Here is a 110,104-nt window from a genome sequence, read left to right as displayed (position 1 = left end):
ATCGCCTTCGCCCGTCGCGGCCTGATCGACTGGAAGACCGCCCTGCCGGTCGCCGGCGCGGCCGCGATCGCCGGCCTGTGCGGCGCGCTTTGCGCCAGCCTGCTGTCGCCGCAGCTGCTGCGGGCCATCGTGCCGCTGCTGCTGATCACCATCGCCCTCTATTTCGGCTTCTCCCGAGCCCTCAAGGCCGAGGACGTCGCCCCGCGCATGGCGCTGATCCCGTTCGCCTGTTTCGTCGCGCCGCTGGTCGGTTTCTACGACGGCATCTTCGGGCCCGGCGCGGGGGCCTTCTACATGGTCGCGATCGTCACCCTGCTGGGCTATGGCGTGCTCAAGGCCACGGCCCACACTAAGCTGGCCAACGCCGCCAGCAACCTGGGCAGCCTCGTCCTGTTCATCCTCAAGGGCGCGGTCGTCTGGCCGATCGGCCTGGCCATGGCCGCCGGCGCCTTTCTCGGCGCCCAGGTCGGCTCGAGGCTCGCGATGCGCTTCGGGCCCAAGCTGATCCGGCCGCTGCTGGTGGTGATCTCGTGCGCCATGGCCGTGAAGCTGCTGGCCGACCCGGCCAATCCCCTGCGCCACGCGGTCGTAGGACTGTTCGCCAGCTAGAGTCCGGCCGAGGCCTGCCGCTGGACCTGGCTCATCGCCACGACGCTGGCGAAGGCGCAGGCCAACGCCGCCAGCAGGCCCGACAGCGGCAGGACCAGGGCGCAGGCGGTCAGCGCCAGGCCCAGCAGCACCAAGCCGCGTCCCGTCCCGCGCGTGGCGCGCCCCCAGTCACCGCCCAGGTCCGCCCCCGGCGCCGCGCGCTTGGCGAAGACATTGCCTCGCACCAGCATGGCCAGGCCGAAGAAGGCCACGGCCAGGCGGACGACGAATTCGCGATCGAGACCTTCGGCCTCCAGATAGACCGCCGCCATCCACGCCTGCACGGCCAGGACGAGGCTGAAATGCGCGACCAGGGTCAGGGCGACGAAGCCGGCCTCGTAGCGGCTGGCCTTCGGATTGGCCGCGTGGTCGGCGAAGGCCAGCAGGGCGGCCAGGATCGGCGGGATCGCCAGCAGGATCAGCGGCCGGAACGGCCTGGGGCCCGTGAAGATCGCGGCGATGTCGCCGGCTTCGCGCCAGCGCCACAGCAGAGGGCCGACCGCCAGGGCCAGCGAGGCGACGGCCATCAGGGTCAGCGCGGACTTCAGGTGGCGGTTCATGCCTTGCCCTTGGCCTCCCCGGAGGCGCCGCCCAGCGCGCCGATGCCGACCGTCTCGGCGAAAGCCAGCAGGGCGTCTTCCAGCACCGACAGGCTGAGGCTGTAGGTGATGGTCGTGCCACGCTTGTCGGCAAGGATCAGCCCCGCGCCGCGCAGCACGGCGAAGTGGGCCGACATGGTGGCCTTGGAGCTCTCGAACTGGTCGGCCAGCTCGCCCGCGGTCATCGGCCGCTGGCGTAGCAACTGCAGCACACGGCGGCGGGTCGGATCGGCCAAGGCTTTGAACACTTCGCTCATGTTCATTATTTAGCTAAACAGCGAATTATGAGTCAAGCCGCCTTCGGGTCGTGACGATCAGCTGCTAAGCCGCGACCAGCTTCTCGGCGGTGGAGAGGTCGACGCTGACCAGCTGGCTGACGCCGCGCTCGGCCATGGTGACGCCGAACAGGCGGTCCATCCGGCTCATGGTCACCGGGTTGTGGGTGATGGCGATGAAGCGGGTCTGGGTCCGCCGGCGCATCTCGTCCAGCATGTTGCAGTAGCGGTCGACGTTGGCGTCATCCAGCGGCGCGTCGACTTCGTCCAGCACGCAGATCGGGGCCGGATTGGCCAGGAAGACGCCGAAGATCAGGGCGCTGGCGGTCAGGGCCTGCTCGCCGCCGCTCATCAGGCTCATGCTGGCCATGCGCTTGCCGGGCGGGCAGGCGAAGATCTCCAGACCGGCTTCCAGCGGGTCGTCGCTCTCGATCAGCTTCAGCTCGGCCTGGCCGCCGCCGAACAGCGCCTGGAAGAGGGTCTGGAAGTTGGCGTTGATGACGTCGAAGGCGGCCAGCAGGCGCTCGCGGCCCTCGGCGTTCAGCTCCTCGATGCCGGCCCGCAGCTTGCCGACCGCGCCCGACAGGTCGGCGCGCTCGATCCGCATGGTCTCCAGGCGGCCGGCATATTCCTGGGCTTCTTCCTCGGCGCGCAGGTTCACCGGGCCGATGGCGTCGCGCTCGCGTTCCAGGGCGAACAGGTGGGCCTCGACCCCCGCGGCGTCCTTCGGCACGGCCACGGCCTCGCCGGCGACGTGGCGGCCCAGCTCCTCGGGCTCCATGCGGGCCTGCTCGCGGATGGCCGAGGCGACCTCGCCGAAGCGCTGGCGGGCCCCGTCCAGGTGGGCGACCAGGGCGGCGCGCTTCTCGCGGGCCTCGCCAGCGGCCTGCTCGGCGGCCCGGGCGGCGCGGTCGTTGTTGAGGCGCAGGGTCTCGGCGGCTTCCAGAGCGTCGCTGGCCTTGGCGCGACGGGCCTCGGCGGCGCCGAACTCGTCGAGCAGGACGAGCAGCTTCTCTTGCAGCGCCGCCGGGGCCTCGCGGGCGCCCTCGAGGGCGGCGGCGGCTTTCACGCGGTCGCCTTCGAGGGATTCGGTGCGCTTGCCGGCGCTCTCGGCGCGCTTGGCCCAGTCGGCGCGGTCGCGTTCCAGGCTCTCCAGGCGGCGCTGGCGGCCGGCGCGTTCGCGGGTCTCGACGTCCAGGGCCGTGCGGGCGGCGCTGGCGGCCTCGCGGGCCTGGGCAGAGGCCTGGCGGGCGGCGGCCAGCTCCGGCTGCAGATCGCCTGAGGTCTGAGCGGCGGCGTGGGCTTCGCGAGCGAGAGCCAGGGCTTCGTCGACCTCGGTCTTCTCGGCCTCGAAGCGGGCGATGGTGTCGTCCAGCGACTGGGCGCGGGCGGCGCGCATGGCCTGCTCGCGCTCGAACTTGGCGACTTGTTCGCGGGCGCCGTTCAGCAGGCGCTCGGCGTCGGGCGGCCCCCGGCGTTTGTCGCGCAGCAGGTCCTCGACGGCGCGCATGCGATCGGCGGCGGTCTTCAGGGCGGCGGCGGTGGCCTCGGCGCGCGGGGCCATGATGTCGATCTCGGTCTCGACCTCGGCCAGGCGCGTGCGCTGCTCCAGCCGCACGGCGGCGGGCTTGGGCGCGTCGGCGCGAGCCACGAAGCCGTCCCAGCGCCACAGGTCGCCTTCCTTGGACACCAGCCGCATGCCGGGCTTCAGCGCCGCTTGCAGCCGGTCGCCATCGGCGCGGGCCACGACGGCCACGTGCGAGAGGCGGGCGGCCAGGGCGGGCGGAGCCTTGACCAGCAGAGCCAGCGGCTGCGCGCCCTCCGGCCAGGTCGGGGCAGGAGCCTCGGCGCCGCCCCAGTAGGACGGGGCCTTGGAGTCTAGCGCGGCGTCCAGGTCGTCGCCCAGCGCCGCCGCCAGGGCCGCGCCATAGCCCTTGTCGGGCGCGACGCTGTCCAGAGCCGGGGCGTGGCCGCTCTTGGAGCGCGGGGCGGTCAGTTGGGCCAGGCCCCGGGCCTCGGTGCGCAGGCGACCCAGCTGGTCCTCGACATTGCGGGCCAGCTGGCGGGCCTGGGCCTCCTGCTCGGCGGCCTTGACGCGTTCGTTCTCGGCCTCCTCCAGCGCCGCGCGCGCGGCGGCCAGGGCCGCTTCGGCATTGGCGAAGCGTTGGCGGGCGTCGGCGGCGGCCGGGTCGACCTCGGGACCGACGGCGGCGCGTTCGGCCTTGGCCTGGTCGAGGGCGCGGTTGGTGCGGCTGGCACGGGCCTCGGCTTCCGAGAAGCGGGCGGCGGCGGCGCGGAACTGGGCCTCTTCGGCGGCGACGCGGGCGGCGAGTTGCTCGACCTCGGTCTCGGCGGCGGCGCGAGCCTCCTCGGCGGCCTTGGCGGCAGCGGCCAGTTCGGGGCCTCGCTCCGGCGCGGCGGCGACCAGGTCGCGGACCTCGGTCAGCTCGGCGTCGATGCGGGCGAGGGCCGTGGCGGCGTCACCCTTGGCCTGGCTCTCACGCGCAAGGTCGTCGTCGATACGCGCCAGGTCGTTCTTCAGGCGCTCGAACTCGGCGGCGGCGGCCTCGGCCTCGCGCTCGGCGCGGTCCTTCTGGATGGCCAGCTGGCCCAGGATCGCCTGGGCGATGGTCGCCTCCTCGCGCAGGGGCGGCATGGCGGCCTCGGCCTCGGTGATGGCGACCTGGGCGGCGGCGCTGGCGCGGGCGGTGTCCTCAACTAGGCGGGCGGCGTTGGTGGCCTCGCTGGTGGTCCGCTCCAGCGTGTCGCGGGCCTCGGTCCAGCGGGTGTAGAGCACCGCACCCTGCACCGCGCGGATCTCGGACGACAGGCGCTTGTACTTCTCGGCCTGGCGGGCTTCGCGGCGCAGGCGGTTCAGGGCCGTCTCCAGCTCGCGGGCGACGTCCTCCAGCCGGGCGAGGTTGCTCTCGGCGGCGCGCAGGCGCAGCTCGGCCTCGTGGCGGCGGGTGTGGAGCCCCGAGACCCCGGCCGCCTCTTCCAGGATGCGGCGGCGGTTCTGGGGCTTGGCGCCGATCAGCTCGCTGATCTGGCCCTGGCGGACCAGGGCCGGCGAGTTGGCGCCCGTCGAGGCGTCGGCGAACAACAGCTGGACGTCGCGAGCCCGCACCTCGCGGCCATTGATCTTGTAGGTCGAGCCCTCGCCGCGATCGATGCGGCGGACGACCTCCAGCACCGGGTCGTCGTTGAACTGGGCCGGGGCCGTGCGGTCGGAATTGTCGATGGTCAGGGCGACGTCGGCGTGGTTGCGGGCCGGGCGCGCGCCGCTGCCGGCGAAGATCACGTCGTCCATGCCGCCGGCCCGCATGGCCTTGGCCGAGTTGGCGCCCATCACCCAACGCAGGGCTTCCAGCAGGTTCGACTTGCCGCAGCCGTTCGGGCCGACGATGCCCGTCAGTCCGGGCTCGATCCGGAACTCGGTCGGCTCGACGAAGGACTTGAAGCCCGAAAGGCGAAGGCGCTGGAACTGCACGCGGCGGTCCCGTTGAGACTTAGCCCTTCGCCGCGGTGGCGAAGGCCTTGGACAGGGCGGCGAAGTCGTTGCCGTCGACGCTGGCGCCGTTGACGAAGAAGGTCGGCGTGCCCTCGACGCCGTCATTGACCGCCTTGGCCATGCGGTCGTTGACCGCCTTCAGCGCGGCGGCGTCGTTCAGGGCGTCGCTGAACTGCTTGTCGGTCAGACCGTACTGCTTGCCGATCGCCTGCAGGCCCTCGAACAGCTTCTCGCTGCGATAGATCTCTTCCTGCTTCTGGAAGAGGGTGGTCAGCACGTCGAAATACTTGCCCGGGATCCGGCGGCACAGGATGAAGCCGGCCGCCGCGAACTCGGGCGGCGGGGTCAGGAACTCGCGGAAGACCAGTCGCACCTTGCCGGTGTCGATGAAGGTCTTGCGGACCTGCGGCTGGATCGTCGTCCACCAGTGGGCGCAGTGCGGGCAGCTGGCCGAGGCGTAGACCACCAGCTGTACCGGCGCCTTGGGCGAACCCAGCACCATGTCGCCGGGCGCGGGCGGCAGCGGCGCGGCGCGCGCGGACGAGGCCACAGCCGTGACGGCCAGGCCGGAGACGATCAGCGCGCGCCGGTCGAGGGTCATTACTTCGAGGCTTCCGCGATGGCGGCGTCCAGCTGGGCCAGGGTGACCTCGCCGCCGGACTCGCCGCCGACCTTCTTGCCGTTGACGATGAAGGTCGGGGTGCCTTCGATCTTGTCGGCCTTCATCTGCTTGTCGATGCGCTCGGCCGAATTGGCGGCGTTCTCGTCGGTCAGGCAGCTGTTGAACTGCTCTTCGCTCATGCCGGCGGCCTGGGCGATGGTCAGCAGCTCGCCGCGGATGTCGCCGGTTTGGAAGATGCGCATCTGGGCGTGATAGATCGCGTCCGTCACCTGGAAGTACTTATCCTTGCCGGCGCAGCGGGCCAGCATGGCGCCGGCGTTGGCCAGGCGCGGCTCGCCGGTCAGGGCTTCGCGGGCCACGTAGTTGACCTTGCCGGTGTCGATGTACTTGGCCTTGAAGGACGGGAAGACCTCCTCGTTCCACTTGGCGCAGTGCGGACAGGCGACCGAGGCGTACTCGACCACGGTGACCTTGGCGGCGGCGTTGCCCAGGGTCATGTCGTCGGCCGTGACCTTGGTACCCTTGGGACCGCAGGCAGTGAGAGCGCCCAGCGAGGCGGTGAGGGCGACGGCGGTCAGGAGCCGGCGGGTCAGCGGACGCATGTTCGATCTTCCTTGGCAGTAGGCGGGGGCAGCGGAACGGTGAAGTTAAGCGCGATTCTTAGGCCCAAAGAAAAGGGCAAGGGTAAGGCTTGCAACAGCGTGATCACGGCCCGGTTGTCAATTGGATCGTCGCTCTAGGGATGCTCGCGCAGTACGCCCCGGCCCAGTTTCAGCAAGGCGTCCTTGAGGCCGCCTTCGGGCTGCTCGGCCAGGCTGTCGCTGAGCTGCTTCTCCAGCGCCGCGTCCAGCGGCGGCTTGCGGCGAGGCCGAGTGGCGACGGGCGCGGCTGTGGCCTTCACGGGACCCTGGACGATGCGCAGGCGGGTGACCACGCCCTTGCCCAGCAGCATGTCGAGGCGGGCGGTGATCTGCGGGGCCTGATGCTGGATCAGCGAGGCCACGGGCCCGTCGACGCGCAGCTCCAGCGCGCCGCCCTCGCCGTTGCGGCCCTTGATGATGCGGACGGGCTCGGTGCGGCGCGCCAGCGTGTCGCCGACGATCTCGCGCCAGCGGGACTGGAGGACGGCGGGACCCTTGCCGAACCGCTCTTCCAGCTGCTTGAGCAGCGGCGCCAGGTTCTTGCTGGCGGGCGGGGGCGGACGGCGCTGCGGGCGCGTGCGCTTGCTGCGCAGGATCGCGAGGGCTTCTTCCGCGGTGGGCAGGGGACGGCGCATGCGAGGAAACTAGCATGCCGGGCTCGGTTCGCGGTAGGCGAGGGACGATGAAACACCGCGACGCCATCCGCTCGGCCTTGCTGGCCTGGTACGACGCCCAGGCCCGGACCCTAGCCTGGCGCGTCAGCCCCGCCGACCGCCGCGCCGGCGTGCGCGGCGATCCCTACCGCGTCTGGCTGTCGGAGGTGATGCTGCAGCAGACCACCGTGCCGCACGCCACGCCGTACTTCCTGGGCTTCACGGAACGCTGGCCGACCGTTTCGGACCTCGCGGCCGTCGAGGACGGCGACCTGATGGCCGCCTGGGCGGGGCTCGGCTACTACGCCCGGGCCCGCAACCTGCTGGCCTGCGCCCGCGCCGTGGCCGGCCAGCACGGGGGCGTCTTCCCGGACACCGAGGAGGCCCTGCGCGCCCTGCCGGGCGTCGGGGCCTATACCGCCGCCGCCGTGGCCGCGATCGCCTTCGACCGCGCCGCCAATGTCGTCGACGGCAATGTCGAGCGGGTGATGTCGCGCCTGTTCGCCGTCGAGGCGCCGATGCCCGACGCCAAGCCCGAGCTGAAGGCCCTGGCCGGCGAGCTGGTCACCGACGACCGCCCCGGCGACTGGGCGCAGGCGCTGATGGATCTGGGGGCCACGGTCTGCAAGCCGAAGGCCCCGCTGTGCGACCGCTGCCCGATCTCGACCTGGTGCGCGGCGTTCAAGGGCGGCGCGCCGGAGACCTATCCGCGCAAGACCAAGAAGGCCGACCGCCCGCGCCGCCATGGCGTCGCCTACGTCCTGACGCGCGGCGACGAGGTCGCCCTGGTTCGCCGGCCGCCGAAGGGCCTGCTGGGCGGGATGCTGGGCCTGCCGACCAGCGATTGGCGCGCCGCGCCGTTCTCCGACGCCGAAGCGGTCGCCGCCGCCCCGGCCGCCGTCCGCTGGCGCGACCTCGGCGCGGTCGAGCACGTCTTCACCCACTTCTCGCTAACCCTGCGGGTGTTCGCGGCCGAGGGGGACGGCGACTTCGTCTGGACGCCGCGCGAGGGGCTGGGGGCGCTGCCCAGCGTGTTCCTGAAGGCGGCCTTGGCCGCTGAGTGATTGCTCTGATTTCGGGAATCTAAATCCGAGACAACCTTTGGCTTCAATGGCAAGGTCCGGCGCTCAGAGCCGGGAGACGCCGTCATGGCCACGACCAACGCCATCATCGACCTGTCGCACCACAACAGCGCGCCGGACTTCGCCCAGATCGTCGCCGGCGGGGTGATCGGCGTGCTGCATAAGGCCACCCAGGGGCTGACCTATGTCGATCCCGAATACGCCGCCCGGCGCGATCCCGCCCAGGCTGCCGGGCTGCTGTGGGGCGCCTATCACTTCGGCGACGGTGAGGATCCGACCGCTCAGGCCGACCACTTCCTGGCGACCGTGGGCGCGGACAACGCCGACATGCTGCTGGTCCTGGATTTCGAGCAGAACACCGGCGGGACCAGCATGAGCCTGGATCAGGCCCGGACCTTCGTCACCCGCATCCAGGCCCAGACCGGACGCTGGCCCGGCTTCTATTCGGGTAGCTGCATCAAGCAGTTGCTGGGCGACCAGAAGGACCCGGTGCTCAGCCAATGCTGGTTCTGGTTGGCGGAATACGGCGACACCGCGATCGTGCCGCCGAACTGGCCCAGCTGGACCCTGTGGCAATACACCGACGGCGTGAACGGCCCGGAGCCGCACACCGCCGACGGTGTCGGCCCCTGCGACCGCGATCAGTACAACGGCGACGCGGACTCGCTGCGGGCCTTCTGGTCGAAGGGCGGAGCCTAGTTCATCCCCGCGCGGACCTGGGCGCGCAACACATCGATGGGGGCCAGGCCCGCGTCGGTCTTGAAGTGCCAGTAGGTCCAGCCGTTGCAGGCCGGTGCGGACTGCACCAGGGCGCCGATCTTGTGGATCGAGCCCGACAGGTCGCCGACCGTGATCGAGCCGTCCGGACGCACCTTGGCGGCGTGGTTGCCCTTGCTGCAGTACAGCGTGTCGCCCGGCGACAGCAGGCCGCTCTCGACGATGGTGCCGAACGGCACGCGCGGCTCGGCGCGCTTGGAGCCCATCACGTCCAGGTCTTCCGGCGCGATCGGCACGACCTTGGCGATGCGGGCCTTGGCGTGTTCCAGATATTCGGCCTCGCGCTCGATGCCGATGAACTTGCGGCCCAGGCGCTTGGCGGCCGCGCCGGTGGTGCCGACGCCGAAGAACGGGTCGAGGATCACGTCGCCCGGCTTCGTGGTCGACAGGATGACGCGATACAGCAGGGCTTCCGGCTTCTGGGTCGGATGGGCCTTGTTGCCGTCGGCGCCCTTGATGCGCTCCTCGCCGGTGCACAGCGGGATGGTCCAGTCCGAGCGCATCTGCACCTCGTCATTGGCCATCTTCAGGGCGTCGTAGTTGAAGGTGTAGCGCTTGGCGTTCTGGCTCTTGGAGGCCCAGATCAGGGTCTCGTGGGCGTTGGCGAAGCGGGTGCCCTTGAAGTTGGGCATCGGGTTGGACTTGCGCCAGACGATGTCGTTGAGGATCCAGAAGCCCAGGTCCTGCACGGCCACGCCGACGCGGAAGATGTTGTGATAGCTGCCGATCACCCAGATCGCGCCGTCGTCCTTCAGGACGCGGCGGGCGGCCTTCAGCCACTCGCGGGTGAACTTGTCGTAGGCGGCGAAGCTCTCGAACTGGTCCCAGTGGTCGTCGACCGCGTCGACCTTGGAATTGTCGGGACGCAGCAGGTCGCCGCCCAGCTGAAGATTGTAGGGCGGATCGGCGAAGATCAGGTCGACCGACTTCTCCGGCAGGGCGTTCATCTGCTCGATGCAGTCGCCCAGGATGATGGTTTCCGGCCCGAACTTCATGGTCCCGCGTCCCAATAAAAGAGAACGGAATCATGAGTCTTGCTGGTAAATGCCGCGTGAGCAGACGTGGTTAGCGGGGCGTTAACTACGGTGTTTGAGTCTAATCAGACTCAAAATCTGTGGGCAATCAGGCCTCTAGCTCACCGGCAAGCGCGGCCTTCACCGGGGCCCAGCCCATGCGGTGGATCGGCGAGGGGCCCAGCTTGCGCAGGCCCTCGACGTGGATCGGGGCGTGATAGCCCTTGTGGCCGGCGAAGCCGTAGCCGGGATAGACCGCGTCCATCTCGACCATGATCCGATCGCGGGCTTCCTTGGCCAGGATCGAGGCTGCGGCAATTGAGCACGACAGGCTGTCGCCCTTGACCACGGTCTTTACCGTGCAGGGCAGCTTGAAGGCGTAGTTGCCGTCCACCAGCGCGAAGGCCGGCGTCACGTGCAGCCCCGCGACCGCCCGGTGCATGGCCAGGCCCGCGGCGTGCAGGATGTTGAGCTGCGCGATCTCCTCGATCGTGGCCATGCCGACGCACCAGGCGATGGCGATGGCCTTGATCTCTTCCTCCAGGCCCGCGCGGGCCTTGGCGGTCAGTTTCTTGGAGTCGTTGAGGCCCTTGGGGATGCGGTCGGGGTCCAGGATCACCGCGCCGGCGCTGACCGGCCCGGCCCAGGGACCGCGCCCGGCCTCGTCCACCCCGCAGACCGGTCCCGGTCCGCAGGCCAGTTCCAGCATCATGTCGGGTCCGGTGCGCATGGGGCGGTGTTTAGGCCGGTTCGCGGTCTCGGAAAAGGAGTTTACGAGCGTAATAATTTTCCTTGACGGCGCGGCGTGGCGCTGACCTCCTGATTACGTGTGTAATCTCGGGGGCGAGCATGGACCAGAACTATCGGCGCGACATCGACGGCCTGCGGGCCGTGGCCGTGGCGGCCATCGTCATCCACCACGCCTTTCCGGGCCTGCTGCCCGGCGGCTTCGTCGGGGTGGACGTGTTCTTCGTCATCTCCGGTTTCCTGATCACGCGGCTGATCGCGCAGGCGCGGGACGAGGGGACCTTCTCGTGGGGCGGCTTCTACCTGCGACGGGCTCGGCGGATCATCCCGGCCTATCTGCTGGTGGTCTTGGTCACGGCGGCCCTGGCGGTGGTGATCGAGATGCCGCGCCTGCTGGCCATGACCGGGGCGGCGACGGCGGCCTCGGGCCTGTTCCTGACCAACATCCTGTTCACCCAGACCGCCGGCTATTTCGCACCGGGCGCCCAGCAGAACCCGCTGCTGCACCTGTGGTCGCTGGGCGTGGAGGAGCAGTTCTACCTGGTCTGGCCGGCGCTGATCGCGCTGTTGTCGTGGAAGCGTCTACGCGGTCGGCGGGCGACCTTGGGGTTGGTCCTGCTGATCGCCTCGCTGGTCCTGGCCCAGGCGACGGTGGCCAGCAACTGGGCCTTCTTCGGCCTGCCGATGCGGGCCTGGGAGTTCCTGGCCGGCGGGGTGCTGGCCCTGGGTCTGGTCAAGCCGCCGGGCGACCGGACCACGGCCAATCTGGTCGGCGTCATCGGCGCGCTGATGATCGCCGGCAGCCTGGCGCTGCTGAACGAGGCCAGCATCTTTCCGGGGTTCTCGGCGGTTCCGGTCTGCCTGGGGACGGCGCTGCTGATCTGGAGCGGCATGGGCGCGGGGCAGGGTCTGGCCGTGCTGCGCCTCGCGCCGGTCGTTGGCCTGGGGCGGATTTCCTACTCGCTGTATCTCTGGCACTGGCCGCTCTTGGTCCTGGCGGCCGACGTCGCCGAGCAGCCGCTGACGACGCTTCAGCGCCTGGGCCTGGTCGGCGCGGCGCTGGTCCTGGCCGTGCTCAGCTGGCGGTTTGTCGAGCAGCCTTTCCGGCGCGGGCCGATGGAGCGGCCTTGGCGGCGCCTGGGCCTGAGGCTGCTGCCCTTGCTGGTCCCGATCGCCGTGGGGGCGCTGCTGTTCTTCACCCACGGCCTGCCCCAGCGCCTGTCGCCCACCGCCAAGGCTCTGGCCGACCTGGAGGAGACCGACGTCAATCCGGCCCGCAAGGCCTGCATGGAAAAGCGTGGCGACGCCTGCGGCCTGCAAGGCGACGACGTCCTGGTCTGGGGCGACTCCCACGCCGACGCCCTGACCCCCGGCGTGGTCGTCTGGGCCAAGGCCCGCGGCTGGAGCGTCCGCGAGGTCGCGCACGGGGGCTGCCCGCCGTTGGTCGGGGTCACGGTCAGGACCATGTACCGCTTCAAGCTGGAGTGCGAGGCCGGCGCCGACCAGGCCATGGCCCTGATCGCCTCGAATCCAAAGCTGAAGCTGGTCGTGCTGATGGGCCGTTGGCCGCTCTATCGCGACGCCCCGCCGTACTACGACGTCAACTCGCCCCGCGTGACCATGGAAGTCGCCGGCAAGCCCGGGAAGCGGCAGCGGGTCTCGACCGCCCTGAAGGCCACGCTGGACGCCATCCGGCGGCGCAACCCGAACGTCCGGGTGCTGGTGGTCGGGCCGTTCCCGGAGCTGACCCTGGGCGCGCCGGAGTGCCTGGGCCAGTCCGCCCAACTGGGTCTCGACCCCGGACGCTGCGCCAGCGTCGCCGCCGACCTGCCCCTGGCCCGGGCCCAGCCGGCCGAGGATGCGATCCGCGCCGCCGTCCAGGACCGCAAGGACGCGGCGGCGGTGTTCCCGTCCCAGACCCTGTGCCGCAACGGACGGTGCCTGGCGATGATGGACGGCCAGCCGATCTATTTCGACGACGACCATCTCAGCGCCTCGGGGGCGCGCCGTCTGGCCCCGGCCTGGCTGGAGACGGCATGGCAGCGCTTGGAGAATCCGGCGACGGCCCGTTTAGATGGGTCATGACCTTCAAGCCGATCCTCGCCGCCCTCGCTCTCTTGTCCGCCGCCGCGCCAGTCCGCGCCCAGGAAGTCCGCGCCCAGGAACCGTGGAGACTGGTCTGGTCCGACGAGTTCGACGGCGACCGGCTGGATCAGAACAAATGGACCTACGCCGCCGACTGCGGCGGGGGCGGCAATGACGAGCGGCAGTGCTACGCGGTCAGCCCCGACACGGTGTCGGTCGGCGGCGGCGTGCTGAAGCTGACCACGATCAAGCGCAAGACCGAGGGCCTGGCCAATCCGTGGGCCGGGCCGACGGGGCCGATGAAGACCGGCGACTACGCCTCGGGCAAGATCCTGACCAAGGGCAAGGCCTCGTGGCGCTACGGCCGCGTCGAGGCCCGCGCCCGCGTCCCCGGCGGCCAGGGCGTCTGGCCGGCGATCTGGATGATGCCCGAGCGCGAGATCTATGGCGGCTGGCCCCGCTCGGGCGAGATCGACATCCTGGAGACCGTCAATCTCGGCGCGCCGTGCGGCAGCTGCGAGGGCGGCCGCGAGAACCGCGTCTTCGGCACCATCCACTTCGCGGGCGACGCCAACGGCGGGCACAAGCAGGTCGGCAAGAGCGCCCCGATGCCGGCCTCGTCGGACGGCTTCCACATCTATGCGATCGAGTGGTCGCCGGAAGCTATTCTCTGGTTCGTCGACGGCCAGCGCTACGCCGAGGCCAAGGCCGCCGACTGGAAGCGCGAAGACCGCGAGGCCACGGCCACGCCGTTCGACCAGCCGTTCCACCTGATCCTAAACCTGGCCTTCGGCGGCCGCTGGCCCGAGGGCGCCAACGCCAAGGGCGTTGACGAGACCGCCTTGCCGGCGACGATGGAAGTCGACTGGGTCCGGGTCAGCCAGAAGCCCTAGGGCTGGAACAGGTCGAAGGCCTGGACGGGGATGCGGCTGGTGTGGAGGCCGTTGGTGATCCAGGCCGCTTCCAGTCCGGCTTCTCGGGCCAGGGTACGGGCCAGCTGGGCGTCGGCCTCGCTCGGCGCCAGCACGCCGTCGAGCGCCGCCTGTCCTGGGTGGAAGTTGTGATTGTGCAGGCCGATCAACACCGTCCAGCCGGCCTTGTGATCCTCCAGCACCCGCTCGGTGATCGGGGCGACGCGGCCGATCCAGTCCTCGTTCAGGGTCAGAGAGTAGACCCGCAGCCGCGTGTGGTCGGGCGAGCGCAGGATGAAGGCCGCGAACTCGGTCGGGCGGGCGAAGGTGTCCACGCGGTCGTGCTGGACCGCCATCAGCAGGCGCTCCAGGCAACCGGCGGGCCGGATCCAGTCCGCGGCGTGTGACGCCACCAACTGGTTGTAGCGGAGCAGCAACGGCGCGCCGAAGGCCGGCGAGCGCTGGAGCAGCGTCACGGGATCGCGGACCGTCACCGACCGCTCGACCCCCGCCATGAAGTCGCGATAGGCGTCGCTGTCGGGCGCTGTATCCGACCAGTAGACCGCCGCGTCCGGAACCTCCCAGACCTGGAGCAGCTGGGACCCCTTCGCGTCCTTGGGGCCCGTGCTTGCCAGCACCCGGGGCGACGCCGTGAACGCACAGACGCTCGGCGAGGCCAGCACGGCGCTCGGGAGCGCCAGGAGCGCGACGGCGAGCAGAGGGGCGAGAAGGGATCGGGCCATGCGGAGAGAGTTAGTCACGGCGCCGCTCCAAACCAGGGCCGGATTTGCCACGCGGCGCAACTATCGGTTCTATGGGGCAGCCTGAGGTAGCGAGGCTCGATGAGCATGATCATGGTTCTGGCGGCCGTCCTGGCCGTGGCGGCGCCGGCGGACGATCCCGTCCAGGCGACGGTGGGGCGGGTGAAGGCCGTCGGCGACCGAGCCGAGGTCATCGAGGCGATCACCGGCATGGGCTTCGTCGACTCCGCGATGCGGATAGCCATGCTGGAGTCGTCGAAAAACCTGCCGCCGGACCAGCGGTCCGCCGCCCAGAAGGCCGCCGCTCCACTGATCGCGGCCCAGGACAAGGTCCACGTGGCGAGGCTGAAGGCGATCATCGCCAAGCACGGCTGGCCGAAGATTTCGGAGACCTCGGAGCGGACCTCGGCCTCGGCCATGACCCTGGTCAACCACGCCGGCTTCGACCTGGCCTTCCAGCGCGAGGTGCTGGCCCTGATCGAACCCTTGACCAAGACCCGCGAGGCCCGGCCCGAGGACTATGCGCGGCTCTATGATCGCCTCGCCACCGACGACAAGCGACCCCAGCGCTACGGCACCCAGGGGACGACCTGCAAGGACGGCAAGTACGCGATCCCAGCCGATCTCGAGGCGCCCGAGACAGTCGACCAGCGCCGGGCCGCCGTCGGTCTGCAGCCGATCGCCGACGACCTGGCCATCCTCGACAAGACATACGGCGCCTGCGAGCCGCCGCCGGGCTAGGGCGCCAGCGGCCGGTCGCGCCAGGTCGACGCCCACTTCGACGGCTTGGGACCCATGACAAACGCCAACTCGCCGCCGGCCAGGATCTGGTCGTGGGTGATCACCGGCGCGTCCAGGCGCTTGCCGTTCAGGGTGGCCGACTGGATGTAGACGTTGGTGTCGCTGTTGTTCTTGGCCGTCACCGCGAAGCGCTTGCCGTTCGGCAGGTTCAGGGCGGCGGCGGCGAACAGGGGGCTGCCGATCATGTAGGCCTTCGACACCGGATTGATCGGGTAGAAGCCTAGGGCCGCGAACACGTACCAGGCCGACATCTGGCCGCAGTCCTCGTTGCCCAGGATGCCGACGGGCGTGTCGGCATAGGCGGCCTTGGCGATCTCGCGCACCTTGGCCTGGGATTTCCACGGCTGGCCGCCGAAGTCGTAGAGATAGCTGTAGTGGTGGCTGGGCTCGTTGTCGTGGCGGTTGTGGCCGCCGGCGAAGTGCTCGTCGAGCTTGGCGTTGAACGCCGTCTCGCCGCCCAGCAGCTTCATCGTGCCGGGAATGTCGTGCAGGGCCGCGAACAGGTAGACCCACTGGTCGCCCTCGGTCCAACCCTCGGTCGGCGAGGCCCAGCTGCCGTCCAGGTTCCGGGCCTGCATGAAGCCGCGCGCCGGGTTGAACAGGGTCTTGTAGTTCAGCGAGCGGGCCAGGAACTTCTTGTAGCCGGCCGTGTCGCCGGCCGCCTTGGCGACCAGGGCGACGGCGTAGTCGTCATAGGCCTCCTCCAGCGTGCTCGACGCGGATTCCGAGATCTTGTCTGCCGGGATGTAGCCGAGCTTGCTGGACCAGGTCAGACCGGCGCGGGCCTCATACGGGACCCCCGCCTCACGGTCGTACCAGCGGCGGGTCGTGTCGCCCTCGGGCGGGACGATGGCGTCCTTCAGCACCGCCTCATAGGCCAGCTTCAAGTCGAAACCCTTGAAGCCCTTGGTCACGGCCTCGGCCACCAGGCTGTCGGCGTGGGTGCCGATCATGATGTTGGTGTAGGAGGGGTTCGGCCATTTCGGCATGAACCCGCCCTCCTGGTAGTTCTGCAGCAGGGCCTGGACCATGCCGTCGACCCGCTCGGGGGCCAGCAAGGTCAGCAGGCTGTTCTGGGCGCGGTAGGTGTCCCATATCGAAAAGGCCGTGTAGCTGGTCCCGGTGTGCACCTTGTCGTCGAAGGCGCTGTAGTAGCGGCCCTGTTCCGAGAAGAGCTTGGGATAGAGCAGGGCGTGCCATAGGCCGGTGTAGAGGATGCGGCGCCGGTCGTCGGGCGCGCCCTCGACAGTGACCTGGCCGAGCTTGGCGTTCCAGGTCGCCTTCAGCGCCGCGACCGTGCCTTCGAAATCCCACTTGGGCAACTCGGCGTCGAGATTGGCGCGGGCCTGCTCCAGGCTGATGAACGAGGTCCCGACCTGGGCCTCGACCACCCGGTCGTCGCCGTCGTCGAAGCGCGCGAAAGCCCCGACATTGTCGCCTTCGATCTCGCTGCCCGGCGCCGACAGCGGGCCCTGATAGACGCCGCCGGCCGACATCGGACGGCGGAAGCGGACGACGAACCAGCCTTTGAAGTTCGGCAGCTTGATGGTGCTCAGGTGAGCGTCCATCCGGTCGGGATTGTAGCCGACGATCTCGCCCTTGGCGGCGTCGACCTTGATCCAGCCGCGCGTGCCGGCCCGGGTCGCCTCGACCATCACCGAGCGCTTGGTCCCGGCCGGGAAGGTGAAGCGCAGATAGCCGGCGTGGTCGGTGGCTGTCATCTCGGCGTGGATGCGCTTGCCGTCGGGACCCATGCGGACCGAATAGTAGTAGGGCGTCACCGTCTCGTCGGCGTGGCTGAAGCGCAGGCGGCGGTATTCGGGGCTGGGCTGCAGCCCGCCCATCTGCGGCATCAGGGTGACGTAGCCGTAGTCGCCCATCCACACGGCCGGCTGGTGGGTGCCGATGAAGCCGGTGATCCAGGAGTCTTCATAGGCGTAGGAGCTGACGCTGATCCGGTTCTGGCGGGTCTGGGGCGTCCAGTTGGTCATGCCGAACGGCGTGCCGACCAGCGGCATGGTGCCGCCATACTCGGCCCCGGCCTCGGTGCCGCCGGTGCCGATGTAGGGATTGACCCAGTCGACCGGGTCACGGGTCTGGGCCGTTGCGGCCCCAGCCAGGAGCAGCAGGCCCGCCGCCATCCAGCCCATCGCCCATCGGCCGGCCTTGCTCGCCCCGTTCGTCATGTTCCCACCCTCTGTACGCCGTCGATCGCGCGCTTATGGGTGATTAATATGATAAAATGAGTTGGGGCGTAAAGCGGGCCTAGACCCGCTTGGCCATCGCCTTGCATTCCTCGTGGCGGAAGCAGGTGGTCAAGTGGTCGTTGACCAAGCCGGTAGCCTGCATGAAGGCGTAGACGATCACCGGGCCGACGAACTTGAAGCCCTTGGCCTTCAGGACCTTGGACATCTCGACCGCCAGCGGCGTCTGGGCCGGGACCTGGCCGGCCTGCCACTGGTTCTGGATCGGCGCGCCGCCGACCATGCCCCACAGCAACTGGCCCAGGTCCTCGCCGCGCTCGCGCATGTCCAGATAGATCCGCGCGCCCGAGATGGCCGCGTCGATCTTGCCGTTCGAGCGGATGATGCCGGCGTCGGCCATCAGCCGGGCGCGGTCGGTCTCGTCGAAGCGGGCGACCTTCTCCGGATCGAACTCGGCGAAGGCCGCGCGGAAGGCCTCGCGCTTCTTCAGGATGGTGATCCACGACAGGCCGGCCTGGAAGCCGTCCAGGACCAGCTTCTCCCACAGGGCGCGGCTGTCCCACTCGGGCACGCCCCATTCGTGGTCGTGATAGGCCTCGTAGAACGGGTTTCCGTTCATGCCATACCAGGTGCAGCGGCTCGGTTCGGTCATGCGGCGAAGCTGGCAGAAAGATGCGTGGCTGGCCAGAACTTTTCAGGAACATACGCCTGGGCGCGACCGGATTAGCCCTCTCGTGCGTTGGAAGAGGCAGAGGGAACAAACCAAGGAGCAGACGCAAATGAAGCGCCTGAAGACTCTCGCCATCTTGGCCCTGGCGACGGCGACCGTCGCCGCAACGCCCGTTCTGGCCCAGCGCCACCACGACCGCGACGACAATCCGCCCGGCCCGCGTGGCGGCCCCGGCACCAATTGGGAGAATCCGCCCGGCTGGCGCGGCGGTCCCGGCGCCTCGCCTGACCGGCGCTACTATCGCTGGAAGGGCCAGCGGGTCGAGTTCCGCTATCGCGACGGCTACTACTACAACCGCGCCTACGGCTATTATCACCCGCGTTTCGGCTGGTGGAATCCGCGCGCCAAGTGCTGGTTCGACAACGACAACAACCCGCCCGGTCCGCGCGGCGGTCCCGGCACCAACTGGGAAAACCCGCCCGGCTGGCGCGGCGGTCCCGGCGCCTCGCCGGACCGCTACGGCAGCTGCCGCTAGCTAGCCAAGCCAGGCCGGCCGGTCCACGCGGACCGGCCGGCCGTCGGCCGTCAGGTCCGCGCCCTCGATACGGTCGAGGCGTAGCAGCGCCATGGCACGGCCGTCGCGCCCGCTCAGCACCTCGCCGGCGCGAAGCTCGCCGGCCAGCACCTCGGTCCCGAAGGCCGGGGCGGGGCCGTCGAAGACGATCGGCAGCATCCGGTTCTTGATCACGCCGCGCCGCTTCATGCGGCTGGTGGTCTCCTGGCCGACGAAGCACCCTTTCTTGAAGTCGATGCCGGCCATCAGGTCGAAGTCCGCCTCGATCGGATAGGTCGCCTCGCTGCCCCAGTCTTCGGGGCCGGGAACGCCGAGCGCCAGGCGATGGGCTTCGTAGGCATCCTCATCGGCGGTCGCGGCGCGGTCGTCATAGGCGCGGGCGCCCAGGCCCGGCAGGCGCGGATCGGCGTACTCGCTCGACACGCCCTCCCCGAACACCGCCAGCACCGGCCGGTCGCTGGCCTCCAGCGTCACCTTGGCCCGCAGGCGGTACATCGTCAGGCGTTGCAGGATCGCGTCGCGGTGGGCGGCGGCGACGTCCAGCAGGGCGCCGTCCTCCGTACCGGCCACGAACAGGTCGTAGAGCAGCTTGCCCTGCGGGGTCAGAAGGCCGGCGAAGCGCAACTCACCCGGCGCGAGGGTCTCGACGTCCTGGGTCAGCAGACCCTGCAGGAAACCGCGCCAGTCCGGACCGGACACGGCGATGACGGCGCGGGAGGACAGGCGGGCGACGGTAAGCATGCTCATGCCGCAGATGTGGCGCCGAGTCCCCACCAGCGCCAGTCCCTGAAAACGGGGAAAGCTCAACTGTTAACGTGGGATGCGCCGACTCGCCGACTGATCTATGGATAGACCGATGACACAGCGGGCCTTCCCGATTCTCTTCATCACGGCCACCCGCATCGGTGATGCGGTGCTTTCGTCCGGCCTCATCAAAATGCTGGCCGACCAGATCCCCAACGCCCGCTTCACCATCGTCGCCGGTCCCCTGGCCGCGCCCCTGTTCGCGCACGTGCCGGGCCTGGATCGCGTGATCGTCATGGAGAAGGGCAAGGGCAAGGGTCACTGGTTCAAGCTCTGGAACCAGGTGCGCCACAGGAAGTGGAGCCTGATCGTCGACCTGCGCGGCTCGGCCACGGCCCTGTTCCTGCGCCGTGACAAGCGGGCGATCTGGAAGAAGCTGCCCGGCGAGGTGGTGCACAAGGTGGTCGACGCCGCCCGCACCCTGAAGCTGGAAGGCGATCCGCCCGCGCCGCACCTCTACATCACCCCCGACGTCCAGGCCCTGGCCGACGAGCTGCTGGCCCCAATTCCAGGACAGGGCGATGGGCCGATCCTGGCGGTGGGGCCGGCGTCGAACTGGGTCGGCAAGGTCTGGCCGATCGAGCGCTTCACCCAGACGGCGGCCCAGCTGCTGGACAAGGACGGCCCGATGGCCGGCGGCCGCCTGCTGATCCTGGGCGGCCCGGAAGACACCCGCATGGTCGAGGAACTGCGCATGGCCTCGGCCCGCGGCCGGACCATCGACCTGACCGGCAAGGTCGATCTGCTGACCGCCTATGCCTGCCTGAAGCGGGCGCGGCTGTTCATCGGCAACGACTCCGGCCTGATGCACATCGCCGCCGCCGCCGGCACGCCGACCATCGGCCTGTTCGGGCCCTCGGACGAGCGGCGTTACGCGCCTTGGGGCGACAAGGCCGTGGCGGTGCGCGGTCCACGCAGCTTCGACCAGTTCCTGGCCGTCGATCCCGACCTGTCGCAAGCCATCCGCCACATGAGCGACCTGCCGGTGGCCACCGTGGTCAAGGCGGCCAAGGCGCTGCTGATCCGCACCGAACCCGGCGCCGAGGTCTCGCCGCAGGAAGCGGTGGTCGAGGCGACGATCGTCGAGGAAGCCGATGGCGCGCAGATCGCACCGCCGGCCGAGGAGGCCGCGCCGGAACCCGTCGAGGCGGTGGTCGAGGAAACCTCGCCCGAGGCCGAAGCGGTCGAAGAGGCCATTGCCGAAGAACGCGTGAGCGAACGGGACGCCAGCTAGTTTCAGTTGCCTCGCGAGCGAGCCGGTCCTAGACCGCCTCAACCCCATCGCAGGAGCCGTCCCATGACCCAGACCTTCGACCTGATCGTGCGTGGGGGCGAGGTCGTGAACCACGCGGGTCGCGGCTTCACCGACATCGGCGTTCGCAACGGCAAGATCGTCGCCATCGGTGACCTCAGCCAGGCTTCGGCGGGCGAGATCTTCGACGCCACCGGCCTGACCGTTCTGCCGGGCGTGATCGACAGCCAGGTCCACTTCCGCGAGCCGGGCCTGGAGTGGAAGGAAGACCTGGAGAGCGGTTCGCGCGGCGCGGCCCTGGGCGGCGTGGTCGCCGTCTTCGAGATGCCCAACACCGAGCCGACGACGACCGACCCGGACGCCCTGGCCGACAAGCTCGCGCGCGCCAAGAACCGCATGCACACCGACCACGCCTTCTATGTCGGCGGCACCCACGAGAACGCGACGTTCCTGGGCGAACTCGAACGTCTTCCGGGCTGCTGCGGCATCAAGGTGTTCATGGGCGCCTCGACCGGCAGCCTGCTGGTGCAGGACGACGAGGGCGTCGAGAACGTGCTGCGCCATGTCAACCGCCGCGCGGCCTTCCACTCGGAAGACGAATACCGCCTGGCCGACCGCCGCTCGCTCGCCCGTCCCGGTGACTGGACCAGCCACCCCGAGGTGCGCGACGCCCAGGCCGCTCTGCAATCGACCCACCGCCTGGTCCGCATCGCCAAGAACCTCGGCAAGCGCATCCACGTGCTGCACGTGACGACCAAGGAAGAGATCGACTTCCTGGCCCAGAACAAGGACGTCGCCTCGGTCGAGGTCACGCCCCAGCACCTGACCCTGGTCGCGCCGGAAGCCTATGAGCGCCTGAAGGGCTTTGCCCAGATGAACCCGCCGATCCGCACCGCCGACCACGTGGCCGGCGTCTGGCGCGGCATCGAGGCCGGCATCGCCGACGTGCTGGGTTCGGATCACGCTCCGCACACCCGGGAGGAAAAGGCTCGTCCCTATCCGGCCTCGCCGTCGGGCATGCCGGGCGTCCAGACCCTGGTGCCGGTGATGCTGACCCACGTGGTCGACGGCAAGCTCAGCCTGGAACGCTTCGTCGACCTGACCAGCCACGGCGTCAACCGCGTGTTCGGCCTGGCGGACAAGGGCCGCATCGCCGAGGGCTTCGACGCCGACTTCACCATCGTCGACATGAAGGCTCGCAAGACCATCACCCACGAGCAGATGGCCAACCGCGCCGGCTGGACCCCGTTCGACGGCTTCGAAGCCAAGGCCTGGCCGAAGGCGACCATCGTTCGCGGCATCGTGGTCATGCGCGACGACGAGATCGTCGCCGAGGGCCGTGGCGAGCCGGTGCGGTTCCTGGAAACCCTGGCGGGTTAGAGTTCGCTCCGTCTACGGATCAACCATAGTCGCTCCGCCGGTCCGGGCGCCATTTCGAGCGCCCGGTCATAGGCTTCCAGGGCCTCGTCGCGCCGTCCTAGCCGCGCCAGGAGGTCGGCCCGCACCGCGTGGAAGGGCTGGAAGTCGTCCAGCCGCGCGGCGTCCAGGGCCTTGATCTCGATCAGCGCCGCCGCCGGCCCGGCGACTTCCGCCAGCACCACGGCGCGGTTGATCCGCACGAACGGGTCCTCGCGCCAGGCCAGCAGCAGGTCGTACAGCGCCAGGGCCGCCGACCACGGCGGCGGCTCGGCCAGCGAGCGGCGCACGCACCAAACGCCGTGCAGCGCCGCCCTAAGCTGGCGAGGGCCTGGACGGTTCAATCGCGCGGCCTGACGCAACAGTGCCTCGCCCTCGCGGATCAGCGCGCGGTTCCAGAGCGCCGGATCCTGCTCCGACAGCGGGACCATCGCGCCCTCGGCGTCCAGTCGCGCAGGCCGGCGGGCCTCGGCGAAACGGACCAGGGCGGCGAAGGCCAGGCACTCGGGCTCGTTCGGCAGCAGTTCGGCCAGCACCGCCGTCAGGCCCAGCATCTCGCGGGCGTAGCCGGCGTGCTGCCCGGTCCCGGCGGCGTCCTCGTGGGCGCGGGCATAGGCGACCTCCAGGGTCGACAGCACGGCCGCCAGCCGTTCGGGCCACGCCTCGGGGCCGGGGACCTCGAACGACACGCCGGCCTGGGCGATCTTCTTCTTGGCGCGGGTCAGGCGCTGGAACATGGCGGCTTCCGCGACCAGGAAGGCGCGGGCGATCTCCTGCACGGTGAGGCCGCAGACCAGCCGCAGAGTCAGGGCCGCGCGGGCCTCGGGCGCGACGGCCGGGTGGCAGCAGACGAAGATCAGCCGCAGCCGTTCGTCGGGGATCAGCCGGGTGTCGGAGGCTAGGATTTCCTCGGCCGAAGCCTCCGGTTCGGGCGCGTCGAGGGGCGTGTTCTGCCTAACGTTCCGCCTACGGATCATATCCAGCGCGCACCGCCGCGCCGTGGCGTAGAGCCAGGCGGGCGGGTCCAGCGGCGGGGCGTCCGGCCAGACGGCCGCAGCCCGCGCGCAGGCCTCGGCATAGGCCTCTTCGGCCAGATCGAGGTCGCGGAAGGCCGCGGCCAGGGCGGCGAGGATCCGCCCCCCGGCCTCCCGCGCGGTCTGGTCTAGAGCGATCAACAGTCCGTCGTCGGGCGCACTTCCACCGAGCCGTCGCCGGCCAGGGGGATGCGCTTGGCGACGGCCATGGCCGCGTCCAGGTCCGGCACCTCGACGATGTAGAAGCCGCCCAGCTGCTCACGGGCCTCGGCCAGCGGGCCGTCGTGCAGGCTGTACTGGCCGCCGGTCTTGCGCAGGGTGGTGGCCGTGTCGGTGCTGTTGAGGCCTGAACCACCGCGCAGGATGCCTTCCTCCTCCATGGCCTTGGCCAGAGCCACGTGGGCGGTGATGATCTCCTCCAGCGCCCGGCCGTTATCGCGGCGATAGAGCTCTTCGTTCTCGTAGATCAGCAGGGCGTATTGCATCGTCCGTCTCCCATGAGCGCGCGGCCATCGCGACGCTTCGACCTGAGAGACGCGCCGGCTCACGCGGATTCGACAGGTCTTGGAAAAAATGTCGAGGGGGGCGCATAACGGAGGCCATGGACGGATCGACCCTCAACACCGCCCCCTTCCGCGACGCCCGCTACGCGCCCCGTGCCCTGGAGGTCGAGCGTCATGGCGAGACGCTGATCCTGCGCAATCCGATGCCCTATTCGGACGCGGTGCGGACGACGACGCAGCCCCTGGCCCGCTGGGCCGCCGAGGCGCCGGACCGGGTCTGGCTGGCGGAGCGCGACGGCGAGGGCTGGCGGACAATCACCTACGCTGAAGCCAAGACGAAGGTCGCGGCCCTGACCGGTGGCCTTGCGGAGCTAGGCCTCTCACGCGGCCAGCCGCTGCTGATCCTGGCCCGCAACGGTATCGACCATGCCCTGATCGCTTATGCCACCATGAGCCTGGGCGCGCCGGCCGCGCCGGTCTCGCCGCAGTACGGGCTGAAGGGCGCGGACCTGACCCGTCTGCAGTATGCCGTCGAGCGCCTGAAGCCCGCTGCCGTCTATGCCGACGACGCCGAGGCGTTCGGCGACGCCCTGGCCGCGCCGTTCCTGGCCGGCCTGCCGGTGGTGGTCAGTCGCAATGCCCGAGCCGGCGACTTGGCCTTTGAGGACTTGCTGAACAGCACGCCGCTCGAGCCGGTCGCCCAGCCGGACGACATCGCCAAGCTGTTGCTGACCTCGGGCTCGACCGGGCGGCCTAAGGCGGTGGTCTGCACCCACGCCAACATCGCGCTGAACGCGGCGCAGATCCAAGGCTGCTACGCCGATCCCGAGCCGCCGGTGCTGGTCAATTCCGCGCCCTGGAGCCACAGCCTGGGGGCCAACGCCATCCTGCACATGGTGCTGCACCGTGGCGGGACGCTGTACATCGACGCCGGCCAGCCGGTGCCGGGGAAGTTCGGCGAGACCGTCCGCAACCTGCGCGAGGTGGCGACGACCTATCACAACATGGTCCCCGCCGGCTGGGGCATGTTCGTCGGCGAGCTGGAGCGCGACGCGGTCCTGGCCGCCAGGTTCTTCGAGACGGTGCGGGTCATTCAGTATGGCGGGGCCTCGATGGCCCAGTCGATCCTCGATCGCGTCCAGGCCGTGGCCGTGCGAACGGTCGGCGAGCGCATCACCTTCGCGGCTGGCTATGGCGCGACCGAGACCGGGCCGACGGCCTGCAACATCCACTGGCTGAACGCCCGCTCAGGCATGGTCGGCCTGCCGACCCCGGGCACTTCGGTGAAGCTGGTCCCGGCCGGCGACGGCGGCAAGTTCGAGATCCGGGTGAAGGGGCCGCAGGTTTCGCCGGGCTATCTGGATCAACCGGAAGCCACCGCCCAGGCCTTCGACGAGGACGGCTTCTACCGCCTGGGCGACGCTGCCCGGCTGGCCGATCCGGACGATCCGGCGGCGGGGCTCGTGTTCGACGGCCGGCTCGTGGAGAACTTCAAGCTGGCCAGCGGCACCTTCGTGGCGGCCGGCGCCCTGCGGGTGGCGGCGGTGTCGGCGATTGGCGGCGTGGTCTCCGACGCGGTGGTCTGCGGCGAGGGCCAGGACGGCGTCGGCTTGATGCTGTTCCTCGACGCCAAGGCCTGCGAGCGGCTGGGCGACGAAGCGGCGGTGAGGACCGCGATCGTCGAGGGCTTGTCGCGGATGAACGCGGCGGCCAAGGGCGGCGGCGGCAAGGTGCTGCGCGCCCTCATCCTGGACGGCGCGCCCGACGCGGCCAGCGGCGAGCTGACCGACAAGGGCTATATCAACCAGGCGATGGCCCGAGACCGGCGACCGCAGGAGCTGGAGCGGTTGTTCGCGACTACGCCGGACGAGGCTGTCCTAGTTCTCTAGCGACCCCGACGCAGATCAGCAGCTGGCCGAAATAGTAGAGGCCCCAGACCGCCAGGCCGGTGACCAGGGTGTCCGGCAACGGACCCGTGCGAGCGAAGATCAGCAGGTCCGAGACCACGAACATCAGCGCGCCCAGGCCGACCGTCTTGAACGGGAAGCGGCTCATCAATGCGGTGGCGGCCATGACCGCCAGGAACGCGCTGTAGGCCACGACGCCGTTGTCGCCGCTGGACAGCAGGCGGGAGGCCCAGACCACGACGGGGGCCAGGACCAGCGGCGCTACCGAACCATGTCGGTAGTGGCGCAGGTAGAGGAACGTCGCCACGAGATGTCCCAGCAGGAACGACACCGCCCCGACCGTCAGGCCGTGGGTCTCCAGCAGCACGTCGCCGCCGGCGCCGAACGCCATGACCGCCGTCAGCAGCCAACCGTCCAGGCTCTTGGCCCGCAGCGCCGCGTGGACCGCCAGCAGCGCCACGCCCGCGCCCTTCCAGACGGTCTCGATCCCCGGCGGCAGGTGTATGGCCCTGGCCGCCAGATAGCTGGCGCCGGCGATCACGGACGCGATCAGCGTCCAGCGCGCGGCCGCGCTCATCCCTTGCATGGAACGTTTCCCCCGATTTTGAGCGCTAGACTGCGACAGCTTCCCGTGCCCACGCAACCTGGGTTGGCGTCCTTGCCGAAATGTCGGAGACAGGAGGCATAAAAGCGGAGGACAGCATGAACGGCGCGGACGCCCTGATCACCACCCTGGCCGACAACGGGGTCGTCGCCTGCTTCGCCAATCCCGGCACCAGCGAGATGCAGTTCGTCTCGGCCCTGGATCGCGAGCCGCGCATGCGCTCGGTGCTCTGCCTGTTCGAAGGCGTGGCGACCGGGGCCGCCGATGGCTACGGCCGCATGGCCGGCAAGCCCGCCTGCACCCTGCTGCACCTGGGTCCCGGCTACGCCAACGGCGCGGCCAACCTGCACAACGCCCGTCGCGCCTATACGCCGGTGGTCAATGTCATCGGCGACCACGCCACTTATCACCGGGGCTTCGACGCGCCGCTGAACAGCGACATCGCCGCCCTGGCCGCGCCCAACTCGCTGTGGGTCAAGTCGGCCGAGAGCGCCGACAGCGTCGGGCCGCTGACCGCCGAGGCCATCGTCGCCAGCTACGGGACGCCCGGCGGCAACGCCTGCCTCGTCCTGCCCGCCGACGCCGCCTGGAACGAGGCTACCGTGAAGGGGCCGGTCGTCACCCCGCCCGCCTTCGCCAAGCCCGACAAGACCGCCGTCGACACCGTCGCCAAGGCTCTGAGCTTCGCCAAGAAACCGGTGCTGCTGCTGGGCTCGGGCGCTTGTGGCGAGGTCGCCCTGGCCGCCGCTGGACGGCTCGCGGCCCACGGCGTGCGCGTGCTGACCGATACCTTCACCGCCCGCCAGGCGCGCGGCGAGGGGCGCTTCCGGCCCGACAAGTTGCCCTATTTCGGCGAGCAGGCCCTGAAGGACCTCGACGGTGTCGACCTGATGATCCTGGTCTCGACCCAGCGTCCGGTGGCCTTCTTCGCCTATCCCGACCGCCCTAGCGTGCTGGTGCCAGAAGGCTGCTCGGTCGAGACCCTGAGCGGTCGCGAGGTCGATGCGGCGGCGGCGTTGAACGCCCTGGCCGACGCGATTGGCGCGCCGGCGGTCGGCGCGGTCGAGGCCTATGCCGCGCCCGAGGCGCCGGCCGGTCGTTTCGACGCCTGGGCCATTGGAGCTTCGATCGCCAAGCACATGCCGGCCGACACGGTGATCTCCGACGACGCGGTGACCGCCGGCCTGCCGATCTTCACCCAGACCAAGGCCGCCCGCGCTCACGAGTGGTTGTCGCTGACCGGCGGCGCGATCGGCCAGGGCATCCCGCTGGCGATCGGCGCGGCCGTGGCCTGTCCGGACCGCAAGGTGCTGGCCCTGACCGGCGACGGCGCGGGCATGTACACGGTGCAGGGCCTCTGGACGATCGTCCGCGAGCAGCTGGACGTCACCGTGGTGGTCTTCGCCAACCACGCCTACCGCATCCTCGGCATCGAGCTGGGCCGCACCGGGGCGGGCAATCCGGGGCCGGCGGCTTCGAAGCTGCTGGACTTGGGCAACCCCCGCATAGACTGGGTGCAGCTGGCCCAGGGCATGGGCATGGCCGCCGAGCGCGCCGAAACGGCCGAAGCCTTCGACGACGCCTTCGCGCGGGCCATGGCCACGCCCGGCCCGCGCCTGATCGAGGCCGCGCTCTAGCGGGGCAGGGCGGCGTCCAGGGCCTGGGCGATGGCGGTCATGGCCGCCAGGTTCGGGTGATAGGGCGCGGCGCCCGGCGCCGGATAGCCGTTCATCCACGGCTCGGCCGCGCAGGCGTCGTGGCCCCGGCTGAATTCCGAGGTGGTGATCACCGTCGCGCCGCCGGCAGTCGCGGCTTCCCGCGTGATCGCCAGCAGCCGGGCGGCCTTGGTCCGGGCGGCGTCGGCGTCCGCCTCTGCCAGCGGCGCGGCGACGCAGGCGCCTCGGGGCGGCAAGATCGTCGGATACTCGATCAGCACGACCCTAGCCCTGGGCGCGCGCTCGCGGATCGCCGCGACCATGCCGGTCATCGCCGTCTTCAGGGCCGCGTAGTCGGCCTCGGTCGGCGAGGATTGCGGTGCGCAATTGGCCTCGCTCCGCTGACGGCACGAGCCGCCATAGAGGCCGCCGACCAGCCCGATGTCGTTGCCGCCGATGGTGACGGTGACCAGCGCCGTGTCGGCCGTCACCGCGTCGATCTGGGCCGGCAGCTCGCCCCACGGCTGGAGGATCGCCGAGGTCTTCGCCCCGCTGCAGCCGACATCGACGAGCGTGAGACCTCGCTTGGTCGCGAGCTGGCTGGCGTAGTTCCGCATCGACCGTGCGCAGCGGACCGGCGCGCCGTCCTGGTACGGCGCGATGCCGAGGCCAGCGGCGTAGGAGCTGCCCATCGAGACGTAGCGCGGACCGGCGTGAGCGGCGGTGGCGAGCAGGGCGAAGGCGAAGGCGAAGGCAAGCGTGCGGATCATGGTCCAAACCTAGCCAGGCCGACGCCCAAAAAGAAAGCCCGCCCGGATCGCTCCGGGCGGGCTGACTTGTTCAAGCTTCAGGCTGGGATCAGCTCTTGACCTTGTTGGTCGGCAGCTTGCAGCCGCCGCCGATGCCCTTGGCTTGGGCGCAGGACAGGAACTCCTTGGCCGCCGGCTTGGCGACGCCCGTCGGATAGCCCAGCACCCAGCCCGGCAGACCGTCCGAGCAGGCGACTTCGACGAAGCCTTCGTTCTCGGTCGAACCGATGATGCGGGCGTCCGACACCTTGCACGAGGCCTTGTTGAAGCCGACCAGGTCCTGGCTCAGGCGAGCGTACTGCGTGTCCTTCTTGGAGAAGGAGCAGCGGTAGCCGTTGAACTCGGCCGTGAGGCAGTCGAACACCGTGCCGCCGGTGGCGGTGAACACGGCGATGGCGCCGTTTTCGCTGCCCTTGCAGCGCAGCTCGACGACTTCCTTCTTCGGGTCGGTGCTCGGCAGCATGCCGTACTTCTCGACGTCGCAGGGGAAGCCGGCCTTGGCCGCCAGCTTGCTGTAGAAGCCGGCCTGCTCGGTCTGAGCGGCGACGGCGTCGGTCATGGTGCAGCCGCCGCCGACGAAGCCGGCTTGGGCGCAGGGGATCGACTTGACGAAGGCGCTGGTGGCCGACGTCTGCTGGTACATGTAGCCCTTGCCGTCCTGACAGGCGACTTCGTAGTAGCTGTCGGTCTTGGTGCTCAGGACGTAGCGCTTGTCCTTGATCACGCAGTTGTTGGCGGCGGCGGTGTTCAGCGCATCGACCAGCTGCAGCTGGGTCTGGCGGTTGGTCAGCTTGCAGCTGACATTGCTGCTTTCTTCATACAGCAGGCAGCTGTTAGCGACGACTTCGCCGTTCAGGTTCATCGGGTTGGTCGTCTGGACGATGTAGCCCGCGCCGCCCTTACAGGCGACTTCGAAGAACGAGTTCTTGGCGCCCGAGCCGATGGCGCGGGTGTTCTCGATATCGCAGTTCACGCCGCTCTTCTTGACGAACGTGGCCAGGCCCGCGCCCGGATTGGCGTTGCCCGGCAGGATGCAGGCCAGGCCGCCCTTCTTGCCGTCCGCACCCGGTTGGCTCGATTCCAGGCAGGTGTAGACCTGCGGGACCGAACCAGCCACGTCCTTCTTGGCGATCATCGCGAAGCCCATGCCTTCGTTACAGGCGACTTCGTAGTAGCGAACCTTCTCCTTGAGCTTCCCCTTGAGCTTGGCCATGCCCTCCTTGTCGCCGTTCAGCTGGTCCTTCGCGGCCTTGGAAATGGCGGCGGAGGCGGCGGCGTCGGAAATGTCCACTTCGCCTTCGCCGATGAAGCGGGCGTCCGAAACGGTGCAGCTCGCGCCGCTGGCCTGGATCAGGGCCGGGGCTTCCTTCATGCCCGTCTCACGCGCCTTGGCGTCGACAGCGGCGGGCTTGCCCTTCTCTTCCTTCGGCGCCGAAATGACAGCGGCGGGAATGAGAATGGCGACCGCGAGGGCGGCCGTCAGACCGATCGCGAAAGGCCTCATGGGTAACATCTCCTGGGTGGATTCCTCGCGCGGACATAAGCGCGTGCTTGTATCAGGGGTCAAGATACCGTCCGACCTGGGCGTGACGATGACCGGGTTTCGGGGCAAAAAATGGGTTGGATCAACGACAAGCGCCGGCTGAACCGGCCCTGAAGGGAACGAAATGCGCGACGGGTTTGAAGACGAAGAGACGACCGAGGTCCCCGAAGTCCGCAAGGCCGGACGGCTGGTCTATCCGTTCGAGACGGCGCCGGAGCAGGGCTCGGGCGACGCGGTCGAGGTCGCGTCGGGCGTGCTGTGGCTGCGGATGCCGCTGGGCGGATCGCTGCAGTTCATCAATGTCTGGGCCATCCAGGACGGCGAGGGCTGGGCGATCGTCGACACCGGCGTCCAGACCCGCGAGACCAGCCAGGCCTGGCGCGACGCCTTTGTCGGCGCCCTGGGCGGCAAACCGGTGACCCGGGTGATCGTCACCCACCTGCATCCCGACCATATCGGCCTGGCCGGCTGGATGACCCGCAAGTTCGACTGCCGGCTGTGGATGACCCGGCTGGAATACTTCCAGTGCCGGATGCTGGTGGCCGACACCGGCCGCGAGGCGCCCGAGGACGGGGTGAAGTTCTTCCACGCCGCCGGCTGGGACGAGGACGCCATCGAGAATTACAAGGCCCGCTTCGGCGGCTTCGGCAAGGCGATCTACGCCCTGCCCGACAGCTATCGCCGGCTGTCGGATGGCGAGGACTTCGACATCGGCGGCAAGACCTGGCGGGTGGTGACGGGGCAGGGGCACTCGCCCGACCACGCCTGCCTGTGGTGTCCCGAGCTGAACGTGCTGATCTCCGGCGACCAGGTGCTGCCGCGCATCTCGTCCAACGTCTCGGTGTTCCCGACCGAGCCGGACGCCGATCCCTTGAGCGACTGGCTGCGGTCGCTGGCCAAGGTCAAGGCGACGGTGCCGGACGAGGTCATCGTGCTGCCGGCCCACAACGACCCGTTCGAGGGCTTGCACACCCGCATCGACGGCTTGATCTCGGGCCACGAGCGCGGCCTGGCGCGCCTGGAGAAGAAGCTGGTCGAGCCCAAGCGGGTGGTCGACACCTTCGGCGCCCTGTTCGCCCGGCAGATCGGACCGGACCTGCTGGGCATGGCCACGGGCGAGGCGCTGGCGCACCTCAACTGCCTGATCGGTCGCGGCAAGATCCAACGCACGGTCGATGGCGAGGGCGTGGCCTGGTACGCGGCTTTTTCTAGTCCAGACTAAAAACACGCGTTTGACATTTCGCGTGCGAAACATAATCTGGCCGGCATGTCCGTGCCCGCCGACCGCCGCCTCATCTTCCTGCTCAACGCCGGCCATCGGCGCGTGCAGCGCTGGATCGAGGGCAAGATGGCGGCCAAGGGCGGGCTGACGGCGGCCCAGTCGGGGGTGCTGTTCTATCTCGGCGAGCGGGACGGGGCGCTGATCGGCGAGGCCGCCGACGCCCTGGACCTGGCCCCCTCGGCCATGACCGGCCTGATCGACCGCATGACCCGCGCCGAACTGGTCGAACGCCGCGCCGACGCCAAGGACGGCCGCGCCATGCGCCTGCACCTGACCGACCGTGGGCGAGAGGCCCGCGTGGCGGCCAAGGCCGGGCTCGACGGCATCAACGCCCACCTGACCGAAGGCTTCACGGACGAGGAGATCGGCGTCGTCGCGCGCTGGCTCGCCAGTCTGCAGACCAAGTTCCCCAAGGGAGAATGACCATGACCGATCAAGTTAAGGTCGAGATCGACGCCGGCGTGATGACCATCACCCTGGCGCGTCCGAAAAAGAAGAACGCCCTCTCCAACGCCATGTATGGCGTGCTGGCCGACAGCCTGGAGCTCGCCGAGAAAGACACCGCCGTCCGCGTCGTGGTCATCCAGGCCGACGGCGACAGCTTCACGGCCGGTAACGACCTGCAGGACTTCGCCGCCCAGGCCACCGGCGCCTTCACGGGCGAGCGCCACGTGATCCGCTTCCTGAAGGCCCTGGCCAACGCCACCCGGCCGCTGGTCGCCGCCGTCCAGGGCCAGGCCGTGGGCGTGGGCACGACCATGCTGCTGCACTGCGACCTGGTGTTCGTCACCCCCGACGCGCGCTTGACCACGCCGTTCGTCAACCTCGCTCTTGTGCCCGAAGCCGCCTCCAGCTGGCTGCTGCCGGCCCGCATCGGCCACGCTCGCGCCTACGCCATGTTCGCGCTGGGCGAGGCGATCGACGGCGGCACGGCGGTCGCCTGGGGCATCGCCAACGGCTCGGCCGAGCTGGGTGACCTGCGCGCCCGCGCCCGCGCCGCCGCCGACCAGCTGGCCAAGCGTCCGCTGGGCGCCCTGACCGTCACCAAGCGCCTGATGCGCGACGCCGAAAAGATCGCCGCGCTGATGGATACCGAGGGCGCGGAATTCGCCGCCCGCCTGCAGACGGCCGAGGCGCGGGAAGCCTTCATGGCCTTCGCCGAACGCAGGGCGCCTGATTTCTCGAAGGTGGGCTAAGCTCCACCGATAACAAAACGATCTGGGAGGATCGCATGGCGGAACGGATCACCTCGCCCTTCGGGGCGAAGTCGACGGCGCGCGAGGTCGTCGCGGGTCATGACCTTTCGGGGCGCGTGGCCATCGTCACCGGCGCGGCCACCGGCATCGGCGTCGAGACGGCGCGGGCCCTGGCCGAGGCCGGGGCGGAGGTGATCATCGCCGCCCGCAAGCCTGAGCTGGGCGAGGAGGTCGCCAACGAGATCAACCAGGGTGTCGGCTCCAAACGCGTCAGCTTCGGCATGGTCGACCTGGCCAGTCTGGAGTCCATCCGCCACTTCGCCCACGTCTGGGGCGATCGGCCGATCGACCTCCTGATCAACAATGCCGGGGTCATGGCCAGCCCGCTGATGCGCACTGCCGACGGCTTCGAGATGCAGTTCGGCACCAATCACCTGGGCCACTTCCTGCTGTCGGTGCTGCTGGCCCCGAACCTGGTCGCCGGGGCCAAGGCCTCGGGCAAGCGCTCGCGGCTGGTGTCGCTGTCGTCGATCGGCCACCGCCGCGCCGGGGTGAACTTCGAGGACCCGAACTACGAGCATCGCGACTACGACAAGTGGGAGGCCTACGGCCAGGCCAAGACCGCCAACAGCCTGTTCGCGGTCGGCTTCGACAAGCGGTTCAAAGGCGAGGGCGTCAACGCCAACGCCGTCATGCCCGGCGGGATCATGACCCCGCTGCAGCGGCACATGTCGATCGAGGAGCAGCGCGCCATGGGCTGGCTGGACGAGAACGACAAGCCGCGCGAGGGCTTCAAGACCACCGAGCAGGGCGCGGCGACCAGTGTCTGGGCCGCGGTCGGCGACGAGCTGGACGGCGTCGGCGGGCTTTATCTGGAAGACTGCAACCAGGCCGTCCCGTGGAGTCAGGAGCGGCCTTGGAATGGCGTCATGCCCCACGCCCTGGACCCCGAGGCGGCCGACCGCTTGTGGGACCTGTCGGTAAAGACCGTCGGAGCCGGCGCCTGATGCAGGACCGCACCGTCCTGCGTCTGGCCGGCGCCGCCGTGCTCGTCGGCTCGGCCATCGATGTCGTCGCGCCGTTCCTGATCTATCCGCACTTGGTCGAGCCGCAGCCGCACCTCGTCTACGTGACCATCGACCTCCTGCTGATGATCGGCATGCTGGGTGTCTGGTCGGCGAGCAAGCGCACGGCCAGCGTCTTGGGCCTGGTTGGCTTCGTGCTGGGCCTGCTGGGCGTGATGCTGGTGCGGACCTCGTCGGCCAAGATCTTCGGCGAGGCCTCGTACATGATCGCCTCCAGCCTCTGGTCGATCGGCATGGTGGTCTGGGCGATCGACCTGCTGCGGGCCAAGGTGTTCCGGATTTCCGCCGGCCTGTGGATCGCGGCGCTCGTCATCGGCCTTGTCGGCGTCGCGCTGAAGGATCACGGTCCCGTCGCGCACGTGGCCAAGATGAGCTTCATCCTCGGCTTCATCGTCGCCGGCGTTCAGCTGATCAAAACGCGTGGAGAACCCGCATGAGCCTGAAGGGCAAGACCCTCTTCGTCACCGGCGCCTCGCGCGGCATCGGCCTGGCCATCGCCCTACGCGCGGCGCGGGACGGGGCCAATATCGTCATCGCCGCCAAGACGGCCGAGGCGCATCCGAAGCTGCCGGGCACGATTTACACGGCCGCCAAGGAGATCGAGGCCGCCGGCGGCCAGGCCCTGCCGCTGGTGGTCGACGTACGCGAGGAGGCCAATGTCCAGGAGGCGGTCGAGAAGGCCGTCGCCCAGTTCGGCGGGATCGACATCTGCGTGAACAACGCCTCGGCCATCTCGCTGACCGGGACGCTGTCGACCGACATGAAGCGCTACGACCTGATGCATCAAATCAATACGCGCGGCACGTTCCTGACCTCCAAGACCTGCATCCCCTCCCTGAAGAAGTCGGCCAATCCGCACGTGCTGATGCTGTCGCCGCCGCTGGACATGTCGCCGCGCTGGTTCGGGCCGCATGTGGCCTACACCATGGCCAAGTTCGGCATGTCGATGTGCGTGCTGGGCATGGCCGAGGAGTTCAAGGCCGACGGCATCGCCTTCAACGCCCTGTGGCCGCGCACCGGCATCGCCACCGCCGCCATCCAGTTCGCCCTGGCCGGCGAGGAAGGCCTCAAGCACTGCCGCACGCCGGAGATCATGGCCGACGCGGCCTATGCGATCTTCAACAAGCCCTCGCGCGAGCTGACCGGCCAGTTCCTGATCGACGACACGTTCCTCTACGGCGAGGGCGTGCGCGACTTTGACCAGTACAAGGTCGATAAGGGCGCGACCCTGATGCCGGACTTCTTCGTGCCGGAAACCAGCGAGCCGCCGCCGGGGGTTAAGATCGGCTAGCGCTTCTTCTTGGAGGTCGCGGCCCGTGCGGCGACCTCCAGCGACTTGCGCGACCATTCCAGCAGGAAATCCTGGTCGTCCAGCGCCTCGGCCGGGGCGGTCCAGTAGGCCATCGGCTTGTCGTGGCCGAACGGCGCGAAAGGGTGGGAGCCGGCGGCTTCGAACTCGAGCTTCAGGGCGTCGTCGCCCTTGAGGTACAGGGTGTCGTCGTCGATCAGCGCGAAGAACAGGCCGTTCGCATAGACGCCGACTCCGCCGAACATCGAGCGCGAGGTGATGTGGCCCAGCGGGGCCAGTTGCTCCAGAACGAAGTCCCGATAGTCCGCAGAGACCGCCATGCCCGTTTCCGTCCGTCCCGCCACGCCGTCCGACGCCGCCCTGATCCACCAGTTCATCCTCGATCTGGCGGACTATGAAAAGCTGCTTGACACGGTGCAGGCGACGGAAGCCGACACGGCGGCCGCGTTGTTCGGTCCCCAGGCGCGGGCCTCTGCCGACATCGCCGAGATCGACGGCCAGCCGGTCGGCTTCGCCCTGTGGTTCTACAACTACTCGACCTTCGTCGGCCGCCACGGAATCTATCTGGAGGACCTGTTCGTGCGGCCGTCGGCGCGGTGTTCGGGCGCGGGCAAGGCGCTGCTGGCCAACCTCGCCAAGCGCTGCGTCGACGAGGGGCTAGGTCGCCTGGAATGGACGGTGCTCGACTGGAACGCCCCGTCGATCGCCTTCTATGACAGCCTCGGCGCGGCCGCGATGGACGAGTGGATCATCCGCCGCCTGACCGGCGACGGCATCAAGAAGCTCGCGGGGCTACTCTAGCCGGTCGGCCTTGCGCAGGTCGGGGAACAGGAAGGCCCACAGGGCCGTGACCGCCATGGCCCCGACGCCGCCGAACACCGCGGCGCCGATCGGGCCGAGCAGCCAGGCCATGGCTCCGCTCTCGACCTCGCCGAGTTCGTTGGAGGCGCTGATGAACACGCCCGAGACGGCGGCGACGCGGCCGCGCATGGCGTCCGGGGTGACGATCTGCACCAGGGTCTGGCGGACATAGACGCTGAGCATGTCGGCCCCGCCCAGCACGGCCAGGGCCGCGACCGACAGCCATTCCAGCTTCGACAGGCCGAACACCACCGTGGCCAGGCCGAAGACCGCGACACCGGCAAACATGATCCGGCCGGCGTGGCGGCGGATCGGGCTGCTGGCCAGATAGACGCCGACCACAGTCGCGCCAATCGCCGGGGCCGCGCGCAGCAGGCCAAAGCCGCCGGGACCGATGTGCAGAACGTCCTTGGCGAACACAGGCAGCAGGGCCGTGGCCCCGCCCAGGATCACCGCGAATAGATCCAGCGAGATCGAGCCGAACACGATCTTGTTGTTCCAGACATAGGAGAGGCCCTCCTTGATCAGCTCGACGCGCGAGCCGGGCTGGGTCTCGGGCTTGGTGTTCTTGCGGATCATCAGGGCCAGGACCGAGGCCACCAGGTAGAGACCCAGCGAAGTCCCGAAGGCCAGAGCCGGCGAGTGGATCAGCAGCAGGCCGCCGAGCGCCGGGCCCATGATCGAGCCGCCCTGCCAGGACAGCGAGTTCCAGGCGATGGCGCGCGGCAGCAGCGGGCGCGGCACCAGCATCGGCCCCATGGCGCTGCTGGCGGGCGACAGGAAGGCGCGGCTGGCCCCGAACATCACGGAGACGGCGAAGATCGGCCACAGGGCGTGCGAGCCCATCAGGGCCAGGGTCAGCAGCACGCTGGCGCTGATCGCGTCCAGGCACAGCGTGGCGGCGACGATCAGCTTGCGGGTCCGCCGGTCGGCGGTCTCGCCGGCCAGCAGGGTCAGCAGGAACAGCGGCAGGAACTGGGCCAGGCCGATCATGCTGACCATGAACGCCGACTCCCCGACCGAGTGGGTCAGGCGGGCGATGGCGTAGACCTGCCAGCCCAGGGCCACCGACTGGATCTGCACCCCCAGGGTGGAGACGAACCGCGCCACCCAGAAGAGGAGGAAGTCATGCTCCCGCAACAGGGCGCGGGTAGACGTGTCGGGTGCGGGTTCGGCGGGCTCGGACATCGGCCCGCAACATAGGGCCAAGTCGCCGCACCGCAACGTTATTGACCTGAGAAAGCCTTGGCCCTACAGCGCGCGCATCTTTTGGGAGTTTCAGGCGATGCGACGCCTTCGACGAATGACGCGCGAACGCGCCACGATCTGACGCCCTCCCGGTCGCGCCTTCGCGTCGGGAGCCCCCGACGCCCTTTCGCATTTCCCGAAGGCCGATGACCTCCGTTCAAAAGTCCATTTCTCCCGCCGCCTATCCGCCCTTGGTCCAAGAGACCCCGGCGATGGAAGCGGCCGTCACCCATCTGATCGACCGGGTGTTCGGCCCGGGCCGCTTCGCCAAGTCGTCCGAGCGCCTGCGCGAGGGCAACACCTTGCTAGCCGACTGCTCGTTCGTGGCCCTGCGCGATGGCGCGCCTGTCGGCTGCTGCCGCATGTGGCCGGTGACCATCGGCGGCGAGCCGGTGGCGTTCCTGGGTCCGCTGGCCGTCGATCCCGACGAGCGCAGCGCGGGCCTGGGCCAGGCCCTGGTCGAGAGCGCCGTCGAGGCCGCCCGCGCCGCCGGCTGGCGCGCGGTGCTGCTGGTCGGCGACGGCCCCTATTTCGGCCGGGTCGGCTTCACCAACGCCCACACGGCCGGCGTCGTCCTGCCGGGACCGGTGGACCAGCGCCGCGTGCTGCTGTTGCCGCTGCGTCAAGCTGGGGACGAAGGTCTGTCGGGTCTCGTCGCGATCGATCCGCGCGCTTGAGCCAGGCGGCCGATAGGCCTAACTGATCAGCGATGACCGATGCCCCCAAAGCTGGACTGGAAGGCGTCGCCCAAGCCGCGAAAGCGGCGGGCGGACGCGGCCTGCCGCCGGTGCATCTGTGGAACCCGCCCCATTGCGGCGAGATCGACATCCGCATCCGCAAGGACGGGGTCTGGTTCCACGAGGGCACGCCGATCGGTCGCGAGGCGCTGGTGCGGCTGTTCTCGACCGTGCTGCGGCTCGATCCGGACGGCTATCACCTGGTCACGCCGGTCGAGAAGATGAAGATCACGGTGGAGGACGCGCCGTTCATCGCCACGCGCGTGGATCGTGAAGGCGAGGCGCTGATCTTCCAGACCAATGTCGGCGACACGGTCAAGGCCGGGCCGGACAATCCGATCCGCGTCGAGATCGACGCCGAGACCGGCGAGCCGCGTCCCTATGTCCACGTCCGTAGGGGGCTGGAGGCGCTGATCGCCCGGCCGGTGTTCTACGAGCTGGCCGAGATGGCGCGGGAGCAGGGCGACGTCTGGGGCGTGACTTCGAACGGGGCCTTCTTCCCGATCGCGCCGGCGGGAGCCGTTCCCGCATGACGCCCAATACCCTGCAGGGGAGCGAGCGCCGCGCCTGGATCACCAGCCGCCTGCATCCGATCTCGGAGTACGACCCGAGCCTGGCCGACCCGAAGAAGTCCGACTACGACCTCAATCCGGGTCTGAAGGTCGACAATCCGCACGCCCTGCGTCCGGCCGCCGTGCTGGTGGGGCTGATCGAGCACGAGGACGGTCTGACCGTCCTGCTGACCCGCCGTTCCGACACCCTGCGCAGCCACACCGGCCAGATCGCCTTCCCCGGCGGTCGCTGCGATCCGGGCGAGACGCCCTGGCAGACGGCCCTGCGCGAAGCCCAGGAAGAGGTGAACCTCGACCCGGCCTGCGTGACCGTGGCGGGTCTGCTGCACGGCTACCAGACGGTGACCGGCTTCCATGTCACGCCCGTGGTCGGCTTCATCGATCCGAAGGCGACCTTCGTGGCCAGTCCCGAGGAAGTGGCCGACGTCTTCGAGACGCCGTTCGCCTTCCTGATGGATCCGGACAACCATCAGCGCCAGTCGCGGGAGGCTCCCGACGGCGCGCGACGTCATTTCTATGCGATGCCCTGGAACGACCGGTTCATCTGGGGGGCGACGGCCGGCATGCTCCGGTCGCTGTACGAAGCGCTTTACGACGAAAGCGGACGGACACCCTCCGAATAGGGTGTTTCCGATCTGGTAGAGCCAGGGCTACTTGGCCTAACAATGACGCCCCGTTTCAGGGGCCAAGACGCGTACTTGTGGGAGTTCGGCGTTGAGCAGTGAATCGATCGGCATCCAGCCCTGGATGGCGCTACCGGAGACCAAGGCCGTGTTCGCGGCCCTGGAGGCGCGCGGCTATCCCGGCTGCGCCCGTTTCGTCGGCGGCTGCGTGCGCAACGCGGTCATGGACAAGCCTGTCGACGACATCGACATCGCCACCACCCTGACGCCGGACCTGATCATCGACGCCCTGGAGCAGGCGGGCCTGCGGGCCATCCCGACCGGCGTCGACCACGGCACCATCACCGCGCTGTCGGGCGGCCGGCCCTATGAGATCACCACCCTGCGCAAGGACGTCTCGACCGACGGCCGCCGGGCGGTGGTGGCCTTCACCCAGGACTGGGGCCAGGACGCCGAGCGCCGCGACTTCCGCTTCAACGCCCTCTATGCCGACCTTGAGGGGCGCGTCTACGACCCGACCGGCGAGGGGATCAAGGATGCGCGCGAGGGCCGGGTGGTGTTCGTCGGCGATCCGATGACCCGCATCCGCGAGGACTATCTGCGCATCCTGCGCTTCTTCCGCTTCCAGGCCTGGTACGGCAAGGGCGACGCCGACCAGAAGGCCCTGGCCGCCTGCAAGGCGCTGAAGGGCATGGTCTCGGGTCGCGCCGCCGAGCGCACCCAGAAGGAGCTGATGAAGATGCTGGCCGCGGAGGACCCGCGTCCGGCCCTGCGTCTGATGGGCGCTACCAGCGTGCTGTCCTCGATCCTGCCGCAGGTGAAGTCCCTGGCCCGCTTCGAGGCCCTGGTCGCCATCGAGACCGAGCAACTGTTCGAGAACGACCCCGACCTGCGCCTGGCCGCCCTGATCCCGGACGATCCCAAGCAGGCCGCCGACCTGGCCGAGCGCCTGCGCCTGCCCAACAATGTCCGCGACCGCATTGTCGACGCCGTGGGCAAGAACCCGCGCGTCGTCTCGTGGATGAGTCCGCGCGAGGCCCGCCGGGCGGTATATGGCCTGGGCGTGCGGGCGTTCAGCGATCGGATCAAGCTGGCCTGGGCCGGTTCGGGCCGCGACTCGACGGCGCCTCAATGGCGGGCCCTGCTGGCCCTGGCCGAGACCTGGAACCCGCCGGCCTTCCCGCTGTCGGGCGACGAGGTCATGCAGGCCGGCGTGCCCAAGGGGCCGCTGGTCGGCGAGGTGATGCGCGAGGTCGAGATCTGGTGGATCGACCAGGACTTCATCGAGGACAAGTTCAGCGCGATCGAGCGCCTGAAGGCGGTCGCACAAGGGATGGTCTACTGACATGAAGATCGGCCTGCTCGAGACCGGTAACCCGCCCGGCGACCTCGCGGACACCCACGGCAGCTACGCGGCGATGTTCGAGGCGCTGCTGGGTCCCGAGCACACCTACCGCGTCTACGACGTCCAGAAGGGGGAGCTGCCCGCCGACCCGGCCGAGAACGACGCCTATGTCATCACCGGCTCGGCGGCCGGGGTCTATGACCCGCTGCCCTGGATCGAGCCGCTGAAGGCGTTTCTCGTCCAGGCCAAGGGCGAGCAGCCGATGGTCGGGGTGTGCTTCGGCCACCAGATCATGGCCGAGGCGTTCGGCGGCAAGGCCGAGAAGTCCGACAAGGGCTGGGGCGTGGGTCTGCAGGCCTATGCGGTCGAGGTCCAGGAACCGTGGATGGACAGCGCGGCCCACGTCGCCGTGCCGGGCTCGCACCAGGACCAGGTGACGACCCTGCCGCCCGGCGCGCGGGTGCTGGCCGGCAGCGCGTTCACGCCCTACGGCATCCTCGCCTATGACGACGCCAAGGCGATCTCGATGCAGTTCCACCCCGAGTTCTCGCCGGCCTACGCCAAGGCGCTGATCGAGGCGCGGCGCGGCACGCGGTTCACGGACGAGCAGGCCGATGCGGCGATCGCCAGCCTGAGCGCCGACAACGACGCCGCGCGGATGGCCGCGTGGATCGGCGGATTCCTCAAGCAGGAAACCCAAGGCTAAGCGGGAACGTTACCGTCCCGGTGCAATCCGGGAGGTCCGTCCATGCGTATCGCTACCGTCGTGATCCTGGCCGGAACCCTGGCCGCCGCCGGTGCGGTCGTCGCCAGCGTCCAGGCCGCGCCTGAAGCCAAGCCGGCTCCGGCGCCGGTGGCGCTGAAGACCGCCGCCAGCTTCCAGTCGATCACCGACCCTGCCGCGCGGTCGGTCGCCCTGTTCCAGGAGGCCGGCAAGGTCATCCAGAGCCCGCGCTGCCTGAACTGCCACCCGGTCCAGCGCGCTCCGACCCAGGGCGATAACCTGCATCCGCACAATCCGCCGATGGTGGCTGGCGACAGCGGCCACGGCCCGGCCGGCATGCCGTGTTTCTCGTGCCATACGGCCGCCAACGTCCCGACCTGGGGCGCGGACATCAAGAGCATCCCCGGCGATCCCAAGTGGGGCCTCGCGCCAGTCGAGATGGCCTGGCAGGGCAAGTCGCTGGGTCAGATCTGCGCCCAGATCAAGAACCCCTCGACCAACGGCGGCAAGTCGATGGCCGAGCTGCATCACCACATGGCCGAAGACCACCTGGTCGGCTGGGCCTGGCGCCCCGGCGCGGGCCGCGTTCCGGCCCCTGGCACGCAGGCGCAGTTCGGCGAGCTGATCAAGGCGTGGATCGACACTGGGGCCAAGTGCCCTAAGGCCGCCTGAGGCTTTCCAGATAGGCGGTGAACATGTCGGCCATGGCGTCGGCATGCGCGACGATCTCGGCGTCCGTGCGCGGCGTTTCCGAGAAGACGCTAGCCACTTCCTTGAGCGTCATCTTGATCAGGTCGGCGGCCTGAACGCACTTGGCCTCGGGCGTATCCGGCAGGACCTCGCGCATGAACCTCAGGATGATGCCGACGCCGGACGCGCGGGCCTCGGTGGCTTCGGGCGCATCGCGATAGAGCGGGGCAGCGTCGTTCAAGGCTGTACGCATCTGCGCCTCCTCGCACTCCGAGCGCACGAAGGCGTGGACCAGGGCGCGCAGGCGCTCCAGCGGTGGGCGCGCGCCGTCCTCCAGGATCGAGCGCAGCAGATCGGTGGTCTGGCGCCACTCGTCGCTCTGCAGTCGGAATAGGATCGCGGCCTTGTTGGGGAAGTATTGGTAGACCGAGCCGACGCTGACCCCGGCCTTGTCGGCGACCCGGGCGGTGGTGAAACGCGCCGCGCCCTCCTTGGCCAGAACCTGAACAGCCGCCTCCAGGATCGCCGCCACCAGCTCGGCCGAGCGGGCCTGCTTGGGCTGCTTTCGTGAGGAAATACGGGGGCTTGGGTGGTCGGGCATGGAGGCGTCCGGCAACGCGAATAGGAAACCTGACGAATTAGTCGCATTTCTGGGGTCGGCGCAACACCGCGCTTTTGGAGACCTCCATGAACACCCTGATCAAGCTGGGTCCGCTGCTGGACCGCCTGTTCGGCCTGAGCGAAGCGGCGCGTCCCGTCTTCTCCGGCGTGCCCGCCGCCGAGCGCGAGCGGCTGATGCGCAGCAAGACCGAATATCTCGAACTCTACGGCCACCTGAAGGAGTTCCCCCTGGCGGTGTCGCGCGAAACCGGCGCGCTGCTCTACATGCTGGCCCGCTCGATCGGCGCGAAGACCATCGTCGAGTTCGGAACCTCGTTCGGCATCTCGACCCTGCACCTGGCCGCGGCCGTGCGCGACAATGGCGGCGACGGCCGCGTGATCACCACCGAGTTCGAGGTGTCCAAGGCCGAGCGCGCCCAGGAGCACTTCGTGGCCGGCGGCGTCAGCGACCTGATCGAGATCCGCCTGGGCGACGCCTTGCAGACCCTGGCCATCGACCTGCCCGAGACCATCGACCTCGTCCTGCTGGACGGCGCCAAGGCGCTCTACCCGGAGGTTCTGGCCCTGCTGGAAAGCCGCCTGCGCCCCGGCGCGCTGATCGTCGCCGACAATGCCGACTACGCCCCGGAATATCTGGCCCGCGTGCGCTCGACCGAAGCCGGCTACCTGTCGCTGCCGTTCGACGAGGACGTCGAGCTGTCGATGAAGCTCTAGACCCTTAGGGCCACTTCACGGCCGGCGGCATCGAGCTGAGGATCGACTCGACATTGCCGCCGGTCTTGAGCCCGAACATCGTGCCGCGGTCGTAGAGCAGGTTGAACTCGACATAGCGGCCGCGCTGGACCAGTTGCTGCTCGCGCTCGTCCGGCGTCCAGGCCTCGCCCATCCGGCGGCGGACCAGTTCCGGATAGATCTCCAGGAACGCCTTGCCGACGTCCTGGGTGAAAGCGAAGTCCCGATCCCAGTCGCCGCTGTCGTGGTGGTCGTAGAAGATGCCGCCGATGCCGCGCGGTTCGTTGCGGTGGGGCAGGAAGAAGTACTCGTCGCACCAGGCCTTGTACTTGGCGTGCCACTCCGGATCGTACTTGTCGCAGGCCCGCTGGTAGGCGGCGTGGAAGTCGATGGCGTCGGGGAAGTCCTGCTGACGCTGATAGCCGAGCAAGGGCGTCAGGTCGCCGCCACCGCCGAACCAGCTCTTCGTCGTGGCGATGAAGCGGGTGTTCATGTGCACGGCCGGCACGCGCGGATTGGTCATGTGCGCGATCAGGCTGATCCCCGTGGCGAAGAACCGGGGATCGTCGGCAGCGCCCGGCATGTTCTTGGCCATCTCGGGCGTGAAGGTCCCGTGCACCGTCGAGACGTGGACGCCGACCTTCTCGAACAGCCGCCCGTGCATCATGCCCATGACGCCGCCGCCGCCGGCCGGGCGGTCCCAGGGCTTTTTCTCGAAGCGGCCGGGTTCGCCGGGATAGAGATCGGCCGGAGCCTCGTCCTCCAGCCGTTCGAATTCCGCGCAGATCTGGTCGCGCAGGCTTTCGAACCAGGCGCGGGCCTTGGCCTTCTTGGCGTCGAGGGAGAGTTCGGTGCTCATGCCGTCCGATTAAAGCGCCGCGCGCCCGGGTGCAAATCCAAGGGCGGTATTCGACAATATCGAGGCGGCGACCCCATATAGGCCAACGTTTCCGCACCTCGGAGTTTCGCCATGCCCGCCGCCAAATCCGCCGCCTCGAACACCTGGATCGCCTCGGGCGTCCGCACGCCGTTCGCCAAGGTCGATGGGCCGCTGGCCTCATACGACGCGATCGAGCTGTCGGCGCCGGTGGTGAAAGCGATGCTGGCCAAGGGCGCGCGGCCGGACTTCGCGGTCTGGGGCACGGTCATTCCGAACCTGACCTGGAGCAACCTGGCGCGCGAAGTGCTGCTGGACGCCGGGGCCGACCCGACCATTCCGGCCTTCTCGACCATCATGGCCTGCTCGACCAGCATGATCGGTGCGATCGAGGCGGCCGGCATGATCGATGGGCGCGGTCGCGATCTCGCCCTCGTCGGCGGCGTCGAGAGCATGAGCCGGGTGCAGATCGGCCTGTCGGTCGCGCTGTCGGACTGGATCCGCAAGTTCCAGGGGGCCAAGACGGGCCAACAGCGCCTGTCGGCCCTGGGCGCGCTGAACCTGAAGGACGTCAAGCTCTTCATCCCCAAGGTCGCCAACCGGGTCACGGGCCTGTCGATGGGCGAGCACACCGAGATCACCGCCAAGGAGTGGAACCTGTCGCGCGCCGACCAGGACGCTCACGCCTTGTCCAGCCACCAGGGCGCGGTGAAGGGCTGGGAGCAGGGCTTCTTCGACGACCTGGTCATCGAGATCGGCGGCGCCAAGCGCGACACCATCCCGCGCAAGGACTCGACCCTGGAGAAGCTGGCCAAGCTTGGTCCCGCCTTCGACAAGACCAGCGGCAAGGGCACGCTGACGGCCGGCAATTCCTCGCCGCTGACCGACGGCGCGGCCGCGATCTGGGTTGGCTCCGAGGCCGGCATGAGCCGCCTGCCGGGCGAGACGCCGAAGGTGAAGATCGTCGACTACGAGGTCACCTCGATCGACCTGCGCCACGAGGGCCTGCTGATGGCCCCGGCCTATGGCGTGCCGCGCATGCTGGCCCGCAACGGCATGACCTATGCGGATGTCGGCCTGTGGGAGATCCACGAGGCCTTCGCCGCCCAGGTGCTGTCGCACATCGCCGCCTGGGAGAGCGCCAAGTTCCTGAGCGAGAAGGCCGGCGTCACCGCGCCTATGGGGGCGTTCCCGCGCGAGCGCATGAACCCGTTCGGCGGCTCGCTGGCCCTGGGTCACCCGTTCGGGGCCACCGGGGCGCGGATCCTCAGCCAGGCGGTGAAGGAACTGGCCGCCCGACCGAAGGGCGAGCGCGCGATCGTCAGCATCTGCGCCGACGGCGGCCAGGGCACGATGATGCTGCTCGAAAGCGCCTGATTAGGTCAGCGCCGTGAAGATCAGGGCCACGACGGCGACGTCGAAGATGCGGATGGCGACGGACAGCATGCGAAAACCCGTGGGCGATGAATTCACCAACGATTAAGCAAGACTGGCGCCAACCCTTCGGTTCCCGCTGATGGCTCTGTTCTTCGACGCCGCCTGGTACGACGACCGCCTCGCCGAGCGCGGTCTGTCGCGCACGATCCTGGCCGCCGCCGCCGGCCTGAGCGAGGCGGATCTCGCCCTGGCCTTCAAGGACCAGCGCGAGCTGTCGGTGCGGGAAGTGTCTGTCTTCGCGGAGCTTTTGGGTGTCGCGCCGGCCGAGGCGGCGTCCCATGCGGGCGTGCGGCCGCCACCCGCTAGCGATAGCCAGCGTATCGCCGCACTAGAGGCGCGGGTGGCCGCGCTCGAGGCGGAGGTGGCTCGCCTGAAAGGCTAGATCTTGGTCTTCTTCAGCAGGCCCGTTTGGGGACGGCGATCGGCGGGGCCGGAATATTCCGTCCCGAGATAGGTCGATCTGGCCGCGTCGAGCACTTCCTGCCCACCGCGCAGGCCGCGTTTTTGTCCAGGTTGGCCCATGACGTGAGCGGCGAAGGCGGCGAAGCCTTCACGGCGCGGCGGGGGTTCCTGGCGCGGTGGGGGGGCGTCTTCCTCCACGACAAAGACGACCTCTTCTTCGGTCTCGTGACGATGGCCATCGCGCGGCGCCGGCAAGGCGCGGCGCGCGGGACCAGGGCGTCGAAGAGGATCGATCGGGCCGTTCATACCCGAATTCGTAGAGCCGAGACGGTTAAGAACGGCTGGACTGTCGTGGTTAAGACTTGTTCGCCAATTTCGCGAGCTGCTCCTGCATCGCTTCCATCTGGCGCTTCAGCTCGGTCAGGGAGTCGTCGCTGGCCGGGGCGGCGGGCGCGGGGGCCGGCTGCGGTTCGGCCTGGGCGCCGCCGTCTTCCGGACGCACATAGGCGAACGGCGAGAACATCTTCATGGCCCGGTCGAACAGCGCCATGTTCTGGCGGATCTGCTCTTCATAGACGCCCATGCCGGGGATCTTGCCGGGGGCTAGCCCTGCGAACTGGCCGCGCATGCGCTCCTGCTGCTTGGAGAAGCTCTCCAGCGACATTTCCAGGTACGACGGCAGGAAGGCCTGCATCGAGTTGCCGTAGAAGCCGATCAACTGGCGCAGGAACTGGATGGGCAGCAGGTTCTGGCCGCCGCCGCGGTTCTCTTCCTCGAAGATGATCTGGGTCAGGACCGAGCGGGTGATGTCGTCATTGGACTTGGCGTCATAGACCACGAAGTCGACGCCTTCCTTCACCATGTCCGACAGGTGTTCGAGGGTCACGTAGGACGACGAGGCCGTGTTGTAGAGGCGACGGTTGGCGTATTTCTTGATGATTACGCGCTGCCCGGCCGCCTTCTCGGCGCCGGCGGTCTTTTCGCCTTGTTCAGGGTTCTCGGACATTTCGTTCCCTAGGGTAGCGGTTACGCCCGCTTCTCGCACCGCACTATCGCTAATGCAAAGGCATGGCGCCAGTGGTCTGATGACTTGGAGCTGTCGCCAAGCCGTGAAAATGTGCCCGTGACGAACGCCGTCGCGGTGTGCATGTTGGATGCTGCATCGCAAAAGCACGGGCGCCGCAACCGCGAAGGCGTCACGTCAGAACGTCACGGGAGCTTTCCATGAGCGACATCGTCATCGTCTCCGCCGCGCGCACGCCGGTCGGCTCGTTCAACGGGGCGCTGTCCAGCCTGCCCGCCTCGGACCTCGGCAAGATCGCCATCCAGGCCGCCGTCGAGCGCGCCGGCATCGCCCCCGCCGACGTCGATGAAGTGATCCTGGGCCAGGTGCTGCAGGCCGCGGCCGGCCAGGGCCCCGCCCGCCAGGCCTCGGTCAATGCCGGCATCCCGGTGCAGAGCCCGGCCTGGAGCCTGAATCAGTTGTGCGGCTCGGGCCTGCGCGCCGTGGCCCTGGCGGCCCAGCAGATCGCGGCCGGCGACGCCAAGATCGTCGTGGCCGGGGGCCAGGAGAGCATGAGCCAGGCCCCGCATGCGCAGAACCTGCGCGGCGGCCAGAAGATGGGCGACCTGGCCTTCGTCGACACCATGATCAAGGACGGCCTGTGGGACGCCTTCCACGGCTACCACATGGGTCAGACGGCCGAGAACATCGCCAACCGCTGGCAGATCACCCGCCAGGACCAGGACGTCTTCGCCGTCGCCAGCCAGAACAAGGCCGAGGCCGCCCAGAAGGCCGGCAAGTTCGACGACGAGATCGTCCCGGTCACCATCAAGGGCCGCAAGGGCGACACGATCGTCGACAAGGACGAGTTCATCCGCCACGGCGCGACGATCGAGAGCGTCCAGGGCCTGAAGCCCGTGTTCCAGAAGGAAGGCTCGGTCACCGCCGCCAACGCCTCGGGCCTCAATGACGGCGCCGCCGCGCTCGTCCTGATGACCGCCGACGAAGCCGCCAAGCGCGGTCTCAAGCCCCTGGCTCGCATCGTCTCGTGGGCCAATGCCGGCGTCGAGCCCGAGATCATGGGCACCGGCCCGATCCCGGCCTCGAAGAAGGCGTTGGAAAAGGCCGGCTGGACCGTCGCCGACCTCGACCTGGTGGAAAGCAACGAAGCCTTCGCCGCCCAGTCGCTGTGCGTCGTCCGCGAGCTGGGCCTCGACCCGGCCAAGGTCAATGTCAACGGCGGCGCCATCGCCATCGGCCACCCGATCGGCGCTTCGGGCGCGCGGATCCTGACCACCCTGCTGCACGAGATGAAGCGCTCGGGCGCCAAGAAGGGTCTCGCCACCCTCTGCATCGGCGGCGGCATGGGCGTGGCCATGTGCGTCGAGGCGGTCTGACCTAGAACCAAGAGGGATCGCATGTCCGTCTGTCGGAAGGCGCTGCTCGGCGCCCTTTGCGCCGTGGCGATGGCTTCCGTCGCCTCGGCGGCGGACATGACGATCTATCAGGTCAAACCGTCCGAAGCCGATCCGGCCGTGACGCAGTTCGACGAGGCCAATCTCGTCCTGCGTCCGGCCAAGGTGGCGGCGGGGACGCCCCTGGTGGTGTTCCTGCCCGGCACCAACGGTCGACCGGCCGGCGGACGTCTCGTGCTGCAGGCCGCCGCCGAGCAGGGCTATCCGGCGATCGGCCTGCAATACAACAACACGCCGGCGGTGGTGCAGGTCTGCCCGCGCGACCCGGACCCGGCCTGTTCGTCGGACTTCCGCCGCATGCGGCTGTTCGGCGATGGCCCGTCCAAAGCCGCCAACAACAGCCGGGCGGAGTCCATCCAGGCCCGCCTCGTGGCCCTGCTGGTCAAGCTGGACAAGGACCATCCCGGCGAGGGTTGGGGCGGCTATCTGAAAGGCGGCGCGCCGGACTGGAGCCGGATCGTGGTCAGCGGCCTGTCGCAGGGCGCGGGCATGGCCGCCTGGATCGCCCACCAGACGCCGGTGGCGCGGGTCGTCTTGTTCTCCAGTCCCTGGGACTTCACCCAGCCCGGCCAGACGCTGGCGCCCTGGATCGACGGCCCGGGCGCGACCCCGGCCACGCGCTGGTACGCCGCCTATAATAGCCGCGAAATGACCGCCGACCTCCTGGCCCAGAGCTACCGCCGCCTGGGCGTGCCGGCCGACCACGTGCGGGTCTTCAAGCTGGACCTGCCGCCGGGCGCGCCGGAAAATGCTCCGAACCCGTATCATGGGGCCGGCATCCGCGATCCGCGCTACATCGAAGACTGGCGTTTTCTCTACGGCAAGCCGGGCTAAGGTGCCTGAGTCGGGACTATTTCAACGCCCGCGCTGACGGGCGGCGGATCGAGAGAGGAAGGCATTCCATGACGAGAGTTGCGTTCGTGACGGGCGGCACCCGCGGCATTGGTCGAGCGATCTGCGAACGGCTGATCGCCGATGGTCACAAGGTGGCGGCGGGGTATTCCGGGAACGAGGAAGCGGCCGCGGCCTGCGCCAAGGAACTGGGCGTGATGGTCGTGAAGGGCAATGTCGGCCACTTCGAGGACTGCCAGGCGGCCGTGAAGAAGGTCGAGGCCGAACTGGGTCCGGTCGAGATCCTGGTCAACAACGCCGGCATCACCCGCGACGGCATGCTGCACAAGATGACCTACGAGCAGTGGTCGGAAGTGATCCGGGTCAACATGGACTCGGCCTTCAACATGACCCGCCCGGTGATCGAGGGCATGCGCGACCGCGGCTGGGGCCGCATCGTCAACATCAGCTCGATCAACGGCCAGAAGGGTCAGATGGGCCAGACCAACTATTCGGCCGCCAAGGCCGGCCTGATCGGCTTCACCAAGGCCCTGGCGCTCGAGAACGCCAAGAAGGGCGTCACGGTCAACGTGATCTGCCCCGGCTATATCGACACCGAGATGGTGGCGGCGGTGCCGGAGAACGTGCTGGCCCAGATCATCGCCGGCATCCCGGTCGGCCGCCTGGGCAAGGGCGAGGAGATCGCCGACATGGTCTCGTTCCTGTCGGGCGAGCGCGCGGGTTTCGTGACCGGCGCCACGCTCAGCCTCAACGGCGGCCAATACATGGCCTGATCCCAGGTCTCGACGGACTTCCCCGAAGCCAAGGCTTGACGCCGACTGTTGCGGTTGGGCCTCATGCCGCCGGCTTCGGGGTTTGGACGTTAACGCGTCCAAGATTCGCCCCAGTCGGCGGGCAGTACGGGTCGCATGAAATTCTGTAAGGCGGAGTTGGCTGATTTCGGGGCCCGGGCGGCCCTGGCGATCGCCGCTCTGATGGTCATGGCGGCGTCCGCGAACGCCCAGCAGATGCCGCACTCGCTGCGGGATGCTCTGCTCGGCCATAAGGGCCCGGCCGAGGCCCGCCGCGTCGCGGCCCCGCCGGTCGGCCGCTACGTCTCCGAAAGCGGCGGCGCCTTCATCTTCGACCAGGCCTCGTCCCAGCCGCTGATGAAGTTCGACAACAGCGCCGAGGTCTGGGTGCTGTCGGCCCAGCCGGCCTCGCGCGGTGACGTCATCTATCGCAACGACCTGGGCGAGCCCGTGCTGCGGGTGACCAAGCTGGGCGGCATGATCCTGTTCACCGACGACGCTCCGATGGGCGCGGCCGCCGCCCTGTCGGGCCGGGCCACGTCGATCCAGCCGCCGGCGATCATGTCGTTCAAGGTCTTCGTCCAGCGCGTGACCCTGGCCACGGCCCGCGCCAGCCGCGCGGCCCAGCACGACATCGAGTTCTCGACCGTCGAGGACGTGCGGCCCGAGACTTCGGTCCTGGCCGCCGATTCCGCCACCGTCGTGGCCGAGGCCTTCGAGCGCATGGCGCGCAAGGGCGACCGATCGATCATCTCGCGGGTGTTCCGCGTCCTGCTGGCCGAGGGCCGCAAGCCGGCGGCGGCCATGAAGGACGGGGCCCTGACCATCACCTATTCCCCGGATCAGGGGCTGGCCGGCCGGCCCTCGTCCAAGCGCATCATCAAGGTGATGAACCGCTGATTGTTCGCCCGAATCGTGAACTATGGCGAACATCGTTCTTCAAGCGTAACCATAAGCGCTCAGGGGCCGTTTACTCGTATGGTCTAGCTTGGCCATACACAGCTTCGATGGCGTCGCCGCGCGGACTCAACCCCGCGTAATGCGACGCCAGCGAGGCTTTTCGTGCATCCGCAAGGTTCTATTGTCTGGTCATGGATAGCCCCGAGCTCGCTGAGGCCCCCGAACGCGGGCGGCTGAAGATGGCCGACATCGCCCGCATGGCGGGGGTGTCGATCTCGACGGTGTCGCGCGCCCTGGCCGGCAATCCGCTGATCCCCAAGACGCTGCGCGATCAGATCGTCGAGATCGCCCAGACCCACGGCTATGTGGTCAACCAGTCGGCGCGCAGCTTGCGCCTGCGCAAGACCGACACCATCGGCGTCATCATCCCCCTGGCCCACGAGGCCGGACAGCTGATCTCGGACCCGTTCTTCCTGGAGATGGTCGGGCGGCTGGCCGACGAGATCACCCGCCGCAACTACTCCGTCCTGCTCAACAAGGTGATCGTCACCGAGCCCGGCTGGCTGGACCGCATCATCCAGTCGCACCGCGCCGACGGCCTGGTGCTGATCGGCCAGAGCACCCAGCACGAGGCGTTGAACGTCGTCGCCGACACCTACAAGCCCATGGTGGTCTGGGGCGCCCAGCTGCCGGGCCAGCGCTATTGCGCGGTGGGCAGCGACAACGTGCAGGGCGGCAAGCTGGCCGTCGCGCACCTGGCCGCCCAGGGCCGCAAGCGCATCGCCTTCCTCGGCGCGGTCGACGCCCCCGAGGCCGCCCAGCGCTTCGAGGGCTATAAGCAGGGCCTCGCCGAGGCGGGGCTGCCGTTCGATCCGGCCCTGGTCGTCCCCGCGCCCTACACCATGGAAGAGGCGCCCGCCGCCATCACCGAGTTCCTGGCGACGGGCGTGGCGTTCGACGCCGCCTTCGCCTTCTCGGACGTCATCGCTCTGGCCGCGGTCGGGGCTCTCGTCGAGGCCGGCAAGAGCGTGCCGGGCGACGTGGCGGTGGTCGGCTTCGACGACATCGTCCTGGCCCGCCACAGCAATCCGCCGCTGACCACCATCCGCCAGGACCTGGAGTTCGGCGCGCGGGCCATGGTCGACCTGCTGTTCCGCCGCATGGCCGGCGAGGACGCGCGCTCGACCCTGTCGCCGGTCGAACTGATCGTGCGCGGCAGCAGCGTCTAGACGGCCAGGCGAGCCCGGCTCGGATCCTTCACCAGATTGAACACCAGCGCGGCCGCCAGCAGCAGCGCCATGCCCGTGGCCAGGCCAAATCCAGCGTGCGGCCCGCCGAAGGCGTCGCTGGCCGCGCCGATCGCCAGCGGCGAGACCACGGCAGACAAGCAGGTGACGAACAGGATGAAGCCCGCCGCTGCTCCGTGCCGGGCGGAGGGAAAGCCGCTGATCGCCTTGGAATTCAAGGTCGGATAGAGCACCGACATAAAGAGCCCCGACAGCGGCAACAGCACCGAGGCGCTCTTCAGTCCGCCAGCCAGGGCGCCGGCGAAACAGACCAGGATAGCGACCGAGCAGACGGCGAGCGCCCGGGTCCAGCCCAGCCGCTCCAGCGTCCAGGCCCCGACGAAGCGGCCGACGGCCCGCAGCACGAAGAAAATCGACAGCGCCCAGGCGCCGGGCAGCAGGGGCTTGGCCCCCTCGGCGGCCAGCAGGCTGGGCATCCAGACATAGACCGCCGTCTCGACCCCGACATAGAGGAAGATGCAGGCCCCGAAGCCCAGGGCGTGGCGGTCGCGGGCAATTGCCAGGGCCGCCAGCAGGTCGACCTGGGCCGGATCGCTCGCGGCCTTGGCGGCGGGGAAGCGGACGAAGAGGGCGATGATCAGCAGCGCCAGGGTCAGGACGCCGGCCAGGCCATAGAGCGCCGTCCACGGCAGACCTTCCGTCAGCAGTCGCGCCACGATCGGCGGACCGGCGATGGCCCCGACGGCGAAGAAGCCCTCGACGATGTTCATCGACCGGGTGTGCTCGGCCGGCGAGGACGACAGGTCGCCGATCAGGGCGATCGCCCCGGTCTTGAAGATGCCGATCGCCAGGCCGCTGACGAACAGCAGGCCAAGCAGCGGCGTCAGGGCGCGGTTGAACACGATCAGCAGGGCGGCGACCGCGAACAGGGCCAGGCCCAGCAGCACGGTCGGCCGGCGGCCGCGCCGATCGGCGAGGCCGCCCAGGAACAGTCCGGCCAGGGCGATCCCGGCCATGGTGGCGTATTGCAGGCCGCCGGCCCCCGTCAGGCTCAGGCCGTAGGCCCTGGCGACCTCCGGGATCAGCACCCCGACGACATTGGTCGTCATGGCGGTGACCAGGAACATCAGCCAGGTGAGCCCGCGAAGGGCGCGTTCGGCGGCGGGCATGAGGGGCCTTAGGCCGCCTCGATGCCGATCGTCTTCAGTTCCTTGAGGAAGCGGGTCAGGCTCTGGTGCGAGCGGCGCAGGCCCTGGACGACCTCGGGCTTGGCCAGGGCCGAGGCGGGGACGATGAAGCCTTCGCGGCCGATGCGTTGGGCCATGCCCTTTTCCAGCATCTCGACGAAGCGGCGGCGGACGGTCTCGTAGGGCAGGGCCAGGGAGTCGGCCACTTGGCGCACGGTCAGTGGACGACGCTCATGATCCGGCGGGATGTCATCGACCTCGGCATAGAGGCCGCCCCGGATGTGCGAGCAGTTGCCCGCCCACAGGGTGGTGAAAACGAGGGCGTACAAAAGGTCCGACCCATGGACTTCGTTGGCGATCTCGACCCAGCGCAGGATGTAATCCGTCGCGTAGCGGGTGGCTGCGCGAGCGTTGACGTACTCTTCGGACATAGGCGACTCGGTTTCCCCTGGGTCGACGATTTAACGCGACGTGAAAAGGATTGCATGGCTCACAGAACGACGCCATGCGACCAAGTTACCCACTATGGGGACCCTATCTGAGCATCCGCGACCGGTTGACGCAGGGGTGGGGGGCTCAGGTTTTCGACGGACTCCAGTCGGGAGCGGCCATCTCGAAGCCCTCGAAGCGGAAGCCCGGCGCGACGGTGCAGCCGACCAGGGTCCAGGCGCCCAGACTGACGGCGGTCTGCCACCACGAGGTCGGCACCACCACCTGCGGCCGGCAACCGGCGCGCAGGTCGGGGCCGAGGACATAGGCGGTGACGCCCGCGCCGTCGGGCGGCGACAGGCTGATCGAGATCGGCGCGCCGGCGTACCAATGCCAGGTCTCGACCGCGTCGACGCGGTGCCAGACCGAGACCTGCTCGGCCTCCAGCAGGAAGTAGATGCAGGTCGACCTGGCGCGGCCGTCGGGGCCGGGCTCGTCCTGGAAGGTCTGCTTGTACCAGCCGCCCTCGGGGTGCGGCTGGAGGTCCAGCATCCGGATGATCTCCTTGGCGCCCAGGTCGCCCGCGGTGGCTCTATCGTTCACGCTCGTACTCATCCCTTGAAGCTGTCCTTGGCGGCCCGGATCTCGGCGAAGGCCGCCGCTGGCGTGGCGGCGTCCGGCCGTAGCAGGGGCGCGCGCAGGAACGGGTTGGTCGCCTTCTCGGCGCCGATGGTGGTGGGCACGGTCGCCTCGCCGCGCTCGCGGGCGGCGAACACCGCCTCCGCCCGAGCCTTCAGGGCCGGATCGTCGTCGACCGACAGGGCGAAGCGGGCGTTCGAGGCGGTGTATTCGTGGGCGCAGTAGACGGTGGTGGCGTCGGGCAGGGCGATGACGCGCGACAGCGAGTCCCACATCTGCTCGGCCGTGCCCTCGAACAGGCGCCCGCAGCCCAGGGCGAACAGGGTGTCGCCGACGAAGGCGATGCCGTCGGCGGCGTCGTGATAGGCGATGTGGCCCAGGGTGTGGCCGCCGGCGTCGATGACCTCGAACCTGGTCTCACCCAGCAGCACGACGTCGCCGCCGCGCACCACGCGGTCCAGCGGCGCGATGCGGGTGACCTCGGCCGGACCGGTGATGGTCGCGCCGGTGGCCTTCTTGATCGCCTCGTTGCCGCCGGCGTGGTCGGGGTGCCAGTGGGTGTTGAGGATCAGGTCGAGGCCCCAGCCCAGCTTGTCGAGCTCGGCGAGGATGGCCTCGGCGTCGGGCGTGTCAATGGTCGCTACCTTGCCGCTGGCCTCGTCTTTGATGAGGAAGCCGTAGTTGTCGGACAGGCAGGGGAACTGGTGAACGGTCAGGGCCATGGGCGCTTGCTCTATCGCGCCTCGGCCGGCGCGCCTACAAGGATGGCTCCTACGATCAGGAGACTCAATGCGCCGCGACGTGCTGGACCTGAGAGCCTTCTACGCCGCCCCGCTGGGGCGCGCGGCGCGGACGATGCTGACCCGCAAGGTGGAAGAGGCCTGGGGCGACACCCGCGACCTGGACGTGCTGGGCGTCGGCTACGCCACGCCGTTCCTGGACGCCGCCCGCGCCAAGGCCCGCCGGGTCGTGGCCGCCATGCCCGCCCAGCAGGGCGTCGAGGTCTGGCCGCACGGCGGCCGCAACCAGGCGTGCCTGGTCGAGGAGACGGCTCTCCCGCTGCCCAACGCCATGTTTGACCGCGTCCTGGCCGTCCATGCCCTGGAAGAGGCCGACGATCCCGCCGCTCTGCTGGCCGAGATCGGCCGGGTCATGGCGCCGACGGGGCGGCTGATCGTGGCCGTGTCGTCGCGTGATGGCGTCTGGACGGGCGCCGAGACCACGCCGTTCGGCCACGGCCGTCCCTATAGCCGCAGCCAGCTGGAAGCGCTGATTCGCGAGGCCGACCTGGAGCCGGCCGGCTGGACCCGGGCGCTCTACGTGCCGCCAATGGGGGCCATGGCCGGCTGGGCCGAGGGCTTCGAGCAGGTCGGCGCCCGCCTGTGGCCGCGCTTCGCCGGGGTGATCCTGATGGAGGCCATCAAGCAGACTTTCGCGGTCAAGCCGCGCGGTCACCGGGCCCGCGCCAGGGTGTTCGCGCCCGGCGTTCTGCTGCCCAGTCCGGCGGGACCGACACCCGCGCGCCACACTGAAGGCAGGCCGGCGCCTGTTCATCAGGCGCCGAACGGTCGGGAAGGCCGTTCTTACTTGGAGCGAAGCGTTCGGACGCCTAGCTTGGAATCGTAACAACCGTTCGCTCCCCGGGAACAGCCGCCATGAAGATGATCGTCGCCGTGATTAAGCCGAGCCGCCTGGACGCGGTGCTTGAAGCGGTCACCGAAGCCGGCGCGTCGGGCCTGACGGTCACCGAGGTGCGCGGCTACGGCCGGCAGAAGGGCAAGACCGAGGTCTATCGCGGCGCCGAGTACGAGGTGAAGCTGCTGCCGAAGGTCAAGCTGGAGATCGCCGTGCCGACCGACGTGCTGGAGCCCGTCATCGAGGCCCTGCAGCGCACCGCCAACACCGGCAAGATCGGCGACGGCAAGGTCTTCGTCATGGACCTGGAACAGGCCCTGCGCATCCGCACCGGCGAACGCGACGCCGCCGCGATCGCCGGCTAGCGCTCCAGCTCGCGCAGGTCCCGGCCGCGCGTCTCGGTCCCGAACCACGCCGTCAGCAGCGCCGCCAGGGCCAGGGGCGCGATGATGATCAGCGCCGCGACCTTCAACGCCGGCACCGCGCCCAGGATGCCCAGCAGCTGGGCGATCAGGCCGCCGGACTTGCTGCAGGCGGCGATCCAACCCGTCGCCCTGCCGCGCACCCGCAGCGGATAGCTCTCGGCCGCGTAGGGCAGCAGAATGGCCAGCAGGCCGTTCGTGCCGATGATCATCAGGGCCACGGGCAGGATCGGGCTGGCGCCGTTCCCGATCGTCAGCACGCCCGACACGCCGATGGCGCTGACCACCATCGTGCCGACCAGCGACCACTTGGTGCTCCAGCGGCTGTAGAGGAACGCGCAGACGAACACGGTCGGGAAGGCGATGAGGGCCGACTTGGCCAAGAGCTGGCTGGACACGCCCATGCTGTAGCCCTTGGCCACCAGCTCGGCCGGCAGCCAGAGCAGCAGGCCGAAGTTCACCAGGCCCCAGGCGACGGCGGCGATGCTCAAGGCGGCTGTCATGCCGGCGAAGCGGCGCTCGACCGGCGGCGCGGTCAGGACGTGGTGGTGATCGGCCGCCTCGGCCGGCGTCTCGTCGCGCTCGCGCACCACCGAGCCGAAGCGCTTCATGATCGCGTGGGCGGCGTCGATCCGGCCGATGGTCATCAGAAACTTGGCCGACTCCGGGATCGCGCCCGACAGGGCGATCAGGATCAACCCCGTGGGCAGGTTCAGGAACCACATGATCCGCCAGCCGAACTCGGGCTGCAGCAGAGCCGACAGGCCCGACGAGGCGAGATAGCCGCCGACCGCGCCCAGGCCGCCGACCAGGACCAGGCTCCAGCCCCGATGCTTGGACGGCATGGTCTCGGCCAGCAGGGCGTAGACCACGGGCAGCAGGCCGCCGGCGGCCGCGCCCATCATGAAACACATGCCGACGTTCCACCAGAAATCGGGCATGGCGCCGCAGATCGAGGTGCCGACGAACATCACCGCCGACAGCAGGATCGAGGCGCGACGGCCGAAGATGTCGGCCAGGATCCCCCAGATGATCGAGCCGGCCACCGTGCCGGTCAGGGCCGCGAAGGGCAGCCAGGCGACCATGGCCTTGGAGACCCCGTACTCCTTGATCATGCCGGGCACCACGAAGCCCAGGCTGGCCGGCTTCATGATGTCGATGATCAGGGCCACGACCAGGGTCACCATCAGGCCCCAATGGGCGCGCGACAGCGGCGCATCCTCGGGCGGGGTGACGTCGACGGTGTGGTGGTCATGGCTGTGATCGTGACCACGACGCGGCAGCAGGCCCCAGCCGGCCAAGGCGCAGCCGGGGGGAATGATCAGCATGCCGATCGTCATGCCCAGATCCATCGGCATGCCGGCCAGCTGGTAGCCGATGTTCGCGCCCATCAGGTACATCGGGATGTGCAGGATGACGCCCGCCGTGACCACCAGGCAGCCCAGCCAGAAGGCCCAGAGTCGTTGTCGATCCGACAGGACATGCGGAGCCTTGGACGGATCGATCGTGGTCATGGCGCTTCAGCTCTGATTGTTGGGGACGTGGTCCCTAAGCGGAGCCATAACACTGTCCGCGCGTTGTCGCATCTCACGGCGTTCGGGGTGACATGAGTTCCAGCTCTTCCGTCTTCCAACCGGGATACAACTGCTGGCGGGTCGAGCCCGCCGATCGCGTGGCCCTGTTCATCGACAACGACGAGGCGTTCGACTCGCTCAAGCCCCTGATCCTGTCGGCCAAGAAGTCGATCTGGATCCTGGCCTGGGTGTTCGATCCCCTGACGCGCCTGGATCCCGACCGGGTCAAGCGCAGCCGCGACCCCAGCCACGCCGACCGCATCGGCCTGATCCTGCGCCGGCAGGCGGCGCTGAACCCGGCGCTGGACGTGCGGGTGCTGACCTGGGACATGCCGTTCCCGATCGCCGCCTCGCAGCTGTTCGGCCCACACCGCGGCGCGGCCTTCTTCGCCGGCTCGCGCGTGAAGTACCGCCTGGACGCCACCCTGCCGGCCAGCGCCTGCCATCACCAGAAGGCGGTGATCATCGACGGCGTCACCGCCTTCGTCAGCGGTGGCGACATCGGCGTCGATCGCTGGGACGACACCCGCCACCTGGACAACAACCCGCTGCGCCGTCTGCCCACGGGGCGTCACTATCCGGCCCGCCATGAGGTCTCGATGCTGGTCGATGGCCGGGCGGGTGAGGCCATGGCCGAGCTCTTCATGGACCGCTGGAAATCGTCCGGCGGCGAGCCGATCGAGCATCCGGACCGCCCCGACGAGACGCCCTGGCCTGAAGACCTGCTGCCCGACCTGCGCCGCCTGCCGATCGCCGTGGCTCGCACCTCGGCCGCCTGGCAGGGCCGGCCGGAGGTCACCGAGTGCATGCTGCTGCACCTGTCGGCCATCCGCCGGGCCAAACGACTGATCTATCTGGAGAACCAGTACCTGACCTCGCCGATCATCGTCGAAGCCCTGGCCGAGCGCCTGGCCGAGCCCGACGGTCCCGAGGTGGTCACGGTCGGGCCGGCGCGCAGCCCCAGCTATTTCGACCAGATGACCATGGACAGCGCCCGGACCTCGGCGATCAACCGCCTGCGCGAGGTCGACGTCCACAAGCGCTTCTCGGCCTTCTCGGCCCATACGCCCGGCGGCGGACCGATCATCGTCCACTCCAAGGTGGCGATCATGGACGACTGGATGCTGCGGATCGGCAGCGCCAACCTCAACAACCGCTCGATCGGCCTGGACAGCGAGTGCGACCTGGCCTTCGAGGCCAAGAGCGAGATCGAGCGCGAAACAGTTCGCGCCTTCCTGGGTCGGCTGGTCGGTCACTTCATCGACCGCTCGACCCAGGACGTGCTGGAGGCCATCGAGCGCGAAGGCGGCCTGGGCGCGGCGATCAACGCGCTGGACGTCAAGGGCGGCCCGCCTCGGCGGCTACAGCCGGTGCCGGTGCGCAAGCTGACCGGGGTTCAGAAGTTCATCGCCGACTGGAGCCTGGGCGACGCCATCGCGCCCGACGACGCCTGGCGGCCATGGGGCCGTCGCGCCCGGCTGCGGCGCGACCTCGTGAAGCTTACGGAGCCGCCGCCGATCCCGCCGGATCACCTGTTGCCGTGATCTCCAGCTCGATCACCAGCGGCAGGTGATCGGACGCCACCCGGGCGCGGGCGTCGAAGGGTGAGCGTACGCCGACCGTCTCCAGGCCCTTGGTCATGAAGACGTGGTCGATGCGCATGAACGGGAAATTGGACGGGAAGGTCGAGGTCGCCGGTCGAGGCCAGCTCGGCGTCGGGGCCTGGGCGTCTCGCAGGGCCGTCCGCAGCATCCGGTAGGTGGCCGAATAGGGCGTGGCGTTGAAGTCGCCCAGCACCACGCCGGGAGCCAGCCACTCGTCGGCGCCCATCCAGTCGGGACCCAGCAGGGCGGCGGCTTGGCGCTTCTGTTCCTGCGGCACGAGGCCCAGGTGGGTGTTGATGATCTGGACCTTGGTCCCGTCGACATCGACCTCGACCCACAGGGCCCCGCGCGGCTCCAGGCCCGGCACGCGCTTGTAGAGCGGCAGGCCCTTGGCCTTGATCCGGCGCTCGGGCAGGGCGGTCAGGATGGCGTCGCCGTAGAGCTCTTCCTCGACCGTCATGGCCGGATGGAAGTGGAAGCTCATCTTCAGCAGTTCTGCGAGGCGGTGGGCCTGGTCGACGCCCTTGGTGCGGGCGCGCAGGACGTCCAGTTCCTGCAGGGCCACGACGTCCGGGCGTTCGGCAGCGATGACCTCCGCCACACGCTCGACATCGAGCCTGCGGTCCGTGCCCACGCAGCGGTGGACGTTGTAGGTCATGAGACGAAGGGTCTTCATCCGTCGAAGAGATCGCCCGAGACGGGCGGAAGTTCCTTAGTCGATGTCGCGCCGTTGCGGCTGAGCATGAAGAGGCAGGTTTCCGCCCGCCAGTTCTCGACCGCGCTGGCGGGGTCCATCGCCCGGGCCGGGCCCGTTCCGGCGAAGGCGGCGCAGGCGTCGACCCGCAGGTTGAGGTCGGCGGTCAGGGCCAGGAAATCGGCCAGGGTGCAGAGGTGGATGTTCGGCGTCGACCACCACGGCATCGGCAGGGCCTTGGTCTCGGGCATCCGACCCCGGCTCAGCAGCGACCAGCGCACGCGCCAGTGGCCAAAGTTCGGGAACGAGACGATGGCCCGGTCGGCGATGCGCAGCAGCTCGTCCAGCACGTGGCGCGGATTGCGCGTCGCCTGCAGGGTCTGGGACAGCACCGCGTAGTCGAAACTGCGGTCGGGGAAGTGGTCGAGGTCCTGGTCGGCGTCGCCCTGCACCACCGACAGGCCGCGCGCCATACAGGCCGCCACGCCGCTGGAGCTGATTTCCAGCCCCCGGCCATCGACCTGCTTGTCGTGGGCCAGCAGGTCCAGCAGGGCGCCTTCGCCGCAGCCGACGTCCAGCACGCGCGAGCCGGGGCGCACCAGGCGCAGAATCTCGCGGAAGTCCTCGCGGATGGCGCTCACGTCAGTCCCCGATCGCGTTCGGCCGAACTCAGGAAGCCCGCCAGCGCCGCGTCCATCACCGGCTCGTCCAGCAGGAAGGCGTCGTGGCCCTTGTCGCTCTCGATCTCGGCGAAGGCCGCGCGGGCCCCGGCGGCGGTCAGGGCGCGGACCAGATGGCGGCTCTCGGCTGTCGGGTAGAGCCAGTCGCTGGTGAAGCTGAGCACGCAGAACCGCACGTCGCGGGCTCGGGTGAAGGCCTTGGCCAGCACCCCGCCATGGCTGGCGGCGATGTCGAAATAGTCGGTGGCCCGGGTGATGTAGAGATAGCTGTTGGCGTCGAACCGGTCGACGAAGCTGGCCCCCTGGTGGCGCAGGTAGCTCTCGACCTGGAAGTCGGCGTCGAAGCCCCACGACAGGCCGTCGCGCTTCAGCTCGCGGCCGAACTTCCGCTGCAGGGCCGGTTCGGACAGATAGGTGATATGCGCGGCCATCCGCGCCACGGCCAGGCCCTTGCCGGGCTGGACACCGTGGTCGGCATAGGCGCCGCCGCGCCAGTCCGGATCGGCCATGATCGCCTGGCGGCCCACCTCGTGGAACGCGATGTTCTGGGCCGAGTGCCTGGACGCGGACGCCAGCACCACGGCGCTGAACAGCCGCTCGGGATAGTCGACCGCCCACTGCTGGGCCTGCATGCCGCCCATCGAGCCGCCGATCACCGCGAACAGGGTGTCGATGCCCAGCGCGCTGACCAGCATCGCCTGGGCGCGGACCATGTCGGGGATGGTGATGACCGGGAACGCCAGGCCATAGGCCCTACCGGTGCCCGGATTGATCGAGGCCGGGCCGGTCGAGCCCATGCAGCCGCCGATCACGTTGGTGCAGATGATGAAGTGCCGCTCCGGGTCCAGCGGCTTGCCGGGACCGATCATCCGCAGCCACCAGCCGGGCTTGCCCGTGGTCGGGTGCGGCGAGGCCACGAACTGGTCGCCGGTCAGGGCGTGGCAGATCAGGACGGCGTTGGACTTGTCGGCGTTCAGCGCGCCATAGGTCTGGTAGCCGATCTCCAGACCCTCGAGCATGGCGCCCGAATCGAGCCGCAGAGGTTCGTTCGCGGGAAACCGCCAGGTTCCCCCGCCGGACAGGACGGGTGTGAACAGATCGAGCGCAGCCATGCCGCCTTGGACCCCTTGGCGAACAAGGTGTCAACCACCGGCTTCCTGACAAGGCGACGGACGGCTATGGAGGACCCATGGAGCGACTGATCCTGATGCGCCACGGCAAGGCCGAGCGGCACGCCCAGACCGGCGGCGACTTCGAGCGCGCCCTGGCCGACAGCGGCCGGGCCGATGCGGCTGTCATGGGCAAGCTGCTGGCCGGGATGGCCTATGCGCCCGAGTTGCTGCTGGTCTCCTCGGCCCGCCGCACCCGCGAGACGGCCGAGCAGGTCGCGCCGAACTTCCCCGCCGCGCGGGTCGAGCACCTACGCGACCTTTATCACGCCGATCCCGAAGAGGTCGTCCAGGCCATCGAGGACCACGCGGACGGCGCGGCCACGGTGATGGTGGTCGGGCATAATCCGGGCCTGCACGAGCTGGCCCTGCGCCTGGCCTTCCAGGGCGGCGCCTCGCCGATCCACACCAACAAGCTGCGCAGCCGCTTCCCGACATCCACCGTGGTGGTGTTCGGCTGGACGGCGGCCGGCCCGGTGCTGGAGCATCTCTTCTACGCGAACGAAAACGGCGGAGACGGCGGCGAATGACCCTGATCTACAAGATCCTGTCCCGCGCCGAGTGGGACGCCGCCAAGGCCGTCGGCCGGTTCGAGGGCTCGGCCGTCGACCATCAGGACGGCTTCATCCACCTGTCGGCCGCCGACCAGGCCCAGACGACCGCCGCGCTCTACTTCAAGGACCTGCCGGACCTCGTTCTGCTGGGCGTCGAGGCCGAAGGCCTGGGCGAGGCCCTGAAGTGGGAGCTCTCGCGCGGCGGGGCGCTGTTCCCGCATCTCTTCCGGCCGTTGCTCGTGTCCGAGGTGGTGACGGAAGCCACCATCGAACTCGACGCCGACGGCGTGCCGCAGCTGGGCGAACATCTCGCATGAGCCTGCATGACATCGCCGCCCGCGCCCTGCACATCTTCGACCCGGAGGACGCGCACGGCTGGGCCATTCGCGGCCTGAAGATGGGTCTGGGCCCGCGCGAGAGCGGTCCGGACGACCCGATCCTGGCGGTGAAGATCGCCGGCCTGGAGCTGCCTAACTGCGTGGGCCTGGCCGCCGGCTTCGACAAGAACGCCGAGGTCCCCGACGCCATGCTGGCCGCCGGCTTCGGCTTCGTGGAGGCGGGCACCGTCACGCCCCTGGCCCAGGCCGGCAATCCGCGCCCGCGCCTGTTCCGGCTGACCGAGGACCAGGCGGTGATCAACCGCATGGGCTTCAACAACGGCGGCCTCGACCCCTTCGTGGCGCGCCTGAAGGCTCGCGAGGGGCGGGGCGGCGTCGTGGGCGCCAATATCGGCGCCAACAAGGACGCCAGCGACCGCATCGAGGACTACGTCACGGGCCTCAGCCAACTGTGGGGTCTGTCGGACTATTTCACCGCCAACATCTCCTCGCCCAACACGCCCGGCCTGCGCGCCTTGCAGACCAAGGCGGCGCTCGAGGAGCTGCTGGGCCGGATCTCCGAAACCCGCGAAGCGATGAAGGTCGCCTCGGGCGCCGACTATCCGATCTTCCTGAAGGTCGCGCCCGACCTGGAGGACGGCGAGGTCGAGGCCATCGTCGAGGCCGTGGTCGACGCGGGCCTGGACGCCATCATCGTCAGCAACACCACCATCGCTCGTCCCGACAGCTTGAAGTCGGCCCGGGCCGGCGAGGGCGGCGGTCTGTCCGGCGCCCCGCTGCTGAGCGCCTCGACCGAGGTCCTCAAGCGCTTCCACTCCGCCGCGGCCGGTCGTGTCGCCCTGATCGGCGCGGGCGGCATCGCCGACGGCGCCGGGGCCTATGCCAAGATCCGCGCCGGCGCGCGGGCCGTGCAGCTCTATTCCGCCCTGGTCTATGGCGGCCCGGGCCTCGTCACCCGCATCAAGCGCGACCTGGCCGCCCGCCTGCGGGCCGACGGCTTCGCGGCGGTCGAGGACGCGGTCGGCGCGCCATGACGCGTGAGAGGGTCCTGACGCTGCTGCGCCGCTTCGGGCCGCTCGCGGTCATCGTGATCCTATTCGTGGCCGCCTTCGCCAGCGGCGTCACCGACCACCTGTCGCTGGAGGAACTGCGCAAGCGTGGGACAGAACTGCAGGCCTTCGCCCGCGAGAAGCCGCTGTTGAGCGTGGCGATCTATCTGGCGATCTATATCGGCTCGGTGGCGGTCTCGCTGCCCGGCGCTCTGATCCTGTCCTTGACCGGCGGCTTCCTGTTCGGCCCGCTCGGCGGCGGCTTCGCGGCCGTCACCGGCGCGACCGGCGGCTCGACCGTGATCTACCTGGTGTTCCGCACCGCCTTCGGCGACATGCTGCGCCGCAAGCCCGACGCCTTCCTGGCCCGCGTGGCCGACGGCCTGCGCAAGGACGCCTTCAACTACCTGCTGACCCTACGCCTGATCCCGGCCTTTCCGCTGTTGATCGTCAATGTCGCCGCCGGCGTGGCCAACATTCCCGCCCGCGCCTTCGTCCTGGCCTCGCTGCTGGGCATGATCCCGAGCTCTTTCGTCTATGCCGGGATCGGCGCGGGACTTGGCCATCTCTTCGAGCAAGGCGGCCCCGTGACGATGGAGACCCTCTTCTCGCCACGGATTTATCTTCCCATTGTCGGCATGGGCGTTCTGGCCTTTCTGCCGCCGATGTGGCGCCATTGGCGCAAGCGGCGCGAAGCAGCGCCCATGGACGAGAAGTAGCCACGCCGGATGGTCGAAACGGTTTCGCCGTCGGAGACTGAGCCCGCCCCGCCCCGGAAACGATTTCCGTGGCCCGGTGGCCTGTCGGCGCGCCTGCTGCTGTTCACCGCCATCGTCGTCACCTTCGGCGGCATGCTGATCCTGCCGCTGACCCTGGCGCAGTTCGAGGAGCAGTGGCTGCTGGACCGCGTGCGGGCGGGTGAACTGGCCTCGACCATCGCCGAATCGGATCCGGACCTGCGGGTCAGCGACGCGGTCGCCAATCAGATGTTCGACCAGGCCGGGGCCGTCACCGTCGCCGTCCAGGCCGAGGGCGCGCGCCGCCTGGTCCTGCCGCCCAAGGAGCCGTTCAAGACACCCTATCTCGTGGACCTGCGCCGCCAGAACCCGGGCTCGTGGCTGGCCGCGCCGTTCTTCACCCTGACCAGCCCCAAGGGCAGCACGGTCCGCGTCATGGCCGAGCCGCGCTTCCGCAAGGCCGAGTTCGTCGAGGTGGTGCTGCCCGACGCGCCGCTGAAGGCCCAGCTGGTCGCCTATTTCTGGCGCCTGGCCGGGGTCACCGTCTTCGTGGCGGTGCTGGCGGGCCTGCTGGTCTACGCCTTCCTGAACATCTTCCTGGTCCGGCCGATGCAGCGCATCACCCGGGCCATGGAAGCCTTCCGCGTCGATCCGGGCGATCCGGAAGCACGCATCGTCGTCTCCAAGCGCCGCGACGAGATCGGCCGCGCCGAGGCCGAGCTCGACCGCATGCAGGCCGACCTGCTGGCCGCCCTGGCCTCCAAGGCCCGTCTGGCGGCCCTGGGCGAGGCGGTGGCCAAGATCAATCACGACCTGCGCAACATGCTGACCAGCGCCCAGATGGCTTCGGACCGCCTGGCCGCCCTGGGCGATCCCAAGGTGGCCCAGGCCCTGCCGCGCCTGGAGCGAGCCCTGGATCGCGCCATCACCCTGGCCTCGGACGTCATGGCCTATGGCAAGTCCAAGGAGCCCGAGGCGGTGACGCGGATCATCCCGCTGCGCCCGGCCCTGGACATGGCCGCCGAGGACGCCGGCCTGACCCCGCAGGGCGTGGCCCTGGAGACCGTCATCGGTCCGCGCGAGCAGCTGCTGGCCGATCCGGACCAGCTGCACCGCATCCTGACCAACCTGTTCCGCAACGCCCGCGAGGCCATCGAGGGCGCCACCGATCGGGGCGGCAAGGGCAAGGTGTTCGTCGAGCTGCGCCGCGACGCCGGCCATAGCATCCTGCGGCTGTCGGACGACGGCCCCGGCGTGCCCGAGCGCGCCCGCGCCAACCTCTTCCAGCCCTTCGTCGGCTCGGTGCGTCGCGGCGGCACCGGCCTGGGCCTGGCCATCGCCCGCGAGCTGGCCCAGGGTCACGGCGGCGACCTGGCCTTGGTCGAGACCGGTCCCGGCGGTTCGGTGTTCGACCTCACCCTGGCCGGCGCGCCCGATCCGCTACCGGAGCCGGACGATAAGGCCGCCGACGCTTCGGCCACCTAGGAGGAAGTTCGATGACGACCACCTGGACCATCGCGGTGAAGATCGGCGCTTCGGCGGACAGCAAGCCGATCCACGAGATCACTGTCGAAGCCCCCGACGTCCCGACCGCCCTGCGCCGCGTGGCGGCCATGGTGGCGGTGCAGGAGGCGTCCGACGCCGAACTGCTGCTGGACGGCCAGGAGGAGGTGTTCTCCCGCGCCGAGGTCGAGGCGGGCCTGGAAGAGCATCAGGCCCGCACCTAGTCCCTGAGGGGGCCCTAGAGGCCCTTGGCCACGCCTTCGCGACGCGGATCCGCGCCGCCTTCCAGGATGCCGCCCGGCCGCACGATCACGCCCTGCAGGCCCGAGCCTTCGATCTGGCCGACCTTGATATTGACGCCGCGTGCATTGAGCGCGGCCAGCATGTCCGGACCGAACCATTCGGCGTCGCCGGAATAGGTGTCGCCGCGCGCCACCACGTTCGGCAGCGACACCGCCTCCTGGACGTTCAGGTTCCAGTAGAACAGCCCGACCATGGCCTTGAGATTGTAGGACAGGATGGCGTTGCCGCCCGGCGAGCCGACGGCGGCCAGGAACTTGCCCTTCTTGTCCAGGACGATGATCGGGGCCATCGACGAGCGCGGGCGCTTGCCCGGGGCCACGGCGTTGGCGGCCGGCGCGCCGTCCTTCTCCTTCGGCGAGAACGAGAAGTCGGTCAGCTGGTTGTTGAGGAAGAAGCCGTTCACCATCCGGCCGTTGCCGAAGATGCTCTCGACCGTGGTGGTCATCGACACGACGTTGCCGGCCGGATCGACCACCACGAGGTGGGTGGTGCCGCCCGGCTCCTGGGTCATGTCGATCCCGACCTTGGGCGCGCCCTTGGGCTTGCCGAACGGCGGGGCCGCCCCGGCCGTGTCGGTGATCAGCTTGGCGCGCTCGGCGACGTATTTCGGGTCCAGCAGGCCGTCGACCGGCACGGTCACGAACGAGGGATCGCCGACATAGCGGTCGCGGTCGGCGTACATCACGCGCTCGGCCTGGGCCAGCTGGGTCCAGGCCACCGGATCGGTCGGACCGCGCTGGCCGATGTCGGTGTGCTCCAGCATCCGCAGCGCCTGGATCACAGCCAGGCCCGACGACTGCGGGTTGGGCACGCAGACGGTATAGACCTTCCACGGCCGGCACAGGGCAGGGGCCGAGCGCGGCTTGTAGGTCTTCAGGTCGGCCAGGGTGATGCTGCTGGGCAGGTCGCCTTCGTGCAGGCGATTGACGATCGCCTGGGCGATCGGGCCGTCCAGCAGGGCCGCCGGGCCCTCGGCGGCGATCTTGCGCACCGTGGCGGCATAGGCCGGGTTCTTCAGTACGTCGCCGGCCTGGTAGCGGGTCCCGTCCGGCTTAGTGAAGTACTTCACCGCGTCCGGCTGGCTGGCCTGGGGCGCGCGGCTGATGATCATGCCGGCCAGGCGCGGGCTGACCACGAAACCGTCGTCGGCCAGTTTCTCGGCGTCCTTGAACAGCGTGTTCCAGGCGACCTTGCCGTGTTCCTTCTGGGCCTGGGACAGCATGGCCACCGCGCCCGGCACGCCCGACGAGCGGCCCGACAGCAGCGCCTTGATGAAGGGCAGTGGCTTGCCGTCCGGGCCCATGAACAGATCGGGGCTGGCGCCCGCCGGCGCCTTCTCGCGGCCGTCATAGGCCGTCACCTTGCCGGTCTTGGCGTCGTAGAAGACCATGAACGAGCCGCCGCCCAGGCCAGAGCTCTGCGGCTCGACCAGGCCCAGCACCGCCTGGATGGCCACCGCCGCGTCGACCGCCGAGCCGCCGTCGCGCAGCACCCGCAGACCCGCCTCGACCGCCAGCGGATTGGCCGCGGCGACCATGCCCTTTGCGGGCGTCGAGGTGGAGACCGGCCGGGCCGCCGGCATGCCCAGCGGGATTGACTCGGCGTGGGCGGCGGAGATCGGCGCCAGCGTCAGTTGCAGCGAAGCGGCCAGGGCGAGCAGGGAAACAAAGCGACGCATACGGATCCTCTATGGCGGACACGAGGGAAGGCCTGCCCGCCGTCCCGAGGCGTTCCATGGACACCAATCAAGCGACGCTGTCACGCCCAGATACTCTGGAAACGGCCTCAATCCCGCGCCCTGAACCCTCGCGCGGCAAGGCCGTTCCGCTGGGCGAACGCTGGCTCGCGAAACTTTTCGAATTTTCTGAAAGACCGGGCTTGCGTTCCCGAAACGGACGGGCTACTTCCCCCGCCTCGCCGAAAGGCAATGCGCGCCCGTAGCTCAGCTGGATAGAGCATCAGACTACGAATCTGAGGGTCGGACGTTCGAATCGTTCCGGGCGCGCCATATTTTCAATACTTTAGCCGAATTCGGCTCCGCCGATTTCCGTTCTAGGACGGTGATTAGGACGGTGGTTGCGATCTGGCGCGACCGCTACTGCGCTTGCCTCGATCAGAAAAAATCGATCTGGCCACGCCCAATTGCTGTGAGTTTAGCTCGGGGCACCGTCATGGGCGAGAGGCGCTAGCTCGAATCGTGTCGGGTGCGCCAACCCGCAGCAGTCCTGAATCGCCAGAGCCGCCGCAGCAAGCCTCCGACCAGCCAGCGACCTTGATCGCGCCTGGAGCGTATTGGCTTGAACTCAACCTTTACGGTTGAAACCCAGGCTTCGTTATCAACGACTAGGAGACCGCCATGCCTTCCATGTCTAAATCTGATTGGCAACGTTACGCCAATGACGCCCAGACGGATCTGGCGCTCTGGGACAATCTCGAGAAGGCCGCGACGGCAGCGTTCCAGAAGGCCGCGCAGCAAGCACACCTGCGCCCCGACGACGTCTCCGCGCAGGACCACTTGCAGGCGGAGGATGAAAGGCTGGCGGAGGTGAAGCGGGGACGCACGGCAGCCGCCGGACGCCTACAGACGGCCCGCGCGTTCGTCCAGCACGGATGGGAGTTCTAGGCCGTTGCGCTGATACGGATGCCTGTGAGAACTATGAGTGGCCGTTGGCGATCTGGCGCGCAATCCCGGCACCATCGACGCCAATGCTCAGGCACCGAAAGGCAGCTACGCTAACTTGTCGATGGCAAGCTCACCAAATGACTGTTGCAAGGCGCGCCTTCAGCCAATCACCATAAGCGCGGTCGATTTGACCGGCGTAACCTACCAGGCCTTCAATATGGCGCCGCATTCCGATGGTCGACGCGAAGCCACGAGCTTGCTGGTGAGCCAGAACCCCGATTTTCGGGTGGGTCAGAGCATAGACATGGGTCTCGACATTGTTGCGAAATTGCCGGTTCAGCCGAGGCGTTGGCGTGTCGACCAATAGGCCCAGGACAATCTTCCTGGCTCCCGGCGGCGTGACGCTGGTTTTCTGCCGGTTGGCCCTCAGACCCACGCGCGTCAACTCGCGTTGGACGTCGCGCGACAGGTTGACCGCATGCTGGCGATCGCCGTCTCCTGAGCGGGAAAAATGCATGTCGTCGGCATAGCGGGTGTAGCGCCAACCTCCCGCCGCCGCGATGCGCGACAAGGCCACGTCCAAGTCTTTGACGACGTGGTTGGCCAGCATCGGACTAGTTGGCGCCCCCTGAGGCAAGGCCCCTTGGAGGCGACTGGGATACGTCAGGCCCGACGCTCCTCGCGGCCCTTCGTCCACCGGTGGGGCACCGCCGTAGTTTTCCCACTTCGGCGGCAAGCGGGTGCACAGACGCGCCAATTCGAACGACAGGAGAGCTGGATAGGAAAGGCTTCGAAAGAAGCGATAGACCTGCCGTTCGCTGATCGACTCGAAGAAGTGTCGGACATCGACCTTTACCAGCCAGGTCGCGTTGACATGTCTGGCGGCAGCGTCGCGCATCTTGACGTTCGGCGCGAAGGCGTAGCTCGCGGGGTGAGGGGAGATGATGTTGAGGATGTTCTGGGCGATCCAGCGCTGCACCCTCATCAAGCCTGGCGTCGGGACACAGATCGTCCGGTAACGCCGAGGCGGTGCATTCCCAGCCTTCGGCGTGCCCCTCTTTTTCAGCCTGAAGACTCTGTAGGGGTCCACGCGCCGACGCACGATTCTGTTGAGTTCCGCCAGCGAGACGTCAGCCAAGTGAGCCAGGTGGCCAAGCGTGAATATGACCGGCAGATCCGGGTGCATGTTCTTGATCGCGCTAGCGGTAGATAGCGCATTCGCGATCATCTTATCCGAGGCGCCGGCCGCACGCGCGCCGGACTTAAACTGCTGAGGGTCCCACTCGTTCGCCATCTACTTTCGATCGGTCCAGGTGGACGAGAGCTCGGTCCGCAAGCTAGCCGCCCGTAGGCGGTTCCCGCAGGGAATGCGGGGCGAGTTCCCGTGTACCTGCAATCCGACGCTCTGACAGTGACAAGGGAAACCCCTTGTCCGTGACGACCGGCTGGTGCCTGCCATCAAGGCCGTCCCGGAGGACGGCAGGTGCTAGACCGGCGACGAGGGGACCCTCGGCAACCATGGATAGTATGGTTCCGCTTCGGTGGGAACCACTGGTCGCTTACGATCGCCGGTTTGACCTGATCGCACGGTCGTTTGCCCGACGTCGGTCAGACGCCCGTGCTTATCCAATAGTCCATCAGTCTCGGCTGCCGTCAGGATCGCTTCGACCGTCGGCAAGGACATCTGGGTTTCCTGGGCTATGGCCTCAGACTGCCCTTGCCTCAGACGCCCCTTGATTTGTGAGAGCACGAGGACCGTGCGCTGCTCGTTGAGGGAGAGGTCGGGTGACAATGTCGTCCCGGTCGCCTCTACCGCTGCCCTAACGATCTCATGCTCGTCGCGAACGCCGAAGGCTGGCGCGAGATCATCGGGTATTCCGCCTTCGTAGAGCGCCGTCCATGAGACTTCCGCGTCGGTCTCGTGGATCAGGGCGGGGGTGTTGTTCGGTATGCGATAGCTAAAGGCGACGAGGCACGGCTCGTCGCCGAACCCTCCACGGGCCGCGCCGCGTCCTGAAGCGGGGCCAACCGTCGCGATAAGCCGTCGCCATTCGACAACATTGGGGTCTTTGGAGGCCGCCGAAATGACCGGCGCCACATAGACTTTCCTAACGGTCGGCTTGAGCCGGTGCGCGCGGATGGCAGCCTCGCCCGATTTCGTCGCGGCGACAGCAACAACCACGAAATCGATCAGTTTCAACGACACCCATGATTTGACGGACTTGATCTTCCACAGAGCATCCAGCCAGGTCAGGATGCGTCGGCCCGAGCCGATCAGGTCCGTGACGATCACGATCGTTTGGGTCGGTCCGGACTTACCCCGGATACGGTCGGGACCGGGGCTGTTGACGAAGATCCTATCGCCGCCTGCGTTTCCGACCAATTGTGAGAACACGTTGGCGATTGTCGCCTCGCTCCCCACCCGGGTGCTCCCCCGGATAGGTTGTACTGGGGTAAAGTTGCGGCCAAAAGCGCGGAGTCGCTTTTTGCCGTCGCGGTCTGCCTTCATCTTCTCTGCGAAGAACGGCTCCCCTGCTAGCTTGCGTTCGGCGTAAAGGGCAAGCCGACGCTTGCGCACAAGCCGGCCGCCGCCGAGCGCCCTTAACTCGGTCCGCAGCGCTTGGCTCACATGTTCAGCGTTGAGCAGCAACATCGCGTCGAGCAAGCTCGCCGCAGCCGCCTGATCGGCGTCGTTGAACTGTCCGATCCAAGACTTGCCGGTTGGTGTCTCGGAAAGCATCTGCTGGCGTCGGCGCATTTCGATATCGTAGAAGCCGTGCCCGGCTATGCCTACTGCCTAACGGCTTTGCGGCGTAATCTGCGACACTGCGCCCAGCCGCTCTTCGATTAACGCGATGGGGGGCAGCCAATTGCGATCTATCCGAACGTCCCGGGCTTCTGTTTCGGTGCGGTCGCCTGATCGTTGTCGCCATCAAGTGGCCCTGCGGTTGCCAGAACGCATTTACGCTGCAATATCCAGACAGGGATGCGCTCTGCAACCGGGGGGAGCGATGACTAGGCGGTTGGGGCGGCGATGTAGCACGGAGCGCCGCAGTCCCATCGTAGTCGGTCGGTCCGTGGCTGGACGTTGATCATGCCGGTTCCTGCTCAACCAAAAATTTATCACATCGTCCACCTGAACAACCTTGCTTCGATTGTCGCTGACGGAGTCGTGCTGTGCGATGCGGCGATCGCAGCCCGTGCCAATCCGGGCACGACGATCGGAATGAACAATATCAAGCATCGGCGGCTTCACGAGCTCCGCTTGAATCATCATCCGGATTTGCACGTCGGACAATGCACGCCGTTCTACTTTTGTTCTCGCTCAGTTATGCTGTATCTGATACACATGAGGAACCAGGACCTTGCCTATAAGGGCGGTCAGGAACCGATCGTGCATTTGGAGGCCGACTTGCGGTCTGCCGTCGATTGGGCGAACGCGAATGGTCGCCGTTGGGCGTTCACCCTGTCGAACGCCGGTGCCTACTACTTCGAGGATCGCGTGGATCTCAATCAACTTCACGAAATCAGGTGGGATTCCGTGCAGGCAAAACAGTGGGCTGGCGCACACAAGGAAGGGAAGCAGGCCGAGTTCTTGGTCGAGCAATCATTTCCGTGGCATTTAGTCGAACGCGTGGGTGTTTTTTCTAACGCCTACGTCCAACCAGTTTCTGCCGCCTTCGGTGCCGGGGGCCACCGCCCTGCCATCGAAATCCGGCGCGACTGGTACTATTGAGGGGGCCTGAATGATCGAATTTACCACAGGCGACATCCTCCAATCTGACGCAGAGGCGCTGGTTAACACCGTCAACTGCGTTGGGATTATGGGGCGTGGCATCGCGCTCCAGTTCAAGAACCGGTTTCCGGAGAACTTCCGAGCCTACGCTGCGGCATGCGCAACTGAGTCTGTCCAGCCGGGCCGAATGTTCATCTACGAGACGCGCAGTCTTACCAACCCGAAATTCGTCATCAATTTCCCGACGAAGCGCCACTGGAAGGGCAAGAGTCGGATTGAGGACGTCGAGTCCGGCCTTGTCGCTCTGGTGAATGAAGTCAGGAAGCTCGGTATTCGCTCAATAGCCATTCCACCACTTGGAGCGGGGCTAGGCGGCTTGAATTGGGATGATGTTCGTTCGCGGATTATCGCGGCGATGGAGCCGCTTGATGATGTTCGCGTCATTGTATTCGAACCCACAAGTGCGCCTGTTGCGACGAAATCTCGTGAGGTCCCGGGGATAACGCCAGGGCGTGCGGCTCTAGTCGTCTTGGTAAACCGGTACTTGAGCGGTCTTCTGGACCCCTTTGTGACTTTGATCGAACTTCAGAAGCTTATGTATTTTATGCAGGAGGCGGGGCAGCCCCTCCGGTTGAACTACATCAAACATCACTACGGCCCATACGCGGACAATCTCCGGCACGTTCTAACTAAGATCGAAGGCCACATGGTCTCAGGGTATCACGACGGTGGCGACGCGCCGGATAAGCAGCTTGAACTTGTCCCTGGCGCCGTGAGCGACGCGGAGGCTTTTCTGGCCGAAGATAATGAGACCCGCGAGCGCTTCGATCGTGTTGGAAAATTGGTCGAGGGGTTTGAGACGCCGTTCGGATTGGAACTTTTGGCTACGGTCCACTGGGTGGCGAGCCGCGAACTGGCACACACAAGCGAGGAAGTTCGCGCCAGAGTTTACGCCTGGAACGAACGCAAAAAGCAATTCTCGGCTCGCCAGATTGACATTGCCTTAGGCGCACTGAGGTCGAAGGGCTGGCTCGAATCTGCGGTCAGCTAGAACATCGGCATGTCGATCTAGCTTAGCCAATCTTGTAAGTTAGCTCGCAAGGCTAAGCTGGGCGAACTGGTTTCGCGCGGCAGTCTGATGTGAGCGATTTCCGCACTGAATGGCCCTTGCCTCATCTTGCGAAAGGCGGATGAGAACTTGCGGCGGGTGGAAGCCAGGGCGAAGCGTGCGCAACGCTGCGATGGTCACCGGCGCTATGCGCTGGACACTCGCCAAAATTAGCCCGACGGCTTCATTGGTGCCGCTGAAATATGCGTCGTAGTCGTGCTTGATGACCCCGGCCTGTGAGGCATGTTCGTCCCAAATCTCGCCTGGAGTTCCCCGCGTCACCCCAATCAGGGTGGCAGCTCCAACCACGGCGCCGACAGGCAAGGTCGAGTAAATAAACAAACGGGTACCCGGCGCGAGCGCGGGAATTCTCCGGCGCAGCTCGACCGTTTTCCGGCCTGTTAAAATTGCTTCAGCGTACTTGGGCTTTATCGAAATCAGCGCGGCTCCCACCTCACTAATCCGCCCAGCCCGCATCGAGGATTCTTGCAGCATTTGCATCGCTAACTGGAGTTGCGGAGATGAGGTTGGCTTTTCCGATCGCGTCCATGGTTCTCAACACCTTCAACGGAACCGGATCCTTGAAGGTTAGGAGGTTGTCGAATGTGGTTAACAAAACGTGCTTGGAGGAAGAGATGCTTTGAAACTCGTCCACCACGAGCATGCGCTTCTCACTGTCATCGATGGTCTCCTTTTCCACGATGACGGAATCGACAATCCGCGCGACGGCCACGATTGCGCTGCGGCCCTGCGTTCGGCCTGACTCGTAGAAGAATATTGGACTCCCGGGCACCATGGCCTTGGCAGTCCTGGGCGAGTTCACATATCCCCGGCGTGTTAGAAGCGCTGCGCCTCTTTGCTCCACGAACGCCAACTTCAGTTGGTTGTCGGTGCCGAGCAGATCGTCGGCGTACCGCTTGGCAATCGGCACAATCACTCCTGAGCGGCCCGGCATGGCGACTGCCGTCGGGCCGAGAAGTTCCTCTAGCTGGGCCGAACTCGTTTGAAACTCGACACCGTTGGGGTCGGCAACGCGCAGCGATCCAGATGCCTCATCCCGGGTCACAGTCAGCCCGGTTTGGCGCCGTAGCTGATCAGTCATCCTTCGCCAGCGGGAGGGCGTGAGCGGACGTCCAAGCGCTACCTTTGCCATCTCATGTGAGCCTGGGCGCTGCTGAAAACCTCGCGCCTGGGCCATTTGATGAACCACAGATTGGCCCGGCAACAGATCCAGAAGGATCGTTGCAGGTGCGGACAGCTTCGTGGCGGCGTAGAGCAACTTTGTGATTAGGTAATCGGCGAGGGCTTCTGGCTCGGCGTGCTCAGGATTGACGTAAATCGCCATATTCTGATGCTCCTGCCGTGCCCGTCGGCTAATGCAGCCAAACGCCACAACATGATTGCCGCTCGAAATCACGTAACCGTGGGTGGAAGTTGTTGAATCTTTTATATACTTCGCCGCGACAGTTTCAGGAAAGTGCCGCTCCTTAGCGGCCGCTTGAAAAAAATCGCCGCCCATTGGCGCAATGTCGTACAGCCCTAATCTGGAAGACTCTGCGCTAGCAGGCTCCTGATCCACGGGAAGGGTTTCCAGCAATTCATCAAGACTGGCCACGTCGAGACCAAATTGCGCTAGAAGCGCGTCCTGAGAATTTAGTATTACGCCATCGCTTGTGATAAAAGCCGCCGCACGCGTCAGTGCGGCGTGTGCAAGATGCTTGCAGTCACTGCGCGCCTGAACTCCTCCGGCCCCGCGAGCCTGGGCTCGCACAAAGACGACATCATGTATTTTGTCGGCTAACGCCTTTACTTCGTGATTTGCATGTTTAGGCAACTGAGGAAGTCGAAGGGCCATTTGCAAAATAGGATCATTGGCCGACGAATTGGATGTTCGACGAAGTTCTTCAATGAATTCTTTTGAAATCGCCAGTCTCAAGCGATGATCCAAAGCTGCGCCAAACAGCTTTCCCGCAGCCTCGTGACGCGCGCGGGTGCGGACCAAGTCAAATAGTACATTAAGGTCGAAAGCGTATAGTGGTGCCTCGACCTTGCTTCGTATATTTATTGCCATCGCGGGCGCAGATGGCGATACGCTAAAGAGATTTGGCGTGTTCAAATGTCGAATATGTACAAGTATATCCCTATTTCTGGCAACTCCACCTCTTTTGCGAGAGGTCTCTTCAAAGCCATTCTTTCGGTAAAATCCAAGGGCGACAGGCAAATCGGCGGCTATTTTCGCCTTTATACTTAGGTAATTTTGCCTCTCTAGCTCGGAAGCTAAGCTGGCCATCAGGCGGCTTCCCACTCTCGCGCGCCGGAAGTCCGGCAAAACACCGATCTGCGTCACTCGCGCGTTCGGATAGACCCCGCCGAACAATATGAAACCAGCTACGACAGGTTCGGACGCGTCTCCGTCGATCATTAGATAAATTTGGCGGCGGGCCACGGCATCGAGGTAGGCCCCTTCTGACAGGAAGCCGAGCGCCTCCCTCTCTCCATTTGCGATTGCGACCACTTGGGACACTAGCGGCCTCATTGCTTCTGGCCGCTTTTCGATTCTTAAACGGTCGCTACTCAAAGCGCGCCTCCCAACCATCAGCGGCCAGCATACAAGCCAGGGGCGAACTGTTAAGCTAAGTCTTCGCGGAGTGGTGTCCAATCGGGGGCGGCGCTTATCGGGAGAGGATCAACGAAAGTTGACCAGATTGATCGATGCGCTGCGTCCAGATGGCTCCGCCAGGCGAGGAGCATGGCGCCACTGGTGCCGAACGGCGCAAAGCGGGTGGCGCGATCATCGAAACTTTCGCGGTTTGTACGTGTCGATCAAACGGGCGGGCGATCGTCGCGAAAGGGCCAGCTTGAGGCGACATCAACTCACCCGGCCCATCTTGCCTCACTTGTTACGCGTCAAGTGAGCCTCTAGCGTCGCCACACCAATGGGGAGGGGTGTCTGTTGGCCCACGATTTAGATAAGGGCAAAACTCGGCTTCGGGCAGTTGTGCAAGCGTCTGAGCCTCGCACCCCGAGACTGCCTTTTGTTCACAGCACGGATATCTATGCTCTCGGCGATATCATTCAAAATGAAGCTATTACGCCGCAGCCGTGCCCTGTCTTTGAAGGCGAAACGCTAACCTACCTATTTTACGGCCGTCCGGCGTTCCGTCCGAACTTGGATGAGCAGCCCAGCTCCATGGGTCATTACCTGCCCATTGTGCTGATCCTCAAGCCCGATTGGGCTTTCAAGATTAAGCGCATCTTTCCTTTCGATTCCGGGGCTTTTCACCACGGATTCTACGACCACTTTCTTCATAAGCTCATGAAAATGGGTGACTTCGGACTGGACGTCGATCTGGACACGCCGGGTCGCGTCGTCGAGAGATTCTTCGGCTCTAATGCCGCCTACCTCGGTGCGAAGGGGGCGGCTATCGACGATGTCGACCCCGTCGAATTCGAAGCTCACGCCTATGCCGCGCTCGTGGGAGCCAAAGGCGCCAATGCAGTCGACAGCCGCGGCTCCGGCATTGAGGTCCAGATCGACGAGACTCTCAACCTTGCGCAGGCCGTCGCTGCGGTCATCCTTCCGGGACAGTACGTCGATGGCGCCATTGGCGCGGCGCTGAAGGCCATTGGCGTAGACCTAATCCCCTATCGCATTTCAGACCGCACACGCCCTAACGAATACATGTCCCAGCTCCATACGCTGTGTCTCAGCTATTACGTGCACAAGGGTTTGGTTGATGAGGCCGACCTCTAGTGGCCGCTCTCGAAGGGCTTCTGGAGCTGGGTGGTCCCGGTGCGGGCTTTCTGTTGCCCGTCTTCAAAGCACGGGCAGGCGCAAATCATTATTGCATTCAGGTTATTGGGACAGGCGAGACCGTCAGGGATTTCGAAACGTTCGAGTTCGACGGCGCGTTGCTGGCAGCGCCCGAGAAATTTGAGGTTGGCGAGGGCGATCCGGCAATTTGGGCGTTCAGAGACGGCTCCGAGCAACTTCATATCGACGCTTCGGATCAAATATGTGACGCGGCGATGGGAATACTTGATGGCGCATTGATCAAGCAGCATCCACAATTTGCAGCCGATCTAGCGCTTTTTGCTGGCCTACCCGCGTCTATCGAGCACGTCTTGTTCGCTGCTTATCTTAGCCTGAGCGCTATGTCTGCCCACGGCGCAGAGGTGTGGCGTGATACGGTCATCTTGCTGCCAGCTCTCAAAGAGGAGATCAAACGAGCGGCAAGATTACCTATCGATCCGTCGGTGCTTGATCGAGTTCTTCTGATCGGTAAGCGGGAAATTATAAACGTTTTTGTCCCACCTACACTTGAGTGGGTTCTCGCCGGATTATCGGATGAATCTAAGTTTTCAAAGTTCGTACACCTAACGGACCTCTTCAAGATCGGAGCCCTAGGTTGTCGGCTCTTAGAGGAAGAAAGCGGATGGCATAGTCCAGGTCCTGATTGGGTCGCGACGGGGGTCGGAGGTATTGCCCGCTGGGCATTGGAGAGAGCGCCGTTTCATGGGCGAGGGTCCAACAACGCGCCGGCGCTTCCTATGGACATCATATCGACCGGGGGGCGCGGTCGCAGGCATCTGGCGCGGCAGGTTTATGTCGCCATATGTGGAAGCGAGCCTAGGGATTTCGACCGCATCGTCGCCGCGCGGATGCACAAAGAATTCGTGCGACACCTCTTGCTGGTCCGACCAATTGGCTATGGCTCTCCGAATCCCCTGAAGCTGTCTCCCAAGCAGGCGGTCACGAAGGGGCGCGAATTTGATTTCATATGGACAATCGGAGCGCACCGTCTGCGTCAGCGAGAAGGCGTAGCACCCAATCTCGTTGCGACTAATCTTGCCGCGCGCACGGCCAAACATGCAGCCACTCTGTTGACGCAGCATGGAGACCGTTTGAATGCGATGGCACCGGCACATAGGGAGGGCTCCGATCAAACGCATCCGGAGCCCCCTCTAGGGCTCATCGGTACATGCCGCGCCGAACGAACTATTTCGATCGAAGGACTCATTCGAAGAACCCTGTACGGAATGCTGAGCACCGACATTAGGTTATCTTCGGCTCGATACATCTTGATCTATTGGCCGTGGGTTTTGTCCGAAGGCTCTGAAATTTTGGACATCAAGTTCGGGCCGCGTACCTACCAGATTTACCTTGAGGCCTATCCAGGCGGTCGGAGCCGGGAGGTTGTTGGCTTCGCGCTCGGTGTTGAGCATGCAGCCAGACCGGAGGACTTTCTTGAGTTCTGCCGGTCGCTGGTCAGTGCCTACGGCTGGGTCGAACGAGAGGTAGGCCGCCGCAGCTTCAGCTTAACGCGCGATGGACGGGAGATTCACCTGTCCGTACCTGCGTCGGAGCCTGAGCGACGTCAGCTTCTATCGTCTGACTCAGAACGGGGGTTGGATAGCGATCTGGTCGTCGTTCTCTCGTCACCATCAGCGGGCGAACGAGCAATGGCGGCGAGGCGCGGCTGGACCCTGATCAGCGCCGCCGAGATCGATCTCTGGATGCAGAGAGTTCAGGGTGCAGAGCTTTTTGATGGATCTGACTTCCACTGAACCAGACGCCGGGATCACGCCTCCATCGTCGTATGTGCTCATCTCAGCGGCGAGGTGGGTGCGGCCGCTTAATAGAGATCCCCGGCGTCTCCGGTGGCATCCCTGACCCTCGCCACGGCCATCGACGGTCCCGCGTGCTCTCATAGGAGTATGTCTGGAGGCAAGAAGGGCCCACGCACGAGAACGAATACTAAGGCAAGATAAAAGCACAGGGACCTTCGGTCCCTAAGTGCATGATGGTGTTGAGATTTTACAGGAACCCTCCTTCGGGTCGCTGCCCTAACATCGGCATTTCCGCAGCAAACTCAGCGCCCTAATAGGGACCCTAGGCCCTTTTCGGCCTTTTACGCTCGCCGGACCACGCCCTGGAGCGCTTGGCGGAGCAAGGGCCGGACGGGCTGATGAGCGTCAAGGGTGGCACCTCCGGCGCCATCGCGGAGCGACGGCGAAGCCGCCCTTGACCCTCACCAGCCCGCCCGGCAAGAGGCTCTCCAAGCGCTTCAGGGCGAGCCCCGACCGTGTCCGGTCCTGGTTCCGCAGACTCCCTATTTCGACAGGCGAACGCCGGGTCCGCCGCTGGCATCAGCGGATAGGAAGATTACGCCGCCCGCCTCCAGCGCTGCCTGGAGACGATCCAGCGTCCCAGTCTGCATCCCGCCTTTGCTCGCCTCAAACCGATGGATAGTGGAATCCGCCACGCCAGCTTGCTCAGCTAAGGCGCGGACACTGATTCCGAGCGCCGCTCTGGCCATCCGAATTTGCGCTGGCGAGATCATTTTTAGAGAAATCCTCCGAGTTCTTGCAAATTCCCGTTGACTTGGTCGGAGGAATTCGCTGAAGTCTAAGCGGAATCCTCCAAAACTCCACCGATCTGCGCGCAGATCGGGCCGAGCGCTCGCGCCGGGAGCCCCGTCATGTCCGAAGACCAGGCCGAGCCGACCCTCTTCTCCCGCCGCGCTCTGCTGGCGGTCGCGGGCACCGCGCCCGTCGTCTGCGCTGCCGGCAGCGCCCCAACAGCGCCAGTGGCGGACACCCTCATCGGCCGCTGCGCCCAATGGCTGACGCTGGACTTTGAGAGCGACCACCTGGCCCGCCGCTGGGCGGCGCTGGAGACGGAGGCGGTCGCCAGCTTCGACTACTTCCGCATGAACGACCGCGAGCGCCGGGGCCTGCCCATGGGACCGGAAATGGAGGCGATCGAGAAGCAGCTCGACGACCTGTTCACCCGACGCAAGCGCCTCTATCGGGCCATTACCAAGATGACCCCGGCCAACGTCCATGAAGCCGCCAGCCTGATCGTCATCGCCGCTCGCATCGAGATCCACGATCCAGGCCCGACCGCGCCGCTGGTGCGTAAGGCGATGGATTTCATCGCCCAGGCGACATGCCCCCGCTGCGGAGAGCCGTACATTCCGGCAAAGCTGCCGAGGACGTGACGCGGCTAGCATGAATGCAGGTGCTATGGTGCGTCACAGCTTTTGGCGTGGTGAGCGCGTGGCCAACTCTCCTGATCCACCAATCCGACGCCGGTGGCGGCGGAACGACAAGCCCATCGTCGTAACTGACGACTGGCCGGAAATGGTGCCGATCTCGGACCTTGAGGTCCGCCTCGTCGAAGCCTTCTTCGGCGACCTCCTCGATGAGCTGTTTGGGCCAGTGCCGTCCATGGGTGTCGAAACGCGGCGTCCAAAGCCAACAGAGTAGCCGGCTTACCGTAAGCCGGCCGCCGACAGCCGGCGGCGGATGTCGATCTCCCAATCGTCGTCCATGGCGCGCGCGGGCGCAGGTGTGGTCGGTGTCGGCGGGCGAGGGCCTCCGCCACCTTTGGGGCGACCTCCGTAGCCCTTGCCGACGCGCGGATCTGGCGGCGTAGGATCAAGGGTCGGATCTCCGATCTTGCGGCTGGGGAGCAATGGCCAGGCCCGCTCGGGCGGCGCTTCGTTACGCCGGCGCACGCGGCCCACGTCGATGATGAACCGCGACAGGTTCTCCTGGGCTGTCAGGAGGTGGTCGCCCAGCAGCTTGGCCCTTGTGATGTATCCGGCGTTCACGCCGGGGATGGAGTGGTTCATCATCAGGTGCATGTCGATCTCGGAGAGGCCGCAAGCCTGTCCAAGCGTCCGATAGCTCTGGCGCAAGTCGTTGCCCCACTTGAACAGGGTTTCCCGCTTCTCGTCGTGCTCGACCAGATGGCCCACGCCGCTGTTGGCCGCGAAAATCCAGGTCCGCGCCTCCTTCGGATGAAGCAGGCGACTGGCGCGCATGGCGCGGACGAGGCACCGCATCATCGGGCGCGATAGCGGGATATCGAAGGCCCTGGACGGCCCGCCCTTCGGGTTGGGGATCCGCAGCAGCCGCTTGGCGAAGTTCACGTGCTCGACCTTGGCTTCCAGCAGGGCGCCCGGTCTGCTTCCCGACAACAACAGGAAGAGGTGGAACTCCCGCCGGATCGGATGGCGCAGCCGCCCGGCTTCGGTGAACCAGCGCGGAAGGTCGCTGGCGCCCATGGCGGTGTCGCGACGCCGCTCGACGTTCCAGTCAACGCCGAAGGTCGGATTGTCAGCGGGCAGGGCGCGGCAAGTCTTGCGGGCGTGGTTGTAGACCGCGCGCAAGGTCCGCATCGCGCCGTTGGCGGCGTAGGGACCGTGCGCCTGGCTCATCTTGTCGTGGCGGTCGGCGACCATGCGGGGGTTTTCGCCCAACGTCATCAGCGGCAGGTCCAGCCAGTCGCGGAGCATCCGCTCGACGTGATCTCTGTAGCTGGCGATGGTGGCCGTGCTCCGGCCGCGCCGTTCCATATGCACATCCCGATAGCGCGCCCACGCCTCCCGCAGTGTTGGACCGGTCTCGGGCTTGGGCGCCGCAATGGAGCCCTCGGGCGGCTTGCCTTTGGCGATGGCCGCCAGTTGGGCTTTGGCTTCGGCACGCGCTTCGCGGGCGCTGATGTCCTCGGCGCCGCCGAGGCGGACCTTGACGCTCCGCCGGTGCGAACCCTGCCAGAGATCGCCTTGGGCGTAGTAGGTTTTGCTCCTGGCGCCGACCATGACGAAGAAGCCGCCGAGGGTCTCGTCGCGAGCGATGTATTGCCCGCCGTCCGAGAAGGGGAGGGCCGCGACCGAGCGGTCGGTCAGGGCCAAGCGAAGAGGATCGGAACGGGAACGGCCCATGGAACGCATCCGGAACGCTAGGACGGTGGCTAGGACGGTGGTTGCACACGTGGTCCAAACCATCCGGGACATTTCCAGAGTGGCCTGCCGTTTGATTTTATCAAGCTATCGCAATGGCTTACGGAATTCTCGGGAAAGGAAAACTATCGGCGGGAAATTACCGAAATGTCCGACCGCGCGGGCTACGAATCTGAGGGTCGGACGTTCGAATCGTTCCGGGCGCGCCATTTTCTCCTGACATAGTTGGAAACCGCTTTGGCGGGTCCCACACGCCCCTCGGCGCCGCTCCGCGCGCGCTAGCGTCCAGCTGTCACATATCGCTGCTAGCAGCCTGCGCCCATGACCTTGACCACGCATGAGCGGGCGATCTGGCTGGCGCGGAATGCGTTGCCGCATGAGCCGGCCTTGCGGGCGTGGCTGTCCCGGCGGCCGCTGGCGGGGCTGGAGGTCGACGATATCGTACAGGAGACCTACGCGATCCTGGCGGCGCTGGAGCGGGTGGAGCACATCCAGACCCCGCGCACCTACATGTTCGAGGTCGCCAAGTCGGTGGTGCTGCGGTCGCTGCGGCGCAGCCGGATCGTCGCCTTCGAGGCGCTGGCCGAGGTCGAGGCCCTGGAGCCGCCCTGCGGGGAGCCGTCGCCCGAGACCGTGGCGGCCGACCGCCAGGAGCTGTCGCGCATCGCCGGCCTGATCGCCGGCCTGCCGGCCAAGTGCCGCGAGGCCTTCACCCTGCGCAAGGTCCACGGCCTGTCGCAGCGCGAGGTGGCGCGGCGCATGGGGGTGTCGGAGAACACCGTCGAGAAACACGTCGGCAAGGGCATCGGCGTGTTGATGAATGCATTGGGACGTGGCGGAAGCGGACGCTTCCAGGCATCTAGTCCCCGAGACGCCGAGGACCCGAGCCAAGTTGACCACGACCCGAGAAAGCAGCGCCGACATTGACGCCACCGCGGCCGCCTGGGCCGCGCGCGTCGATCGGGGGCCGCTGTCGGACGAGGACCAGGCCGCTCTCGAGGCCTGGACGGCGCAGGATCCCCGCCGGGCCGGCGCCTATGCCAAGGCCCTGGCCGTCAGCGCCCATCTGGATCGCGCTCAGGGCCTGGGCGAGGCCTTCGCGCCCTCGGCCCACCCAGTGGCGCGCGCCGCCGATCGTCGACGCCTGCTGGTGAGCGGCGGCCTGCTGGCGGCCGCCTCGGTGGTGGGGGCGGTCGGTTATGGCGGGATGCGCCTGAAGGGGCGGGTGGCCACGGCCAAGGGCGACATCCGCCGCGCCCCGCTCAGCGACGGCTCGGCCGTGACCCTGAACACCGACACCACGATCCGCGCGGCCTTCGACGGCGAGCTGCGGCGGGTGGAGCTGCTGCAGGGCGAGGCCCTGTTCGATGTCGCCAAGGATCCCGGCCGGCCCTTCGTGGTGGTGGCCGGCGACGTGCGGGTGCGGGCCGTGGGCACCAGCTTCACGGTGCGGACCCATGCCGATGGCCAGGTCGGGGTGATTGTCCGCGAGGGCGTGGTCGAGGTCTGGCGCGGGGCCGAAGGCAAGCCCGTGCGCCTCACCGCCGAGCACGCGGTGCGGGTGGCCGAGGCCGGGGTCCTGGCGCCGACCGAGGTCGGGGCGGCGGCCGTCGACCGGGCCATGGCCTGGCGGCAGGGGCAGATCGACCTGGACGGCCTGACCCTGGACCAGGTGGCCGATGAGTTCGCCCGCTATTCCGACCGCCGCATCGTCATCGACGACCCGACCGTCGCCAAGCTGAAGATGACCGGCCTGTTCTCGGCTAGCGACCCGGACGGCTTCGCCAAGGCGGCGGCGCTCAGCCTGGGTCTCCGGGCGACGCCGGAGGCTGACGGCGTTCGTCTCAGCCGGGGCTAGAACTTTTTTCGCGGGCGGCATGGCGGGAGTTTCGCCATCGAGGCTCCACCCCGTTGAGGCCGGCGCGGGACCGGCGAACTTCGGGGCGAACCATGTTGCGGAAGAACATCCTGGCCGGCGGCGCGGCCGCTCTGGCCCTCCTGGCCTGCGCCATGCCGGCGACGGCGCAGCAGCGCACCTTCGACGTGCCGGCCCAGGGCGCGGCCTCGGCGATCTCGGCCTTCGCGCGGCAGGCGGGACTGCAGGTCGTGGCTCCGGCCGACGGCCTGGAAGGCGTCCGCACCCAGGCCCTCAAAGGCTCGATGGATGCCCGCTTGGCCCTGCGCAAGCTGATCGACGGCACGGGCCTGGAGATCGTCTCAGACAGCGGCGGCGTGATCATCCTGCGCCGCGTGGCGACGGCGGCGAGCGGCGGCGAGGTCACCCAGCAGGCCTCGGTCGTGGACCAGGTCGTGGTCGTGGGCCAGCGGGCCGCCGACCGCAACGCCATCGCCGCCAAGCGCGACACGGTGCAGGTGATGGACGCCATCTCGGCCGACGACATCGGCCAGATGGCCGACTTCAGCGTCGGCGACGCGCTGAAGCGCATCGCGGGGGTCAGCGTCTACGACTACCAGGGCGAGCCGCGCTTCGCGAGCATCCGCGGCTTCAACGCCCACTACATCACCACCACCCTGGACGGCCTGCAGCTGGCCTCGCCGGACAGCCAGAACCAGACCAATGGCGGCGGCCGCCAGTTCTATCTGGAGACCCTGCCGTCCAACGTCGCCTCGCGCATGGAGGTCTACAAGACCAGCACGGCGGACATGGACGGCCACTCGATCGGCGGCTCGATCAACTTCAAGATCCCGGGTGCGTTCGACTTCCGCAAGGACCAGACCCGGCTGTCGGCCAAGCTGGGCTACCAGGTCCAAGACAAGGCCAAGGGCGGCGAGCGGCCGGTCTCGCAGGCCGAGGTGTTCGTCACCCGCCGCTACGGCGCCGACGACCAGTTCGGGGTGATGGTCAGCGCTTCTTACTGGCGGCGCGAGATGTGGATCCCGCAGCTGGAGCGCGGCGGCGGCTCGTACTGGTTCGACGCGACGGGCAAGAACACCGGTCAGCCCTATGTCGGCATGGGCCCGACGCCGACCGAGCGGCGCTGGTACGCCTACGACAACACCCGCGAGCGGCGCTCGCTGATGACCGTGCTGGACTGGCGGGCCAGCGACAATCTCAGTGTGCGGACGACGGGCTACTATTTCGGCCAGAACGAGAAGTCGCTGCGCAACGACACCCTCGCCAGCATCGGCGCCAGCGCCCTGGTCAGCGACCAGACGGCCACGTCGGGCGTGTTCTCGCCGCGTCCAGGCAATCCTGGCGACACCTCGCAGAACATCAAGTCGTTCAAGCTGTTGTTCGACCGCAAGGTCTACGGCCTGCAGAGCGCGGTGGACTACACGGCCGGCGATTGGCGGCTGGGCCTGAAGGCGGCGGCCTCGCGGGCCACCTATAACAACCCGCAGATCAGCGACAGCTTCATCCAGAACGGCCTGTCGTTCCGCTACGACATCAGCGACGACGAGGTCGCCTTCACGCCGGTCAACCAGACCGCCTACGACAACCTGGCCGCCTATGCGGGCGGGCCGACCGCGTCCAATCCCCAGCACTATGACGAGCGCTACAAGACCGACGGCCGTAACTACGAGGGCCGGCTGAAGGCCGCCTACAACATGGACGCCCACGACACCGGCCTGGGCGTCGAGTTCGGCGGCGGCGGCATCCGGCGCGACCACGGCGAGAACTACGGCAAGACCTACCAGCTGGGCATGCCCTACACCCTGGCCGACGTCATCTCGACCAGCCGCCTGTGCCCGATCAACTGCCAGCCGGGCCAGTTCCTGGTCGTTGACCAGGGCAAGCTGATCGAGACGCTGAACCGCTATCTGCCGACGGCGACCAAGACCGCCGACACCGCCAGCGCCTTCAGCAAGACCTTCTGGATCCGCGAGGACGTCTACGCCGCCTACGGCATGGCGCGCTGGAAGGCCGACAACTGGACGGTGCAGGGCGGCCTGCGCCTGGAATCGACCAAGGTCGACACGACCGGCTTCCGCGCCACGACCAAGGCCGGCAAGACGACCTACGATCCGGTCGAGGCCAACAGCGACTATTCGCACTGGATGCCGTCGGCCCAGGCGACCTACGACCTGTCGTCCGACAAGCGTGTCCGCGTGGCCTACAGCCGCACGGTCGGCCGTCCGAAGCTGACCGACATGGCGCTGCTGGGCGGGTCGCTGAACCTGGCGGACCAGTCGTTTCCCAAACTGACGACGGGCAATCCGGACCTGAAGCCGCGAGTCTCCGACAATCTCGACCTGTCGCTGGAATGGTACCTGGACGAGGGCAAGGGCCTGGCCTCGCTGGCCCTGTTCCACAAGCGCATCCAGAACGAGATCTATTCGCTGGGCCGCACGGCCGACATCGACATCGGCGGCGGGACCGTGGTCCCCGGCCTGCTGACCACGGCGGTCAACGCCACGGAGGCGGCCACGACCGAGGGCGTCGAGGTCAATTTCATCAAGTATTTCGGCTTCCTGCCCGGCGCCTGGAGCAACTTCGGCGTCAACTTCAACGCCATCGCCTCGAAGACCGACTTCCCGATCAAGCTGGCCGACGGCACGCCCAAGACCCTGGACGCCCTGCCGGGCCAGCCCAAGTTCGTGACCAACCTGTCGGTCTTCTACGAGGGCGACAAGCTGCGCGCCCGCGTGGCCTGGAACCACACCGACGTGATGACCGAGGAGCGCTACATCGGCGGCGGCACGTCCAGCCTGGCCAACTTCTACAAGATCCGCTGGGTGCTGCCGTCCGACAAGATCGACGCCTCGCTGTCCTATGACATCGACAAGACCTACACCGTGCGCATCGACGGCTCGAACCTGACCGGCCAGGGCGTCGACACCAACCTGGGTCTCGACAAGGAGATCCCGGTGGCGCGGATGAAGCAGCCCCGGGCCGTGATGGTCGGCGTGTCGGCGAGGTTCTGATGGACGCGCTTTCGAGACGCGCGCTGCTGGCGGCGGGACCCTTGCTGGGTCTCGCCGGTCAGGCTCTGGCGGACGAGCGTCCCGCTTCTCCGCCCGATGTCGGCAAAAAGTTCGACGCGCAGGGGCGGGTCATGCCGTTCGTCGGCAACACGATCATCTGCCACTTGCCGCAGCAGGGGCCGGGCTCGGCGTTCTTCGACGCCCTGCTCGACATCTATCGCGAGCTGCCGCGCCAGGCGTTCAGCGGCAAGATCACGCCCCTGCCGCCGTCCAGCTATCACATGACGATCTTCGGCGGGGCCAACGACCCCTATCGGCAGCCGGGGCTGTGGCCGGCCGGCCTGCCGCTGGACCTGCCGATCGCCGAGTGCGACCGGATCCTGGGCGAGCGGCTGAAGGCCTTCGATCTGGACTGCGCGCTTCCGATCCGTATGCGGATCGATAGAGCGGAGCCGCCGGCCAGCGAGCGTCCGCTGACCATCCGGCTGGAGCCCGTGGACGCGGCCGAGACCGCCAAGCTGCGCCGCCTGAGGGCGCGGCTGTCGAAGGTGCTGGGCATCGCGATCCAGGAGCCGGATGCATACCGCTTCCACGTCACCCTGGCCTATCTCTGGCGCTGGCTGACGCCGGACGAGGACCGGGCCTTTCGCGCCAGCCTGGCCGGCTGGCGCGCGCGTCTGGCCAAGGCTTGCCCCGTCATCGAACTGGGCGCGCCGGAGTACTGCCTGCTGGACGACATGTTCGCCTTCAAGCGGCAGTTCTTCCTCGACTAGTCCGCCCCGCCCTTGGCCCCCACCTTGGTGCGGTCCAGCGACGACGGCGACAGGGTGAAGCCGAAGGTCAGCGGGGCCAGGGGGATGCGGTACTGGACGTGGGCCCGGGCCGCGAGGGTCCAGGTGTCGTCGCCGCCGATCCCGACCTGGGCCGCGTCGACCAGCAGGCTGACATGGTCGTGCGGGCGGATGTCCGACGAGCGCCAGGTCCCCGGCGTCTTGCGTTGCAGGTCCTCGTAGGGGAAGGCCAGCACGTTCATCGACAGGGGCGCGTCGCCGGTCAGGCGGACGCCGGCGCCTTGCCCGGCGCCGATGTCCATCCAGCGGACGTCGACCTTGTTCCCGGTTTCCTGGGGCCGCATGTAGTCGTGGTTCTGGGCGGCGATCGGGCCGTGCCACAGGCCGAAGGCGCCGCTCCATTTGCGGTCCGAGTAGGTCTCGTGCGGGCCGCGGCCGTACCAGGCGACATCGGTCATCGCCGTCGGCATGGCGAAGGCCAGACCCACGCGCAGCGGATCGGGCAGGTCGGGGCGGGCGGGCGTGAACTGGCCGCTGACCTTGACCGTGCCGTCGGCCCGCAGCGCGTAGGTGGTCAGGAAGCGCACCGCGCCGCCGCCGTAGACATAGTCGATCGACACTGACTTGCCGTCCTTATCGACGGTGATCGCGCGGACGTCGCGGGTCTCCGAGAAGCCCTTCCAGACGGCGTGGGTCTTATCGACCTTGGCGCCCAGGTCGTTGTCGGTCAGGGCGCGGAAGAAGTTCGGCGCGCCGCCCGACAGGATGGTCTTGCCGCCGACCGCGTAGTGGTCGACGAGGCCGGTCTTGCGGTCGATGACCAGCTCGGCGTCCTTGGCCGAGAGCTTGATGGTCTTGCCGTCGTCGGCCAGCGCCACCGAACCTTGCGCGGCGGCGACCGCCGGCTTGGCCGAGGCGGCGGGTAGGACGAACTGGTCCCAGGCCACGACGGAGCCCGCCTCGACCAGCGGGATGGTTCCGGCCTTGGCGCGGGCGCGCAGGGTGACGATCCGCTCGATGCCGGGCGCGCTCGGCGCGGGTAGGGCCAGCGACAGCGCCTGGGTGGCGCGGGCGGCCGTGGACGCGTTCGGCAGGGCGCCGTGGGCGACCGGGACGCCGTCTTCCAGCAGCTCCCACTCCAGGTCGAAGCCGGAGAGGTCGCGGAAGTCCTGGCGGTTCAGCGCCGAGAAGCGGCCGGCCGCCGCGTCGACCGCCTGGAAGGCGATCGGGGCGTAGACCTTCTTCAGCTCGTGCAGCTGCGGATTGGGCGTGCGGTCGGGCTGGTTCAGGCCGTCGCCGAACTCGATGTCGCCGCCGGGATTGGAACCGTAGTCGCCGCCGGTCTTCCAGAAGTGGCGGCCGTTGGCGTCGGTGCCGTTCATGCCCTGGTCGACCCAGTCCCAGACGAAGCCGCCCTGCAGCTTCTCGGGGTGGGCGTAGATCACGTCCCAGTAGTCCTTCAGCACCCCGCCCGAATTGCCCTGCATGTGGGCGTATTCGCACTGGATCATCGGCTGGGTGAAGCGCGGGTCGGTGGCGTAGTCGACCATCATGGCCAGGCCGTCGTACATCGGCGCGTAGATGTCGACGAAGCTGCTGGGCCGGTGGTCGTCCAGCGTGCTCCAGCCCAGGAAGCTGATCAGCCGGCTGGGGTCGCGCTGGCGGATATGGGCGGCGGCCTTCTCGAAGTTCGGCCCGACGCCGGTCTCGTTGCCCAGCGACCAGAAGATGATCGATGGATGGTTCTTGTCGCGCTCGACCATGTTGGCCACGCGGCTGACATGGGCGGCTTCCCAGGCCGGGTCGAAGCCCAGCTCGTAGGTCTCGCGCTGGGCCGGATTGTCCTCGCCCTTCGACAGATAGGCGTGGCTCTCGATATTGGCTTCGTCCATCACGTAGAGGCCGTACTCGTCGGCCAGGGCGTACCAGCGCTCGTCGTTGGGATAGTGCGAGGTGCGCACGGCGTTGACGTTGTTCTGCTTCATCAGCGCCATGTCCTGGCGCATGGCGGCCTCGGAGATGACGTGGAAGCTGTCGGCGTCGTGCTCGTGGCGATTGACGCCGCGGATGACGATCGGGCGGCCGTTGACCATCACCTGGCCGGCCTTGATCTCGACCGTGCGGAAGCCGATCCGGCGCGACGAGGCCTCGATCACCGCGCCGTCGGCGCCGACCACCTCGGTGACCAGGGTGTAGAGGTCGGGGGTCTCGGCGCTCCAGGTCTTCACGCCGGGGACCTCGGCGGCGACCGTCAGCTTGCCGGCCGCGGGAACGGCGGTCTCGCGGGTCAGGACCGTGCGATCGCCGTCCAGCAGGGTGGTGCGGACCTTGGTCCCCGGGCGGGGCTTGGTGACCTCGACATCGACCGACAGGCGGCCGTCGCGATAGGTCTTGTCGAGGCCGGCGTGGACATAGACGTCACGGGCGCGGGTGGTCGGCGCGGCCATCAGCCAGACGCTGCGCTCGATGCCGCTGACCCGCCAGAAGTCCTGGTCCTCGATGTAGCTGCCGTCCGACCAGCGGTAGACCTCGATCGAGACGTTGTTCTTGCCGGGGCGCAGATAGGGGCTGACGTCGAACTCCGAGGGGAGCTTGGAGTCCTCGGAATAGCCGACCGGCTTGCCGTTGACCCAGACGTAGTAGGCCGAGTTGGCCGCGCCGATGTGCAGCACGATCTCCTGGCCCTTCCAGTCGGCCGGAAGGTCGAAGTCGCGTCGGTAGGAGCCGACCGGATTGGTGGCGTGCGGGATCAGCGGGCGGTTGGCCGCGAACGGATAGGTGATGTTGTTGTAGCGCGGCTGATCGTAGCCTTCGGCCTGCCAGTCGGCCGGGACCTTGATGGTCTTCCAGGCCGAGACGTCGAAGTCGTCGCGCCAGAAGTCCTTGGGCCGTTGGTCGACGCCCGGCGAGAAGGCGAACTTCCAGTCGCCGTCCAGGGAGCGGAAGCGCTTCGAGGCCGCCATGTCGCCGGCCAGGGCCAGGTCGCGCGTCTCGAACGGGAAGCCGGTGGCGCGAGCGGGAAGCTTGTTCCGCGCGAACACCGCCGGGTTCTCCCAGTCGGGACGGTCGGCCGAGACCTGGGGCTGGATCGGCTTGGGGACATCAGCCAAGGCCGAGGTCATGGTGACCAGGGCCAGGGCCGAGCCCAGCATCAGGCGTTTCGAAGCGCTGCTCATGGTCAGGCTTCCAGCACGAAGCCGGCGGCCTGGAAGTCGCCGCGCAGGGCGACGTCGACGCCGTACTCCATCCAGTAGGCGCCGCTGGCCTTGGCCGGGGTGGCCGGATCGGCCGCGCCCGCCATGGCGCGCAGGGTATAGGTCGCCTTCGGATCCAGGCCGCGTAGCTGGATGCGGGGCAGGGGATCCAGCTTGGTCGTCGAGTGGACGAAGGCGAACAGCACCGCCTGCTTGCGGTCGGGCGACACCGACAGGGTGGCCGAGCGTTCCGAACCGTCGCGCGGCGAGATCAGCCGGTAGAGGTCGCCGCGCTGCACGGTCTTGCGGATGGTCTTGTACTCGGCGACCAGCTTCTTGGCGGTGGCGAAGTCCTCGTCCTGCCAGTGGTTGAGGTTGGCGCCGATGCCCAGGCCGCCCTGCATCGACGACAGGAAGCGGTATTCCAGCGAGGTGGTGCGCTTGTTGACCCAGTTGGGCGAGTCCGTGACCCAGCACATCATGGTGGCCGGGGCATAGGCGTGGCTGTAGCCGTCCTGGATGGTCAGGCGGTCATAGGGGTCGGTGTTGTCGGACGGCCAGGCCTGGTCGGTCAGGGCCAGGATGCCCAGGTCGACGCGACCGCCGCCGCCGGCGCAGGTCTCGATCTCCAGCTTCGGGTGACGACGACGCAGCTCGGCGATGATCCAGTAGAGATTGCGGACGAACTCCACATAGATTTTCTGCTGGTCTTCGACCGGCTGTTCGGGCCAGCCCGGCTCGGACCAGTTGCGATTGTGGTCCCACTTCAGGAAGGCGATGTCGTTCTGGCTGACCAGCTCGTCCAGCACCTTCAGCAGGTGATCGCGGACGTCCTTGCGGGCCAGGTTCAGCATCAGCTGGTTGCGGCCCTGCGTGCGCGGACGGGTGGGGAAGTTGATCGCCCAGTCGGGGTGGGCCCGGTAGAGGTCACTGTCGGGATTGACCATCTCGGGCTCGACCCACAGGCCAAACTCCATGCCCAGGCTCTTGACCTTGTCGATCAGCGGCCCCAGGCCATCCGGGAACTTGGTGCGGTTGACGGTCCAGTCGCCCAGGCCCGCCTTGTCGTTGTTGCGCGCGCCGAACCAGCCGTCGTCCATGACGAAGCGCTCGACGCCGATGGTCGCGGCCTTCTCGGCCAGGGCGATCTGGCCGGGCGCGTCGACCTTGAACTCGGTGGCTTCCCAGCTGTTGTAGAGCACCGGCCGCAGCGGGGCCTTGTCGCCGCCGGGCAGGATCTTCCCGCGCTGGAAGCGGTGCATCAGGCGCGAGGCGCCGCCCATGCCGTGGCCGCTATAGCCGGCGTAGAACACCGGCGATTCCAGGGTCTGGCCGGGCTGCAGGCGATAGCCGAAGTCGAATGGGTTGAAGCCGCCGACGATGCGGGCCTTGCCCAAGGTGTCCTGGTCGACGGTGATCCGCCACGAGCCGCTCCAGGCCAGGGCGCCGAACCACACGGGGCCGGTCTCCTCGTCGGAGTGGCCGTCGCGGTCGATGGCGATCCAGGGATTGTTCTGGTGGCCGGTGTCGCCGCGGCGGCTCTCGATGACGGTCGAGCCGGGGCTGACGGGTCGGGTCTGCACGGTCCACTCGGCGGCCCAGCGGCCGGTCAGGTAGTGCAAGCGGTAGTCGGTCTCGACCGGCAGGGTCAGGGCGGCGGCGGCCAGCTGCTCGATGCGCACCGGCGTCTTGGCGCGGTTCTCGACCACGGCCGAGCGGCCCAGGATGCCGGTCTCGGGATCCATCACGTAACGCAGCTCGACATAGAGCTCGCGCTCGATGTCCTTCAGGCGGACGGAGAGGCCCTGGTCGGTGACCCGGTGCGAGACGTATTTCAGCACCACGTCGCGGACGCCGTCGGGCCAGCTGACCTTGATCGCCGGCTCGACGAACATGCCACCGCCTTGCGCGGGGAATTCCTGCGGCGTGACCGAGGTGGAGAGGTCGACCGAGGAGTGGTCGCGCAGGCTGACCGGCAGGCCCGGCGAGTCGCCATCGGCCAGGCGGCCGCCCCAATAGAGCGACTGCACCTGGCCCTGGGCGTTGACGCCGAAGGCATAGGTGACGTCGCCGCCGTCCAGGCGGAAGACCTTGGTCTTGTCGTCATAGCGCGCCGTGGAGGCGGCCGCAGACGACCATCCCGCGGCCCCGGCCAGCAGGCCAAGGCACATCAGTCTTCTGTCCAGCTTCAGGGTCGACATCCTGCGGTTTCCTCGTTTTCTTTATTTGTCTGATAAATCGGCTTTTAGCGTCGCCGTCAATCGGAGCGTTGGCGGAACGCCGTGATCGCGCCCTCAATTTTCCCTATTTCAGATTTATCTGATTTATGAGATAGACGCTTCAACGCACCAAAACAAACACGTGCGCCACGATAAAAACCCGCAGTCTCTGGGGAGAGAAATGACACAAGCCTATCGCCGCTCCGGCGGCCTGCTGCTGTGCAGCGCCAGCGCTTTCACCCTGTTCCTCGCATCGCCTGTCCTGGCCCAGACCGCTCCTTCCGCGCCGGCCAATGACAGCTCAACGGTGGAAGAAGTCGTCGTCACCGGCACCCGGGCCAGTCTCTCCAAGGCGCTGGACCTGAAGCGCGCCCAGGTCGGCGTCGTCGACTCCATCGCCGCCGAGGACATCGGCAAATTCCCTGACCAGAACGTCGCCGAATCGCTGCAGCGCATCACCGGTGTCTCGATCGACCGCAGCGGCGGCGAAGGCAAGTTCATCACGGTCCGGGGCTTCGGTCCCGAGTTCAACACCGTGCTGCTGAACAACCGCCTGCTGGCCACCGAGAACGGCGGCCGCGAGTTCAGCTTCGACATTCTCGCTTCCGAACTGATCAGCGGCGCCGAGGTCTACAAGTCCTCCGACGCCGTGCAGCAGGAAGGCGGCATCGGCTCGACCGTCATCATCCGCACCGCCCGTCCGCTGGACCGCCCGGGCTTCCACTTCGCCGGCAGCACGGCCGCCAAGATCGACAGCACCACCGACAAGGCCACGCCCGTCGTCTCGATGGTGCTCAGCGACACCAACGAGGACCGCACCTTCGGCGGCCTGATCAGCCTGGTGTACGACAAGCGCGAGTCGCGCCTGACCAACGTCAACACGGGTGGCTGGATCGCGGGCCAGAACCTCGACTTCAACAAGGACGGCATCATCGACATGGCCAATGTGGCCATGCCCCGCACGTTCAACACCACGGTCGAGCAGAACCATCGCGAGCGCATGGGCGGCACGATGGCGTTCGACTGGTGGGTCAACGACAAGCTGAAGCTGGGCTTTGACGGCCTCTACACCCAGTTCCGGGTGAAATCGCGCTCGAACCAGATCGGCTACTACACCGACCCGGGCGACACGATCGCCGCCGAGGCCAACGCCAACAAGACGGTCACCAAGTTCACCCGCAGCGCCGCGGGCAACCTAGCCACCGACCAGATCGTCTTCGACAGCCCGCGCGACGCCAAGACCTATCAGCTGGCGATCAACGCCCACTACACGCCGTCGGATCGTTCGACCCTGGATGTCGACATCTCGCACTCGCAGGCCACCGACGGCAACAAGTCGGTGTTCTACGTGCTGGGCTCGCGCAACACCGGCCTGACCCCGACCTTCAGCCTGAACCCGGGCGGCCTGCCGTCGATGGCCAACGTGCTGTCGACCACGGACGCCACCAACCTGCGCCTGCACTGCTGCGCCGAGCGCGGTGGCAGCGTGAAGGACGCGGTCTCGCAGGCCAATATCGACTTCAAGCACGACTTCGACGGCGTGCTGAAGGACATCAAGCTGGGCGGCCTGGCGACGTTCCGTAAGAAGAACATCGTCTCGCTGACCTCGCCCGATCCTCTGGGCTGCTTCTACTGCGGCTACCTGGCCTCGGTCCCGGCCTCGCTGACCAGCGTGTTCAACGCCGGCAGCATCCTGGGTGGCCCCAGCATGAGCTGGCTGGACTACGACGTGAAGAAGCTGGTCCAGTACTGGGGCAGCGACGCTGCGATCAACCAGCGCAACGACCCGGCCGCCGCGGCCGCGTTCCGCGCCGTGTTCGCCGGCAACGGCAACAGCCTCAACCCGGTCTACAACCCGCAGGGTTCGGGCTCGGTCGAGGAGAAGAGCTTCGCGGTCTACGCCCAGGCCGACTTCGGCGGCGACCTCAGCGGCCATGCCTGGTCGGGCGTCGCGGGCCTGCGCTACATCAGAACGGACCTGCACGCCGAGGGCAATTCGCGTCAGCTGATCTCGATCACGCCGCGCCCCAGCGACCCGACCTCGGCCGACGCGGCCTACAGCCCGCCGGTGCCGGTCACGGCCGACAACAAGTACGGCTATCTCCTGCCGTCGGCCTCGTTCCGCTACAACATCAGCGACGACGTGGTCTTCCGCGTCGCCGGTTCGCGCACCCTGACGCGTCCGACCCTGTCCAACCTGTCGCTGTCGCGGTCGTATGACTTCCGCCCGCCGCAGTCGAACACGGTCAGCGGCGGCAACCCGGACCTGAAGCCGTACCTGTCGTGGAACGGCGACGCGGGCCTCGACTGGTTCATCAGCGACGCCAGCTACATCAGCGTCGCCGGCTTCTACAAGAAGGTGTCCAACTTCGTCTCGCAGGTGACGACGCCGGTCACGTTCTTCGGCTACCAGTTCCTCGACACCCGCCCGACCAACGCCCAGGACGCCAAGATCTACGGCTTCGAAGCGGCGGTGCAGTACACGTTCGACTTCCTGCCCGCGCCGTTCGACGGCCTGGGCGCGTCGGCCAACTACACCAAGGTCAAGAGCAACATCAGCTTCGACCCGTCGCTCAGCACCCAGACGTTCAACGTCGAGGGCCTGTCGGACTCGGCCAACCTGGTGGTGTTCTACGAGAAGGGCCCGATCCAGATGCGCGGCGCCTACAACTGGCGTGACAAGTTCCTGCGCCGCACCTTCGGCGCGAACGGCCAGCCCGAGAACGTCGACGCCTACGGCCAGTACGACCTGAGCGGCAGCTACAAGATCAACAAGAACTTCGCGGTGTTCACCGAGGTCATCAACCTGACCAACAAGCACAACCGCAGCTACTCGATCTACGAGGAGCGCCTGATCCAGATGGACGACACGGGCCGCCGCGTCTCCGTCGGGGTGCGCGCCACCTTCTAACCGACGACCCCTCTATCCTCCCTCCTGCGACCGGGCGCCGATCTCATCCTTCGGCGTCCGGTCTTTTTTTGTCCGGAGCGCAACGGGCAAAACAAAACCCGCCGGCCGCGAGGCCGACGGGTTTTTGACGTTCCGGATCGGAGAGAGGGAGCTAGTCCTCGGGCTGGCTCTCGCTGGCTTCCTTGATCAGCAGCATGACGTCGGCGATCAGCACGCGCATCGTGGCGCTGGCCGTCGCCGGGTCGCGGGCGATGATGGCGTCCAGCACGGCCTTGTGGCCCGGCAGGCTGGCGCTGCGGCCGCGATAGCGGTTGGTGAACTGGATCGAGGTGCGCAGGGCCGTGGCCACCACGTCGCGGAACTGGGCGTAGAACGGGTTACCCGACGCCTCCAGGATCGAGACGTGGAAGGCGATGTCCGACGACAGCGGGTCGTCGTCACCGTGGTCGGCCGCTTCCATCCGGTCATAGCCGGCCTGGATCAGGGCGATGCCCTCGGGGCGGGCGGCCTCGGCGGCCAGGGCGGCGGCGCCCGGCTCGATGCTCAGGCGCAGCTCGGTGAACTGGCGCAGCAGGCTTAGCGAGAACTTGCGTTCCAGCAGCCAGCGCAGCACGTCGGTGTCGAACCAGTTCCAGGCCGACGGCGGGGTGATGATCGTGCCCTGGCGCGGCCGCGCGGTCAGCAGGCCCTTGGCGGCCAGCATCTTCACCGCCTCGCGCGTCACCGAGCGGCTGACGGAGTGTTCCTTGGACAGCTCGGCTTCGATCGGGAACGGGCGGCCGTCATAGGCGCCCGTGACGATGGCCCGCCCGATCACGTCCAGAAGCCCAAAAGTCAGGTTGCGCCCGAGCGCGCTGCGGTCCATGGCGTCAGAGGCTTTCATGAGGTCAGTGCTGTCAAATTTGCCTGGGCCTCGCAACAGATTACTTGGATTGGCTCACGCCTGACGTTGGGTCAGGGCGAAGCGTTTGAGGCCAGCCAGCACGCAGACTTCGCCGCCGAGGGCGATAGTCTCAACGGATTGAGCGCTCAGCACGGCGGCGTAGCGCTCGGTCAGAGCGCTGGCCCCGACCAGGATCACGCGCTGAGCCTTGAAGGCGGCGGCGCCCTCGGCGGCCTCGGTCCCGATCGTCAGGCCCGACAGGAAGCCGCGCGCCCAGGCGCCGGTCCGACACTCGCGCAGCTGGGCGCTGCGGGCCTCGAACAGGGCGCTCAGCAGATGTCCGCCGCGCGCGCGCTCCAGGCCATGGGCGAAGCCGGCGGCCTCGTGCTCGGGGTTCTCGGCGGTGTCCGCGCCCAGCAGCAGGCTGGAGCGGGTCGAGAGCAGGGCGAAGAGCTCGCCGGTCAGGAAGGTCTGGAAGCCCACGATGCGGCCATCGCGCACCTGGCACCACTTGCCGTGGGTGCCGGGCAGCACGAACACCTGCTCGCCTTCGGCCAGGTCGGGATGCAGGGCCAGGGCCCCGAACACCTGGGTCTCCTCGCCGCGCATGACGTCCGGCGCGCCGCTGGGGGCGGTCCCGGCCACGCCGGGCGCGACCTCGATCGAGAGGCCGTCCAGGGTCACGCTGGCGGCCTTGCGGGCCCAGTCGTCGACGCCGGCGGGGCACTCGGCATAGGGGGCCTCGACCACGCCGGTGCGCGAACCGGCCATGCCGGCCAGCACCACGCGCGTGAGGCCGAAGCGCTCGCGCCAGCTGGCGACCGCGCCCAGCAGGGTCTCGGCCGCCGAGACGGTCAGCGCGCCGATGCCGGGGCCTTCGACCGACTCGAGAAGGGTCTCGCCGTCGTAAAGCCCGAGGCGCAGGCGGCTGGTGCCCCAATCTCCAAACGCGATCATCAGGCGCTGGCCTTCCAGGCGGCGACATAGGTCTTGGCGATCTCGCCGACCTCGGCGGCCGAGCGGCCCGGCTTGTAGAGCCCGGAGCCCAGGCCAAAGCCATTGGCTCCGGCCGCGCGCCAGGTCGCGACATTGCCGGGCTCGACGCCGCCGACCGGGAAGACCGGCGTGGTCTTCGGCAGCACCGCCTTCATCGCCTTCAGCATGGCGGGGCCGGCGGTCTCGGCTGGGAACAGCTTCAGGGCGTCGGCCCCGGCGGCGATGGCCGTGAAGGCCTCGCTGGGCGTGTAGAAGGCCGGGAACGAGATCAGGTCCGCGGCCTTGGCCTCGCTGATTACCGCCACATCGGTGTTGGGCGAGATGATGATCTGGCCGCCGGCCCCGGCGACGTCGCGCACCGCCTGGGGCGTCAGCACGGTGCCGGCCCCGACGATCGCGCGGTCGCCCAGGGCGTCGCGCAGCCGGCGGATGCTGACCAGCGGATCGGGCGAGTTCAGCGGCACTTCCAGGCAGCGGAAGCCGGCGGCGACCAGGGCCTCGCCGACCTCGACCGACTCGTCGGGCGTCAGGCCGCGCAGGATCGCCACCAGGGGCAGGGTCTCGAGGACGTCGGTCCAGGCGGTCATACGCTTAGCCTCCAAACTGGCCGGGCGGCAGGCCGCGCACCCCGGCGTCAACTTCGAACAAAGCCCCGGCGTGGGGCTCATTGTCCTGGCCCATGGCGGCCGAGGTCACGAACAGGCGGTCCAGGTCTGGCCCGGCGAAGGCGCAGCTGGTGATCTGTGACGCGGGCAGGGCGATGAAGCGGTCCAGCTTACCCTCCGGCGTGAAGCGGTTGACCCGGCCGCCACCCCAGGCGGCGATCCAGACGCCGCCCTCGGCGTCGGTGGTCATGCCGTCGGGATAGCCCATGTCGCCCTCGAACTGCACGAAGACGCGCTTGTTGGCCAGCGTTCCCGCTTCTTCGACGTCGTAGGCGTAGACGACCTGCTGGGCGCTGTCGGCGTGATAGAGCACGCTCTGGTCGGGGCTGAAGGTCGGGCCGTTGGCGATGTGGTAGCCGGTGTCGACCTCGCGCCACGTGAAATCCGTGTCTAGTCGCCGCAGGGCGCCGATCGGCTGAGCCTCGCCGCGCTCGTCCATCGAACCGGCCCAGATGCGGCCGCGCGCGTCGGCCTTGGCGTCGTTCATCCGCGTGTCGGGCAGGTGGGCCTCGGGGTCGCCGAAACGGTCGATCATCAGCGGATCCAGGGTCAGCGCCGCGAAGCCACTCTTGAGCCCGGCGATGAAGCCGCCCGGCGTGCCGCGCCGCTCGATCAGCCACCCGATCGCCTCGGGCATCGACCAGGTCCGCACCGCGCCGCTGGCCAGGTCCAGGCGGTTGATACGGGGCGCCTTGATGTCGACCCAGTACAGCGCGTTGTCGCGCGCCGACCACAGCGGGCCTTCGCCCAGCAAGTCGCGGTCGGGACGGTCGACGATGGCGTAGGCGGTCATCACGGGCTTCCAAATTCCAGCGCAACCGTAGGGGGCGAAACCCCGGCTGTCCATATTCGAAGATTAATATGATAAAACGTTTGACGCCGCCAGTCGGGCCGGCATAACCATGAGGCAACGTCCCGTGAAACACCGGGCAAGGACCATTCGGGAGCTATGTCTATGCGGTCTTCCCCGCGCTGCGCCTTTGCCATGGCGGAACGTCACGATGGATGATCGTTTCGGAGGGTTCGTCGGCGCCGGTGCGCCCGCCAACCGCATCGCTCGCATCGAGACCTTCATGGTGCCGCCGCGCTGGCTGTTCGTCCGGATCGAGACCCAGGACGGCGCGGTCGGCTGGGGCGAGTCCAGCCTGGAGGGGCACTCGGAAGCCGTCGCGGGCGCCTTCGCCTCGCTGCGCGAACGCTTCATCGGCGCCGACGCCGACAATATCGAGGACGTCTGGCAGGTCGCCTATCGCGGTGGTTTCTACCGTGGCGGCCCGGTGCTGATGTCGGCCCTGTCGGGTCTGGACCAGGCCCTGTGGGACCTGAAGGGCCGCCGTCTTGGCGTGCCGGTCTGGCGTCTGCTGGGCGGCCTGGTCCGTGACCGTGTGCCGGTCTACGCCTGGATCGGCGGCGACCGTCCCGACGAGGTGGTCACCGCCGCCAAGGCCCGCATCGCCCAGGGCTTCAAGGCCGTGAAGATGAACGCCACCGGCGAGATCGGCTGGTTGGACAGCACCCGCAAGTTCGACGAGGCGTTGGAGCGCGTGGCGGCGGTCAAGGCCCTGGGCCTGGACGTCGCCCTCGACTTCCACGGCCGCCTGCACAAGCCGATGGCCAAGCAGTTGGCCCGCGCCCTGGAAGGCTTCCAGCCGCTGTTCCTGGAAGAGCCGCTGCTGTCGGAAAACCCCGAGGCCATCCTCCAGCTGTCGCGCCTGACCAGCGTGCCGATCGCGCTGGGTGAGCGCCTCTATAGCCGCTGGGACTTCAAGCCGTTCTTCGAGGCCGGCGCGGTCGACGTGATCCAGCCCGACCTCAGCCACGCCGGCGGCCTGTCGGAGTGCCGGCGCATCGCCGCCATGGCCGAGGCCTATGACGTGGCCGTGGCCCCGCACTGTCCGCTGGGCCCGCTGGCCCTGGGCGCCTGCATGCAGCTGGCCCTGACCACGCCCAACTTCGTGATCCAGGAAATGTCCCTGGGCATCCACTACAATGTCGGCCATGACCTCCTGAGCTACATGCGCAATCCGGAGGTGTTCGACGTGCGCGACGGCATGGTGGCCGCCCTTCAGGGGCCCGGCCTGGGCGTCGAGATCGACGAGGACATGGTCCGCGAGGCCGCCAAGGACGCGCCGACCTGGCGCAATCCGATCTGGCGCGGCGAAGACGGCAGCGTGCGCGAATGGTGATCGGGCGGCGCGGCCTGATCCTCGGCGCGGCGGCCCTGGCGCTGCCCGCGCTCAGCGGCTGCCGCCAGAGCGACGGCAAGGTCCGCATCGGATTCATCGTCAAGCAGCCCGAGGAACAGTGGTTCCAGAACGAGTGGAAGTTCGCCGGCCAGGCCGCCCATGATCGCGGCTTCAACCTGATCCGCATCGGCGCGACCGACGGCGACCGGGTGCTGACGGCGATCGACAACCTGGCGGCCAAGGACGCCAAGGGCTTCGTGATCTGCACGCCGGACCCGCGCCTGGGCACGGCCATCGTCGAGCGGGCCAAGGTCAACGACCTGAAGGTGATGTCGGTCGACGACCGCCTGATCGGCCCGCGCGGCCAACCCATCGCCTCAGTGCCGCACGTCGGCATCTCGGCCCGCGCCATCGGGCGCATGGCCGGCGACGAGGCGCTAGCGGAGGCCCGCCGTCGCGGCTGGCCGATCGCGCAGACGGGCGTCCTGCGCCTCGCCTATGACAGCCTGGAGACCGCCCGCGAGCGCACCTTCGGGGCCCGCGAGGCCCTGATCGCCGCCGGCCTGCCGGCCGCCAACATCGTCGACGCCCCACAGCGCACCACCGATACCGAGGGCGGCTTCACCGCCGCCTCGCCGGTGCTGATCCGCAAGCCGGAGCTGCGCCACTGGATCATCGTCGGCCTGAACGACGAGACCGTGCTGGGCGGCGTCCGCGCGGCCGAGGGCCTGAACCTGACCGCCGACTCCGTGATCGGCGTCGGCATCGGTGGGTCTGGCACGGCCGACGCCGAGTTCCAAAAGGCCAAGCCCACGGGCTTCTACGGCTCGGTGCTGCTCAGCCCCCGTCGCCACGGCTACGATACGTCCTCGGCCATGTTCGACTGGATCACCAAGGGCGTGAAGCCGCCGGCGATCACCCTGACCTCGGGCATCATGATGACCCGGACCAATTTCCGTCAGCTGCTGGCGGCGGAGGCGGCGTGATGGCCCTCCTGTCCTACGAAGGCGTCGGCAAGACCTTTCCCGGCGTCGTCGCGCTCGCCGACGTCAGCTTCTCGGTCGCGGCCGGCGAGATCCGCGCCCTGATGGGCGAGAACGGGGCCGGCAAGTCGACCCTGCTGAAGATCCTGGCCGGCGAGTACCATCCCGACAGCGGGACCGTGAAGGTCGATGGCCAGGCCCGCGCCTTCGCCGGACCGCGCGACAGCGCCGCCGCCGGCGTGGCGATCATCCACCAGGAACTGCACCTGGCCCCCGACCTCAGCGTCGCCGAGAACCTGATGCTGGGCGCCTTCCCCGGACGCGGCGGCTTCGTCGACCGTAAGGCCCTGCGCGCCAAGGCCGCCGAGATCCTGCAGCGTCTGGGCGAGGACATCGACCCCGACGCCCCGGTCCGGTCCTTGTCGATCGGCAAGCGGCAGATGATCGAGATCGGCAAGGCCCTGCTGCGCGACGCGCGCGTTATCGCCTTCGACGAGCCGACCAGCTCGCTCAGCGCCCGCGAGACCGAAACCCTGATGCGGATCATCCGTGATCTGAAGGCCGAAGGGCGCGCCATCCTCTATGTCAGCCACCGCATGGAGGAGGTGTTCGCGCTGAGCGACAGCGTCACCGTCCTGCGCGACGGCCGGCACGTCGTCGACTACCTGTCCATGGGCGAGGTCGACCAGACCAAGCTGATCGCCGCCATGGCCGGCCGCACCATCACCGACATCTACGACTACCGCGCCCGTCCGCTGGGCGAGGAGACGATCGCCGCCGAGGCGCTGCTGGGTCCGGGCCTGCGCCAGCCGGTGGCGTTCGCCGCCCGGCGCGGCGAAATCCTGGGCTTCTTCGGCCTTGTCGGGGCGGGACGTTCGGAGCTGTTCCGGCTGCTTTACGGCGCCGAGACCCCGACCAGTGGTCGCTTGCGGGTGAACGGCAAGTCGGCGGTCTTCAAGGGCCCTCGCGACGCCATCGCCGCCGGCCTGGCCCTGTGCCCGGAAGACCGCAAGGGCGAGGGCATCTTCCCGCTGGCCGCCGTGCGCGAGAACATCGCCGTGGCCACCCGCAACCTGGGCTCCGGCGAGGCCGCGTTCCTGAGCGGCGGGGCCGAGGCGAAGACGGCCCAGGACCTGATCGCCCTGATGCGGGTCAAGACCGCCTCGGCCGAGACGCCGATCGGCACCCTGTCGGGCGGCAACCAGCAGAAGGCGGTCATCGCCCGCTGGCTGGCGGCCGATAGCGAGATCCTGCTGATGGACGAGCCGACGCGCGGCATCGACGTCGGGGCCCGCAGCGAGATCTACGGCCACATCTATCGCCTGGCCGAGGCCGGCAAGACCGTGCTGTTCGTCTCCAGCGATATGCCCGAGGTGATGGGCGTGGCCGATCGCATCGTGGTGATGCGCGAGGGCGCGATCGCCGGGGTCGTCGACCGCTCCGAGGCCACCTCCGAATTGCTCCTGCGCCTGGCCCTGCCCGATGCGGCCGGCGCGGCCCACTGATTGTCCGAAAGCATGACCATGGGAAATTCCAACCTGTCCTTCCTGCGCCGCTTCAGCGCCGCCGGACCCCTGCTGATGCTGGCGGTGCTGTTCGTGCTGCTGTCGGTGTTCGTCCCCGACTTCCTGGGCCTGCGGAACATGCGCGGCCTGATCCTGTCGGTGACCCTGGTGGCGACCATCGCCCCGACCATGATGCTGGTCCTGGCCCTGCGTGAGGTCGACCTCTCCGTCGGCTCGACCACGGCCCTGGCCGGGGTGCTGTGCGCGGTGGTGATGTCCAGCACGGGCAGCGTCGCGGCCGGCGTGCTGGCGGGCCTGGCGGCCGGCGCGGCCGTGGGCTTCGTCAACGGCTTCGTCGTCGCCCGCTTCCAGGTCAATTCGCTGATCGTCACCCTGGCGACCATGGAGATCGTGCGCGGCCTGGCGTTCCTGGCCTCGGGCGGCGAGGCGGTGTCGATCCCTGTCGAGCGCTTCTATCAGCTGGGCTCGGGCGCGTTCCTGGGCATCAACTATCCGATCTGGATCGCCGTGCTGGGCTTCGTGGTCTTCGCCGTGGTGCTGAACCGCATGGTGTTCGGCCGTAACGTCCTGGCGATCGGCGGCAATCCCGAGGCCGCGCGCCTGGCCGGCGTGCCGGTCAACCGCGTGCGGGTCATCGTCTTCGTGCTGCAGGGTCTCGCGGCGGGTCTGGCCGGCATCGTCCTGGCGGCGCGCATCACCAGCGGCCAACCCAACACCAGCCAGGGCCTGGAGCTGGCCGTGATCTCGGCCTGCGTGCTGGGCGGCGTCTCGCTGTCGGGCGGCGTGGCCACGGTGATCGGCGTGATCGTCGGCGTGCTGATCATGGGCGCGGCCCAGAACGCTCTGAACCTGCTGGACGTGCCGACCTTCTACCAGTTCGTGGTGCGCGGCGGGATCCTGCTGGCGGCCGTGCTGTTCGACCGCCTGCGCCAGTCGCCGGGCTTCCTGAAGTTCGGGACGGCCAAGGCATGACCCAGCGCTTTCAAGATCGCGGCGTCATCGTCACCGGCGCGCTGGGCGGCATCGGCCTGGCCGTCGCCCGCCGCTTCGCCGCCGAGGGCGCGCGCCTGACCCTTGTGGACCTGAAAGCCGATGACGGCGCGGTCGCCGAGGAGCTGCGAAGCCTGGGCGCGACCGGCGTGCTGTCGGTGGCCTGCGACATCGGCGACGAGGCCGCCGTGGCGTCCGCCGTCGAGCAATCGATGGACGCTCATGGGGACCTGCGGGCGGTCGTGAACGTCGCCGGCATGATGATCTACAAGCCGATCGCCGAACTCACCGGCGCGGACTGGCGCCGCCTGCTGGACGTCAACCTGCTGGGCGCGGCCTTCTTCACCGGCGAGGCGTTCCGGCGCATGGGGCCGGGCGGGGCGGTGGTCAATGTCGCCTCGATCCACGCCCGCCAGACCAGTCCGGACGTCGCCCCCTACGCGGCGGCCAAGGCGGCGATGCTCAGCCTGACCCGCACGGCCGCGATCGAGGGCAAGGCCAAGGGCCTGCGCGTCAACGCCGTCATGCCCGGCGCCATCGACACCCCGATGCTGTGGTCCAGCCCCAACCTCGCCAATGGCGCCGAGGTGTTGGAGCCTGGCGATGTCGGCCAGCCCGACGACGTGGCCGGACCGGTGCTGTTCCTGGCCTCGGACGACGCCCGCTTTGTCAGCGGCGCGGCGCTGGAGGTCGACGGCGGACGCCTGGCCAAGCTGTGAGCGTCGAGATCAGGCGCTGGGGGACGCTGGAAGACGGCTCGCCCGTCCGGCTGGCGACCCTGCGCAACGCCAATGGTTTTGAGGCCCGGATCAGCGACTTCGGCGCGACGGTCGTTGGCGTCCGCGCGCCCGATCGCGATGGCCAGCTGGGCGAGGTGAGCCTCGGCTTCGAACATCTCGCCGACTACCTGGCGCCGACCTATCGCGCGGCTGGGCCCTATTTCGGAGCGACCGTCGGCCGTTACGCTAACCGCATCGGCGGGGCGCGGTTCACGCTGGATGGCCGCGACTACCCGCTGGTCGCCAACGAGGGCGAGAACCAACTGCACGGCGGCCCGCGTGGCTTCGACCAGGCGGTCTGGGCTATAGAGCCGCTGGACGGCGAGATCGGCGTGCGGCTGTCGCTGATCAGTCCCGACGGCGACCAGGGCTTTCCGGGGACGCTGCGGGCCACGGTCGAGTTCGTCGTCACGCCCGAAGCCAACACCCTGGCCGCCCGCTACCGGGCCGAGACGGACCGGCCGACCCACGTCAACCTGACGGCCCATCCCTATTTCAATCTCGACGGCGCCGCGACGATCCGTGAGCACGTGCTGGAAGTGCTGGCCGGCGCCTTCACGCCCACCGATACCGCCTGCATCCCGACCGGCGAGGTGGCGCTGGTGGCCGGCGGTCCGCTGGATCTGCGCGAGCCGCGCTGCTTGGGCGAGATCCTCGACCATCCGGACTTGGCCGGCTCACGCGGCCTGAACCACAACTACGTCCTGCCGGGCGGGGTCACCGACGCGCCCCGACTGGCCGCCCGGCTGTCCGCTTCGGGCCGGCTGCTCGAGGTCTGGACCACCGAGCCGGGTCTACAGGTCTACAGCGCCGGCTATCTGCCCGATCTCTCCGGCCAGGCCGGCGAGCGGTTCGGGCGTGAGGGCGGGGTCGCGCTGGAGACCCAGCACTTCCCCGACAGCCCCAACCGTCCGGCGTTCCCGACGACCCGGCTCGACCCGGGCCAGGTCTGGTCGTCGGAAACCCAGTGGCGCTTTACCCGAACGTGAAGGCGTAGGCCTGGGCGCCGGCGTCCAGGAACTGGATCTCGAAGGTCCGGTCGCCGATCGCGCCCTTCTGCCGGACCAGCTGGTAGAGCCGCTGGCCGGTGATCACGCCGTTGCCGGCCGCGTCGGTGTCCATGCCGTGGTCGTCGCCGGGCGGCTTGCCGTCGATGGTCACGCGGTAGCGGACCTTCGCCCCGTTGGCCGCCGGACCCAGCACCAGGTGCAGGTCGCGGGCGTGGAAGCGGTAGGCGATCTTGCCGCCGGCCGCGTTCAGGCCGGCCTGCTCCTTGCCGATCGTCCAGTCGCCGGCCAGGCCCCAGGCGTTGAGCTTCAGCGGTCCGCCCAGGGCGTAGACGTGGCGCGCATCGCGCGCCGCGCCGCCGGTCGAGGCGAAGTTCTCGGCGCGGTCGTAGCCGACATAGGTCTCGGGCGAGTTGACGTCCTTGCCGTCCGAGGCGGCTTGCGCGCCCGTGGCGTTGACGGCGACCAGGCCGCTGGCGACCTTGGCCCCACCACCCTTAGAACTACCGGCCTCGGCCAGCAGCTGCTGGATCACCCGTTCGGACTGGTCGTAGCCGCCCTCGCCGAAGTGGTGGTGGCGGACCTGGCCGTTGGCGTCGATGAAGTAGTGGGCCGGCCAGTACTGGTTCCCGAACGCGCGCCAGATCGCGTAGTTGTTGTCGACCGCGACGGGGTAGCCGATCTTCAGGTCGGCGACGGCCTTGCGGACGTTCTTGACGTCCTTCTCGAAGGCGAACTCCGGCGCGTGGACGCCGATCACCACCAGGCCCTGGTCCTTGTACTTCTCCGCCCAGGCGCGGACGTAGGGGATCGAACGCAGGCAGTTGATGCAGCTGTAGGTCCAGAAGTCGACGACCACGACCTTGCCCTTCAGCTGGGCCAGGGTCAGGGGCGGGGAGTTCAGCCAGGTCACCGCGCCGTCCAGCGGCGGGGCGGCGCCTTCGACGGGGAGAGCAGGGCCTTCACCAGGCTTGGCGCGCATCATCATCGCGCCGCCTGGAGCGCCGCCTGCGGACATCATGGCGGGATTGGCGCTCATCATCGCCGGGTTGGCGGCCATCATGGCGGGGCTGCCGCTCATGGCGTCGCCGGCGGCGGGCAGCAGGACGGACTCCTGCTGGGGATGCAGCTTGTTGACCAGGCCCTGCTCCAGCGTCGCGGTGCTGGTCTGCGAGACGCGGGTCAGGAAGCCGGTGTCGACGCCGAGCGCGATGGCGGCGACGGCGACCAGGATCACCGCCCCGACGCCGCGCCGAATCCACTCGCTGGCGCCCAGCGAACGCTTCATGGCCGTGAACACCTTGCCGCCGACCAGCAGGGCCAGGCCCAGCGAGGTCGCCGCGCCGGCCGCGAAGGCGACCAGCAGCAGGGTGGTCTGGGCGTTGGCGCCTTGCAGCGCCGCGCCCGTCAGGATCAGGCCCAGCACAGGGCCCGCGCACGGGGCCCACAGCAGGCCGGTGGCGACGCCCAGCAGCAGCGAGGCCGCGAAGCTCTCGTCACGGTCAGCGCGCTGCGACAGCCGGCCGCCCAGGGCGACCAGCGGCCGGGTCAGGCGGTCGGCCAGGCTGGGGATCAACAGGGTCAGGCCGAAGAAGGCCATCAGCGCCAGGGCGAACCAGCGGCCGTACTGGTTGACGTGCACGGCCCAGCCGCCGCCGACCGCCGCAAGGGTGGCGACCAGGGCGAAGGTCACGGCCATGCCGGCCAGCATCGGCAGGCCGCTGCGCACGAACGGCTTGTCGGCCCGCGCGAACACGAACGGCAGGATCGGCAGGATGCACGGGCTGACGATGGTCAGCACGCCGCCCAGATAGGCCAGCAGGAACAGGATCATTTGGGGGACCTTAAGCGGCCTTGAAGGTCAGGGCGACGCCGTTCATGCAGTAGCGCAGGCCGGTCGGCTTGGGACCGTCATTGAACACGTGGCCCAGGTGCCCGCCGCAGCGGCGGCAGTGGACTTCGGTGCCCCACATGATGCTGCCGCCGGCGCTCTTGGCGACGGCGTTGGGCAGGGACTGCCAGAAGCTGGGCCAGCCGGTGCCGCTGTCGAACTTGGTGGTCGATGAATACAGCGGCAGGTCGCAGCCGCGGCAGCTGTACGTGCCCTTCTTGTAGTTCTTGTCCAGCGGGCTGGTGCCGGCGCGTTCGGTGCGGGCGTGGCGCAGGACCTCATAGGAGTCCGGCGGCAGCATGCGCTTCCACTCGGCGTCGCTGCGGGTGACCTCGAAGGTCTCGGCCCGCGCGCCGAAGGCGGCCAGGCCCAGGCCGGCAAAAGCCCCGGTGGCCAGAAAGTCTCTACGCGTCGTCATCGCCAATCTCCGTTTCGCCGCCCGTAGTCAGATACGCAGCGACGCACCGGAAAGTTACGCGCTTATTTCGGCAGCGCGTAGACCAGCAGGCTGTCGCCGCCGCTGGGGCTGGAGAGATACGAGCCGCCGGTGGCGACGATGGCCACGTACTGGCGGCCGTCGGCGCCCAGGTAGGTGATCGGGTTGGCGTGGGCCGAGTAGTCCAGCACCTGGGTCCACAGCTCGCGGCCGGTCCTGGTCTCATAGGCGCGGAAGCGGTGGTCGTCGGTGCCGCCGACGAAGATCACGCCGCCGGCGGTCAGGATCGGGCCGGCGTTGCCCGGACGGCCGGTGGCCTGCTTGTCCTTCGGGAAGACGTCGGTGACGCCCAGGATCGAACGCCAGGCGACCGTCCCGGTGTTGACGTCGACGGCGATCAGTTCGCCCCACGGCGGCTTCTGGCAGGGGCTGCGGGTCTCGCGGTCGCGGAAGCGTTCGGAGACGACGCTCATCTCGTTGGTGTCGTTGGCCACCAGCTTCTCGATATTGCCCAGCTGGTTGCTGTTGAAGATGTAGAGCCCCAGCGTCGGGTCGAAGGCCCCGCCGCCCCATTCCGGTCCGCCGGCCGAGCCCGGGAAGCGGATGATCGGCTTGTCGGCGCGCAGGGGCTCGAACATCACGCTGCCGACCGCGTGGCCCTTGTCGATCATCGCCTGGCAGGCGGCCGTGTGCTCCGGCGTGATGTTGGCTAGGTCCGTCATGGCGAAGTCCATGCGGGTGATGATGCCGGGCTTCACCGGGAAAGGCTGGGTCGGCCAGGCCTTCTCGGCGGCGACCGACGACGGCGGCACGGGGCGTTCCTCGACGGGGTAGATCGGCTCGCCGGTCTCGCGGTTGAGCAGGAAAAGGAGGGCTGTCTTGTTCATCGCCACCACGGCCGGGATGGCCTTGC

The 110,104-nt window shown here is 68.1% G+C and carries 106 protein-coding genes, 1 tRNA gene and 1 pseudogene (2 of these 108 cut by a window edge); 60 read left to right on the top strand and 48 right to left on the bottom strand.

What is annotated here, in order from left to right; all coding sequences use genetic code 11:
- Nucleotides 1-609 carry the 3' portion of a TSUP family transporter gene (locus AC07NI_RS21620; protein ID WP_494622941.1) on the top strand. 183 nt of this gene lie to the left of the window's left edge, so 609 of the gene's 792 nt are visible here — the last part of the coding sequence; its start codon lies beyond the left edge, outside the window; the stop codon is at nucleotides 607-609.
- Here AC07NI_RS21620 and AC07NI_RS21615 read toward each other — a convergent pair.
- The 6 genes from AC07NI_RS21615 to AC07NI_RS21590 form a co-directional block, all read right to left on the bottom strand.
- The gene (locus tag AC07NI_RS21615; RefSeq protein WP_494622939.1) at nucleotides 606-1,208 is read right to left on the bottom strand and encodes a hypothetical protein; all 603 of its coding nucleotides are present in this window, start codon (nucleotides 1,206-1,208) and stop codon (nucleotides 606-608) included. The genes AC07NI_RS21620 and AC07NI_RS21615 overlap by 4 nt on opposite strands.
- Entirely contained in the window at nucleotides 1,205-1,504 is a 300-nt protein-coding gene (locus tag AC07NI_RS21610; RefSeq protein ID WP_494622938.1) for an autorepressor SdpR family transcription factor, read from the bottom strand. Before AC07NI_RS21610 ends, AC07NI_RS21615 begins: the two co-directional genes overlap by 4 nt.
- 64 nt (nucleotides 1,505-1,568) lie before the next feature.
- On the bottom strand, nucleotides 1,569-5,012 hold the full coding sequence (gene smc / locus AC07NI_RS21605; protein ID WP_494622936.1) for a chromosome segregation protein SMC: 3,444 nt from the start codon (nucleotides 5,010-5,012) through the stop codon (nucleotides 1,569-1,571).
- 19 nt (nucleotides 5,013-5,031) lie between these two features.
- Complete coding sequence (locus AC07NI_RS21600) at nucleotides 5,032-5,634, bottom strand: thioredoxin domain-containing protein (protein WP_494622934.1); 603 nt, start codon at nucleotides 5,632-5,634, stop codon at nucleotides 5,032-5,034.
- A complete protein-coding gene (locus AC07NI_RS21595; RefSeq protein WP_494622932.1) occupies nucleotides 5,634-6,257 on the bottom strand; it encodes a DsbA family protein in 624 nt (207 codons plus the stop codon). The genes AC07NI_RS21600 and AC07NI_RS21595 overlap by 1 nt, the downstream gene beginning before the upstream one ends.
- A 134-nt stretch (nucleotides 6,258-6,391) precedes the next feature.
- The gene (locus tag AC07NI_RS21590; protein ID WP_494622930.1) at nucleotides 6,392-6,931 is read right to left on the bottom strand and encodes a DUF721 domain-containing protein; all 540 of its coding nucleotides are present in this window, start codon (nucleotides 6,929-6,931) and stop codon (nucleotides 6,392-6,394) included.
- Between the two features lie 47 nt (nucleotides 6,932-6,978).
- Between AC07NI_RS21590 and mutY the strand changes: the two genes are divergently transcribed.
- Both mutY and AC07NI_RS21580 read left to right on the top strand, forming a co-directional pair.
- Nucleotides 6,979-8,013 (top strand): A/G-specific adenine glycosylase, encoded by a 1,035-nt coding sequence (gene mutY, locus AC07NI_RS21585; protein ID WP_494622928.1) that lies wholly within the window; start codon nucleotides 6,979-6,981, stop codon nucleotides 8,011-8,013.
- Nucleotides 8,014-8,097: 84 nt separating this feature from the next.
- Complete coding sequence (locus AC07NI_RS21580; RefSeq protein ID WP_494622926.1) at nucleotides 8,098-8,730, top strand: glycoside hydrolase family 25 protein; 633 nt, start codon at nucleotides 8,098-8,100, stop codon at nucleotides 8,728-8,730.
- On the opposite strand, the gene AC07NI_RS21575 is transcribed toward AC07NI_RS21580, so the two are convergent.
- Entirely contained in the window at nucleotides 8,727-9,803 is a 1,077-nt protein-coding gene (locus AC07NI_RS21575; protein ID WP_494622924.1) for a site-specific DNA-methyltransferase, read from the bottom strand. The genes AC07NI_RS21580 and AC07NI_RS21575 overlap by 4 nt on opposite strands.
- 127 nt (nucleotides 9,804-9,930) lie before the next feature.
- Nucleotides 9,931-10,551, bottom strand: a complete 621-nt coding sequence (rnhB, locus tag AC07NI_RS21570; protein ID WP_494622922.1) for a ribonuclease HII — start codon at nucleotides 10,549-10,551, stop codon at nucleotides 9,931-9,933.
- 119 nt (nucleotides 10,552-10,670) lie between these two features.
- On the opposite strand from rnhB, the gene AC07NI_RS21565 reads away from it, so the two are divergent.
- Together AC07NI_RS21565 and AC07NI_RS21560 are read left to right on the top strand one after the other, a co-directional pair.
- On the top strand, nucleotides 10,671-12,653 hold the full coding sequence (locus AC07NI_RS21565) for an acyltransferase family protein (RefSeq protein ID WP_494622920.1): 1,983 nt from the start codon (nucleotides 10,671-10,673) through the stop codon (nucleotides 12,651-12,653).
- Entirely contained in the window at nucleotides 12,650-13,546 is an 897-nt protein-coding gene (locus tag AC07NI_RS21560; protein ID WP_494622918.1) for a glycoside hydrolase family 16 protein, read from the top strand. Before AC07NI_RS21565 ends, AC07NI_RS21560 begins: the two co-directional genes overlap by 4 nt.
- Here the strand turns inward: AC07NI_RS21560 and AC07NI_RS21555 are convergent.
- Nucleotides 13,543-14,325 carry a hypothetical protein gene (locus tag AC07NI_RS21555; RefSeq protein ID WP_494622916.1) on the bottom strand — a complete coding sequence of 261 codons (783 nt, stop codon included), beginning with the start codon at nucleotides 14,323-14,325 and terminating at the stop codon, nucleotides 13,543-13,545. The two genes, AC07NI_RS21560 and AC07NI_RS21555, sit on opposite strands and share 4 nt — an antisense overlap.
- An 81-nt stretch (nucleotides 14,326-14,406) precedes the next feature.
- Between AC07NI_RS21555 and AC07NI_RS21550 the strand changes: the two genes are divergently transcribed.
- The gene (locus AC07NI_RS21550; protein ID WP_494622914.1) at nucleotides 14,407-15,066 is read left to right on the top strand and encodes a DUF6624 domain-containing protein; all 660 of its coding nucleotides are present in this window, start codon (nucleotides 14,407-14,409) and stop codon (nucleotides 15,064-15,066) included.
- Here the strand turns inward: AC07NI_RS21550 and AC07NI_RS21545 are convergent.
- Together AC07NI_RS21545 and AC07NI_RS21540 are read right to left on the bottom strand one after the other, a co-directional pair.
- Nucleotides 15,063-17,312: a GH92 family glycosyl hydrolase gene (locus AC07NI_RS21545; protein ID WP_494622912.1), complete on the bottom strand. Its 2,250-nt coding sequence runs from the start codon at nucleotides 17,310-17,312 to the stop codon at nucleotides 15,063-15,065. The two genes, AC07NI_RS21550 and AC07NI_RS21545, sit on opposite strands and share 4 nt — an antisense overlap.
- 79 nt (nucleotides 17,313-17,391) lie before the next feature.
- A complete protein-coding gene (locus tag AC07NI_RS21540; protein ID WP_494622910.1) occupies nucleotides 17,392-17,982 on the bottom strand; it encodes a DNA-3-methyladenine glycosylase I in 591 nt (196 codons plus the stop codon).
- Nucleotides 17,983-18,109: 127 nt separating this feature from the next.
- Between AC07NI_RS21540 and AC07NI_RS21535 the strand changes: the two genes are divergently transcribed.
- The gene (locus tag AC07NI_RS21535; RefSeq protein WP_494622908.1) at nucleotides 18,110-18,535 is read left to right on the top strand and encodes a hypothetical protein; all 426 of its coding nucleotides are present in this window, start codon (nucleotides 18,110-18,112) and stop codon (nucleotides 18,533-18,535) included.
- Here AC07NI_RS21535 and ygfZ read toward each other — a convergent pair whose 3' ends face one another.
- On the bottom strand, nucleotides 18,536-19,321 hold the full coding sequence (ygfZ, locus tag AC07NI_RS21530; RefSeq protein ID WP_494622906.1) for a CAF17-like 4Fe-4S cluster assembly/insertion protein YgfZ: 786 nt from the start codon (nucleotides 19,319-19,321) through the stop codon (nucleotides 18,536-18,538).
- 109 nt (nucleotides 19,322-19,430) lie between these two features.
- Here ygfZ and AC07NI_RS21525 point away from each other — a divergent pair, with 109 nt between their 5' ends.
- Nucleotides 19,431-20,612 (top strand): glycosyltransferase family 9 protein, encoded by a 1,182-nt coding sequence (locus AC07NI_RS21525; protein WP_494622904.1) that lies wholly within the window; start codon nucleotides 19,431-19,433, stop codon nucleotides 20,610-20,612.
- A 63-nt stretch (nucleotides 20,613-20,675) separates the two neighbouring features.
- On the top strand, nucleotides 20,676-22,010 hold the full coding sequence (locus AC07NI_RS21520; protein ID WP_494622902.1) for a dihydroorotase: 1,335 nt from the start codon (nucleotides 20,676-20,678) through the stop codon (nucleotides 22,008-22,010).
- Here the strand turns inward: AC07NI_RS21520 and AC07NI_RS21515 are convergent.
- Together AC07NI_RS21515 and AC07NI_RS21510 are read right to left on the bottom strand one after the other, a co-directional pair.
- Nucleotides 22,007-23,221 carry an RNA polymerase sigma factor gene (locus tag AC07NI_RS21515; RefSeq protein WP_494622900.1) on the bottom strand — a complete coding sequence of 405 codons (1,215 nt, stop codon included), beginning with the start codon at nucleotides 23,219-23,221 and terminating at the stop codon, nucleotides 22,007-22,009. The two genes, AC07NI_RS21520 and AC07NI_RS21515, sit on opposite strands and share 4 nt — an antisense overlap.
- Nucleotides 23,218-23,565, bottom strand: coding sequence for a YciI family protein (locus AC07NI_RS21510; RefSeq protein ID WP_494622898.1), 348 nt, complete (start codon nucleotides 23,563-23,565; stop codon nucleotides 23,218-23,220). The genes AC07NI_RS21515 and AC07NI_RS21510 overlap by 4 nt, the downstream gene beginning before the upstream one ends.
- Before the next feature lie 116 nt (nucleotides 23,566-23,681).
- Here AC07NI_RS21510 and AC07NI_RS21505 point away from each other — a divergent pair, with 116 nt between their 5' ends.
- Nucleotides 23,682-25,472 (top strand): feruloyl-CoA synthase, encoded by a 1,791-nt coding sequence (locus AC07NI_RS21505; protein ID WP_494622896.1) that lies wholly within the window; start codon nucleotides 23,682-23,684, stop codon nucleotides 25,470-25,472.
- Here AC07NI_RS21505 and AC07NI_RS21500 read toward each other — a convergent pair.
- Nucleotides 25,441-26,076 carry a lysoplasmalogenase gene (locus AC07NI_RS21500; protein WP_494622894.1) on the bottom strand — a complete coding sequence of 212 codons (636 nt, stop codon included), beginning with the start codon at nucleotides 26,074-26,076 and terminating at the stop codon, nucleotides 25,441-25,443. The two genes, AC07NI_RS21505 and AC07NI_RS21500, sit on opposite strands and share 32 nt — an antisense overlap.
- Nucleotides 26,077-26,192: 116 nt before the next feature.
- Between AC07NI_RS21500 and AC07NI_RS21495 the strand changes: the two genes are divergently transcribed.
- On the top strand, nucleotides 26,193-27,731 hold the full coding sequence (locus AC07NI_RS21495; RefSeq protein WP_494622892.1) for an acetolactate synthase large subunit: 1,539 nt from the start codon (nucleotides 26,193-26,195) through the stop codon (nucleotides 27,729-27,731).
- On the opposite strand, the gene AC07NI_RS21490 is transcribed toward AC07NI_RS21495, so the two are convergent.
- Both AC07NI_RS21490 and AC07NI_RS21485 read right to left on the bottom strand, forming a co-directional pair.
- Nucleotides 27,728-28,519, bottom strand: coding sequence for an SGNH/GDSL hydrolase family protein (locus AC07NI_RS21490; protein WP_494622890.1), 792 nt, complete (start codon nucleotides 28,517-28,519; stop codon nucleotides 27,728-27,730). The genes AC07NI_RS21495 and AC07NI_RS21490 overlap by 4 nt on opposite strands.
- 88 nt (nucleotides 28,520-28,607) lie before the next feature.
- The gene (locus tag AC07NI_RS21485; protein WP_494622888.1) at nucleotides 28,608-30,071 is read right to left on the bottom strand and encodes a hypothetical protein; all 1,464 of its coding nucleotides are present in this window, start codon (nucleotides 30,069-30,071) and stop codon (nucleotides 28,608-28,610) included.
- A 154-nt stretch (nucleotides 30,072-30,225) separates the two neighbouring features.
- Between AC07NI_RS21485 and AC07NI_RS21480 the strand changes: the two genes are divergently transcribed.
- The 6 genes from AC07NI_RS21480 to AC07NI_RS21455 are packed head-to-tail and all read left to right on the top strand — an operon-like array spanning nucleotide 30,226 to nucleotide 34,955.
- The gene (locus tag AC07NI_RS21480) at nucleotides 30,226-31,323 is read left to right on the top strand and encodes an MBL fold metallo-hydrolase (protein ID WP_494622886.1); all 1,098 of its coding nucleotides are present in this window, start codon (nucleotides 30,226-30,228) and stop codon (nucleotides 31,321-31,323) included.
- A 45-nt stretch (nucleotides 31,324-31,368) separates the two neighbouring features.
- Complete coding sequence (locus AC07NI_RS21475; RefSeq protein ID WP_494622884.1) at nucleotides 31,369-31,806, top strand: MarR family winged helix-turn-helix transcriptional regulator; 438 nt, start codon at nucleotides 31,369-31,371, stop codon at nucleotides 31,804-31,806.
- A 2-nt stretch (nucleotides 31,807-31,808) separates the two neighbouring features.
- Nucleotides 31,809-32,579, top strand: a complete 771-nt coding sequence (locus AC07NI_RS21470) for an enoyl-CoA hydratase-related protein (RefSeq protein WP_494622882.1) — start codon at nucleotides 31,809-31,811, stop codon at nucleotides 32,577-32,579.
- 35 nt (nucleotides 32,580-32,614) lie between these two features.
- Entirely contained in the window at nucleotides 32,615-33,586 is a 972-nt protein-coding gene (locus tag AC07NI_RS21465; RefSeq protein ID WP_494622880.1) for an SDR family NAD(P)-dependent oxidoreductase, read from the top strand.
- Nucleotides 33,586-34,101, top strand: a complete 516-nt coding sequence (locus tag AC07NI_RS21460) for a hypothetical protein (protein ID WP_494622878.1) — start codon at nucleotides 33,586-33,588, stop codon at nucleotides 34,099-34,101. Before AC07NI_RS21465 ends, AC07NI_RS21460 begins: the two co-directional genes overlap by 1 nt.
- Nucleotides 34,098-34,955 carry an SDR family oxidoreductase gene (locus AC07NI_RS21455; RefSeq protein ID WP_494622876.1) on the top strand — a complete coding sequence of 286 codons (858 nt, stop codon included), beginning with the start codon at nucleotides 34,098-34,100 and terminating at the stop codon, nucleotides 34,953-34,955. Before AC07NI_RS21460 ends, AC07NI_RS21455 begins: the two co-directional genes overlap by 4 nt.
- Here AC07NI_RS21455 and AC07NI_RS21450 read toward each other — a convergent pair.
- Nucleotides 34,952-35,350, bottom strand: coding sequence for a TfoX/Sxy family protein (locus AC07NI_RS21450; RefSeq protein ID WP_494622875.1), 399 nt, complete (start codon nucleotides 35,348-35,350; stop codon nucleotides 34,952-34,954). The two genes, AC07NI_RS21455 and AC07NI_RS21450, sit on opposite strands and share 4 nt — an antisense overlap.
- Between AC07NI_RS21450 and AC07NI_RS21445 the strand changes: the two genes are divergently transcribed.
- A complete protein-coding gene (locus tag AC07NI_RS21445; RefSeq protein ID WP_494622873.1) occupies nucleotides 35,292-35,774 on the top strand; it encodes a GNAT family N-acetyltransferase in 483 nt (160 codons plus the stop codon). The two genes, AC07NI_RS21450 and AC07NI_RS21445, sit on opposite strands and share 59 nt — an antisense overlap.
- On the opposite strand, the gene AC07NI_RS21440 is transcribed toward AC07NI_RS21445, so the two are convergent.
- The gene (locus AC07NI_RS21440) at nucleotides 35,766-37,022 is read right to left on the bottom strand and encodes an MFS transporter (RefSeq protein WP_494622871.1); all 1,257 of its coding nucleotides are present in this window, start codon (nucleotides 37,020-37,022) and stop codon (nucleotides 35,766-35,768) included. The two genes, AC07NI_RS21445 and AC07NI_RS21440, sit on opposite strands and share 9 nt — an antisense overlap.
- 97 nt (nucleotides 37,023-37,119) lie before the next feature.
- Here AC07NI_RS21440 and AC07NI_RS21435 point away from each other — a divergent pair, with 97 nt between their 5' ends.
- The 7 genes from AC07NI_RS21435 to AC07NI_RS21405 all read left to right on the top strand — a co-directional run bounded on the left by AC07NI_RS21435 (nucleotide 37,120) and on the right by AC07NI_RS21405 (nucleotide 41,755).
- Entirely contained in the window at nucleotides 37,120-37,164 is a 45-nt protein-coding gene (locus AC07NI_RS21435) for a hypothetical protein (RefSeq protein WP_199743377.1), read from the top strand.
- A 64-nt stretch (nucleotides 37,165-37,228) separates the two neighbouring features.
- Entirely contained in the window at nucleotides 37,229-37,759 is a 531-nt protein-coding gene (locus AC07NI_RS21430; protein WP_494622869.1) for a GNAT family N-acetyltransferase, read from the top strand.
- A 32-nt stretch (nucleotides 37,760-37,791) separates the two neighbouring features.
- Complete coding sequence (locus AC07NI_RS21425) at nucleotides 37,792-38,352, top strand: DUF1285 domain-containing protein (protein WP_494622868.1); 561 nt, start codon at nucleotides 37,792-37,794, stop codon at nucleotides 38,350-38,352.
- An 11-nt stretch (nucleotides 38,353-38,363) separates the two neighbouring features.
- Entirely contained in the window at nucleotides 38,364-39,014 is a 651-nt protein-coding gene (locus tag AC07NI_RS21420) for a CoA pyrophosphatase (RefSeq protein WP_494623334.1), read from the top strand.
- 91 nt (nucleotides 39,015-39,105) lie between these two features.
- Nucleotides 39,106-40,359 (top strand): CCA tRNA nucleotidyltransferase, encoded by a 1,254-nt coding sequence (locus AC07NI_RS21415; protein WP_494622866.1) that lies wholly within the window; start codon nucleotides 39,106-39,108, stop codon nucleotides 40,357-40,359.
- Nucleotide 40,360: 1 nt separating this feature from the next.
- A complete protein-coding gene (locus tag AC07NI_RS21410) occupies nucleotides 40,361-41,065 on the top strand; it encodes a glutamine amidotransferase-related protein (RefSeq protein WP_494622864.1) in 705 nt (234 codons plus the stop codon).
- A 42-nt stretch (nucleotides 41,066-41,107) separates the two neighbouring features.
- Entirely contained in the window at nucleotides 41,108-41,755 is a 648-nt protein-coding gene (locus tag AC07NI_RS21405) for an Isoquinoline 1-oxidoreductase subunit (protein ID WP_494622862.1), read from the top strand.
- On the opposite strand, the gene AC07NI_RS21400 is transcribed toward AC07NI_RS21405, so the two are convergent.
- Entirely contained in the window at nucleotides 41,742-42,374 is a 633-nt protein-coding gene (locus AC07NI_RS21400; protein ID WP_494622860.1) for a TetR/AcrR family transcriptional regulator, read from the bottom strand. The two genes, AC07NI_RS21405 and AC07NI_RS21400, sit on opposite strands and share 14 nt — an antisense overlap.
- Nucleotides 42,375-42,460: 86 nt before the next feature.
- On the opposite strand from AC07NI_RS21400, the gene AC07NI_RS21395 reads away from it, so the two are divergent.
- Nucleotides 42,461-43,108: an O-methyltransferase gene (locus tag AC07NI_RS21395; RefSeq protein ID WP_494622858.1), complete on the top strand. Its 648-nt coding sequence runs from the start codon at nucleotides 42,461-42,463 to the stop codon at nucleotides 43,106-43,108.
- Nucleotides 43,109-43,112: 4 nt separating this feature from the next.
- Here the strand turns inward: AC07NI_RS21395 and hemF are convergent, their stop codons facing one another.
- On the bottom strand, nucleotides 43,113-43,985 hold the full coding sequence (hemF, locus tag AC07NI_RS21390) for an oxygen-dependent coproporphyrinogen oxidase (protein WP_494622856.1): 873 nt from the start codon (nucleotides 43,983-43,985) through the stop codon (nucleotides 43,113-43,115).
- A gap of 111 nt (nucleotides 43,986-44,096) precedes the next feature.
- On the opposite strand from hemF, the gene AC07NI_RS21385 reads away from it, so the two are divergent.
- Nucleotides 44,097-45,380 carry an acetyl-CoA C-acyltransferase gene (locus tag AC07NI_RS21385; RefSeq protein ID WP_494622854.1) on the top strand — a complete coding sequence of 428 codons (1,284 nt, stop codon included), beginning with the start codon at nucleotides 44,097-44,099 and terminating at the stop codon, nucleotides 45,378-45,380.
- Here AC07NI_RS21385 and AC07NI_RS21380 read toward each other — a convergent pair whose 3' ends face one another.
- Nucleotides 45,381-45,446, bottom strand: coding sequence for a hypothetical protein (locus tag AC07NI_RS21380; protein WP_125155815.1), 66 nt, complete (start codon nucleotides 45,444-45,446; stop codon nucleotides 45,381-45,383).
- A 73-nt stretch (nucleotides 45,447-45,519) separates the two neighbouring features.
- Between AC07NI_RS21380 and AC07NI_RS21375 the strand changes: the two genes are divergently transcribed.
- Nucleotides 45,520-45,822, top strand: coding sequence for a helix-turn-helix domain-containing protein (locus AC07NI_RS21375; RefSeq protein WP_494622852.1), 303 nt, complete (start codon nucleotides 45,520-45,522; stop codon nucleotides 45,820-45,822).
- On the opposite strand, the gene AC07NI_RS21370 is transcribed toward AC07NI_RS21375, so the two are convergent.
- Nucleotides 45,819-46,148: a hypothetical protein gene (locus AC07NI_RS21370; RefSeq protein WP_494622850.1), complete on the bottom strand. Its 330-nt coding sequence runs from the start codon at nucleotides 46,146-46,148 to the stop codon at nucleotides 45,819-45,821. The genes AC07NI_RS21375 and AC07NI_RS21370 overlap by 4 nt on opposite strands.
- A gap of 49 nt (nucleotides 46,149-46,197) precedes the next feature.
- Entirely contained in the window at nucleotides 46,198-46,848 is a 651-nt protein-coding gene (gene phaR / locus AC07NI_RS21365) for a polyhydroxyalkanoate synthesis repressor PhaR (protein ID WP_494622848.1), read from the bottom strand.
- Nucleotides 46,849-47,066: 218 nt separating this feature from the next.
- On the opposite strand from phaR, the gene AC07NI_RS21360 reads away from it, so the two are divergent.
- From AC07NI_RS21360 to AC07NI_RS21340, 5 genes are all read left to right on the top strand, one after another.
- Nucleotides 47,067-48,242 carry an acetyl-CoA C-acetyltransferase gene (locus AC07NI_RS21360; RefSeq protein WP_494622846.1) on the top strand — a complete coding sequence of 392 codons (1,176 nt, stop codon included), beginning with the start codon at nucleotides 47,067-47,069 and terminating at the stop codon, nucleotides 48,240-48,242.
- Between the two features lie 21 nt (nucleotides 48,243-48,263).
- The gene (locus AC07NI_RS21355; protein ID WP_494622844.1) at nucleotides 48,264-49,154 is read left to right on the top strand and encodes a BPSS1187 family protein; all 891 of its coding nucleotides are present in this window, start codon (nucleotides 48,264-48,266) and stop codon (nucleotides 49,152-49,154) included.
- A 68-nt stretch (nucleotides 49,155-49,222) separates the two neighbouring features.
- On the top strand, nucleotides 49,223-49,945 hold the full coding sequence (locus AC07NI_RS21350) for a beta-ketoacyl-ACP reductase (protein ID WP_494622842.1): 723 nt from the start codon (nucleotides 49,223-49,225) through the stop codon (nucleotides 49,943-49,945).
- A gap of 135 nt (nucleotides 49,946-50,080) precedes the next feature.
- Complete coding sequence (locus tag AC07NI_RS21345; RefSeq protein WP_494622840.1) at nucleotides 50,081-50,863, top strand: DUF4908 domain-containing protein; 783 nt, start codon at nucleotides 50,081-50,083, stop codon at nucleotides 50,861-50,863.
- 239 nt (nucleotides 50,864-51,102) lie between these two features.
- Nucleotides 51,103-52,092 carry a LacI family DNA-binding transcriptional regulator gene (locus tag AC07NI_RS21340; protein WP_494622838.1) on the top strand — a complete coding sequence of 330 codons (990 nt, stop codon included), beginning with the start codon at nucleotides 51,103-51,105 and terminating at the stop codon, nucleotides 52,090-52,092.
- Here AC07NI_RS21340 and AC07NI_RS21335 read toward each other — a convergent pair.
- The 4 genes from AC07NI_RS21335 to gloB all read right to left on the bottom strand — a co-directional run bounded on the left by AC07NI_RS21335 (nucleotide 52,089) and on the right by gloB (nucleotide 55,087).
- Entirely contained in the window at nucleotides 52,089-53,279 is a 1,191-nt protein-coding gene (locus AC07NI_RS21335; protein WP_494622836.1) for an MFS transporter, read from the bottom strand. The genes AC07NI_RS21340 and AC07NI_RS21335 overlap by 4 nt on opposite strands.
- An 8-nt stretch (nucleotides 53,280-53,287) precedes the next feature.
- The gene (locus AC07NI_RS21330; RefSeq protein ID WP_494622834.1) at nucleotides 53,288-53,728 is read right to left on the bottom strand and encodes a hypothetical protein; all 441 of its coding nucleotides are present in this window, start codon (nucleotides 53,726-53,728) and stop codon (nucleotides 53,288-53,290) included.
- A 145-nt stretch (nucleotides 53,729-53,873) separates the two neighbouring features.
- Entirely contained in the window at nucleotides 53,874-54,341 is a 468-nt protein-coding gene (locus AC07NI_RS21325) for a cupin domain-containing protein (protein WP_494622832.1), read from the bottom strand.
- Nucleotides 54,338-55,087: a hydroxyacylglutathione hydrolase gene (gene gloB / locus AC07NI_RS21320; RefSeq protein WP_494622830.1), complete on the bottom strand. Its 750-nt coding sequence runs from the start codon at nucleotides 55,085-55,087 to the stop codon at nucleotides 54,338-54,340. The genes AC07NI_RS21325 and gloB overlap by 4 nt, the downstream gene beginning before the upstream one ends.
- 67 nt (nucleotides 55,088-55,154) lie before the next feature.
- Here gloB and AC07NI_RS21315 point away from each other — a divergent pair, with 67 nt between their 5' ends.
- Both AC07NI_RS21315 and AC07NI_RS21310 read left to right on the top strand, forming a co-directional pair.
- The gene (locus tag AC07NI_RS21315; RefSeq protein WP_494622828.1) at nucleotides 55,155-55,991 is read left to right on the top strand and encodes a class I SAM-dependent methyltransferase; all 837 of its coding nucleotides are present in this window, start codon (nucleotides 55,155-55,157) and stop codon (nucleotides 55,989-55,991) included.
- A gap of 29 nt (nucleotides 55,992-56,020) precedes the next feature.
- The gene (locus AC07NI_RS21310; protein WP_010918409.1) at nucleotides 56,021-56,365 is read left to right on the top strand and encodes a P-II family nitrogen regulator; all 345 of its coding nucleotides are present in this window, start codon (nucleotides 56,021-56,023) and stop codon (nucleotides 56,363-56,365) included.
- On the opposite strand, the gene AC07NI_RS21305 is transcribed toward AC07NI_RS21310, so the two are convergent.
- Entirely contained in the window at nucleotides 56,362-57,936 is a 1,575-nt protein-coding gene (locus AC07NI_RS21305) for an MFS transporter (protein WP_494622826.1), read from the bottom strand. The two genes, AC07NI_RS21310 and AC07NI_RS21305, sit on opposite strands and share 4 nt — an antisense overlap.
- A gap of 92 nt (nucleotides 57,937-58,028) precedes the next feature.
- Here AC07NI_RS21305 and AC07NI_RS21300 point away from each other — a divergent pair, with 92 nt between their 5' ends.
- Nucleotides 58,029-59,540, top strand: a complete 1,512-nt coding sequence (locus tag AC07NI_RS21300) for a phospholipase D-like domain-containing protein (protein WP_494622824.1) — start codon at nucleotides 58,029-58,031, stop codon at nucleotides 59,538-59,540.
- Here the strand turns inward: AC07NI_RS21300 and AC07NI_RS21295 are convergent.
- From AC07NI_RS21295 to metX, 3 genes are read right to left on the bottom strand one after another with little or no spacing between them, the layout of a single operon-like run.
- Nucleotides 59,497-60,276: an endonuclease/exonuclease/phosphatase family protein gene (locus AC07NI_RS21295; RefSeq protein ID WP_494622822.1), complete on the bottom strand. Its 780-nt coding sequence runs from the start codon at nucleotides 60,274-60,276 to the stop codon at nucleotides 59,497-59,499. The two genes, AC07NI_RS21300 and AC07NI_RS21295, sit on opposite strands and share 44 nt — an antisense overlap.
- On the bottom strand, nucleotides 60,273-60,935 hold the full coding sequence (metW, locus tag AC07NI_RS21290) for a methionine biosynthesis protein MetW (RefSeq protein WP_494622820.1): 663 nt from the start codon (nucleotides 60,933-60,935) through the stop codon (nucleotides 60,273-60,275). The genes AC07NI_RS21295 and metW overlap by 4 nt, the downstream gene beginning before the upstream one ends.
- Complete coding sequence (gene metX, locus AC07NI_RS21285) at nucleotides 60,932-62,086, bottom strand: homoserine O-acetyltransferase MetX (RefSeq protein ID WP_494622818.1); 1,155 nt, start codon at nucleotides 62,084-62,086, stop codon at nucleotides 60,932-60,934. Before metX ends, metW begins: the two co-directional genes overlap by 4 nt.
- Before the next feature lie 77 nt (nucleotides 62,087-62,163).
- Between metX and AC07NI_RS21280 the strand changes: the two genes are divergently transcribed.
- Genes AC07NI_RS21280 through AC07NI_RS21255 form a run of 6 tightly spaced genes read left to right on the top strand, consistent with a single transcriptional unit; the run spans nucleotide 62,164 to nucleotide 66,548 of the window.
- Nucleotides 62,164-62,673, top strand: a complete 510-nt coding sequence (locus tag AC07NI_RS21280) for a SixA phosphatase family protein (RefSeq protein ID WP_494622816.1) — start codon at nucleotides 62,164-62,166, stop codon at nucleotides 62,671-62,673.
- Nucleotides 62,670-63,014, top strand: coding sequence for a DUF952 domain-containing protein (locus tag AC07NI_RS21275; RefSeq protein WP_494622814.1), 345 nt, complete (start codon nucleotides 62,670-62,672; stop codon nucleotides 63,012-63,014). Before AC07NI_RS21280 ends, AC07NI_RS21275 begins: the two co-directional genes overlap by 4 nt.
- A complete protein-coding gene (locus AC07NI_RS21270) occupies nucleotides 63,011-64,069 on the top strand; it encodes a quinone-dependent dihydroorotate dehydrogenase (protein ID WP_494622812.1) in 1,059 nt (352 codons plus the stop codon). The genes AC07NI_RS21275 and AC07NI_RS21270 overlap by 4 nt, the downstream gene beginning before the upstream one ends.
- Entirely contained in the window at nucleotides 64,066-64,803 is a 738-nt protein-coding gene (locus AC07NI_RS21265) for a TVP38/TMEM64 family protein (RefSeq protein ID WP_494622810.1), read from the top strand. Before AC07NI_RS21270 ends, AC07NI_RS21265 begins: the two co-directional genes overlap by 4 nt.
- A 9-nt stretch (nucleotides 64,804-64,812) precedes the next feature.
- Nucleotides 64,813-66,306, top strand: a complete 1,494-nt coding sequence (locus AC07NI_RS21260; RefSeq protein ID WP_494622808.1) for a sensor histidine kinase — start codon at nucleotides 64,813-64,815, stop codon at nucleotides 66,304-66,306.
- A gap of 11 nt (nucleotides 66,307-66,317) precedes the next feature.
- Nucleotides 66,318-66,548: a hypothetical protein gene (locus AC07NI_RS21255; RefSeq protein WP_494622806.1), complete on the top strand. Its 231-nt coding sequence runs from the start codon at nucleotides 66,318-66,320 to the stop codon at nucleotides 66,546-66,548.
- 14 nt (nucleotides 66,549-66,562) lie between these two features.
- On the opposite strand, the gene ggt is transcribed toward AC07NI_RS21255, so the two are convergent.
- Nucleotides 66,563-68,305, bottom strand: coding sequence for a gamma-glutamyltransferase (gene ggt, locus AC07NI_RS21250; protein ID WP_494622804.1), 1,743 nt, complete (start codon nucleotides 68,303-68,305; stop codon nucleotides 66,563-66,565).
- Nucleotides 68,306-68,558: 253 nt separating this feature from the next.
- On the opposite strand from ggt, the gene AC07NI_RS21245 reads away from it, so the two are divergent.
- Nucleotides 68,559-68,635 (top strand) — tRNA-Arg (locus AC07NI_RS21245).
- A gap of 348 nt (nucleotides 68,636-68,983) precedes the next feature.
- Complete coding sequence (locus tag AC07NI_RS21240; protein ID WP_494622802.1) at nucleotides 68,984-69,250, top strand: hypothetical protein; 267 nt, start codon at nucleotides 68,984-68,986, stop codon at nucleotides 69,248-69,250.
- A gap of 130 nt (nucleotides 69,251-69,380) precedes the next feature.
- Here AC07NI_RS21240 and AC07NI_RS21235 read toward each other — a convergent pair whose 3' ends face one another.
- Together AC07NI_RS21235 and AC07NI_RS21230 are read right to left on the bottom strand one after the other, a co-directional pair.
- On the bottom strand, nucleotides 69,381-70,544 hold the full coding sequence (locus AC07NI_RS21235; protein WP_494622800.1) for a reverse transcriptase family protein: 1,164 nt from the start codon (nucleotides 70,542-70,544) through the stop codon (nucleotides 69,381-69,383).
- Nucleotides 70,545-70,736: 192 nt separating this feature from the next.
- Entirely contained in the window at nucleotides 70,737-72,008 is a 1,272-nt protein-coding gene (locus AC07NI_RS21230; protein WP_494622798.1) for a phosphoribosyltransferase-like protein, read from the bottom strand.
- Nucleotides 72,009-72,344: 336 nt separating this feature from the next.
- Here AC07NI_RS21230 and darT point away from each other — a divergent pair, with 336 nt between their 5' ends.
- A complete protein-coding gene (gene darT, locus AC07NI_RS21225) occupies nucleotides 72,345-72,986 on the top strand; it encodes a type II toxin-antitoxin system toxin DNA ADP-ribosyl transferase DarT (protein WP_494622796.1) in 642 nt (213 codons plus the stop codon).
- A 10-nt stretch (nucleotides 72,987-72,996) separates the two neighbouring features.
- Nucleotides 72,997-74,037 carry a type II toxin-antitoxin system antitoxin DNA ADP-ribosyl glycohydrolase DarG gene (darG, locus tag AC07NI_RS21220; RefSeq protein WP_494622794.1) on the top strand — a complete coding sequence of 347 codons (1,041 nt, stop codon included), beginning with the start codon at nucleotides 72,997-72,999 and terminating at the stop codon, nucleotides 74,035-74,037.
- Nucleotides 74,038-74,076: 39 nt separating this feature from the next.
- On the opposite strand, the gene AC07NI_RS21215 is transcribed toward darG, so the two are convergent.
- Nucleotides 74,077-74,589 (bottom strand): ASCH domain-containing protein, encoded by a 513-nt coding sequence (locus AC07NI_RS21215; protein WP_494622792.1) that lies wholly within the window; start codon nucleotides 74,587-74,589, stop codon nucleotides 74,077-74,079.
- Nucleotides 74,552-76,618, bottom strand: a complete 2,067-nt coding sequence (locus AC07NI_RS21210) for a GNAT family N-acetyltransferase (protein WP_494622790.1) — start codon at nucleotides 76,616-76,618, stop codon at nucleotides 74,552-74,554. The genes AC07NI_RS21215 and AC07NI_RS21210 overlap by 38 nt, the downstream gene beginning before the upstream one ends.
- A 429-nt stretch (nucleotides 76,619-77,047) precedes the next feature.
- On the opposite strand from AC07NI_RS21210, the gene AC07NI_RS21205 reads away from it, so the two are divergent.
- Complete coding sequence (locus AC07NI_RS21205; protein WP_494622788.1) at nucleotides 77,048-77,848, top strand: hypothetical protein; 801 nt, start codon at nucleotides 77,048-77,050, stop codon at nucleotides 77,846-77,848.
- On the top strand, nucleotides 77,848-79,662 hold the full coding sequence (locus AC07NI_RS21200) for a hypothetical protein (RefSeq protein WP_494622786.1): 1,815 nt from the start codon (nucleotides 77,848-77,850) through the stop codon (nucleotides 79,660-79,662). The genes AC07NI_RS21205 and AC07NI_RS21200 overlap by 1 nt, the downstream gene beginning before the upstream one ends.
- Before the next feature lie 545 nt (nucleotides 79,663-80,207).
- On the opposite strand, the gene AC07NI_RS21195 is transcribed toward AC07NI_RS21200, so the two are convergent.
- Nucleotides 80,208-80,414 (bottom strand): helix-turn-helix domain-containing protein, encoded by a 207-nt coding sequence (locus AC07NI_RS21195; protein ID WP_494623332.1) that lies wholly within the window; start codon nucleotides 80,412-80,414, stop codon nucleotides 80,208-80,210.
- Nucleotides 80,415-80,576: 162 nt separating this feature from the next.
- Here AC07NI_RS21195 and AC07NI_RS21190 point away from each other — a divergent pair, with 162 nt between their 5' ends.
- A complete protein-coding gene (locus tag AC07NI_RS21190; RefSeq protein WP_494622784.1) occupies nucleotides 80,577-81,098 on the top strand; it encodes a hypothetical protein in 522 nt (173 codons plus the stop codon).
- A gap of 273 nt (nucleotides 81,099-81,371) precedes the next feature.
- Here AC07NI_RS21190 and AC07NI_RS21185 read toward each other — a convergent pair whose 3' ends face one another.
- On the bottom strand, nucleotides 81,372-82,799 hold the full coding sequence (locus AC07NI_RS21185; RefSeq protein ID WP_494622782.1) for an integrase arm-type DNA-binding domain-containing protein: 1,428 nt from the start codon (nucleotides 82,797-82,799) through the stop codon (nucleotides 81,372-81,374).
- Between the two features lie 369 nt (nucleotides 82,800-83,168).
- Between AC07NI_RS21185 and AC07NI_RS21180 the strand changes: the two genes are divergently transcribed.
- From AC07NI_RS21180 to AC07NI_RS21165, 4 genes and pseudogenes are all read left to right on the top strand, one after another.
- Nucleotides 83,169-83,774, top strand: coding sequence for an RNA polymerase sigma factor (locus tag AC07NI_RS21180; protein ID WP_494622780.1), 606 nt, complete (start codon nucleotides 83,169-83,171; stop codon nucleotides 83,772-83,774).
- Nucleotides 83,740-84,705: a FecR family protein gene (locus tag AC07NI_RS21175; RefSeq protein ID WP_494622778.1), complete on the top strand. Its 966-nt coding sequence runs from the start codon at nucleotides 83,740-83,742 to the stop codon at nucleotides 84,703-84,705. Before AC07NI_RS21180 ends, AC07NI_RS21175 begins: the two co-directional genes overlap by 35 nt.
- Nucleotides 84,706-85,151: 446 nt before the next feature.
- Nucleotides 85,152-87,734 (top strand): annotated as a pseudogene (locus AC07NI_RS21170) (TonB-dependent receptor); the annotation flags it as partial.
- The gene (locus AC07NI_RS21165; RefSeq protein WP_494622776.1) at nucleotides 87,734-88,507 is read left to right on the top strand and encodes a DUF1868 domain-containing protein; all 774 of its coding nucleotides are present in this window, start codon (nucleotides 87,734-87,736) and stop codon (nucleotides 88,505-88,507) included. The pseudogene AC07NI_RS21170 and the gene AC07NI_RS21165, both read left to right, overlap by 1 nt.
- On the opposite strand, the gene AC07NI_RS21160 is transcribed toward AC07NI_RS21165, so the two are convergent.
- The gene (locus AC07NI_RS21160) at nucleotides 88,504-91,701 is read right to left on the bottom strand and encodes a glycoside hydrolase family 2 TIM barrel-domain containing protein (protein ID WP_494622774.1); all 3,198 of its coding nucleotides are present in this window, start codon (nucleotides 91,699-91,701) and stop codon (nucleotides 88,504-88,506) included. The genes AC07NI_RS21165 and AC07NI_RS21160 overlap by 4 nt on opposite strands.
- 2 nt (nucleotides 91,702-91,703) lie before the next feature.
- Nucleotides 91,704-93,920 carry an alpha-galactosidase gene (locus AC07NI_RS21155; RefSeq protein ID WP_494622772.1) on the bottom strand — a complete coding sequence of 739 codons (2,217 nt, stop codon included), beginning with the start codon at nucleotides 93,918-93,920 and terminating at the stop codon, nucleotides 91,704-91,706.
- A 199-nt stretch (nucleotides 93,921-94,119) separates the two neighbouring features.
- On the opposite strand from AC07NI_RS21155, the gene AC07NI_RS21150 reads away from it, so the two are divergent.
- The gene (locus AC07NI_RS21150; protein WP_494622770.1) at nucleotides 94,120-96,849 is read left to right on the top strand and encodes a TonB-dependent receptor; all 2,730 of its coding nucleotides are present in this window, start codon (nucleotides 94,120-94,122) and stop codon (nucleotides 96,847-96,849) included.
- A 151-nt stretch (nucleotides 96,850-97,000) separates the two neighbouring features.
- Here the strand turns inward: AC07NI_RS21150 and AC07NI_RS21145 are convergent, their stop codons facing one another.
- Genes AC07NI_RS21145 through AC07NI_RS21130 form a run of 4 tightly spaced genes read right to left on the bottom strand, consistent with a single transcriptional unit; the run spans nucleotide 97,001 to nucleotide 100,186 of the window.
- Nucleotides 97,001-97,732: a FadR/GntR family transcriptional regulator gene (locus AC07NI_RS21145; protein WP_494622768.1), complete on the bottom strand. Its 732-nt coding sequence runs from the start codon at nucleotides 97,730-97,732 to the stop codon at nucleotides 97,001-97,003.
- Between the two features lie 54 nt (nucleotides 97,733-97,786).
- On the bottom strand, nucleotides 97,787-98,689 hold the full coding sequence (locus AC07NI_RS21140) for a 2-dehydro-3-deoxygalactonokinase (RefSeq protein ID WP_494622766.1): 903 nt from the start codon (nucleotides 98,687-98,689) through the stop codon (nucleotides 97,787-97,789).
- Nucleotides 98,689-99,315 (bottom strand): 2-dehydro-3-deoxy-6-phosphogalactonate aldolase, encoded by a 627-nt coding sequence (locus tag AC07NI_RS21135; protein ID WP_494622765.1) that lies wholly within the window; start codon nucleotides 99,313-99,315, stop codon nucleotides 98,689-98,691. Before AC07NI_RS21135 ends, AC07NI_RS21140 begins: the two co-directional genes overlap by 1 nt.
- A 4-nt stretch (nucleotides 99,316-99,319) precedes the next feature.
- Nucleotides 99,320-100,186 carry an SMP-30/gluconolactonase/LRE family protein gene (locus AC07NI_RS21130; RefSeq protein ID WP_494622763.1) on the bottom strand — a complete coding sequence of 289 codons (867 nt, stop codon included), beginning with the start codon at nucleotides 100,184-100,186 and terminating at the stop codon, nucleotides 99,320-99,322.
- A gap of 208 nt (nucleotides 100,187-100,394) precedes the next feature.
- Here AC07NI_RS21130 and dgoD point away from each other — a divergent pair, with 208 nt between their 5' ends.
- The 6 genes from dgoD to AC07NI_RS21100 are packed head-to-tail and all read left to right on the top strand — an operon-like array spanning nucleotide 100,395 to nucleotide 106,846.
- Nucleotides 100,395-101,579 (top strand): galactonate dehydratase, encoded by a 1,185-nt coding sequence (gene dgoD, locus AC07NI_RS21125; protein ID WP_494622761.1) that lies wholly within the window; start codon nucleotides 100,395-100,397, stop codon nucleotides 101,577-101,579.
- Entirely contained in the window at nucleotides 101,573-102,565 is a 993-nt protein-coding gene (locus tag AC07NI_RS21120) for a substrate-binding domain-containing protein (RefSeq protein ID WP_494622759.1), read from the top strand. The genes dgoD and AC07NI_RS21120 overlap by 7 nt, the downstream gene beginning before the upstream one ends.
- On the top strand, nucleotides 102,565-104,067 hold the full coding sequence (araG, locus tag AC07NI_RS21115) for an L-arabinose ABC transporter ATP-binding protein AraG (protein ID WP_494622757.1): 1,503 nt from the start codon (nucleotides 102,565-102,567) through the stop codon (nucleotides 104,065-104,067). Before AC07NI_RS21120 ends, araG begins: the two co-directional genes overlap by 1 nt.
- Before the next feature lie 12 nt (nucleotides 104,068-104,079).
- Nucleotides 104,080-105,060, top strand: coding sequence for an L-arabinose ABC transporter permease AraH (gene araH / locus AC07NI_RS21110; protein WP_494622755.1), 981 nt, complete (start codon nucleotides 104,080-104,082; stop codon nucleotides 105,058-105,060).
- Complete coding sequence (locus AC07NI_RS21105; RefSeq protein WP_494622753.1) at nucleotides 105,057-105,797, top strand: SDR family NAD(P)-dependent oxidoreductase; 741 nt, start codon at nucleotides 105,057-105,059, stop codon at nucleotides 105,795-105,797. Before araH ends, AC07NI_RS21105 begins: the two co-directional genes overlap by 4 nt.
- Nucleotides 105,794-106,846, top strand: a complete 1,053-nt coding sequence (locus AC07NI_RS21100) for an aldose epimerase family protein (RefSeq protein WP_494622751.1) — start codon at nucleotides 105,794-105,796, stop codon at nucleotides 106,844-106,846. Before AC07NI_RS21105 ends, AC07NI_RS21100 begins: the two co-directional genes overlap by 4 nt.
- Here AC07NI_RS21100 and AC07NI_RS21095 read toward each other — a convergent pair.
- The 3 genes from AC07NI_RS21095 to AC07NI_RS21085 form a co-directional block, all read right to left on the bottom strand.
- Nucleotides 106,833-108,698, bottom strand: a complete 1,866-nt coding sequence (locus AC07NI_RS21095; RefSeq protein WP_494622749.1) for a cytochrome c biogenesis protein DipZ — start codon at nucleotides 108,696-108,698, stop codon at nucleotides 106,833-106,835. The two genes, AC07NI_RS21100 and AC07NI_RS21095, sit on opposite strands and share 14 nt — an antisense overlap.
- A 10-nt stretch (nucleotides 108,699-108,708) precedes the next feature.
- On the bottom strand, nucleotides 108,709-109,173 hold the full coding sequence (gene msrB / locus AC07NI_RS21090) for a peptide-methionine (R)-S-oxide reductase MsrB (RefSeq protein ID WP_494622747.1): 465 nt from the start codon (nucleotides 109,171-109,173) through the stop codon (nucleotides 108,709-108,711).
- 62 nt (nucleotides 109,174-109,235) lie between these two features.
- Nucleotides 109,236-110,104, bottom strand: partial view of an outer membrane protein assembly factor BamB family protein gene (locus AC07NI_RS21085; protein WP_494622745.1) — the final stretch only. The gene runs 1,600 nt beyond the window's last position; the window shows 869 of its 2,469 coding nt (coding positions 1,601-2,469); its start codon lies beyond the right edge, outside the window — the gene reads right to left on this strand; its stop codon occupies nucleotides 109,236-109,238.

The organism is Caulobacter sp. GW821-FHT10E02 (assembly GCF_059415225.1).
This window is presented reverse-complemented; position numbering and strand designations above follow the sequence as displayed.

Bases quoted from the DNA above. Each gene is read 5' to 3' on its own strand.
- hemF (WP_494622856.1), bottom strand. From the start codon at position 43,985: ATGAGCACCGAACTCTCCCTCGACGCCAAGAAGGCCAAGGCCCGCGCC.
- AC07NI_RS21310 (WP_010918409.1), top strand. From the start codon at position 56,021: ATGAAGATGATCGTCGCCGTGATTAAGCCGAGCCGCCTGGACGCGGTG.
- AC07NI_RS21260 (WP_494622808.1), top strand. From the start codon at position 64,813: ATGGTCGAAACGGTTTCGCCGTCGGAGACTGAGCCCGCCCCGCCCCGG.
- AC07NI_RS21335 (WP_494622836.1), bottom strand. From the start codon at position 53,279: ATGCCCGCCGCCGAACGCGCCCTTCGCGGGCTCACCTGGCTGATGTTC.
- AC07NI_RS21595 (WP_494622932.1), bottom strand. From the start codon at position 6,257: ATGCGTCCGCTGACCCGCCGGCTCCTGACCGCCGTCGCCCTCACCGCC.
- AC07NI_RS21230 (WP_494622798.1), bottom strand. From the start codon at position 72,008: ATGCGCCGACGCCAGCAGATGCTTTCCGAGACACCAACCGGCAAGTCT.
- AC07NI_RS21330 (WP_494622834.1), bottom strand. From the start codon at position 53,728: ATGTCCGAAGAGTACGTCAACGCTCGCGCAGCCACCCGCTACGCGACG.
- AC07NI_RS21500 (WP_494622894.1), bottom strand. From the start codon at position 26,076: ATGCAAGGGATGAGCGCGGCCGCGCGCTGGACGCTGATCGCGTCCGTG.
- AC07NI_RS21300 (WP_494622824.1), top strand. From the start codon at position 58,029: ATGAGTTCCAGCTCTTCCGTCTTCCAACCGGGATACAACTGCTGGCGG.
- AC07NI_RS21275 (WP_494622814.1), top strand. From the start codon at position 62,670: ATGACCCTGATCTACAAGATCCTGTCCCGCGCCGAGTGGGACGCCGCC.
- AC07NI_RS21370 (WP_494622850.1), bottom strand. From the start codon at position 46,148: ATGAACGGCCCGATCGATCCTCTTCGACGCCCTGGTCCCGCGCGCCGC.
- AC07NI_RS21525 (WP_494622904.1), top strand. From the start codon at position 19,431: ATGACACAGCGGGCCTTCCCGATTCTCTTCATCACGGCCACCCGCATC.
- AC07NI_RS21465 (WP_494622880.1), top strand. From the start codon at position 32,615: ATGGCGGAACGGATCACCTCGCCCTTCGGGGCGAAGTCGACGGCGCGC.
- msrB (WP_494622747.1), bottom strand. From the start codon at position 109,173: ATGACGACGCGTAGAGACTTTCTGGCCACCGGGGCTTTTGCCGGCCTG.
- AC07NI_RS21265 (WP_494622810.1), top strand. From the start codon at position 64,066: ATGACGCGTGAGAGGGTCCTGACGCTGCTGCGCCGCTTCGGGCCGCTC.
- AC07NI_RS21545 (WP_494622912.1), bottom strand. From the start codon at position 17,312: ATGACGAACGGGGCGAGCAAGGCCGGCCGATGGGCGATGGGCTGGATG.
- AC07NI_RS21410 (WP_494622864.1), top strand. From the start codon at position 40,361: ATGAAGATCGGCCTGCTCGAGACCGGTAACCCGCCCGGCGACCTCGCG.
- AC07NI_RS21095 (WP_494622749.1), bottom strand. From the start codon at position 108,698: ATGATCCTGTTCCTGCTGGCCTATCTGGGCGGCGTGCTGACCATCGTC.
- AC07NI_RS21305 (WP_494622826.1), bottom strand. From the start codon at position 57,936: ATGACCACGATCGATCCGTCCAAGGCTCCGCATGTCCTGTCGGATCGA.
- AC07NI_RS21425 (WP_494622868.1), top strand. From the start codon at position 37,792: ATGACCGATGCCCCCAAAGCTGGACTGGAAGGCGTCGCCCAAGCCGCG.
- AC07NI_RS21150 (WP_494622770.1), top strand. From the start codon at position 94,120: ATGACACAAGCCTATCGCCGCTCCGGCGGCCTGCTGCTGTGCAGCGCC.
- AC07NI_RS21345 (WP_494622840.1), top strand. From the start codon at position 50,081: ATGAAATTCTGTAAGGCGGAGTTGGCTGATTTCGGGGCCCGGGCGGCC.
- phaR (WP_494622848.1), bottom strand. From the start codon at position 46,848: ATGTCCGAGAACCCTGAACAAGGCGAAAAGACCGCCGGCGCCGAGAAG.
- AC07NI_RS21460 (WP_494622878.1), top strand. From the start codon at position 33,586: ATGCAGGACCGCACCGTCCTGCGTCTGGCCGGCGCCGCCGTGCTCGTC.
- AC07NI_RS21180 (WP_494622780.1), top strand. From the start codon at position 83,169: ATGACCTTGACCACGCATGAGCGGGCGATCTGGCTGGCGCGGAATGCG.
- AC07NI_RS21405 (WP_494622862.1), top strand. From the start codon at position 41,108: ATGCGTATCGCTACCGTCGTGATCCTGGCCGGAACCCTGGCCGCCGCC.
- darT (WP_494622796.1), top strand. From the start codon at position 72,345: ATGCCGGTTCCTGCTCAACCAAAAATTTATCACATCGTCCACCTGAAC.
- AC07NI_RS21450 (WP_494622875.1), bottom strand. From the start codon at position 35,350: ATGAACTGGTGGATCAGGGCGGCGTCGGACGGCGTGGCGGGACGGACG.
- AC07NI_RS21455 (WP_494622876.1), top strand. From the start codon at position 34,098: ATGAGCCTGAAGGGCAAGACCCTCTTCGTCACCGGCGCCTCGCGCGGC.
- gloB (WP_494622830.1), bottom strand. From the start codon at position 55,087: ATGGCCCTGACCGTTCACCAGTTCCCCTGCCTGTCCGACAACTACGGC.
- AC07NI_RS21385 (WP_494622854.1), top strand. From the start codon at position 44,097: ATGCCCGCCGCCAAATCCGCCGCCTCGAACACCTGGATCGCCTCGGGC.
- AC07NI_RS21130 (WP_494622763.1), bottom strand. From the start codon at position 100,186: ATGACCGCCTACGCCATCGTCGACCGTCCCGACCGCGACTTGCTGGGC.
- AC07NI_RS21560 (WP_494622918.1), top strand. From the start codon at position 12,650: ATGACCTTCAAGCCGATCCTCGCCGCCCTCGCTCTCTTGTCCGCCGCC.
- AC07NI_RS21615 (WP_494622939.1), bottom strand. From the start codon at position 1,208: ATGAACCGCCACCTGAAGTCCGCGCTGACCCTGATGGCCGTCGCCTCG.
- AC07NI_RS21340 (WP_494622838.1), top strand. From the start codon at position 51,103: ATGGCCGACATCGCCCGCATGGCGGGGGTGTCGATCTCGACGGTGTCG.
- AC07NI_RS21105 (WP_494622753.1), top strand. From the start codon at position 105,057: ATGACCCAGCGCTTTCAAGATCGCGGCGTCATCGTCACCGGCGCGCTG.
- dgoD (WP_494622761.1), top strand. From the start codon at position 100,395: ATGGATGATCGTTTCGGAGGGTTCGTCGGCGCCGGTGCGCCCGCCAAC.
- metX (WP_494622818.1), bottom strand. From the start codon at position 62,086: ATGGCTGCGCTCGATCTGTTCACACCCGTCCTGTCCGGCGGGGGAACC.
- AC07NI_RS21280 (WP_494622816.1), top strand. From the start codon at position 62,164: ATGGAGCGACTGATCCTGATGCGCCACGGCAAGGCCGAGCGGCACGCC.
- AC07NI_RS21540 (WP_494622910.1), bottom strand. From the start codon at position 17,982: ATGACCGAACCGAGCCGCTGCACCTGGTATGGCATGAACGGAAACCCG.
- AC07NI_RS21440 (WP_494622871.1), bottom strand. From the start codon at position 37,022: ATGTCCGAGCCCGCCGAACCCGCACCCGACACGTCTACCCGCGCCCTG.
- AC07NI_RS21475 (WP_494622884.1), top strand. From the start codon at position 31,369: ATGTCCGTGCCCGCCGACCGCCGCCTCATCTTCCTGCTCAACGCCGGC.
- AC07NI_RS21295 (WP_494622822.1), bottom strand. From the start codon at position 60,276: ATGAAGACCCTTCGTCTCATGACCTACAACGTCCACCGCTGCGTGGGC.
- AC07NI_RS21255 (WP_494622806.1), top strand. From the start codon at position 66,318: ATGACGACCACCTGGACCATCGCGGTGAAGATCGGCGCTTCGGCGGAC.
- AC07NI_RS21470 (WP_494622882.1), top strand. From the start codon at position 31,809: ATGACCGATCAAGTTAAGGTCGAGATCGACGCCGGCGTGATGACCATC.
- AC07NI_RS21580 (WP_494622926.1), top strand. From the start codon at position 8,098: ATGGCCACGACCAACGCCATCATCGACCTGTCGCACCACAACAGCGCG.
- AC07NI_RS21535 (WP_494622908.1), top strand. From the start codon at position 18,110: ATGAAGCGCCTGAAGACTCTCGCCATCTTGGCCCTGGCGACGGCGACC.
- mutY (WP_494622928.1), top strand. From the start codon at position 6,979: ATGAAACACCGCGACGCCATCCGCTCGGCCTTGCTGGCCTGGTACGAC.
- AC07NI_RS21505 (WP_494622896.1), top strand. From the start codon at position 23,682: ATGGACGGATCGACCCTCAACACCGCCCCCTTCCGCGACGCCCGCTAC.
- AC07NI_RS21495 (WP_494622892.1), top strand. From the start codon at position 26,193: ATGAACGGCGCGGACGCCCTGATCACCACCCTGGCCGACAACGGGGTC.
- AC07NI_RS21520 (WP_494622902.1), top strand. From the start codon at position 20,676: ATGACCCAGACCTTCGACCTGATCGTGCGTGGGGGCGAGGTCGTGAAC.
- AC07NI_RS21395 (WP_494622858.1), top strand. From the start codon at position 42,461: ATGAACACCCTGATCAAGCTGGGTCCGCTGCTGGACCGCCTGTTCGGC.
- araH (WP_494622755.1), top strand. From the start codon at position 104,080: ATGACCATGGGAAATTCCAACCTGTCCTTCCTGCGCCGCTTCAGCGCC.
- AC07NI_RS21590 (WP_494622930.1), bottom strand. From the start codon at position 6,931: ATGCGCCGTCCCCTGCCCACCGCGGAAGAAGCCCTCGCGATCCTGCGC.
- AC07NI_RS21400 (WP_494622860.1), bottom strand. From the start codon at position 42,374: ATGCCCGACCACCCAAGCCCCCGTATTTCCTCACGAAAGCAGCCCAAG.
- darG (WP_494622794.1), top strand. From the start codon at position 72,997: ATGATCGAATTTACCACAGGCGACATCCTCCAATCTGACGCAGAGGCG.
- rnhB (WP_494622922.1), bottom strand. From the start codon at position 10,551: ATGCGCACCGGACCCGACATGATGCTGGAACTGGCCTGCGGACCGGGA.
- AC07NI_RS21550 (WP_494622914.1), top strand. From the start codon at position 14,407: ATGAGCATGATCATGGTTCTGGCGGCCGTCCTGGCCGTGGCGGCGCCG.
- AC07NI_RS21315 (WP_494622828.1), top strand. From the start codon at position 55,155: ATGCGCCGCGACGTGCTGGACCTGAGAGCCTTCTACGCCGCCCCGCTG.
- AC07NI_RS21140 (WP_494622766.1), bottom strand. From the start codon at position 98,689: ATGATCGCGTTTGGAGATTGGGGCACCAGCCGCCTGCGCCTCGGGCTT.
- AC07NI_RS21190 (WP_494622784.1), top strand. From the start codon at position 80,577: ATGTCCGAAGACCAGGCCGAGCCGACCCTCTTCTCCCGCCGCGCTCTG.
- AC07NI_RS21325 (WP_494622832.1), bottom strand. From the start codon at position 54,341: ATGAGTACGAGCGTGAACGATAGAGCCACCGCGGGCGACCTGGGCGCC.
- AC07NI_RS21165 (WP_494622776.1), top strand. From the start codon at position 87,734: ATGGACGCGCTTTCGAGACGCGCGCTGCTGGCGGCGGGACCCTTGCTG.
- AC07NI_RS21120 (WP_494622759.1), top strand. From the start codon at position 101,573: ATGGTGATCGGGCGGCGCGGCCTGATCCTCGGCGCGGCGGCCCTGGCG.
- AC07NI_RS21445 (WP_494622873.1), top strand. From the start codon at position 35,292: ATGCCCGTTTCCGTCCGTCCCGCCACGCCGTCCGACGCCGCCCTGATC.
- AC07NI_RS21135 (WP_494622765.1), bottom strand. From the start codon at position 99,315: ATGACCGCCTGGACCGACGTCCTCGAGACCCTGCCCCTGGTGGCGATC.
- AC07NI_RS21355 (WP_494622844.1), top strand. From the start codon at position 48,264: ATGTCCGTCTGTCGGAAGGCGCTGCTCGGCGCCCTTTGCGCCGTGGCG.
- AC07NI_RS21215 (WP_494622792.1), bottom strand. From the start codon at position 74,589: ATGCTGCAAGAATCCTCGATGCGGGCTGGGCGGATTAGTGAGGTGGGA.
- AC07NI_RS21565 (WP_494622920.1), top strand. From the start codon at position 10,671: ATGGACCAGAACTATCGGCGCGACATCGACGGCCTGCGGGCCGTGGCC.
- AC07NI_RS21270 (WP_494622812.1), top strand. From the start codon at position 63,011: ATGAGCCTGCATGACATCGCCGCCCGCGCCCTGCACATCTTCGACCCG.
- araG (WP_494622757.1), top strand. From the start codon at position 102,565: ATGGCCCTCCTGTCCTACGAAGGCGTCGGCAAGACCTTTCCCGGCGTC.
- AC07NI_RS21480 (WP_494622886.1), top strand. From the start codon at position 30,226: ATGCGCGACGGGTTTGAAGACGAAGAGACGACCGAGGTCCCCGAAGTC.
- AC07NI_RS21350 (WP_494622842.1), top strand. From the start codon at position 49,223: ATGACGAGAGTTGCGTTCGTGACGGGCGGCACCCGCGGCATTGGTCGA.
- AC07NI_RS21485 (WP_494622888.1), bottom strand. From the start codon at position 30,071: ATGTTACCCATGAGGCCTTTCGCGATCGGTCTGACGGCCGCCCTCGCG.
- ggt (WP_494622804.1), bottom strand. From the start codon at position 68,305: ATGCGTCGCTTTGTTTCCCTGCTCGCCCTGGCCGCTTCGCTGCAACTG.
- AC07NI_RS21360 (WP_494622846.1), top strand. From the start codon at position 47,067: ATGAGCGACATCGTCATCGTCTCCGCCGCGCGCACGCCGGTCGGCTCG.
- AC07NI_RS21155 (WP_494622772.1), bottom strand. From the start codon at position 93,920: ATGTCGACCCTGAAGCTGGACAGAAGACTGATGTGCCTTGGCCTGCTG.
- AC07NI_RS21160 (WP_494622774.1), bottom strand. From the start codon at position 91,701: ATGAGCAGCGCTTCGAAACGCCTGATGCTGGGCTCGGCCCTGGCCCTG.
- AC07NI_RS21195 (WP_494623332.1), bottom strand. From the start codon at position 80,414: ATGGCCAGAGCGGCGCTCGGAATCAGTGTCCGCGCCTTAGCTGAGCAA.
- AC07NI_RS21610 (WP_494622938.1), bottom strand. From the start codon at position 1,504: ATGAGCGAAGTGTTCAAAGCCTTGGCCGATCCGACCCGCCGCCGTGTG.
- AC07NI_RS21490 (WP_494622890.1), bottom strand. From the start codon at position 28,519: ATGATCCGCACGCTTGCCTTCGCCTTCGCCTTCGCCCTGCTCGCCACC.
- AC07NI_RS21375 (WP_494622852.1), top strand. From the start codon at position 45,520: ATGGCTCTGTTCTTCGACGCCGCCTGGTACGACGACCGCCTCGCCGAG.
- AC07NI_RS21600 (WP_494622934.1), bottom strand. From the start codon at position 5,634: ATGACCCTCGACCGGCGCGCGCTGATCGTCTCCGGCCTGGCCGTCACG.
- AC07NI_RS21240 (WP_494622802.1), top strand. From the start codon at position 68,984: ATGCCTTCCATGTCTAAATCTGATTGGCAACGTTACGCCAATGACGCC.
- AC07NI_RS21430 (WP_494622869.1), top strand. From the start codon at position 37,229: ATGACCTCCGTTCAAAAGTCCATTTCTCCCGCCGCCTATCCGCCCTTG.
- AC07NI_RS21145 (WP_494622768.1), bottom strand. From the start codon at position 97,732: ATGAAAGCCTCTGACGCCATGGACCGCAGCGCGCTCGGGCGCAACCTG.
- AC07NI_RS21235 (WP_494622800.1), bottom strand. From the start codon at position 70,544: ATGGCGAACGAGTGGGACCCTCAGCAGTTTAAGTCCGGCGCGCGTGCG.
- ygfZ (WP_494622906.1), bottom strand. From the start codon at position 19,321: ATGAGCATGCTTACCGTCGCCCGCCTGTCCTCCCGCGCCGTCATCGCC.
- AC07NI_RS21575 (WP_494622924.1), bottom strand. From the start codon at position 9,803: ATGAAGTTCGGGCCGGAAACCATCATCCTGGGCGACTGCATCGAGCAG.
- AC07NI_RS21510 (WP_494622898.1), bottom strand. From the start codon at position 23,565: ATGCAATACGCCCTGCTGATCTACGAGAACGAAGAGCTCTATCGCCGC.